At 65.7% G+C, this 114,868-nt stretch carries 99 protein-coding genes, 5 tRNA genes and 1 pseudogene (2 of these 105 running past the window's edge); 74 read left to right on the top strand and 31 right to left on the bottom strand.

Features of this window, described 5'->3' with window-relative positions:
• On the bottom strand, positions 1–1,225 hold the 5' portion of the coding sequence (locus ACIPXZ_RS05305; RefSeq protein ID WP_400591074.1) for an AI-2E family transporter. 101 nt of this gene lie to the left of the window's left edge; the window shows 1,225 of its 1,326 coding nt (coding positions 1–1,225); the start codon lies at positions 1,223–1,225; its stop codon lies off the left edge, out of view.
• A 175-nt stretch (positions 1,226–1,400) separates the two neighbouring features.
• Between ACIPXZ_RS05305 and ACIPXZ_RS05300 the strand changes: the two genes are divergently transcribed.
• The 7 genes from ACIPXZ_RS05300 (at position 1,401) to ACIPXZ_RS05270 (ending at position 10,008) form a co-directional block, all read left to right on the top strand.
• Positions 1,401–3,245 carry a hypothetical protein gene (locus tag ACIPXZ_RS05300; protein ID WP_400591073.1) on the top strand — a complete coding sequence of 615 codons (1,845 nt, stop codon included), beginning with the start codon at positions 1,401–1,403 and terminating at the stop codon, positions 3,243–3,245.
• A 73-nt stretch (positions 3,246–3,318) separates the two neighbouring features.
• Positions 3,319–4,296 carry a tetratricopeptide repeat protein gene (locus tag ACIPXZ_RS05295; protein ID WP_400591072.1) on the top strand — a complete coding sequence of 326 codons (978 nt, stop codon included), beginning with the start codon at positions 3,319–3,321 and terminating at the stop codon, positions 4,294–4,296.
• 172 nt (positions 4,297–4,468) lie between these two features.
• Entirely contained in the window at positions 4,469–5,281 is an 813-nt protein-coding gene (locus ACIPXZ_RS05290) for an ABC transporter ATP-binding protein (protein WP_400591071.1), read from the top strand.
• The gene (locus tag ACIPXZ_RS05285; RefSeq protein ID WP_400591070.1) at positions 5,263–6,834 is read left to right on the top strand and encodes a transporter; all 1,572 of its coding nucleotides are present in this window, start codon (positions 5,263–5,265) and stop codon (positions 6,832–6,834) included. Before ACIPXZ_RS05290 ends, ACIPXZ_RS05285 begins: the two co-directional genes overlap by 19 nt.
• Positions 6,835–6,924: 90 nt before the next feature.
• On the top strand, positions 6,925–7,707 hold the full coding sequence (nagB, locus tag ACIPXZ_RS05280) for a glucosamine-6-phosphate deaminase (RefSeq protein WP_400591069.1): 783 nt from the start codon (positions 6,925–6,927) through the stop codon (positions 7,705–7,707).
• Positions 7,708–7,791: 84 nt separating this feature from the next.
• The gene (locus tag ACIPXZ_RS05275) at positions 7,792–8,121 is read left to right on the top strand and encodes a DUF3039 domain-containing protein (protein WP_400591068.1); all 330 of its coding nucleotides are present in this window, start codon (positions 7,792–7,794) and stop codon (positions 8,119–8,121) included.
• Between the two features lie 111 nt (positions 8,122–8,232).
• Positions 8,233–10,008: a DEAD/DEAH box helicase gene (locus ACIPXZ_RS05270; protein WP_400591067.1), complete on the top strand. Its 1,776-nt coding sequence runs from the start codon at positions 8,233–8,235 to the stop codon at positions 10,006–10,008.
• Between the two features lie 80 nt (positions 10,009–10,088).
• Here ACIPXZ_RS05270 and ACIPXZ_RS05265 read toward each other — a convergent pair whose 3' ends face one another.
• Both ACIPXZ_RS05265 and ACIPXZ_RS05260 read right to left on the bottom strand, forming a co-directional pair.
• Positions 10,089–10,703 carry an isochorismatase family protein gene (locus tag ACIPXZ_RS05265; protein WP_400591066.1) on the bottom strand — a complete coding sequence of 205 codons (615 nt, stop codon included), beginning with the start codon at positions 10,701–10,703 and terminating at the stop codon, positions 10,089–10,091.
• Complete coding sequence (locus tag ACIPXZ_RS05260; protein ID WP_400591065.1) at positions 10,700–12,025, bottom strand: nicotinate phosphoribosyltransferase; 1,326 nt, start codon at positions 12,023–12,025, stop codon at positions 10,700–10,702. The genes ACIPXZ_RS05265 and ACIPXZ_RS05260 overlap by 4 nt, the downstream gene beginning before the upstream one ends.
• Before the next feature lie 108 nt (positions 12,026–12,133).
• Here ACIPXZ_RS05260 and clpS point away from each other — a divergent pair, with 108 nt between their 5' ends.
• From clpS to rdgB, 6 genes are read left to right on the top strand one after another with little or no spacing between them, the layout of a single operon-like run.
• Positions 12,134–12,445, top strand: coding sequence for an ATP-dependent Clp protease adapter ClpS (gene clpS, locus ACIPXZ_RS05255; RefSeq protein ID WP_400591107.1), 312 nt, complete (start codon positions 12,134–12,136; stop codon positions 12,443–12,445).
• The gene (locus tag ACIPXZ_RS05250; protein ID WP_400591064.1) at positions 12,438–13,034 is read left to right on the top strand and encodes a DUF2017 domain-containing protein; all 597 of its coding nucleotides are present in this window, start codon (positions 12,438–12,440) and stop codon (positions 13,032–13,034) included. Before clpS ends, ACIPXZ_RS05250 begins: the two co-directional genes overlap by 8 nt.
• Complete coding sequence (gene murI / locus ACIPXZ_RS05245) at positions 13,031–14,032, top strand: glutamate racemase (protein ID WP_400591063.1); 1,002 nt, start codon at positions 13,031–13,033, stop codon at positions 14,030–14,032. The genes ACIPXZ_RS05250 and murI overlap by 4 nt, the downstream gene beginning before the upstream one ends.
• A complete protein-coding gene (locus ACIPXZ_RS05240) occupies positions 14,029–14,826 on the top strand; it encodes an MBL fold metallo-hydrolase (protein WP_400591062.1) in 798 nt (265 codons plus the stop codon). The genes murI and ACIPXZ_RS05240 overlap by 4 nt, the downstream gene beginning before the upstream one ends.
• 49 nt (positions 14,827–14,875) lie before the next feature.
• Positions 14,876–15,646 carry a ribonuclease PH gene (rph, locus tag ACIPXZ_RS05235; RefSeq protein WP_400591061.1) on the top strand — a complete coding sequence of 257 codons (771 nt, stop codon included), beginning with the start codon at positions 14,876–14,878 and terminating at the stop codon, positions 15,644–15,646.
• Positions 15,643–16,314 carry an RdgB/HAM1 family non-canonical purine NTP pyrophosphatase gene (gene rdgB, locus ACIPXZ_RS05230; protein WP_400591060.1) on the top strand — a complete coding sequence of 224 codons (672 nt, stop codon included), beginning with the start codon at positions 15,643–15,645 and terminating at the stop codon, positions 16,312–16,314. The genes rph and rdgB overlap by 4 nt, the downstream gene beginning before the upstream one ends.
• 77 nt (positions 16,315–16,391) lie before the next feature.
• Here the strand turns inward: rdgB and ACIPXZ_RS05225 are convergent, their stop codons facing one another.
• Complete coding sequence (locus tag ACIPXZ_RS05225) at positions 16,392–17,063, bottom strand: DedA family protein (RefSeq protein ID WP_400591059.1); 672 nt, start codon at positions 17,061–17,063, stop codon at positions 16,392–16,394.
• Between the two features lie 163 nt (positions 17,064–17,226).
• Here ACIPXZ_RS05225 and ACIPXZ_RS05220 point away from each other — a divergent pair, with 163 nt between their 5' ends.
• The 4 genes and pseudogenes from ACIPXZ_RS05220 to ACIPXZ_RS05205 all read left to right on the top strand — a co-directional run.
• Positions 17,227–17,634 carry a GntR family transcriptional regulator gene (locus ACIPXZ_RS05220; RefSeq protein ID WP_400591058.1) on the top strand — a complete coding sequence of 136 codons (408 nt, stop codon included), beginning with the start codon at positions 17,227–17,229 and terminating at the stop codon, positions 17,632–17,634.
• Positions 17,631–18,575 carry an ABC transporter ATP-binding protein gene (locus ACIPXZ_RS05215; RefSeq protein WP_400591057.1) on the top strand — a complete coding sequence of 315 codons (945 nt, stop codon included), beginning with the start codon at positions 17,631–17,633 and terminating at the stop codon, positions 18,573–18,575. The genes ACIPXZ_RS05220 and ACIPXZ_RS05215 overlap by 4 nt, the downstream gene beginning before the upstream one ends.
• Entirely contained in the window at positions 18,572–19,255 is a 684-nt protein-coding gene (locus tag ACIPXZ_RS05210; RefSeq protein WP_400591056.1) for a hypothetical protein, read from the top strand. The genes ACIPXZ_RS05215 and ACIPXZ_RS05210 overlap by 4 nt, the downstream gene beginning before the upstream one ends.
• Positions 19,256–19,292: 37 nt before the next feature.
• Positions 19,293–19,850, top strand: a pseudogene (locus tag ACIPXZ_RS05205) (3'-5' exonuclease); the annotation flags it as partial.
• Between the two features lie 59 nt (positions 19,851–19,909).
• Here the strand turns inward: ACIPXZ_RS05205 and ACIPXZ_RS05200 are convergent.
• Positions 19,910–20,953: an ADP-ribosylglycohydrolase family protein gene (locus tag ACIPXZ_RS05200; RefSeq protein ID WP_400591055.1), complete on the bottom strand. Its 1,044-nt coding sequence runs from the start codon at positions 20,951–20,953 to the stop codon at positions 19,910–19,912.
• Between the two features lie 74 nt (positions 20,954–21,027).
• On the opposite strand from ACIPXZ_RS05200, the gene ACIPXZ_RS05195 reads away from it, so the two are divergent.
• From ACIPXZ_RS05195 to ACIPXZ_RS05185, 3 genes are all read left to right on the top strand, one after another.
• Complete coding sequence (locus ACIPXZ_RS05195; protein WP_400591054.1) at positions 21,028–21,384, top strand: YidH family protein; 357 nt, start codon at positions 21,028–21,030, stop codon at positions 21,382–21,384.
• Between the two features lie 2 nt (positions 21,385–21,386).
• Positions 21,387–21,713: a DUF202 domain-containing protein gene (locus ACIPXZ_RS05190; protein ID WP_400591053.1), complete on the top strand. Its 327-nt coding sequence runs from the start codon at positions 21,387–21,389 to the stop codon at positions 21,711–21,713.
• A gap of 131 nt (positions 21,714–21,844) precedes the next feature.
• The gene (locus tag ACIPXZ_RS05185) at positions 21,845–22,816 is read left to right on the top strand and encodes an MIP/aquaporin family protein (RefSeq protein ID WP_400591052.1); all 972 of its coding nucleotides are present in this window, start codon (positions 21,845–21,847) and stop codon (positions 22,814–22,816) included.
• A 90-nt stretch (positions 22,817–22,906) separates the two neighbouring features.
• Here the strand turns inward: ACIPXZ_RS05185 and ACIPXZ_RS05180 are convergent, their stop codons facing one another.
• The gene (locus ACIPXZ_RS05180) at positions 22,907–24,331 is read right to left on the bottom strand and encodes a DUF2130 domain-containing protein (RefSeq protein ID WP_400591051.1); all 1,425 of its coding nucleotides are present in this window, start codon (positions 24,329–24,331) and stop codon (positions 22,907–22,909) included.
• Between the two features lie 204 nt (positions 24,332–24,535).
• On the opposite strand from ACIPXZ_RS05180, the gene ACIPXZ_RS05175 reads away from it, so the two are divergent.
• On the top strand, positions 24,536–25,840 hold the full coding sequence (locus ACIPXZ_RS05175) for an MFS transporter (protein WP_400591050.1): 1,305 nt from the start codon (positions 24,536–24,538) through the stop codon (positions 25,838–25,840).
• Between the two features lie 25 nt (positions 25,841–25,865).
• On the opposite strand, the gene ACIPXZ_RS05170 is transcribed toward ACIPXZ_RS05175, so the two are convergent.
• The gene (locus tag ACIPXZ_RS05170) at positions 25,866–26,690 is read right to left on the bottom strand and encodes an alpha/beta fold hydrolase (protein WP_400591049.1); all 825 of its coding nucleotides are present in this window, start codon (positions 26,688–26,690) and stop codon (positions 25,866–25,868) included.
• Between the two features lie 168 nt (positions 26,691–26,858).
• Between ACIPXZ_RS05170 and ACIPXZ_RS05165 the strand changes: the two genes are divergently transcribed.
• The 5 genes from ACIPXZ_RS05165 to ACIPXZ_RS05145 are packed head-to-tail and all read left to right on the top strand — an operon-like array spanning position 26,859 to position 32,668.
• Entirely contained in the window at positions 26,859–27,635 is a 777-nt protein-coding gene (locus tag ACIPXZ_RS05165) for an NUDIX hydrolase (protein WP_400591048.1), read from the top strand.
• The gene (nadA, locus tag ACIPXZ_RS05160; protein WP_400591047.1) at positions 27,632–28,933 is read left to right on the top strand and encodes a quinolinate synthase NadA; all 1,302 of its coding nucleotides are present in this window, start codon (positions 27,632–27,634) and stop codon (positions 28,931–28,933) included. Before ACIPXZ_RS05165 ends, nadA begins: the two co-directional genes overlap by 4 nt.
• Positions 28,930–30,615: an L-aspartate oxidase gene (gene nadB, locus ACIPXZ_RS05155; protein ID WP_400591046.1), complete on the top strand. Its 1,686-nt coding sequence runs from the start codon at positions 28,930–28,932 to the stop codon at positions 30,613–30,615. The genes nadA and nadB overlap by 4 nt, the downstream gene beginning before the upstream one ends.
• Positions 30,612–31,523, top strand: coding sequence for a carboxylating nicotinate-nucleotide diphosphorylase (gene nadC / locus ACIPXZ_RS05150; RefSeq protein ID WP_400591045.1), 912 nt, complete (start codon positions 30,612–30,614; stop codon positions 31,521–31,523). Before nadB ends, nadC begins: the two co-directional genes overlap by 4 nt.
• Positions 31,520–32,668, top strand: coding sequence for a cysteine desulfurase family protein (locus ACIPXZ_RS05145; RefSeq protein ID WP_400591044.1), 1,149 nt, complete (start codon positions 31,520–31,522; stop codon positions 32,666–32,668). The genes nadC and ACIPXZ_RS05145 overlap by 4 nt, the downstream gene beginning before the upstream one ends.
• A 16-nt stretch (positions 32,669–32,684) precedes the next feature.
• Here ACIPXZ_RS05145 and ACIPXZ_RS05140 read toward each other — a convergent pair whose 3' ends face one another.
• Positions 32,685–33,203: a GtrA family protein gene (locus tag ACIPXZ_RS05140; protein ID WP_400591043.1), complete on the bottom strand. Its 519-nt coding sequence runs from the start codon at positions 33,201–33,203 to the stop codon at positions 32,685–32,687.
• A 228-nt stretch (positions 33,204–33,431) separates the two neighbouring features.
• Between ACIPXZ_RS05140 and ACIPXZ_RS05135 the strand changes: the two genes are divergently transcribed.
• The gene (locus tag ACIPXZ_RS05135; protein WP_400591042.1) at positions 33,432–33,989 is read left to right on the top strand and encodes a papain-like cysteine protease family protein; all 558 of its coding nucleotides are present in this window, start codon (positions 33,432–33,434) and stop codon (positions 33,987–33,989) included.
• A 2-nt stretch (positions 33,990–33,991) separates the two neighbouring features.
• Positions 33,992–34,873: a hypothetical protein gene (locus tag ACIPXZ_RS05130; RefSeq protein WP_400591041.1), complete on the top strand. Its 882-nt coding sequence runs from the start codon at positions 33,992–33,994 to the stop codon at positions 34,871–34,873.
• Positions 34,874–34,988: 115 nt separating this feature from the next.
• Here ACIPXZ_RS05130 and ACIPXZ_RS05125 read toward each other — a convergent pair whose 3' ends face one another.
• The gene (locus ACIPXZ_RS05125) at positions 34,989–35,459 is read right to left on the bottom strand and encodes a MarR family winged helix-turn-helix transcriptional regulator (protein WP_400591040.1); all 471 of its coding nucleotides are present in this window, start codon (positions 35,457–35,459) and stop codon (positions 34,989–34,991) included.
• On the bottom strand, positions 35,456–36,583 hold the full coding sequence (locus tag ACIPXZ_RS05120; RefSeq protein WP_400591039.1) for an LLM class flavin-dependent oxidoreductase: 1,128 nt from the start codon (positions 36,581–36,583) through the stop codon (positions 35,456–35,458). The genes ACIPXZ_RS05125 and ACIPXZ_RS05120 overlap by 4 nt, the downstream gene beginning before the upstream one ends.
• Before the next feature lie 179 nt (positions 36,584–36,762).
• Here ACIPXZ_RS05120 and ACIPXZ_RS05115 point away from each other — a divergent pair, with 179 nt between their 5' ends.
• Positions 36,763–38,250 (top strand): MFS transporter, encoded by a 1,488-nt coding sequence (locus tag ACIPXZ_RS05115; protein WP_400591038.1) that lies wholly within the window; start codon positions 36,763–36,765, stop codon positions 38,248–38,250.
• A 16-nt stretch (positions 38,251–38,266) separates the two neighbouring features.
• Here the strand turns inward: ACIPXZ_RS05115 and ACIPXZ_RS05110 are convergent, their stop codons facing one another.
• The 5 genes from ACIPXZ_RS05110 to bcp all read right to left on the bottom strand — a co-directional run bounded on the left by ACIPXZ_RS05110 (position 38,267) and on the right by bcp (position 45,512).
• Positions 38,267–41,374 (bottom strand): efflux RND transporter permease subunit, encoded by a 3,108-nt coding sequence (locus ACIPXZ_RS05110; RefSeq protein WP_400591037.1) that lies wholly within the window; start codon positions 41,372–41,374, stop codon positions 38,267–38,269.
• 148 nt (positions 41,375–41,522) lie between these two features.
• Positions 41,523–43,019: a malate:quinone oxidoreductase gene (locus tag ACIPXZ_RS05105; protein ID WP_400591036.1), complete on the bottom strand. Its 1,497-nt coding sequence runs from the start codon at positions 43,017–43,019 to the stop codon at positions 41,523–41,525.
• A 78-nt stretch (positions 43,020–43,097) separates the two neighbouring features.
• Positions 43,098–44,762 carry an ABC transporter substrate-binding protein gene (locus tag ACIPXZ_RS05100; RefSeq protein ID WP_400591035.1) on the bottom strand — a complete coding sequence of 555 codons (1,665 nt, stop codon included), beginning with the start codon at positions 44,760–44,762 and terminating at the stop codon, positions 43,098–43,100.
• 89 nt (positions 44,763–44,851) lie between these two features.
• A tRNA-Leu gene (locus tag ACIPXZ_RS05095) sits at positions 44,852–44,933 on the bottom strand.
• A gap of 93 nt (positions 44,934–45,026) precedes the next feature.
• Complete coding sequence (gene bcp / locus ACIPXZ_RS05090; protein ID WP_400591034.1) at positions 45,027–45,512, bottom strand: thioredoxin-dependent thiol peroxidase; 486 nt, start codon at positions 45,510–45,512, stop codon at positions 45,027–45,029.
• A 214-nt stretch (positions 45,513–45,726) separates the two neighbouring features.
• On the opposite strand from bcp, the gene ACIPXZ_RS05085 reads away from it, so the two are divergent.
• Positions 45,727–45,909 (top strand): hypothetical protein, encoded by a 183-nt coding sequence (locus ACIPXZ_RS05085; RefSeq protein ID WP_400591033.1) that lies wholly within the window; start codon positions 45,727–45,729, stop codon positions 45,907–45,909.
• Between the two features lie 112 nt (positions 45,910–46,021).
• On the opposite strand, the gene ACIPXZ_RS05080 is transcribed toward ACIPXZ_RS05085, so the two are convergent.
• Positions 46,022–46,094, bottom strand: a tRNA-Lys gene (locus ACIPXZ_RS05080).
• Positions 46,095–46,394: 300 nt separating this feature from the next.
• On the opposite strand from ACIPXZ_RS05080, the gene ilvD reads away from it, so the two are divergent.
• The 8 genes from ilvD to metG all read left to right on the top strand — a co-directional run bounded on the left by ilvD (position 46,395) and on the right by metG (position 59,154).
• Positions 46,395–48,098 (top strand): dihydroxy-acid dehydratase, encoded by a 1,704-nt coding sequence (gene ilvD, locus ACIPXZ_RS05075; protein ID WP_400591032.1) that lies wholly within the window; start codon positions 46,395–46,397, stop codon positions 48,096–48,098.
• 394 nt (positions 48,099–48,492) lie between these two features.
• The gene (locus ACIPXZ_RS05070) at positions 48,493–50,382 is read left to right on the top strand and encodes an acetolactate synthase large subunit (RefSeq protein WP_400591031.1); all 1,890 of its coding nucleotides are present in this window, start codon (positions 48,493–48,495) and stop codon (positions 50,380–50,382) included.
• Positions 50,383–50,384: 2 nt separating this feature from the next.
• Positions 50,385–50,897 (top strand): acetolactate synthase small subunit, encoded by a 513-nt coding sequence (ilvN, locus tag ACIPXZ_RS05065; protein ID WP_305997725.1) that lies wholly within the window; start codon positions 50,385–50,387, stop codon positions 50,895–50,897.
• Between the two features lie 50 nt (positions 50,898–50,947).
• On the top strand, positions 50,948–51,973 hold the full coding sequence (gene ilvC, locus ACIPXZ_RS05060; protein ID WP_400591030.1) for a ketol-acid reductoisomerase: 1,026 nt from the start codon (positions 50,948–50,950) through the stop codon (positions 51,971–51,973).
• Positions 51,974–52,170: 197 nt separating this feature from the next.
• Positions 52,171–53,766: a phosphoglycerate dehydrogenase gene (gene serA, locus ACIPXZ_RS05055; protein WP_400591029.1), complete on the top strand. Its 1,596-nt coding sequence runs from the start codon at positions 52,171–52,173 to the stop codon at positions 53,764–53,766.
• Between the two features lie 185 nt (positions 53,767–53,951).
• A complete protein-coding gene (locus tag ACIPXZ_RS05050; protein ID WP_400591028.1) occupies positions 53,952–56,747 on the top strand; it encodes an FtsX-like permease family protein in 2,796 nt (931 codons plus the stop codon).
• A 77-nt stretch (positions 56,748–56,824) separates the two neighbouring features.
• Positions 56,825–57,559: an ABC transporter ATP-binding protein gene (locus tag ACIPXZ_RS05045; RefSeq protein ID WP_400591105.1), complete on the top strand. Its 735-nt coding sequence runs from the start codon at positions 56,825–56,827 to the stop codon at positions 57,557–57,559.
• 38 nt (positions 57,560–57,597) lie between these two features.
• A complete protein-coding gene (gene metG / locus ACIPXZ_RS05040; RefSeq protein ID WP_400591027.1) occupies positions 57,598–59,154 on the top strand; it encodes a methionine--tRNA ligase in 1,557 nt (518 codons plus the stop codon).
• An 88-nt stretch (positions 59,155–59,242) separates the two neighbouring features.
• On the opposite strand, the gene ACIPXZ_RS05035 is transcribed toward metG, so the two are convergent.
• From ACIPXZ_RS05035 to ACIPXZ_RS05020, 4 genes are all read right to left on the bottom strand, one after another.
• Positions 59,243–61,771, bottom strand: a complete 2,529-nt coding sequence (locus tag ACIPXZ_RS05035; protein ID WP_400591026.1) for an ABC transporter permease — start codon at positions 61,769–61,771, stop codon at positions 59,243–59,245.
• Positions 61,771–62,547, bottom strand: coding sequence for an ABC transporter ATP-binding protein (locus ACIPXZ_RS05030; protein ID WP_400591025.1), 777 nt, complete (start codon positions 62,545–62,547; stop codon positions 61,771–61,773). The genes ACIPXZ_RS05035 and ACIPXZ_RS05030 overlap by 1 nt, the downstream gene beginning before the upstream one ends.
• 149 nt (positions 62,548–62,696) lie before the next feature.
• The gene (locus tag ACIPXZ_RS05025; protein ID WP_400591024.1) at positions 62,697–63,410 is read right to left on the bottom strand and encodes a response regulator; all 714 of its coding nucleotides are present in this window, start codon (positions 63,408–63,410) and stop codon (positions 62,697–62,699) included.
• A 6-nt stretch (positions 63,411–63,416) separates the two neighbouring features.
• Entirely contained in the window at positions 63,417–64,643 is a 1,227-nt protein-coding gene (locus tag ACIPXZ_RS05020) for a sensor histidine kinase (RefSeq protein ID WP_400591023.1), read from the bottom strand.
• 136 nt (positions 64,644–64,779) lie between these two features.
• Here ACIPXZ_RS05020 and ACIPXZ_RS05015 point away from each other — a divergent pair, with 136 nt between their 5' ends.
• The 3 genes from ACIPXZ_RS05015 (at position 64,780) to ACIPXZ_RS05005 (ending at position 67,960) form a co-directional block, all read left to right on the top strand.
• The gene (locus ACIPXZ_RS05015; protein ID WP_400591022.1) at positions 64,780–65,841 is read left to right on the top strand and encodes a 3-isopropylmalate dehydrogenase; all 1,062 of its coding nucleotides are present in this window, start codon (positions 64,780–64,782) and stop codon (positions 65,839–65,841) included.
• Between the two features lie 87 nt (positions 65,842–65,928).
• The gene (locus tag ACIPXZ_RS05010) at positions 65,929–67,041 is read left to right on the top strand and encodes a branched-chain amino acid aminotransferase (RefSeq protein WP_400591021.1); all 1,113 of its coding nucleotides are present in this window, start codon (positions 65,929–65,931) and stop codon (positions 67,039–67,041) included.
• Between the two features lie 94 nt (positions 67,042–67,135).
• The gene (locus ACIPXZ_RS05005; RefSeq protein ID WP_400591020.1) at positions 67,136–67,960 is read left to right on the top strand and encodes an MBL fold metallo-hydrolase; all 825 of its coding nucleotides are present in this window, start codon (positions 67,136–67,138) and stop codon (positions 67,958–67,960) included.
• A gap of 64 nt (positions 67,961–68,024) precedes the next feature.
• Here the strand turns inward: ACIPXZ_RS05005 and ACIPXZ_RS05000 are convergent, their stop codons facing one another.
• Entirely contained in the window at positions 68,025–68,963 is a 939-nt protein-coding gene (locus tag ACIPXZ_RS05000) for a DMT family transporter (RefSeq protein WP_400591019.1), read from the bottom strand.
• 204 nt (positions 68,964–69,167) lie between these two features.
• On the bottom strand, positions 69,168–70,412 hold the full coding sequence (locus tag ACIPXZ_RS04995; RefSeq protein ID WP_400591018.1) for a beta-ketoacyl-[acyl-carrier-protein] synthase family protein: 1,245 nt from the start codon (positions 70,410–70,412) through the stop codon (positions 69,168–69,170).
• A gap of 63 nt (positions 70,413–70,475) precedes the next feature.
• Here ACIPXZ_RS04995 and ACIPXZ_RS04990 point away from each other — a divergent pair, with 63 nt between their 5' ends.
• The 7 genes from ACIPXZ_RS04990 (at position 70,476) to ACIPXZ_RS04960 (ending at position 75,012) form a co-directional block, all read left to right on the top strand.
• Positions 70,476–71,090, top strand: a complete 615-nt coding sequence (locus ACIPXZ_RS04990; RefSeq protein ID WP_400591017.1) for a TetR/AcrR family transcriptional regulator C-terminal domain-containing protein — start codon at positions 70,476–70,478, stop codon at positions 71,088–71,090.
• A 139-nt stretch (positions 71,091–71,229) separates the two neighbouring features.
• Positions 71,230–72,006 (top strand): fumarylacetoacetate hydrolase family protein, encoded by a 777-nt coding sequence (locus ACIPXZ_RS04985; RefSeq protein ID WP_400591016.1) that lies wholly within the window; start codon positions 71,230–71,232, stop codon positions 72,004–72,006.
• Positions 72,007–72,159: 153 nt separating this feature from the next.
• The gene (gene gltX, locus ACIPXZ_RS04980; protein WP_400591015.1) at positions 72,160–73,692 is read left to right on the top strand and encodes a glutamate--tRNA ligase; all 1,533 of its coding nucleotides are present in this window, start codon (positions 72,160–72,162) and stop codon (positions 73,690–73,692) included.
• A gap of 8 nt (positions 73,693–73,700) precedes the next feature.
• The gene (locus ACIPXZ_RS04975) at positions 73,701–74,525 is read left to right on the top strand and encodes an HAD family hydrolase (RefSeq protein ID WP_400591014.1); all 825 of its coding nucleotides are present in this window, start codon (positions 73,701–73,703) and stop codon (positions 74,523–74,525) included.
• Between the two features lie 124 nt (positions 74,526–74,649).
• A tRNA-Gln gene (locus tag ACIPXZ_RS04970) sits at positions 74,650–74,721 on the top strand.
• A 40-nt stretch (positions 74,722–74,761) separates the two neighbouring features.
• Positions 74,762–74,834, top strand: a tRNA-Glu gene (locus tag ACIPXZ_RS04965).
• 102 nt (positions 74,835–74,936) lie between these two features.
• A tRNA-Glu gene (locus tag ACIPXZ_RS04960) sits at positions 74,937–75,012 on the top strand.
• 128 nt (positions 75,013–75,140) lie between these two features.
• On the opposite strand, the gene ACIPXZ_RS04955 is transcribed toward ACIPXZ_RS04960, so the two are convergent.
• Both ACIPXZ_RS04955 and ACIPXZ_RS04950 read right to left on the bottom strand, forming a co-directional pair.
• Positions 75,141–75,680, bottom strand: a complete 540-nt coding sequence (locus tag ACIPXZ_RS04955) for a DUF1697 domain-containing protein (protein ID WP_400591013.1) — start codon at positions 75,678–75,680, stop codon at positions 75,141–75,143.
• Positions 75,681–75,695: 15 nt separating this feature from the next.
• Positions 75,696–76,415 carry an IclR family transcriptional regulator gene (locus ACIPXZ_RS04950; protein WP_400591012.1) on the bottom strand — a complete coding sequence of 240 codons (720 nt, stop codon included), beginning with the start codon at positions 76,413–76,415 and terminating at the stop codon, positions 75,696–75,698.
• A gap of 138 nt (positions 76,416–76,553) precedes the next feature.
• Here ACIPXZ_RS04950 and leuC point away from each other — a divergent pair, with 138 nt between their 5' ends.
• The 8 genes from leuC (at position 76,554) to ACIPXZ_RS04910 (ending at position 85,227) form a co-directional block, all read left to right on the top strand.
• The gene (gene leuC, locus ACIPXZ_RS04945) at positions 76,554–77,993 is read left to right on the top strand and encodes a 3-isopropylmalate dehydratase large subunit (RefSeq protein WP_400591011.1); all 1,440 of its coding nucleotides are present in this window, start codon (positions 76,554–76,556) and stop codon (positions 77,991–77,993) included.
• A 32-nt stretch (positions 77,994–78,025) separates the two neighbouring features.
• Complete coding sequence (gene leuD, locus ACIPXZ_RS04940; protein WP_400591103.1) at positions 78,026–78,625, top strand: 3-isopropylmalate dehydratase small subunit; 600 nt, start codon at positions 78,026–78,028, stop codon at positions 78,623–78,625.
• Between the two features lie 260 nt (positions 78,626–78,885).
• On the top strand, positions 78,886–80,208 hold the full coding sequence (gene murA, locus ACIPXZ_RS04935) for a UDP-N-acetylglucosamine 1-carboxyvinyltransferase (protein ID WP_400591010.1): 1,323 nt from the start codon (positions 78,886–78,888) through the stop codon (positions 80,206–80,208).
• Between the two features lie 20 nt (positions 80,209–80,228).
• Positions 80,229–81,029 (top strand): lysophospholipid acyltransferase family protein, encoded by an 801-nt coding sequence (locus ACIPXZ_RS04930; protein WP_400591101.1) that lies wholly within the window; start codon positions 80,229–80,231, stop codon positions 81,027–81,029.
• A complete protein-coding gene (locus ACIPXZ_RS04925; RefSeq protein WP_400591009.1) occupies positions 81,026–82,084 on the top strand; it encodes an NAD(P)H-dependent glycerol-3-phosphate dehydrogenase in 1,059 nt (352 codons plus the stop codon). Before ACIPXZ_RS04930 ends, ACIPXZ_RS04925 begins: the two co-directional genes overlap by 4 nt.
• A gap of 24 nt (positions 82,085–82,108) precedes the next feature.
• The gene (locus tag ACIPXZ_RS04920) at positions 82,109–83,242 is read left to right on the top strand and encodes a D-alanine--D-alanine ligase family protein (RefSeq protein ID WP_400591008.1); all 1,134 of its coding nucleotides are present in this window, start codon (positions 82,109–82,111) and stop codon (positions 83,240–83,242) included.
• A gap of 132 nt (positions 83,243–83,374) precedes the next feature.
• On the top strand, positions 83,375–84,028 hold the full coding sequence (locus ACIPXZ_RS04915) for a GntR family transcriptional regulator (RefSeq protein ID WP_400591007.1): 654 nt from the start codon (positions 83,375–83,377) through the stop codon (positions 84,026–84,028).
• The gene (locus ACIPXZ_RS04910) at positions 84,025–85,227 is read left to right on the top strand and encodes an MFS transporter (protein WP_400591006.1); all 1,203 of its coding nucleotides are present in this window, start codon (positions 84,025–84,027) and stop codon (positions 85,225–85,227) included. Before ACIPXZ_RS04915 ends, ACIPXZ_RS04910 begins: the two co-directional genes overlap by 4 nt.
• A gap of 30 nt (positions 85,228–85,257) precedes the next feature.
• Here ACIPXZ_RS04910 and ACIPXZ_RS04905 read toward each other — a convergent pair whose 3' ends face one another.
• Positions 85,258–85,779: a DUF3515 domain-containing protein gene (locus tag ACIPXZ_RS04905; protein ID WP_400591005.1), complete on the bottom strand. Its 522-nt coding sequence runs from the start codon at positions 85,777–85,779 to the stop codon at positions 85,258–85,260.
• A gap of 337 nt (positions 85,780–86,116) precedes the next feature.
• Here ACIPXZ_RS04905 and ACIPXZ_RS04900 point away from each other — a divergent pair, with 337 nt between their 5' ends.
• The 9 genes from ACIPXZ_RS04900 to ACIPXZ_RS04860 are packed head-to-tail and all read left to right on the top strand — an operon-like array spanning position 86,117 to position 101,717.
• Entirely contained in the window at positions 86,117–86,677 is a 561-nt protein-coding gene (locus tag ACIPXZ_RS04900) for a hypothetical protein (RefSeq protein ID WP_400591004.1), read from the top strand.
• Between the two features lie 4 nt (positions 86,678–86,681).
• A complete protein-coding gene (locus ACIPXZ_RS04895) occupies positions 86,682–87,953 on the top strand; it encodes a glycosyltransferase family 4 protein (protein ID WP_400591003.1) in 1,272 nt (423 codons plus the stop codon).
• Entirely contained in the window at positions 87,950–89,728 is a 1,779-nt protein-coding gene (locus ACIPXZ_RS04890) for a glycosyltransferase family 4 protein (protein ID WP_400591002.1), read from the top strand. The genes ACIPXZ_RS04895 and ACIPXZ_RS04890 overlap by 4 nt, the downstream gene beginning before the upstream one ends.
• The gene (locus ACIPXZ_RS04885; RefSeq protein ID WP_400591001.1) at positions 89,725–90,609 is read left to right on the top strand and encodes an ABC transporter permease; all 885 of its coding nucleotides are present in this window, start codon (positions 89,725–89,727) and stop codon (positions 90,607–90,609) included. Before ACIPXZ_RS04890 ends, ACIPXZ_RS04885 begins: the two co-directional genes overlap by 4 nt.
• Complete coding sequence (locus ACIPXZ_RS04880) at positions 90,602–91,498, top strand: ABC transporter ATP-binding protein (RefSeq protein ID WP_400591000.1); 897 nt, start codon at positions 90,602–90,604, stop codon at positions 91,496–91,498. The genes ACIPXZ_RS04885 and ACIPXZ_RS04880 overlap by 8 nt, the downstream gene beginning before the upstream one ends.
• A complete protein-coding gene (locus tag ACIPXZ_RS04875) occupies positions 91,495–93,399 on the top strand; it encodes a glycosyltransferase (RefSeq protein ID WP_400590999.1) in 1,905 nt (634 codons plus the stop codon). Before ACIPXZ_RS04880 ends, ACIPXZ_RS04875 begins: the two co-directional genes overlap by 4 nt.
• Positions 93,386–94,693 (top strand): UDP-N-acetyl-D-mannosamine dehydrogenase, encoded by a 1,308-nt coding sequence (gene wecC / locus ACIPXZ_RS04870; RefSeq protein ID WP_400590998.1) that lies wholly within the window; start codon positions 93,386–93,388, stop codon positions 94,691–94,693. Before ACIPXZ_RS04875 ends, wecC begins: the two co-directional genes overlap by 14 nt.
• Positions 94,690–97,869, top strand: coding sequence for a CDP-glycerol glycerophosphotransferase family protein (locus ACIPXZ_RS04865; protein ID WP_400590997.1), 3,180 nt, complete (start codon positions 94,690–94,692; stop codon positions 97,867–97,869). Before wecC ends, ACIPXZ_RS04865 begins: the two co-directional genes overlap by 4 nt.
• Positions 97,866–101,717 (top strand): CDP-glycerol glycerophosphotransferase family protein, encoded by a 3,852-nt coding sequence (locus ACIPXZ_RS04860; RefSeq protein ID WP_400590996.1) that lies wholly within the window; start codon positions 97,866–97,868, stop codon positions 101,715–101,717. Before ACIPXZ_RS04865 ends, ACIPXZ_RS04860 begins: the two co-directional genes overlap by 4 nt.
• 144 nt (positions 101,718–101,861) lie before the next feature.
• Here ACIPXZ_RS04860 and wecB read toward each other — a convergent pair whose 3' ends face one another.
• The 4 genes from wecB to ACIPXZ_RS04840 form a co-directional block, all read right to left on the bottom strand.
• Positions 101,862–103,016: a non-hydrolyzing UDP-N-acetylglucosamine 2-epimerase gene (gene wecB / locus ACIPXZ_RS04855; protein WP_400590995.1), complete on the bottom strand. Its 1,155-nt coding sequence runs from the start codon at positions 103,014–103,016 to the stop codon at positions 101,862–101,864.
• A gap of 46 nt (positions 103,017–103,062) precedes the next feature.
• The gene (locus ACIPXZ_RS04850; RefSeq protein ID WP_400590994.1) at positions 103,063–103,791 is read right to left on the bottom strand and encodes an NTP transferase domain-containing protein; all 729 of its coding nucleotides are present in this window, start codon (positions 103,789–103,791) and stop codon (positions 103,063–103,065) included.
• A 234-nt stretch (positions 103,792–104,025) separates the two neighbouring features.
• Entirely contained in the window at positions 104,026–104,316 is a 291-nt protein-coding gene (locus ACIPXZ_RS04845) for a hypothetical protein (protein WP_400590993.1), read from the bottom strand.
• Positions 104,313–104,948: a YdcF family protein gene (locus ACIPXZ_RS04840; protein WP_400590992.1), complete on the bottom strand. Its 636-nt coding sequence runs from the start codon at positions 104,946–104,948 to the stop codon at positions 104,313–104,315. Before ACIPXZ_RS04840 ends, ACIPXZ_RS04845 begins: the two co-directional genes overlap by 4 nt.
• A 114-nt stretch (positions 104,949–105,062) precedes the next feature.
• On the opposite strand from ACIPXZ_RS04840, the gene thiL reads away from it, so the two are divergent.
• From thiL to rsmD, 4 genes are read left to right on the top strand one after another with little or no spacing between them, the layout of a single operon-like run.
• A complete protein-coding gene (thiL, locus tag ACIPXZ_RS04835) occupies positions 105,063–106,106 on the top strand; it encodes a thiamine-phosphate kinase (RefSeq protein ID WP_400590991.1) in 1,044 nt (347 codons plus the stop codon).
• A 22-nt stretch (positions 106,107–106,128) separates the two neighbouring features.
• On the top strand, positions 106,129–107,100 hold the full coding sequence (locus tag ACIPXZ_RS04830) for a DAK2 domain-containing protein (protein ID WP_400590990.1): 972 nt from the start codon (positions 106,129–106,131) through the stop codon (positions 107,098–107,100).
• Positions 107,101–107,119: 19 nt separating this feature from the next.
• The gene (locus ACIPXZ_RS04825) at positions 107,120–109,345 is read left to right on the top strand and encodes an ATP-dependent DNA helicase RecG (protein ID WP_400591100.1); all 2,226 of its coding nucleotides are present in this window, start codon (positions 107,120–107,122) and stop codon (positions 109,343–109,345) included.
• Between the two features lie 21 nt (positions 109,346–109,366).
• Entirely contained in the window at positions 109,367–109,927 is a 561-nt protein-coding gene (gene rsmD / locus ACIPXZ_RS04820) for a 16S rRNA (guanine(966)-N(2))-methyltransferase RsmD (protein WP_400590989.1), read from the top strand.
• Between the two features lie 23 nt (positions 109,928–109,950).
• Here the strand turns inward: rsmD and ACIPXZ_RS04815 are convergent, their stop codons facing one another.
• The gene (locus tag ACIPXZ_RS04815) at positions 109,951–110,733 is read right to left on the bottom strand and encodes a spermidine synthase (protein WP_400590988.1); all 783 of its coding nucleotides are present in this window, start codon (positions 110,731–110,733) and stop codon (positions 109,951–109,953) included.
• The gene (locus ACIPXZ_RS04810; RefSeq protein ID WP_400590987.1) at positions 110,730–112,007 is read right to left on the bottom strand and encodes an aminotransferase class I/II-fold pyridoxal phosphate-dependent enzyme; all 1,278 of its coding nucleotides are present in this window, start codon (positions 112,005–112,007) and stop codon (positions 110,730–110,732) included. Before ACIPXZ_RS04810 ends, ACIPXZ_RS04815 begins: the two co-directional genes overlap by 4 nt.
• Positions 112,008–112,129: 122 nt before the next feature.
• Here ACIPXZ_RS04810 and coaD point away from each other — a divergent pair, with 122 nt between their 5' ends.
• From coaD to mutM, 5 genes are all read left to right on the top strand, one after another.
• A complete protein-coding gene (gene coaD / locus ACIPXZ_RS04805) occupies positions 112,130–112,612 on the top strand; it encodes a pantetheine-phosphate adenylyltransferase (protein WP_400590986.1) in 483 nt (160 codons plus the stop codon).
• 144 nt (positions 112,613–112,756) lie between these two features.
• Complete coding sequence (locus ACIPXZ_RS04800) at positions 112,757–113,284, top strand: YceD family protein (protein WP_400591098.1); 528 nt, start codon at positions 112,757–112,759, stop codon at positions 113,282–113,284.
• A 52-nt stretch (positions 113,285–113,336) separates the two neighbouring features.
• Positions 113,337–113,540 carry a 50S ribosomal protein L32 gene (gene rpmF, locus ACIPXZ_RS04795; protein ID WP_066210751.1) on the top strand — a complete coding sequence of 68 codons (204 nt, stop codon included), beginning with the start codon at positions 113,337–113,339 and terminating at the stop codon, positions 113,538–113,540.
• Positions 113,541–113,560: 20 nt separating this feature from the next.
• Positions 113,561–114,250 carry a ribonuclease III gene (rnc, locus tag ACIPXZ_RS04790; RefSeq protein WP_400590985.1) on the top strand — a complete coding sequence of 230 codons (690 nt, stop codon included), beginning with the start codon at positions 113,561–113,563 and terminating at the stop codon, positions 114,248–114,250.
• A 3-nt stretch (positions 114,251–114,253) separates the two neighbouring features.
• Positions 114,254–114,868: the 5' portion of a bifunctional DNA-formamidopyrimidine glycosylase/DNA-(apurinic or apyrimidinic site) lyase gene (mutM, locus tag ACIPXZ_RS04785; RefSeq protein ID WP_400590984.1), read on the top strand. 342 nt of this gene lie beyond the right edge of the window; 615 of the gene's 957 nt are visible here — the first part of the coding sequence; the start codon lies at positions 114,254–114,256; the stop codon falls past the right edge of the window.

The raw sequence follows: 114,868 nt of genomic DNA, 5'->3' as shown, positions 1-114,868 counted from the left end.
TACCGCCTGCGATCACGGAGATCACCGCCACCGAACCGGGCACCGAGACCGCCTTCTGCATGATCCGGGGCGAGACGAAATAGGCCTCGAACTGGAGGTAGGCGAAGTAGCAGATGGCGTAGATCAGAGCCGTCTGCCAACCCATGGTGAGCGCGACCAGCGTGACGAGGATGCCGGCGATCATTCCGCCCACGAGCGGGATGAAGGCGAGCAGTGCGACCACGAACGCGAGCAGCACCGAGAAAGGGACCTTCAGGATCGACATGATGATGAAGGCGAACGTGGCGTTCAACAGAGCCACACAGACCTGGCCGATCACGTAGTTGCCGACCGACCGGGTGATTTCCTCGGAGAGCTCCTCGACCCGGACCCGGCGGGAACGCGGTGCCAGACGGTACGCGAAGGCCTTCATGGAGGGCAGCGCCGCCAGGAAGTACAGCGTCAGGACCAGTACGATCAGTGCGCCGAAGAGCCCGTTCGCCACCGAGGTGCCGAACCCGACCAGACCGCCGAAGAGCCCTCCCACCGCGCTGGAGTCCTTGACGAGCTTCTGGACCTCCTCGGTGATGCGGTCCTTGAGGCCGAACTGCTCATTGAGGTTGTTGTAGAAGTCGGAGTGCAGGAAGTCACTGATCCAGACGGGACCCTGGGTGATGATCTGATTCACCTGGTCGACGACCGTGGGGATCAGGGTCGCGAAGAAGGCGCCGATGACGGCCAGAAGCGCGAGCAGCACGATCACGATGCCGGCCGGTCGGGGGATCTTGCGGCTTTCCAGGGTGCGGACCACGGGGTCCAGGCCAAGCGCGATGAACAGCGCGGCAAGAATCCAGAGGAGCAGCTGGGTGGTCTGGCTGGCGACATAGAACAGCAGGAGCGCGATACCGACGCCGGCCGTGAGAGTGAATCCGAGCAGGACCGGATGCTGCAGGGAGAGCACCTGGACGGGGCGGGAGGCCGGCTCCGCGGATTCGTCGTAGGGGACTTCTTCCGGGAGCGCGAAGTGCGGCCGGGGAAGGGCTCCGGGTACGGGGCGTCGCGCCTTGCTGAAGGCGCTCTTCAGCCGTCCGAGCAGACCGGGATCCTCGTCCTGCCGGGACGTGGAGTCCTTGGCGGGGTCGCCCTCTCCGATGGTCACCGTGGTGGCCTCTGAGGGGGCTGCGGGCTCCGTGCCCGACGGCGTCTCCTCCCCGGGAGAGCCGTGTTCCTGCTGCGGTTCGGTCATGGGTACTTCCTCGATGGCTTCTGGCGAATGATGCGGGCTCTGGAATCCTCCTCACAGTATCAGCGGGGGTCTTTTCACCGTGCTTTGCCAGGCCGTGTAAGGCCTCCCGCCTCGCTCTCACGGACCCCGAGCAGATACCATGAAGTAGACCGTGACCCCGATGTTAGGTGCATTTGTGCGAGTGAAGTCAGCGATCGCAGTCTTCGTCCTGGGGCTGGTGGCCCTTCTGGTCGGTATCGGCCAGAAGACCATCTGGGCCCCGCCGGACAGGCTGAGCGTTGCCCTTCCCGACTCGGTGAAGGCCGCGCCCGTGACCGTCCTGGACCCCTCTTTCGAGCGCCTCGGCGGTGGCCAGGTACAGCTCAAGGTGAAGGGCGAAGGCAGCTTTGTCGTCGCCACGGGACGTCCTGACGACGTCACCGCGTGGACCGGTAAGGCCGCCAGCAACACCGTCAGTGGTTTGAGCGAGGACGGCAAGAGCCTTGCGGTCAAGCACAACGACGGCGACGCGACAGTGCCGAACCCGGCGGATGCCGACATCTGGGCCTCCACCCAGAGCGGCAGCGGCGAGCTGAGCTTCTCCTGGGAGCCGCCGGCCTCCGGTGACTGGTCGATGGTCATCGCTTCTGACGGAACCAAGGCCGCCCCGGCACAGCTCGAGGTCAGTTACGCGAACAACGCCACCACCCCCTGGGCCGTTCCGCTCATGGTCATCGGCGGTGTCCTGATGCTGGGTGCCCTCCTCTTCGCGTTCCTCTTCGGTAAGCCCGGCAACCCCAAGAAGCCGGTGTCGAAGGACACAGGCGACGAGTCCGCGGAGAAGGACGAGCCCGAGAAGGGTGACGGCACGGCCGAGGACACCAAGACTGAGGAGACCAAGGCTGACGGCGAGCACGCCGAAGCGGGGGACTCCACTGCGGACACCGCGGGGGACCAGAAGACTTCGACGGATGCAGCCGACGAATCCGTCCCTGCCGAGTCCTCGGAGCCGAAGGATGAGGAGAAGCCGTCCTTGTTCCGCAGAATTCCGGCGCTCGCCGGTGCTCTGGCCTTGGCCGTGACCGGCGTCGGGCTCGCCCCCGCTCAGGCGGACAGCAGCCCCAGCCCCTCGGCGTCCGCCGATGCGCAGAGCCGCCCCTACCCGGTGATGACCGATCAGCAGTTGCAGCGCATTCTCGGCAAGACGGCCGATGTCGTCTCCAGTGCTGATGCGGCCAAGAACGCCAAGGATCTGGGAGCCCGGGCCGCTGGCGAGGCTCTCACGATCCGGACCCAGAACTACAAGATCCGCGCGGCCGTCGGAAGCTATGCTCCCGTCGCGCCGGTGTCCACGGACAAGCTCCTCACCAGCGTCGTGCCGCTGGAATCAGCCTGGCCGCGGACCATCATGGCGGTGACGCAGAGCAGCAAGAACCCCACCCCGCTCGTTCTGACCCTGCAGCAGGCCAGCGCACGGGAGAACTACAAGCTGATCAGCTCGTCCTACCTCCTGCCGGGCAATTCCTTCCCGGCGACGGACGCGGACGGACTCCAGGCCCTTGATCCCAAGACCTCCGACGGTCTGCTCAGCAGCCCGTCGGACGGGCTCACCGCCCTGATGGCCCGGTTGAAGGATCCCAAGAGCGCCGCGGCCGCGAAGTTCGGTGACAACACCTACTTCCAGCAGATGGACGCTTTCAAGAAGTCGGTGGTCGACCCGAAGAACAACGGTGCCAAAATCACGCCGAAGTTCGACTTCAAACTGGTCGGCAAGCCGGATGCAGCGTTCCGTTCCAGCGATGGCGGAGCCGTCGTGGTGGCCGATCTGGAACTCACCGTTTCGCTCGTCTCGCCTGAGAAGGGTGGCATCGTGGATCTTGACGCCCAGTCGGCAGCGCTTGCCGGCACCAAGAAGACCGACAAGAGCGTCACTCAGCACTTCATCGAATCGGTGGCTCTGAGGATCCCGCCCGCGGGTTCCAAGGACGGCTACACCCTGCTGTCGGCAGACAGCCACCTGACCGCCGTCACTCTGGGCTGAGGCCCGGAAGGACCGCACCACATCCATTCGTGAGCGCCGGGGGACCGGCGCTCATGTCTCCTAGGAGGAACCGTTGCCGCAGGCAGCACAGAACCCACTCGACTCCTTGGCCGGCCTCCGTGGCGCGGTGGACCTTTCGGCCTTGCGTGCCCGGGCTCAGGCCCCGGCCCGTCCGCAGCAGCCCGCGGGGGAGGACGGCCAGGACGGTGCCCAGCAGGCATCCGGGGCTTACCGGGCGGAGGTGACGGAAGCGAATTTCCAGGAAGTCGTCGAACTCTCGGTCCAGGTTCCTGTGATCCTGACCATGTGGGCTCAGTATTCACCGGAGTCGCAGCGCGTTCTGGGCCTGGTCGAGGAGCAGGTCAACCGCCAGGACGGCGCCATGGTTCTGGGCGCCGTGGACGTGGAGGCCTTCCCGCAGATCATGCAGGGGATGCAGATCTCCGCGGTTCCCGCAGCGGTCGCCGTGATCAAGGGTCAGCCGGTGCCGCTGTTCCAGGGGCCGGTGGAGGAGAGTCATCTCGACGCGCTCTTCGCGGAGTTGCTGCAGCTCGCTCAGGCGAACGGCGTGACGGGGCGTCTCGGCGGTGGTGTCGGAGAGCCTCAGGAAGCGGCCGGGGAGCCGCCCTTGCCACCTCTCCATCAGGAAGCACTGGATGCGATCGAATCCGGTGACTACGCCACGGCGGAACGGGCTTATCGCAAGGCCCTCGACGAGCAGCCTGCGGATGCCGAGGCCAAGGCCGGGCTCGCTCAGGTGCAGCTCCTGCAGCGCCTGGAGGGTCTCACGGCCGTCGACGCAACGCAGCTGCGTCAGGACGCCGCCGGTGCGCCGGACGACGTCGAACTTCAATTGCGTCTTGCAGACCTGGACGTTTCGGGCGGCCACGTTGAAGACGCTTTCGCCCGGGTGGTCGCGTTCATCGGCTCGCACTTCGGTCCCGAACGGGAGACCGCCCGCGTCCGCCTGCTGGAACTCTTCGAGGTGGTGGGCTCCAAGGATCCCCGGGTGGCCTCGGCCCGTCAGGCACTGGCCCGGGTCCTTTTCTGATCCAGCGGGGTCTGAGTCTGATCCAGCGAGGTCCGAACGGTCCAGCCCGCGCTGAACAGTCTCCACCAAGATCTGAACAGGGGCTGGACGCGGGGGACCGTCTGAAGGCGTAGGCGAAGATCGTCCTGAAGTAGCATCCCGGCTGGTGGGGACGCTTGTTAGCGTAAGCAGCATGACTCACTCGCAGCCGGAGACTCAACCGTACCCTCCGTCGTCCGCGCAAGCGGGGCCGACGCCGGCCATCGCACTGCGCGGTCTGGCCAAGCGCTTCGGCGAGAAGATCGCGGTGGACGGCATCAATCTCGATGTCCCCGTCGGTTCCTTCTTTGGCCTGGTGGGACCCAACGGAGCCGGCAAGACGACCACGCTGTCCATGGCGACGGGCCTGCTCCGTCCCGATTTCGGGACGGCGCACATCCTGGGCGTGGACATGTGGCAGGATCCGATCCAGGCCAAGAAGCTCCTCGGAACCTTGCCGGACGGGGTGCGGCTCTTCGACCGGCTCAGCGGTGAACAGCTGATCACTTATGCGGGTCTGCTGCGCGGCATGGACCGCCCGACGGTGAACGAGCGTGCCGCTGAGCTGCTGGCCGCCTTGGACCTGACCGCCGATGCGGGAAACCTCGTGGTGGACTACTCGGCCGGTATGACCAAGAAGATCGCGCTGGCTTCGGCGCTCATCCACGCCCCCCGTGTGCTGGTGCTCGACGAGCCGTTCGAAGCGGTGGACCCGGTGTCGTCAGCCAACATCATGGACATTCTCAAGGGTTTCGTTTCCTCCGGTGGCACGGTGGTCATCTCCAGTCACGTGATGGATCTGGTGCAGCGTCTTTGCGACCACGTCGCGGTGGTCGCCGGTGGACGGCTCCTCGCGGCAGGCACCGTGGACGAAGTGCGCGCCGGGGTGAGCCTGGAGGAACGCTTCGTGGACCTGGTGGGCGGCCGTCACGAGGGGGAGGGGCTCTCGTGGTTGCGACACTCCTGAGACTCAAGCTTCAGATCCTCGCGAACGGCTTCCGCCGCAGCCCGTGGCAGATCGTCGGGCTGGTGATCGGATCACTGTACGGGCTGGGTGTTCTCGGCTTCATGCTCGTGGGCCTCGTGCTGCTGCATGGGGTCGATACCGAGCTCGTGCGGACGATCCTCATCCTTGCGGGCTTCGCCGCGGTTCTCGGCTGGACCTTGATTCCGGTAGTGGCGTCCGGGGTGGACATGACCCTGGATCCTCAGCGTTTCGTCGCGTTCGGGATTCCGCAGCGGACGCTCATGACCGGCATGGCCTTGGCCGGACTGGTCGGAGTTCCCGGCCTGCTGACCGTCATCCTGAGCCTCGGTACCGTGATCAGCTGGTGGCGTTCGCCCCAGGAAGTGGTCGCCGCACTGCTCGGCGCGCTGCTGGGCATCGCGAGTTGCATGCTCTTCTCCCGCTGTGCCGCCGCCTGGGGGACGAACCTCGCGCAGTCCCGGCGCTTCCGGGAGATCGGCATGGTGCTGCTGATCGTGCCGCTCATGTTCCTCGGACCTTTGATTTCCGGCGCCGTGCGCGGCCTGAAGGACACGGCCGGCATGCTGCCGGACCTGGCTTCGGCCTTGGCATGGACGCCGTTCGGTGCCCCCTGGGCGCTGCCTGCCGACGTAGCCGTGGGGGACTACGTGGCGGCGGCGCTCAGGGTTCTCATCACTCTGGCCGGCCTCGCACTGGTCATGTGGCTGTGGAACGTCGCCATGGTGCGCTCCATGGTGAATCCTCCCCAGGTGAGCGGCGGCAAGCGCTCGGCGGGCAAGCTCGGTTTCTTCAACGTCTTCCCGGCCACCCCGACCGGGGCCGTCGCGGCCAGGACCGCGAGCTATTGGTTCAGGGACCCGCGGTACGCCGGTTCCCTGCTGGTGGTGCCGTTGCTCCCTGTGGTCCTCTACCTGAACGGCGTGCGGCAGGGGAACTATGAAGCGCTTCTGCTGTCCGGTCCTCTGGTGGCCTTCCTGATGGCCTGGAGCATCAGCTCGGACGTCTCCTACGATGACACCGCGTTCGCCCTGCACGTCTCCACCGGAACGCCGGGCCGTGCTGATCGCTGGGGCCGCGTGCTCGGCTGCTGCATCCTGGGAATCCCCGCCGTCCTCGTGTTGCTCCTGGCGTCGATCGCGTTGAGCGGCCGCTGGGATCTTCTGCCCGGCATGGTCGGAACGAGTGCCGGTGTCTTCATGACGGGAATGGGGTTGGCCTCCGTGCTGTCCGCCCGCTATGTCACGGCGGTACCGAAGCCGGGGGAGAGCCCGTTCAAGACGCCTCCGGGCGGCAAGGGGCTCACGCTCGCCGTCCAGGGGTTGGGAATGCTCGTCCTGCTGGCGCTTTGCCTGCCGCAGGCGGTGCTGATGCTCGTCGAACTGTTCACCGGGAACCACATGCTGGGATGGATCAACCTGGTGTTCGGCACTGCGCTCGGGGCTGTGCTGCTGTGGCTTGGAGTCCGGATCGGCGGTCGGGATATTGATCGTCGAGGACCTGAACTTTTAGCGCAATTGATCAAAAATAGCTAACTTCACTCATCTTCTATCGTTTTTTGCGGTCCGACTGTATAAGATCGAAGCAGTCGCAGCTCACTGAGTCAGAAATGAGGCCGCAAGAGCATGGAAGTTGTCATCCTCCCCGATGCCGCTCGCATCGGAGCCATGGCGGCGGACGCCATCGAGGCATTGCTGAAGCGCAAGCCGGAGGCGGTTCTCGGCCTGGCCACGGGTTCCTCGCCCCTGCCGATCTATGACGAGCTTGCCCGGCGGCATGCGGAGAACGGCCTCGACTTCTCGCGCGCTCACGGCTTCGCCCTCGATGAGTACGTCGGGCTCCCGCTGGGACACCCCGAGTCGTACCGCGAGGTGATCCGCCGTGAGTTCAGCGATCGGGTCAACATCAACCCGGAGAACGTCCACAGCCCCAATGGAGCAGCCGCGGACATCCAGGCGGCCAGCCAGGAGTACGAGGACGCCATCAAGGCCGCGGGCGGGGTGGATCTCCAGATCCTCGGCGTGGGCACGGACGGTCACATCGGTTTCAACGAGCCGGGCTCCTCCCTCGCCAGCCGGACCCGCATCAAGACGCTCATCGAGCAGACCCGCAAGGACAATGCGCGCTTCTTCTCGAGCATCGACGAGGTGCCCCACCACGTGGTGACGCAGGGGCTGGGCACCATCATGGATGCCCGGCACGTGGTCCTGGTGGCCACCGGGGCGCAGAAGGCCCAGGCGGTTCACGACTTCGTCGAAGGTCCCGTCTCAGCGATCTGTGCGGCATCGGTGCTGCAATTGCATCCGCACGCCACGATCCTGATCGATGAGGCGGCTGCGTCCTCCTTGCGGCTCGCGGACTACTACCGGCACACCTTCGAAAGCAAGCCGGCCTGGCAGGGCCTCTAGGGCCTGAGGAATGCCGGGGCGACACGCCCGGAGCCCCGCTGAAGCGCGCCGCGGGGACCGCGAGCATGAACGTCACACGCTAGAATGAGTGGCATGACTCTGCCTCCGGATCCCTTCGAGAACGACCCGTCGCGCGAGCTCTCCGGACCCGGCGGCTCCACGGCCACCATCGAGCGCACTGAGCAGCGCGAAACGGTGGAGCCGGGCGACCATGAGCGCTTCTCGCACTATGTGCGCAAGGAGAAGATCATGGAGTCCGCCCTGACCGGCGAACCCGTGATCGCGCTGTGCGGCAAGGTCTGGACGCCCGGACGCGACCCGCAGAAGTTCCCGGTCTGCCCCACGTGCAAAGAGATCTATGAAGGTCTCCGTCCGGGCAAGGACGGCGGCAACGACGACGGCGGGGCCAAGTAGTCTGAACCGTCCGACGGCGGTGGAGACCGCCGTCGTCGTCCGATCTTCGCGCGTATTGCGCGTGCCCTGAGCCAAGCCCTGACTTCCGTGACCCTGGAGGCACCTTTTCCCATGACGGACACGCTCTTCGGCGGACCGACCCTCCCACCGGCCTACCCGGAGCGCGCGGCCTGGGGAACCGCTCCCAAACTGCGTGCCTGGCAGCAGGAGGCGCTGGACAAGTACCTCAGCACCAAACCGCAGGACTTCCTCGCGGTGGCGACGCCGGGCGCCGGTAAGACGACCTTCGCCCTGCGGGTGGCCACCACTCTGGTGGACTCCGGCGTCGTGAACCGCATCTGCATCGTCGCGCCCACGGATCACCTGAAACGGCAGTGGGCCGATGCGGCGGCCAAGGTGGGCCTGGCCATCGACCCTAATTTCAAGAACTCGGACGGACGCCACGGACAGGGCTTCATCGGCGTCGCCGTGACCTACGCGCAGGTGGCCATGAAGCCCATGCTGCACCGGGCTCGCACCGAAGCGGCCAAGACGCTCGTGATCCTGGACGAGATCCACCACGGCGGCGAAGCTCTCTCCTGGGGCGACGGACTGCGGGAGGCCTTCGATCCCGCAGTGCGCCGCCTCAGCCTGACCGGTACCCCCTTCCGTTCCGACACCTCGCCGATCCCGTTCGTCGAGTACAGCGAGGACAAGGAGGGCATCCGCCGCTCCAAGGCGGACTACAGCTACGGCTACGGCAGTGCCCTGCGTGACCACGTGGTCCGTCCGGTGATCTTCATGGCCTACTCCGGTCAGATGCGCTGGCGGACGAGCGCGGGGGAGGAGATGGCCGCATCCCTGGGTGAGGCCGCCGTCACCAAGGACGTGACCTCGCAGGCCTGGCGGACCGCGCTGAACCCGCAAGGCGAGTGGATCCCGGCGGTGCTCTCGGCCGCCGACCGTCGGCTCTCCGAGGTACGGCATACCGTGCCCGATGCGGGCGGACTGGTGATCGCCACCGACCACGAGGACGCCCGTGCCTATGCCGGCCAGCTGAAGAGGATCACAGGCCAGTCGCCGACCGTGATCCTCTCCGACGACGCCAAGGCCTCCAGCAAGATCGAGGAGTTCTCCGACGGGGACTCCCGATGGATGGTGGCCGTCCGCATGGTGTCGGAAGGCGTCGACGTGCCCCGCCTCGCGGTGGGCGTCTACGCGACCTCGACCTCGACGCCGTTGTTCTTCGCGCAGGCGGTGGGTCGTTTCGTGCGCGCCCGTAAACGAGGTGAGACGGCCTCTGTCTTCCTGCCCTCCGTGCCACCCCTGATGGGTCTGGCCAACTCCATGGAGGCCGAACGCGACCACGCCCTCGACCGGCCTCGCAACGAGGACGAGGACGGGCTGTTCAACCCCGAGGATTCTCTCCTGGACGAGGCGAACCGCGAGGAGAAGGCGTCCGACTCGCTGACCAAGGGCAAGTTCGAGGCGCTCGATTCTCAGGCGGCCTTCGATCGCGTCCTGTTCGACGGCGGCGAGTTCGGCACCGGCGGAGACATCGGCAGCGAGGATGAGCAGGACTTCCTCGGCATTCCCGGTCTGCTGGACGCCGACCAGGTGGGGGTCCTCCTACGGCAACGCCAGGCAGAGCAGCAATCACGCCGCAAGAAGGGCCCGGCCGGACCGACGTCGGCACCCGGAGTCCCCGACCACCGTCGGCTCATGGATCTGCGCAATGAGCTGGCCAAGAGCGTTTCCGCATGGTCCGCGCGTACCGGGACGCCGCATGGCATGGTGCACAACAAACTGCGTGAAGTGTGCGGCGGGCCGGCCGTGGCCCAGGCCAGCGAAGACCAGCTCAAGGCGCGACTGGCGAAGATTCAGGGCTGGTTCGTCGGACGGAAGTGAGTTTCCAGCCGTTGTGTGCTCAGAGTTGTGGCGGGTGTTCCGCTGAATCACCCGCCACAACTGAGCGCACAGGCCAGGAATCAGGCGACGTCGACGCCGGCGTCCTCCAGCTCGTCGAAGGTCGGCTCAGGGTCCTCCGCCACGGAGGCGGTCAGCTCACGCAGAACCGTGACCGAGTAGCCCGCCTGTACCCCGTCCAGGGCGGTGGCGCGGACGCAGTGGTCGGTGGCGATGCCCACGATCACCAGCTCGTCGACGTCGTTGTTCTGAAGCCATTCGTCCAGGCTCTCGCCGTCTTCGTCCTCCGCAGGCAGCGTGCCGGGCTGACGATCGCCGCTGGACACCGCGTCTTCGGGGGCCAGGAGTCCCTCGAAACCTGAGTACGCCGCGGAGAAGCGGCCTTTGCGGAAGAACGCCTCGACGAACTCCTGGTCCAGATCCGGGTGAAGCTCCGCGCCGTGGCTTCCCGCCCGGCAGTGCGGCGGCCAGGAGTCCTGGAAATCGGGGGTGTCGGAGAAGTGTGCCCCGGGGTCCACATGCCAATCCTGAGTGGCGACGACGTGGTCATAGAGATGACCGTGGTCGTCCAGATGTTCGCTGATGCCGGCGGCGACGGCGGCTCCTCCGTCGACCGCCAGGGCACCGCCTTCGCAGAAGTCGTTCTGGACGTCGACGATGATCAGGGCCTTGCTCATGGTGTCTCCTCGTACACGGTGGTAATGACGGGTTCGCCGCGTTGCAGCCGGTTCACGGATGCGGGCATCTCGGACATCGACGCCGCGTGGCGTTCCTGGGCGCGCTGAACGGCTTCCGGACCGGTCCAGCCGGGCAGGATCTCGCCGTCCTGCACGAGCTGGACCATGAGTTCACGGTCGTTCCCATCATCCGCGGGGCGGTGGCCGATGCCGATCACTTCCGCGGTCGCGGTGCCGGAGCCGTTGAGACGGCGCAGAGCGTACTTGCGCCCGCCCACGCTCGCCTTGTTCTTGGCGGCCTTCGCCACCGAGACGAAATTGCCGTCGTCGTCGGCACGACTGACCAGCTTGTAGACCATCCCGGCGGTCGGGGCGCCGCTCCCGGTCACCAAGGACGTCCCGACGCCGTAGGAGTCGACCGGGGCGGACTGCAGGGCGGCGATGGCGTACTCGTCCAGATCGCTGGTGACGACGATCCGTGTGTTGACGGCGCCGAGCTCGTCGAGAAGCTGGCGGACCCATTGGGCCTGGGCGACCAGATCGCCGGAGTCCAGGCGGACGGCGCCGAGTTTGTCGCCCGCCAGCTCGACGGCGGTGCGGACCGCTTTCTCGACGTCGTAGGTGTCCACGAGCAGGCTGGTATCCGGTCCGAGGGAGTTCAGCTGGGCCTCGAAGGCGTCGCGCTCGGTGTCGTGCAGCAAGGTGAAGGAGTGCGCGGCGGAGCCGAACGTCCGCAGCCCGTACCGCAGCCCGGCTTCAAGGTTCGAGGTGCTGGAGAAGCCGGCGATCATGGCTGCCCTTGCGGCGGCGACGGCCGATTCCTCGTGGGTGCGGCGTGAACCCATCTCGATGCAGGGGCGTCCGCGGGCAGCCAAGGCCATGCGGGAGGCGGCCGAGGCGATGGCACTGTCGTGGTTCAGGACCGAAAGGACGTAGGTCTCCAGGATGCAGGCCTCGGCGAATGTCGATTCGATCACCAGCAGCGGCGAGTTGGGGAAGTACAGCTCGCCTTCGGCGTAACCCCAGATGTTGCCGGTGAAACGGTACGAGGCGAGGAAGGCCAGCGTCTTCTCGTTCACGACCCCGGTGCTGCGCAGGAAGTCCAGTTCGTCCGGCCCGAAGCGGAAGTTCCGGATCCCTTCGAGCAGGCGGCCCGTTCCGGCCACCACGCCGTAGCGTCGGCCGTCCGGCAGGCGCCGGGCGAAGACTTCGAAGACGGAGCTTCGATGGGCGGCGCCGGATTCCAGGGCGGCCTGCACCATCGTGAGCTCGTAATGATCGGTGTACAGCGAGGTACGGGGATGCTCCCAAGTGCTACTCACCACACACACTGTAATAGCTCACCCCGGGCCCGGACACCGGGGCGCCTGCGGACTGCCTAGAATGGAGCAATGAATTCCACAGCCACGGCAGAGATCAGGCTTGCCGCCATGACGGATCCCGAGGTCCGTCATGAGGAGCAGGTGGAGCAGCACACCGTGAGCGACACCCCCTGGAACCTGGTGGTCTGGAACGACCCCGTGAACCTCATGAGCTACGTCTCCTACGTGTTCCGCAGTTACTTCGGGTACTCGGAGCGCAAGGCGGACAAGCTCATGATGGAGGTTCACCGCAAGGGGCGTTCGATCGTGGCGCACGGCGGGCGTGAGCGCATGGAACAGCACGTGGTCGCCATGCACGGCTACGGCCTCTGGGCGACGGTGGAGAAGGCCGGCGACGGTGGGAAGGGACAGCGTGGCTAGATCATTCGTACCGGGCCGCCGTGGAATCTCCGGGCAGTTGGAGGACGAGGAACGCGAACTGCTCCGCAAGCTCTTCGCGGACGTCATCCAGATGCTCGAACCCGAGGTGTCTCCGCTGGAGGATCCTCTGGTCGAACTCATCGGCTTCGACCCTGATGTGGCCCCGCCCCAGGACCCGGCGCTGAGGCGCCTCCTTCCGGACGGCGTCAAGGACGACGATGAAGCGGCACTGGAGTTCCGTCGGCTCAGCGAACGCTCGCTGCGGCATGGAAAGGTCGGCTCTCTGCGGGCGGCTTCGTTGTTGCTGGAGAATGCCGAGCTGCAGCTGGATCAGGAACAGGCACGTCAGCTGGCGGTGGCTCTCAACGATGTCCGTCTCGTGGTCAGCGAAAGGCTCAGCATCCGGACCGAGGCCGATGCTGAAGCCGTGCACGCGGCCCAGGACTGGTCGAAGGCGGACGACCTGGAGAGCTATCTTTCGGTGGTCTACAACTTTGTGACGTGGCTCCAGGAGTCGCTCGTCCAGGCCATGAGCTACGGCCTCGACAACGCCACGGACGCCCCGGCCGGTGACGAGGAGACATCATGAGTCTGCCGGGCGCGGAGCTTTTCCCAGCCGCAGAGGATGGGAACGGTGGGCAACTGCCTCGTTCGGAGCGTCCCATCGGCATTTTCGACTCCGGTGTCGGAGGACTGACGGTCGCCCGTTCCGTCATCGACCAGCTGCCGCACGAAGCCGTGCTCTACGTCGGTGACACCGCCAACGGCCCGTACGGCCCCTTGCCGATCGCCGAGGTGCGGGCCAACGCCCTGGGCATCATGGACGAATTGGTCGACTCCGGGGTCAAGCTGCTCACCATCGCCTGCAACACGGCTTCCGCCGCCGTCCTGAGAGATGCCCGTGAGCGGTACGAAGCGAGATACGGCATTCCGGTGATCGAGGTCATCCAGCCGGCTGTCCGCCGTGCGGTCGCGGCCACCCGGAACGGTCGCATCGGCGTCATCGGAACCTCCGCCACTGTCGGCTCCCGCGCCTATGAGGACACCTTCGCGGCGGCTCCCGACCTCGAGGTGCGTTCCGTGGCCTGCCCGGAGTTCGTGCCTTTCGTGGAGGCGGGCGTCACGACCGGCCCTGAGCTTCTGGAGCTCGCAGAGGGCTATCTGGAGCCGCTCAAGAGCGCCGGTGTGGACACCCTGGTTCTGGGGTGCACGCACTATCCACTGCTTACCGGTGTCATCTCCTATGTGATGGGGGAGGACGTCACGCTCGTCTCCAGTGCCGAGGAGACGGCGAAGGACGTCTATCGTTCCCTCCTGCGTCACGGACTGGAACGCCAGGACGGTTCGGCGCCGCGGCATCATTTCGTGGCCACCGGCGACGCCGAGGGCTTCGGACGGCTGGCCAGGCGCTTCCTCGGTCCCGAGGTGGGGAGCGTGGAACACGTCGAGCACGTCTCCGCCAGCTACCCGACCGGGAGTCTGGCCAAGATCACCCCGGAGATGCTGGAAGCCGCCCGTGCCGCTGCCGGGCAGCCGAGGATCTCGCACTTCGTGGCCAAGGATTTCAGAGACGGGGTTCGGGGATGAAACTGACCATCGTGGGCTGTACCGGAAGTTTCCCCGGGCCCGGTTCGCCGGCGTCGTGCTATCTGCTCACCGCGGACAGCGGCGGCAAACGCTGGAAGATCGTCCTGGACCTCGGCAGCGGCGCGCTGGGCGCGTTGCAGCGGTACACCGATCTGGAGGACATCGACGGTGTCTTCCTCAGCCACCTGCACCCGGACCACTGCATGGACCTCTGTGGTCTGCACGTCGCCGTGCACTGGAAGCCAGGCGGCTGGGATCGCGGACGCATCCCCGTCTGGGGCCCGGCGGCGACGGCGGACCGGCTGGCCACCGCCTATGGCCTGCCTCTGGACCCGGGCATGCATGAGGACTTCGACTTCGCGTCCTGGACCGCGAGGGAGCCCGTGAAGCTCGGCCCGTTCACCATCACCCCGTTCGCGGTCAACCATCCCATCGAAGAGGCCTACGCGCTGCGGGTCGAGTGCCGCCAGGAACTCGAGGACGGCACGGTCAAGGAGAGCGTCCTGAGCTACTCGGGCGACACCGATTCCTGTCCGGAACTCGTCGAGGCGGCGCGGGACACCGACTTCTTCCTGTGCGAGGCGGCCTTCGAAGAAGGCCGTGACGACGACATCAAGGACGTTCATCTCACGGGCAAGCGGGCCGGTGAGGCCGCAGTGGAGGCCGGCGCCCGGAGACTACTGCTCACTCACATCCCCGTCTGGACGGACACCACGAAGGTGCTTCACGAGGCGCGGGACGTGTTCGGCGAGGGTGTCGCGGTCGCCGTCGCGGGGGTTCACTACCAGCTCTGAGTGCACCGGACGGAAGGTGATGGGGAGCATCCGGGGATACGCTAGAGGCATGACCCCCACGCTTCCACACGACGCATCCGTGCGCGCCGACGGCCGCACCCCCGAGCAGCTTCGCCCCATCAGCATCACCAGGGGCTGGTCCAACCAGGCCGAGGGATCCGCGCTCATCGAGTTCGGCAACACCCGGGTCCTGTGCACCGCCTCCCTCACCGAGGGCGTGCCCCGCTGGCTGAAGGGCGAAGGCCGCGGCTGGGTCACGGCGGAGTACGCCATGCTGCCGCGTGCGACCAACACCCGTTCGGACCGCGAATCGGTCAAGGGCAAGATCGGCGGGCGTACCCACGAGATCTCACGGCTGATCGGCCGTTCGCTGCGCTCCATCATCGACACCCAGGCCCTCGGTGAGAACACCATCGTCCTGGACTGTGACGTCCTCCAGGCCGATGGCGGCACCCGGACCGCGGCCATCACGGGCGCCTTCGTGGCGCTCGCGGAATCGCTGCGCTTCGCCAAGGAGAACAAGCTCATCGCCCCGAAGGCGAGGCCGCTTGTGGACACCATCGCGGCCGTTTCCGTCGGCATCATCGACGGCGTTCCGATGCTGGACCTGCCCTATGTGGAGGATGTGCGCGCCGAGACCGATATGAACGTGGTGGTCACGGGGGCCGGGAAGTTCGTGGAGGTGCAGGGAACCGCCGAGGGGGCGCCGTTCGACCGGGACGAACTGAACCGGCTCCTGGACCTGGCGCTCATCGGCACCAGCCAGCTGGCCGCCATCCAGCGGGAGACGCTCGGGGAGACCCTGGAGGGGATTCTGTGAGTGAGCGTCCGGAGGCGCAGGTCCCGGCCGGGGCCCGGCTGGTACTGGCCACTCGCAATGCGGGCAAGCTGAAGGAACTGCGGGAACTGTTGCGCGGCCAGGTGCCCGGCCTGGACGTGGACACCCAGGTGATCGACGCGGAGACGGCAGGGGTGCCGGACGTCGTCGAGGACGGCACCAGCTTCGCCGAGAACTCGCTGAAGAAGTCGCGTGCGGTCGCCGAGGCCACGGGGCTGCCCTCCATCGCGGACGATTCGGGGCTCAGCGTGGACATCCTGGGAGGTGCTCCCGGCATCTTCTCGGCCCGCTGGGCCGGCAGTCACGGTGACGACCAGGCCAACCTCGACCTGTTGCTCGCGCAGCTCTCCGACATCGCTGAACCGCATCGCAAGGCGTCGTTCGTCTGTGCTGCGGCCCTCACCGTCCCGCCCTCGGCAGGTGCCGAAGGCGGCGAGGAGGCGTACGACGTCGTCGAATACGGCACGCTGGACGGAACCTTGCTCCGTGAACCCCGCGGTGCCGGTGGCTTCGGCTACGACCCGGTGCTGCAGCCGGACGGCGAGAGCCGCAGCTGCGCCGAGCTCAGCAGCGAGGAGAAGAACGCGATCAGCCACCGGGGGAAGGCCTTCCGAGCCCTTCTGCCGGCGATCGTGAAGGCTCTTTCCTGAGGCCTCGATCCCCCTGATATGCGTGTGTCCCCACCGGATCCGGTGGGGACACGCGCATATCAGGGGACTCTCGCGTATCAGGCCTTGTCGGCCCGCTTCTTCTCCAGGTAGCCCTTGATGCCCTCGATGACGATGGGCAGTACCGAGACCAGCACGATCACGATGAAGATCAGGTCCAGGTTCTTGGAGACCCACGGGACACGGTCGCCCAGGATGTAGCCGAGCAGCGTGACGCCGCCTCCCCAGAGCACGCCACCGATGACGTTGAAGAGGAAGAACTTCTTCGCCTCGTACTCCGCGACGCCCACGATGACCGGGACGAAGGTGCGGATGATGGGGACGAAGCGGGCCAGGATCAGGGCCTTGCCGCCGTGCTTCTCGAAGAAGAGGTGGGCCTTCTCCACGTTCTCATGCTTGAACAGCCGCGAATCGGGCCGGTTGAAGAGTGCGGGGCCGGCTTTCCGGCCGATCAGATAGCCGCACTGGTTGCCGACGATGGCCGAGATGATGACCAGAAGGATCAGGGCGACGATGTTGAACTTGATGGTCCCGGTGGCCACGAGCAGGCCTGCCGTGAACAGCAGCGAATCGCCGGGGAGGAAGAATCCCACGAGCAATCCGGTCTCCGCGAAGATGATGCCGCAGACCAGCAGCACCACCCAGGGTGCCAAGGCCGGGTCGGCCAGGAACACCTGAGGGTTCAGCCAGTCCGGCAGGAAGGACGCGGTCGGTACGGGTACACGCGCCATGGCGTGCAGGGTATCGGCGGCAATGGAGGCAGCAATCACCCCTCAAGACTACGGGTTCGCACTGGTGATTGGCTGGACGCCGGCTCCATGGCCTTGCGCTCCAGCCTCGTTGCTTCTATGGTTAGTTACATGAGTAATGAACCGATGTGGTTAGGGGGCGTTGATGATTGACGACTCCGGGCCGATCTTCCTGCAGATCGCCGCCCTGATCGAGAACGACATCGTCTCTGGAGCCCTGCCCGAAGAATCGCAGGTTCCGTCCACCAACGAGTTCGCGCAGTACTACCGCATCAATCCGGCAACGGCGGCCAAAGGAGTCAACACCCTGGTCGACGAGGGGATCCTCTACAAGAAACGGGGAATCGGCATGTTCGTCGCGGCAGGATCACGAGACCGGCTCCTCGGCCGGCGGAAGGAAGGCTTCCGCGCCCAGTTCGTGGAGCCGCTCTGCAGGGAGGCGGGCAAGCTCGGGATCGCCCGGGCCGAACTGCTCACCATGCTGACGCAGGCCCTGGACGGGACGGCGTCACCAGAGAATCACGAGAGCACCAAGGGGAAGGCAGCATCATGAATCAGGACGTGGTCCGCGTGACGGATCTGACGCGTCGCTACAAGGACGTCAAAGCGCTCGACTCGGTCAGCCTGACCTTCGGCAAGGACCGGATCTACGGTCTGCTGGGCCGCAACGGGGCCGGCAAGACCACACTGATGTCTATCCTCACCGCGCAGGCCTTCCCCAGCGGCGGGACGGTCGAAGTGTTCGGCGAGAACCCGTATGAGAACGAGACGGTGCTCCGCCGTCTGTGTTTCATCCGGGAATCCCAGAAGTACCCCGAGAGTTTCACCCCGGCTCATGCCTTCAAGGCCGCAGCGCTCTTCTTCGAGTCCTGGGACAGGGAATTCGCGGCCCGCCTGGCTGAGGACTTCCAGCTGCCGCTCAAGCGGCAGATCAAGAAGCTCTCCCGCGGCCAGCTCTCGGCCGTGGGGATCATCATCGGCCTGGCGAGCCGGGCCGAACTGACCTTCTTCGACGAGCCGTACCTGGGCCTGGACGCGGTGGCCCGTCATCTGTTCTACGACCACCTCGTGAAGGACTACGCCGAGCACCCGCGCACCATCGTGCTCTCGTCCCACCTGATCGACGAGGTGGCCAATCTGCTGGAGCATGTGGTGGTCATCGACCGTGGGCGGATCATCATGGATGACGAAGCCGAGGCCATTCGCGGCTCCGCCGTCACGGTCTCGGGGCCGGCTGACGCAGTGGCCGGCTTCGTGAAGGGGCACGAGGTTCTCTTCGAAGAGCGCCTGCTGAACACGGCGTCCGTCTCCATCTCGGCGCGTCTGGATGCAGCCCAGCGGAGGGAGGCCGCCGAACTCGGCCTGACCCTGGAACAGGTCTCCCTGCAGCAACTGGTGGTGCACGCGTCGCTGGCACGGACCGGAGGCGGCTCCGCCCCCAGCCGGGCCGTTCTGAACGATCTTGAAAGCGAATTCACGGAGGTGTCCAAATGAGCCGGATCCTGGCGGTCAGCCGCATGCAGTTGGTCAACAAGTGGACCTTCCTGGGCATGCCGGGGGTGATCCTGGGCGGGGCGTTCGTGCTCTCCCTGGCGATCTTCGCCCTGGTTCCCGGTGAGAAGTACAGCGGTGGCGCCTCCTTCGCGCCACTCTGGTACTTCTTCGCCCTGGGTCTGCAAAGCCTGACCATGACCTTCCCCTTCGCGCTCGGCATGAGTGTCTCGCGCCGCAGCTACTTCCTGGGCACCTACGCCACGTTCGCGGCAGTGGCCCTGGGCATGGCCCTGCTGTACACGGTGGGAACCCAGCTGGAGGCGGCCACGAGCGGCTGGGGCATGAACGGTTACTTCTTCCGCACTCCGTTCCTCTTCGACGGTCCCTGGTGGCAGAGCCTCGCTCTCTCCTTCGTGATCACCATGTTCTTCTTCTCCACCGGGTTCTGGTCCGCAACGGTCTACAAGCGCTGGGGAGTCACCGGAGCACTGATCATGGGCATCGGGGTGGCCCTGATCGTCCTGGCGGCGGTCTTCCTCCTGACGTGGACCGGGAACTGGGCTGCGGTCGGCGAGTTCTTCGCGCATGTTCAAGGGATCGGGCTGGCCGGCGTCGTCCTGGTGCTGGTCGCGGCCATGAGTCTCGGAGGCTACCTGACCATCCGGCGGGCGACGGCCTGAGGCACCGCTCCGCCCGGCGGAGGCGTAGGCTTGTGGGGTGGCCCTGGATTTCACCGCGATCGACTTCGAGACCGCGAACGGATTCTGGGGCTCCCCGTGCGCCATCGGCATGATCCGCGTCCGCGGGGGAGCGGTGGTGGCGGAGGACACCTTCCTGATCCGCCCGCCCGCCGGACACGATCACTTCGACCCGCGCAATATCGCCATCCACGGAATCCATCCTCATGAGGTCGCCGAAGAACCCCGTTTCCTGGAGGTCTTCCCCCGCATCCAGGAGTTCATCGGAGACGACGTCGTCGCGGCGCACAATGCGGCCTTCGACCTCGGCGTCATCGATTCGGCCCTGAGGATCTCCGGACAGCGGGCGCCCCGGTACCGCTTCGCCTGCACGGTGGTTCTTTCCCGCCGTTGTTATCGGCTTCCGTCCAATTCGCTCCCCTTCGCGGCGCAGTATGCGGGGGTCCCTTTGGAACATCACCACGATCCGGTGGAGGATGCGAGGGCGTGCGCCGGAATCCTCGTGGACATCGCCCGGAGGCAGGGCGCGGACTCCGTCGATGACTTGTACCGACGGCTCGGGATGCAGCTGCCCCAGACCTCGGGCCCGACGGCCGGCCGGGCTACTCGCTGAGCTGCGTTATTCGCTGAGCTGCGTTACTCGCCGACCAGGGCCGCCAGCTCGGAGGCGATGCGGTCCACGACCTCGATGCCGTTCACGGACGCCAACCAGGACGGCGGCAGTGCACCGTCTCCATGCAAGGCGCCGACGATGTTCCCGGCGATTGACGCCGTTGAATCCGAATCGCCGTCGTGCGTCGCAGCCAGCGCGAGCGCCTCGCGAAGGTGCTGCTCGGGATCAGCGGCGCCCGCGGTCGCAAGCACCGCATAGAGTGCGACGGCGAACGCCTCCTCAGCGACCCAACCTTCGCCGAGTTCCGCGGTGAGCGCCTCGGGGCTGAGCCGCTCGGCGGCCCGGGCCAGGTCGATGGCCTTCAAAACCCGTTCCCGGAGTTCCGGGGGAGTTCCGGGGTCGTCCTGGAGCCGTCCGGCGAGGGCGGAGACCGCCTCGTCGAGCGGCGCACCGAGGAGCAGGCCGTGGATCAGCAGGGAGAACTGGGCCGAGGAGTGCAGTGCCGAAGGGTGGCCATGCGTGAGGGCTGCCGCGTCCGTGCTGAGCCTTGCCACCGCCTCGGGCGCAAGCTGCGGGATGAGCCCGAAGGGGGCCGCGCGCATGATGGTGCCGCATCCCTTGCTGTCCGGGTTGACGGGGCGGGCCACCGAGCCCATCGCACCGCCGGCCAGGCCCGAGAGGCAGGCCTTGCCCGGGTGGCGCTGATGCTGCATGACCGGCTGTGCATCGAGCCAGCGCGGCACCGGCTGCGGGGCCGATTCGGGCACCGTCACGCCCTGGGTCTTCAGCCAGCGCAGATAGGCGAGCCAGACGCAGGCCAGTTCGTCGGCGCGGACTCCCTCCCGGGCCCAGGCCAGGGCCTCGTTGAGACCGTCGGCGCTGTAGAGCGTCATCTGGGTGTCATCCGAGAAGTCCACCGGACCGCCCAGCTGAGAGAAATCCTGCAGCCCCGCGGAGCCGAAGCGCTCGCGGATCGCCGGGAGCCGGTCGAACTCAACCGCGTATCCGAGCGCGTCCCCCAAAGCCCCGCCCAGGAGTGAACCACGGATCTTCGATGCAATCGCCATGGACCTAAGCGTAGTGGCGAGGAACCCCGGTGCGTGCAGCCGGACCATCCGGTCAGCACGGCTAGGGTTAAGCCATGCGACAACCCCGGTGGCGCCAGGAAGGCACGGCCCCTGACTACCGCTTCTCCCTGGCCAATGAGCGGACGTTCCTGGCCTGGCTGCGGACCTCGCTGGCCTTGCTGGCCGGCGCGGTGGCCGTCGATCAGCTTGCACCGGGCATCGCGCCGGTGGTCCTGCGAGTGGTGCTCTGCGTACTGCTCGCCCTCATCGGCGCCGCGCTGGCGGCGATGGCCTACCGCAGGTGGGCTCAGGCCGAGGACGCGATGCGTCACGGCAGGGAATTGCCCTTCTCCTGGGTGCTGTTGGTGATGAGCGTGGTCGTGGTCATCGCCGCACTCGTGCTCGCGGTGCTCATCCTCGTACGGCACTGATCATGGCCGTCCGGGACCCGGGGCTTCAGCCACAGCGCACCGCCCTCGCCTGGCGGAGGACGCTGCTGTCGCTGCTGGTGGTGGACTTCTTCATCCTTCGATCCTGGCTCGTGCCGCGTGCGGACGGAAGCGGGACGGTGACGATCCTCAACGGTGTCGCCGTTGTCGCCGCCGCGCTCGCCACGGTCGTGCTGTGCTTCTTCGGGGTCCAGCGAGTCCGTCACCTGCGCGACGGCGAAGGGGCGCCCCGTGCGCTGGCCATCGCCGGAACCTCGGCGGCGGTCGGGCTCCTGGCCTGCAGCGTGGTCGCCGTCGTCCTCATCCGCTGAGGATGATCGGACCGCACAGACTGACTAAACTGGGTTTCAGGCGGTTCCCAGCCGGCCGTGGCAGGGTGTTGGGAGCCCGCGCCGTCTCCGCGGCGCACCCTTTCGAGAAGACTCCGACGAACAGGAACCTCATGACACGCGTCGACGCTGAGCGCGCCGAAACGGCTTCGGCCACGATCTCTGAAGCGGCACTGAGGCCGCGCCATCATCTCGGCCTGCGAGCCGGTGCGGAACTGCTGGGAACGCTCCTGGTGGTGCTTGCGGGCGCCGGCGTCGTCATGTTCACCAACACCAATCTCGCACCGTTCCCGGGCCCCATCGCCACGGGCCTGGCAACGATCGCCGTCATGTACGCCTTCGGCCGGATCAGTGGCGGGCACTTCAACCCCGTCCTGACCCTTGCCTCCGCAGTGGCAGGCCGTACCGGCTGGCGGGACGCCCTCGTGTACCTGGTGGCCCAGCTGGCCGGTGCCTTCGGTGCCGTCCTGGTGCTCGCCGCGGTCCTCCGCAATGTCGCGGGAACCAAGGTGGACCAGGTCTTCCGCGTCGTGGCGGCCGGCTATGCCGATCACTCGCCGTTCCAGGTTCAGCTGCCCGGCGTGCTCCTGGTGGAGATCATCTGCTCCGCGATTCTGGCAGCCGTCTATCTCGCCGCCAGCAAGGACGGCAAGAACCGCAACGTCGCTGCCGCGGCCGTCTCGGTGGGCCTGAGCCTCGCCGTCCTGGCCCAGTTCGCCCAGAGCCTGTCCAACAGCCTGTTCAACCCTGCACGCTCGCTGGCCACCGCCGTGTTCGCCGAACCCTGGGCCCTTCAGCAGCAGTGGGTGTTCTGGGTCGCGCCCCTGGCCGGCGCGTTGCTGACCGGCATGGTGGCCCGTCTGATCAACATCACCGGAGCCGATCTGGCCGCGGCTCGCGCGGAGCGCGGCGCGGAATTCGATGCGGAAGTCACGGGGATCGTCGGTGCTCCGTCGGTCGCTGCTCCTGCCGAGGCTCCCCAGCCCGCAGCAGAGGTCCCCGCGGAACCGAGCCCTGAGGACATCTCGGCCGCACGTGCCGACGCAGAACACGAGGAGACACGGGACTTCTTCGACAAGAAGTGACCCCTCCCGAGGTACGAAGCAAAGGCCGCTGACTCGTCGTCAGCGGCCTTTGCCGTACCCGCATCGTCCGGGCCGGCCGGCGGCGCCGGTTCAGGAATCCTTGGGCAGGCCTTCGTCGCCCGTCCCCGTCTCGGTCAGTTCGGCGAACTTCGCGGCCATGGTGGGGTTGCCGCGGGTGAGCTTCTTGATGGTCACGTCCTGCGCCTTGTCGTTGGCCAGCCTGAGGTTGCGCTCCGAGCCGAGCAGTGATTCCTTGACCTTCTGCAATTGGGCGATCGACTTGTCGATCTGCTCGATGGCTTCATGGAAACGACGTGAGGCGAGTTCGTAGTTCTTGCCGAAGCGGGACTTGAAGTCCTCGAGCTGATCCTCGAAGTTCGTGATGTCGATGTTCTGAGCCCTCACCTGCTCCAGCTCCGTCTTGTACTGAAGGGAGTTCAGCGCCGCGTTCCGCAGAAGGGTGATCATGGGGATGAAGAACTGCGGACGGATCACGTACATCTTGGGGTAACGATGTGAGACGTCGACGATCCCGCCGTTGTAGAGCTCGCTGTCGGATTCCAGGAGCGATACCAGGACCGCGTATTCGCAGCCTTTCTCGCTCCGGTCCTTGTCGAGCTCCTTGAGGAAGTCTTCGTTCTTGTGTTTCGTGGCGGTGCCGTCGTTCTCGTTCTTCATCTCGAACATGATCGACACGATCTCCGTGCCGGAGTCGTCGGAGTCCCGGAAGATGTAGTCGCCCTTGCTGCCGCTGCGGGCGTCATTGTCCTTCTCGAAGTAGGAGCGGGGGAAGGCTGTGGCCCGGATGCGATTGAATTCGGTCTCGCAGTGCTGTTCCAGCGTCTCTCCGACCATCTTCGTGGAGAGGCGGGCCTTCATATCGCGCAGGCGCTCGATGGCGTCGTCACGGTCCCGGAGTTGAGTCTCGTACTTGTCCTTCAACGCCTGGGCCGCGAGTTGCTTCTCGAGTTCGGCACGTTCCAGCCCGTTCTGCAGTTGATCGCGTTCCTTGGCGACCGAACCGACCGCTTCGGCGATCGCGAGCTGACGAGCGGTTTCCCCGGCGGCAAGCCGGGACTTGAGATCCTGGATCTGGGCTTCCTTGTCTGCGGCGGCGGCCTGCATCTCGCCCCGGAGCCTGGCCTCGAGGAGTTCCGTGGCGGCGAGCTTCTCATCGCGGGCCTGCCGGAGACTGTTTTCGAGGCTGTCACGTTCCTTCTCCACCGTGCGCAAAGCCTCGGCCACGGCGAGTCGCTGGGCAGCCTCACCGGCGTCGAGCTTGGCCGTCAGATCCTGGATGCGAGCGTCCTTCGCGGCGGCGTCCTGCTGAAGATCCCGGGACAGACGGGCTTCGGCGAGTTCCACGGCCCGGGCCTTGTCCTGTTCGGCCAGCTCCAGCCGTTCGTGCAATTGCCGCTCGAATTCACTATCACGGACCTGCCGGACGATCTCGGCATAGCCCGCCTCGTCGATCGTGAACGCTTTCCCGCAGTGGGGGCAGACAACCTCGTGCATGTTCCTCTGGCTCCTTCCGCCGTGACCGTTTCCCAGCCTAGTGGCCCGGGCGGCGAAGTGCGCGAGGTCCTTCCGGCCCTGGGGATATGAGGGGGAAGCGGTGCTCCGCGCCCTATACTGGACGGAGTACAAAGGGTCCGGCGCATCGGGTGGTAGGGACGGTGCGCACTGCTTTCAGCATCGTTTCCTCCAGGAGTGCAGCCCATGACGGCGCCCCCGAAGACCTCTGCCGGATCCTCAGCCTCACCTTCCACCGTCTCCGCCTGGGAGCGGATCGCCGGGATGTTCCGGCAGTACGCTCAACTCCCGCGCCTGAGCGGCGGTTGGTACGTGCCCCTCACCCTTCTGGCGCGCCTGCCCCTGGCCATGCTGACCATCGGCACCATGAGCCTGGTCACGGCGGTCACTCATTCCTACGCGGTCGCGGGTCTCGCCGCGGGCGCGGTCGGGATCGGCTCGGCTCTCGGCGCTCCCGTGGTCGGCCTCCTGGCTGACCGCCTGGGCCAGCGGCGGGTGCTGTTCGCCTACGCGGCGGCCAATGTCGTCGCCCTGATCTTGTTGCTCGTCTCCTGCCTCGCCTCCACGGAACCGGCGATACCCGCCATCGTGGCGGCCTCCTTCGCCAGCGGATTCACATCCCCGCAGGTGGGCCCGCTGTCACGTGTCCGCTGGATCGCATTGATCAAGAGGAAGCCGGGCTCGCCGGCGGGCCTGAACGACGTCGCGATGTCCTTCGAAGGGACGAGCGACGAACTGACCTTCGTTCTGGGGCCGGCCCTGGTGGGGGTCCTGGCGGCCTTCCTCGCACCCTGGCTCCCGTTGGTCCTGGCGGCCACCCTGACGCTCGTTCTGGTGCCGCTCTTCGCCGCGCACCCGAGCGCGCAGGCACCGCAGTCATCCGGGGCGAACGCCGGCCCCGCCTCCAGGGAGGAAACGGACGATGATCGCGGAGCGCGCCGTATCCTGGTGGTGCTCTCGGTGCTGGCCATGGTCTGCATGGGCACCTTCTTCGGCGGCACTCAGGCCGCGCTCAGCGCGTTCGCCGGTGAGTTCGCCGATCCGGAACTGGCGGGCCTGCTCTACTCCGCGATGGGCCTGAGCTCAGCCGTGGTCGCGCTGTCCATCGCAGCCTGGCCAGAGCGGTTCACGCACGGAGCCCGCTGGGTCTCCTGTGCCGTGCTCCTGGCCGCGGGCTGTGCGCTGTTCCTGCTGCCGCTCAATCTGGGCACCGTGATCCCGGTCCTGCTCATCCTCGGGACCGCCGTGGGGCCGATGATGGTCACGGTGTTCGCCATCGGCGCGCAGATCGCGCCGGCCGCACGGCTCTCCACCGTCATGACAGCGCTGTCCAGCGGGATCGTCGCCGGTACGGCGCTCGGTTATGCGGTGGCCGGCGTCGCCGCTCAATGGGGCGGCTCGCATCCCGCGTTCCTGGTGCCTGGAGGGGCGGCACTGCTGCTGGTCGTATTCGGTCTGCTGGCCGCGCGCCTGCTGCGCACCATGCGCTGAGCCCTGGCCGTCGCGGCGCCGGGACTCAGCGGGCGAGGAATTCGAGCGCGGCTTCCTTGAAGGCCCTGCTGGTGACGGTGTTGGTGTGGTTGCGTCCCGGGATCAGAAGGGTCTCCGAGCGTCCTCCGGCCTGCTTCACCAACCCGGCCAGCGTCGGGAGGGAGGCTGCGCGAGGATCGTCGGCCCCGGCGACCAGCAGGATGTCCTGGTGGGGGACGGCATCCGTCGGATCGAAGGGCTCCACCTTGGCGGCTTCGATGAGAGTCAGGAACGCGAAGATGTTGTTGCTGGGCACCAGCTGCGCCATCTTCAACAGAGCCGCGGTCGACTGGTCGGCGATCGGCGTGCCGTCCGCGAGGTGCTGCTGAGCGGCGACGACGTCGAACTCGGCGAGCGGGTCATTGTGGCTGGGCCCGCCCAGCACGGCTCTGCGCACCAGTCCGCGCTGCGTTCCGGCGATCTCCCAGCCGATCCGTCCGCCCAGGGAATAGCCGACGACGTCGAGTCCGCTGGCCGTGTCTCCTTCCTGAAGCGGGCGCGCCCCGGCGTCGGTGACGGCCTGGAGCAGATCCGCCCGGATCTTGCCGGGGGAGTAGGAGTCCATGTCGGCGGGTGCGTCGCTGCGGCCATGACCTGGAAGGTCGACGGCGATCGCCCAGCGGCCGGCCTTCAGGAGGTCCCGGGTCCATCCGCTCTGAACCCAGTTGAGATCGATGCTGGAAGAGAACCCGTGGATCAGCAGCACGGGAGGCAGGCCGGCGTCGTACTCGCCGCGGAAGACCTCCACGTTGAGCTGCGGATCGCTTCCCTCCACCGTGTGCGTAGGGCTCTGGCCACTGTGCCGGGGCATGTCCTTCTCCCTCCTGGAAAGCTGTCGCACCGGGTCGTGGTTGGCCGGCCGATCACGTGGCTTTCACTCTACCGGGTGAGGAGCACGTCACATTGTGCTGAGGCCGGGCCTCGCAGTACTCTTAGTTAGGGTCATATTGACTCTAACTAAGAGTGGAGGAGGCAGGACATGAGCGAATGGCACCGTCAGCTCGGCCATCCGCAGGCCAATGCCTCCGGTAACGTCGCCGAGCGCCGCATTGCGCCACCCGCGCTGGCCATCTCCACGGTCATCTTCGCCCTGAAGCCCAGCGAGAACTCCGGCCGGCCCACGCTCTGGCTGCCCCTTGTCCGGCGGATCAGGGAACCTTTCAAAGGGCTCTGGGCGCTGCCCGGCGGTCCGCTGTCCCACGACGAATCGCTCCAGGAAGCGGCCTCCCGCAACCTCCTGGACACCACGGGTCTGGCTCCGCGGTACCTGGAGCAGCTGTACGCCTTCGGAGGTCTGCACCGGTCACCCTCGCAGCGAGTGGTCAGCATCGTCTACTGGGCCCTCGTCCAGTCGGGGGAGGCGGAGCTCCCGGGCGAGGAGGAGAACGTCCGCTGGTTCCGTGCCGACCGGGTGCGGGATCTGGCATTCGATCACCAGGAGATCGTCGAGTACGCCCTGTGGCGGCTCCGCACCAAGATGGAGTACGCCTCGATCGCCTATCACCTGCTCGGCGAGTACTTCACCCTGGCCCAATTGCGCGAGGTCTACGAGGCGGTCCTGGACAAGCCCCTGGATCCGGCCAATTTCCGTCGCCACGTGAAGAACACTCCGGACATCGAACCCAGCGAACGCTATCTGCAGGGCGGCAAGCACAGACCGCCCCGCCTCTACCGCTACACCGGTGCTCCGCCGGCGCGGAACGGCGACCCTGACCTTGCAAGCAACCCCACCCTGAACCCAAGGAACCCCTCATGAGCAGTGTCAACGCCACCATCCAGCTCATCACCCGTGCAGAGGCGGAGTCCTCCAGCGCGGCTCAGGGCACGTGCAGCACCGATCTGGCGGCCGGCCCCTGGGAATATGACGCGGCCGAGGCCGCAGCAGGCACCCCCGCCTACGGTCCGGGAGCCTCGAGCGCCGACGTGGCACCCGCTGCGACCCCTCGGCAGGCTCAGATCCCGGCCGAGTACAAGCAGGCCCCGGAAGCAGAGCTTCATGAGCGGATCCTGGCGGCCAAGCAGACTCTGGGGGACCGTGCCGTCATCCTGGGGCACTTCTACCAGCGCGACGAGGTGGTGCGGCACGCCGACTTCATCGGTGACTCCTTCCAGCTCGCCAACGCTGCGCTGACCCGTCCGGATGCCGAGGCGATCATCTTCTGTGGCGTCCACTTCATGGCGGAGACCGCGGACATCCTCTCCACCGATGCCCAGGCGGTCATCCTGCCGAACCTCGCGGCCGGCTGTTCCATGGCCGATATGGCCGACATCGACTCGGTGCAGGAGTGCTGGGAACAATTGGAGGAGATCTACGGCTCCGAGGCGGACTCCGAGGGCAAGGTCCCGGTCATTCCGGTGACCTACATGAACTCCTCCGCAGCGCTCAAGGCGTTCTGCGGCGAGCACGGCGGTATCGTCTGCACATCCTCGAACGCCGCCACCGTCCTGGAATGGGCTTTCGAACGCGGCCGGCGCGTTCTCTTCTTCCCGGACCAGCACCTCGGCCGCAACACCGCGAAAGCGATGGGCGTTCCGCTGGAACAGATGCCGCTGTGGAACCCGCGCAAGGAACTGGGTGGGAACAGCGAAGAGGCGCTTGAGGACGCCCGTGTCATCCTGTGGCAGGGCTTCTGCTCGGTCCACAAGCGTTTCACGGTGGCCCAGATCGAGAAGGCCCGTGAGGACTATCCGGGCGTCACGGTGATCGTGCACCCCGAGTGCCCCATGGATGTGGTGGACGCGGCCGACTCCGCCGGCTCCACGGACCATATCCGCAAGGCCGTGGCCGCTGCCACCGAGCCGACGACTTTCGCCATCGGCACCGAGATCAACATGGTGAACCGCCTCGCCGCCGAGTACCCCCAGCACACCATCTTCTGCCTCGATCCGGTGATCTGCCCCTGCTCCACCATGTACCGCATCCATCCGGCCTACCTTGCCTGGGTGCTGGAGGAACTGGTCGCGGGGCGCGTGGTGAACCGGATCGAGGTCGAGCCGGACGTTCAGCAGGGCGCCCGTGTGGCGCTTGAACGCATGCTGGCGGCCAGGCCATGACACGCCCCGCCGGCGCCGTCGACGACGGCGTGCAGCTCGCCGTCGTCGGCTCCGGTATCGCGGGACTCTACGCCACGCTGCTCGCCGCGGAGTCGGGCCTGAACGTGGCGCTGCTGACCAGGGGTGAGCTGGAGGACAGCAATAGCGCAGCCGCTCAGGGAGGCATCTGTGCCGTGCTGCCCGAGAGGCAACGCGCTCCCGGGGACTCCGTGGCCGCACACATTCAGGACACTCTCGCGGCAGGGGCCGGCCTTGGTGATCCGGAGGCGGTACGGATCCTGTGCTCTTCGGCGGCGGAGGACATCACGAGCCTGGAACGCTTCGGGGTCCGCTTCGACCGCGATCCTTCCGGCGGCTACGCGCTCGGCTTGGAGGCGGCCCATTCGCATGCCCGTATTCTGCACGTCGGTGGGGATGCGACCGGCGCGGGTCTGGTGAAAGCCCTGATCGCAGCAGTGCTGGACCTCGCTCTGGAAGGACGCGTCGTCCTTCTGGAGAACGCGACAGTCACGGCGCTCATGCGGAATTCAGGCGACGAGGACCGCGTGCAAGGGGTGGTGTTCGAGCGCTCTGGGCGGCGGCAATCGCTCCCGGCGGTCCACGTATTGCTCACCACCGGCGGCGCCGGGCGGCTGTACGCCCGGACCACCAACCCGGCCGGAGCCCTCGGCGAGGGAATCGGGCTCGCCTTGGAGGCCGGCGCGGTGGTGACGGATGCGGAATTCCTCCAGTTCCACCCGACGGCGCTGCGCTTGCCGGGGCAGGAACAGGACGGCTGGCTGATTTCGGAGGCGGTCCGAGGCGAAGGCGCCGTGCTGCTGGATGCGGACGGAACGCGCTTCATGCCGGCCTACCACCCCCTGGCCGAGCTCGCGCCGCGGGACGTGGTCTCGCGCGCCGTCGCCCGGCATCTGAACGAACTCGGAACTCCGGAAGGCGCGGTGTTCCTGGACGCGAGGCCCCTGGCGGAGCGTCACGGCCCCGGTTTCCTGGCCCGGCGGTTCCCGAGCATCAGCGCGGCCCTCGCGCTGGCCGGCATCGACTGGGAGCATGAGACCGTGCCGGTTTCCCCGGCCGCGCACTACTGGATGGGCGGAGTGGCGACGGACCTGTGGGGCCGGAGCTCAGTGCCGGGCCTGTGGGCCGCGGGCGAGGTGGCCTGCACCGGCGTCCACGGCGCGAATCGTCTCGCGTCGAACTCACTTCTGGAGGGGCTGGTGTTCGCACGGCGGGCCGTCGAAGCGATCGCCGAGGAGAGGACGGAGGCCTGCGACGCGCGCGGGGAACTGACCGTCGGTTCCCTTCCCGTCCCCAGTGCTTGGATCGGTGATGCTGCGGACGTCCCTGCCCCGGATCTCGCCGTCCTGCAATCGCTCATGACGGCCGATGCCGGGATGTCCCGCACGGGCGAGGCGCTCAGCCGTCTTGCCGTGATCCTGGACAGCTGGCTGGCCGAGCGCACTCTCGAACCGTCTTTCAGGCACAGTGTGCTCGCGGCGCGGGCCCTGGTCGCAGGGGCCTTGGCACGCTCCGCGAGCGTCGGGGCCCATTTCCGCTCTGACGCGCCACCCGAAGCCGAGCCGGAAGTCCAGCATTACGGCTGGCGCACTCGCGGTGCCGCCGTCGTTCCCCCAGTCCCCGGCCAGCCGGGGCAGAACAGCAGGAAGGTGTCCGTCCCGTGACCCAGACCGCAGAACAGAGCACCGTTTCCTACCTGGCCCCGCCGGAGCCTCGGGCAGTGGACAAGATCATCCTGAATGCGCTGGAGGAGGACTCCTCGCACGGCGATCTGACAGGGGAGGCTTATCTTCCGGTGGAGTCGACGGCGGACGCGGTGCTGCGCGCCAGGGTCCCAGGGGTCCTCAGTGGAGGATCCGTGCTGCTTCGCGTCTTTGCGCTGGTGGATCCGTCCGTCCGGGTGACGTTGCTGGTCTCCGAGGGAGCGTCCTTCGACGCCGGAACCGTGCTGGCGAGAATCCAGGGTCCGGCGCGGGCCGTGCTGCTCGGCGAACGTATCGCACTGAACCTGGTGCAGCGCATGAGTGCCATCGCCACGGCGACCGCCGCGCTCGTCCAGGCTGTCGCCGGAACGGCGGCACGGGTGGCCGATACGCGGAAGACGACGCCGGGGCTTCGCGCCCTGGAGCGCTATGCCGTGCGCTGCGGCGGTGGCCATAACCACCGGTACAGCCTCTCCGACGCCGTCATGGTCAAGGACAATCACCTGGCGGTGCTGACCGGCGGCGATCCGTCGAAGATCACGGAGGCCCTGCTGGACGGCAAGTCGCGGCTGGGCCATACGGTCCACGTGGAGGTCGAGGTGGACCGCCTGGACATGATCGAACCGGTCCTGGCCGCGGGGGTGGACACCATCATGCTGGACAACTTCTCCTTGGAGGACCTGGCGGAGGGGGTTCGTCAGGTGGACGGCCGGGCGATCGTGGAGGCGAGCGGGAACGTACGGCTGGAGACGATCGCGGACATCGCTGCCACCGGCGTCGACGTGATCTCCTCCGGGGCGCTCACCCACAGCGTCGCGGCGCTGGATCTGGGGCTCGACATCGACATCAGCGTCCGCAGCACGCCGTGATCTATCTCGACAATGCCGCCACCACGCCCGTACGGCCCGAGGTCCTCCACGCCATCTGGCCGGTGCTCTCCGGTACTTTCGGGAACGCCTCAAGCCATCATGAGGTGGGGGACGCGGCCCGCAACGTCCTGGAGGATGCCCGGAAACGGACCGCCGCGCTTCTGGGATGCCGGCCGGCCGAGCTGATGTTCACCTCGGGCGGGACCGAGGCGGACAACGCGGCATTGAAAGGCATCGCGCTGGGCCGGCGGCGGCGTGAACCGGTCAGGGACCGGATCCTGATCAGCGCCATCGAGCATCCCGCCGTCGTAGAATCGGCTGACTTCCTGGCCCGGATGCACGGATTCGCCATCGACGTGGTGCCGGTCGACCGGCACGGCACGGTCGACGCGGAGGCGTTCGCAGGGCTGCTGGGGGAACGGACCGCTGTGGCGAGTGTCATGTACGCCAACAACGAGGTCGGCACGGTGCAGGACGTGGCGGCGCTGGCCGCCGTCGCACACGAGGCAGAGGTTCCGTTCCACAGTGATGCCGTGCAGGCCGCCGGCTCCCTGCCGTTGAACGTGAAGGACCTGGGGGTGGATGCCCTGAGTCTGGCCGGTCACAAGCTGGGTGCGCCCAAGGGCAACGGGGTGCTGTATCTGAAGGCGCGCACGCCTTTCGAACCTCTCGTCCACGGCGGCGGGCAACAGCGAGGGCGCCGCTCCGGAACGGAGGACGTCGCCGGGGCGCTCGCCTTCGCGACGGCGCTGGAACTCGCGGATGCGGAACGCCGCGAACAGGCGGGACTTCTGGCGCAACGGCGGGATCGGTTCGTGGCCGCCGTGCTCACAGCCGTGCCGGGCGCCGAACTGACGGGGCATCCCTCCAGCCGACTGCCTTCTTCGGCGTCGTTCTGCTTCCCCCGGGTTGCGGGGGAGACCACCTTGCTGGAGCTTGAGCGGCGCGGAATCGTCTGCTCCAGCGGTTCGGCATGCGCCGCCGGCTCCACCGAACCTTCCGCCGTGCTCAGTGCCATGGGCTATCCGGCTGATGTGGCGTTGACGGCGGTGCGTTTCAGTCTTGGCGCGGGCACGACGGAACTGGAGCTGGAGACGACGGCGCGTGCCGTCGGGGAGGTCATGCGGACGTTCATGCCGTCCTAGCCGGCAGTCGGGCCGCTCAGGCGTCCTTGGCCCGGCGGAAAATCCACTGACGGAACAGTGCGAAGCGGACCACTGTGGCCAGGAACCCGGCCAGTGTGGTGGTCCATAGTTCCTCGGTGACGCTGGCATGCGGCAGGAACCAGTGCAGGATCACCAGGCTGGATGCCGTGATCACCCACGCGATACCCATGACGATCAGCCCTCGGGCCTGGTCTCGCGCAGCCCCACGCCTGTCCTTGATGCGGAAGGTCGCGGCGCGGTTCAGGGCAGTGTTGAGGACCGAGGTCGAGATCAGCGCGAGGGCATTGGCCCATTGCGGGCCGAGGGAGGGCCGGAGGAAGGCGAAGAGCCCCATCGAGGCAAGAGTGCACACGACGCCGACGGCGGTGAAACGCAGCACTTGCCCGGTCAGACGCGCACGAGCGGACGACGCCGTGGTGGCCTCTGCTCCGTCTGCGGCGGGCCTCTGGTCGAACCCCGGGCGGTGCTCGCCGCTCGCGGCCTGCCGGCCCGGGAGGTCCGTCGTGCTGTTCATGGCTTCAGTCTTTCACGCGTGCCTGTGGGTTCTGAGGAATCCGCTGTGAGATCGCTGAGACGTGAAGCCTTCAAAAAATGTTGGACATTTACGTAATTTTCTCTTGTCTTGACAGCTTTTGTCAGCGACCCTTAACCCGTCATGTTCCCTGAGTTCAGCGCCTGATCGGCGCCGGAAGGAGTTTGCGTGAAATCGTTATTCCGCGGGATTCGAAAAAGCCTGACCATCATGGCGGCCATGCTGACCGCCTGTCTCACCCTGTCCATGGGTCTGCTTGCCGCGCCTGCGGCGCAGGCCGCCCCAGCCTCGTGGTATCTCAACTACACGGGACAGGCGCAAGAGAAGAGCAATTGGTGCTGGGCCGCCACCGGCAACAGCGTCGCCAACTACTTCGGCTACAAGCAGTACTCGCAGAACCAGTTCTGCAACATGGCGTTCGGCAACGCGGTCAACGCGAGCTGCGCGAACAATCAGGCCACTCTTGCCAATGATCAGCAGGCGTTCAGAACGATCGGTCTGTCGGCCGGCAGCTACATCAGCAACACGATCTCCTACAGCACGCTGCAGAACCAGATCTCGGCCAACCGTCCGGTCATGACCCGCATCCTGTGGTCTTCCGGAGGAGGTCACATGATGACGCTGATCGGCTATGACGCATCCAACAGCACCGTTCAGTACCACGATCCGTGGGCAAGTAACCCAAGGATCAACACCTCCACGTACTCCTGGTACGTGTCCAACAACACCTTCAGCTGGACGCACACGCTCTACGGAATCGGGGCCTGATCATGAGGAAGAACAACTTCAGCCACCGTTCAGGGCTTCGCATTCTGGGTGTCTCCGCACTTGTCGCGGGCACCTTCCTGGGCGCTTCGGCGGCGCAGGCGTCACCTCTCGGTCAGGGGGACCAGGCCAAGGCCCGTGCTGCAGCCACCTCCCAGGATGCCGCAACACTGATTCAGCAGGCCGTGAAGGCGCAGGCCTCGCAGCCGGCCGTAGGACTGGCCAAGCAGGGAGTGTCCGCAGCGGCTGATGCCCTGGCGAAGGGGCCGTCGGCTCTGAAGATCGAGCCGACCGCGATCCCCGTGTACGCGCTCAGCCCAGGTTTCGTGCAAGGAAGCTCGAAGGAGCCGGGAACGCTGTACTACGTGGCGTTCTCCACAAACCAGGGTGCCAGCAAGCAGACGCTTTTCACGGCACCGGATGCCTCCGGCTCCTGGAAGGCAGTCAATGTGGCCAGCGGCGACACTGAGCGACAGATGGCCACTTTGGCCAAGGGCGGCGAGCTTTTGCTCGAACCTCAGATCGGTGCCTGGTACTCGGTGTCGGGCCAGCAGGTCCGGGCGCTCAATGATTCCGCCGTCGAATCCATCGGCAAGGCCCCGATCAGCATCGCCGGCTATCAGCACAAGGTGGCTACGGCCTACGGAGACAAGCAGCCGGGAAGCAGCTACGACAAGAGCGGCTCCGCCGGAGGCTTCGATGCCAAGGGCCGTGTCGACGTGCAACAGTCCGAGGTCCAGCCCGCGGCTCAGGCGGCCGAGACGTCCGCTGCGCCAGAGGCGTCCAGCGTGATGCAGCGGGTCCTCATGGCGGCCGCTGGAGCGGGCGCCCTCGGGGTGCTGGCTCTCGTCTGGCTGGTCGCCCGTCGCAGGTCCTCCCACTCCTGAGTGGTGAGGGATTTCCGCCGCTTCTCTGAGTGACTGAGAACCGGCGCGGTAGGCAGTAGAGGCTCCGGTGCCATGGGCATGAGCACCGGAGCCTCTGCTGTGCGTCGAGGATTTTTCAGGACGGGGGGAGCCCGGCCCTCAGCTTCTCCGTCAGGCGCATTAGCTCGGTCATCTCGTCCTCGCTGAGCACGGGCCCGACCAGCGCCGCGATGTCTCGGACGTGAGCCCGTCCGATCTCCTTCTGTACCGAGCGTCCTTCGTCGGTGAGTCTGATCAGAATGCCCCGCCCGTCCTCGGGGGCCGCTTGCCGTTCGATGAGACCGCGATTCTCCAGGCGCTCCACCAAGCGGCTGAGACTGGACTGACTGAGCAGGACCCGGTCATTGATCTCATGCAGTCGCAGCCATCCGCTGGGGCACCGGCTGAGCGTGAAGAGGACGTCGTACTCCTTGACGCTCAGCTTGTGGCTCACGCCGACCTGGCGAAATGCCGGGGCCTGATTGAGGCGCCGCATGACCGCCACCTGTGTGCGGAACAGTGACTCCCAGCACGCCGCGGCCAGTCTGACGGACGGGTTCTTGCTCATCGAACGCCGTCCTCAAGGGCGGTTGCGCTCTGCTCCGACGCCGTGCTTTCTTTCGCGAGCTTCGCAGCGAGCAGGGACTCGTGAGTCGGCGCCTCGGGTACCGTGGCCGGCCGTCCCTCGGCGAAGCCCTTGCGGAGCTCCGGAAGGATCTCGCCCAGCAGGTCGAGCTGTTCCAGAACCGTCTTCAGCGGCAGGCCGGCGTGATCGAGCAGGAACAACTGGCGCTGGTAGTCGCCGAAGGTCTCGCGGAACGAGAGGGTCTTCTCGATGACCTCCTGCGGGCTGCCGACCGTGAGCGGAGTCTGCGAGGTGAAGTCCTCCAAGGACGGGCCGTGTCCGTAGACGGGGGCGTTGTCGAAGTAGGGGCGGAACTCACGGACCGCATCCTGGGAGTTGCGGCGCATGAAGAACTGACCGCCGAGGCCCACGATGGCCTGCTCCGCGGTGCCATGGCCATAGTGCTCATAGCGTTCGCGATACAGGCCGATGAGCTTCTGGTAGTGCTCCTTGGGCCAGAAGATGTTGTTGGCGAAGAAACCGTCACCGTAGTAGGCGGCCAGCTCGGCGATCTGCGGCGTCCGGATGGATCCGTGCCAGACGAAGGGTGCGACGTCGTCGAGCGGGCGAGGCGTGGAGGTGAAATTCTGCAGCGGCGTGCGGAAGCGGCCCTGCCAGTTCACCACGTCCTCGTCCCAGAGCTTGCGGAGCAGGCTGTAGTTCTCGATCGCCAGGTTGACGCCGTCCTGGATGTTCTTGCCGAACCAGGGGTAGACCGGGGCGGTGTTGCCGCGTCCCATCATGACGTCCACCCGGCCGTCCGCCAGATGCTGGAGCATCGCGAAGTCCTCGGCGATCTTCACCGGGTCATTGGTCGTGATCAGCGTGGTGGACGTCGAAAGGGTGATGCGCTTGGTCTGGGCCGCAATGTAGGCCAGGGTGGTGGTGGGGGAGCTGGAGAAGAAGGGGCGGTTGTGGTGCTCGCCGATGGCGAAGACGTCCAGGCCCACTTCATCGGCCTTCTTGGCGATCTCCACGATCGCTTTGATCCGTTCGTGCTCGGTGGGCGTGGTTCCCGTGGTGGGATCCGTGGTGATGTCACTCACGGAGAAGATTCCGAATTGCATCTGTGCCTCCTGGCTGATCGAGCGGGCCGGTTTCAACTGTAGCAAGTATATGCATTTGCATCTACTTGTACTCCGGTGAGCGTTCGTCGCGTGCAGGCTATTCCCCGTTCCCCGTGTGGCGTCGAACACATGGTGCGAAACCCTGGTGCGGAGGCGGCGCGGCTGCGACAATTCCGGACATGCGCCGCATCGTTGCCGTGTTGGTCCTGGTGGAACTCAGCAGTGGGATCATTCAAGGCTATTACACGCCCCTGTTCACCGATATCGCACGGCACCTGGGTATCCGGGACGCCGATGTGAACTGGCTTGAGGCCACGCAGCTGATGGTCAGCGCCGTCGCTGTCCCGCTCCTGGCGAAGCTGGGGGACCTGTGGGGGCACCGCAGAATCCTGCTGTTCTCCGCGGTGGCGACGGCGATCGCCGCCTGGGGTCTGGTCCTGGCGCCATCCTTCCCGGTCTTCCTGATCGCCTGGGCTCTCATGGGCTTTTACACCGCCTGGCTCCCTTTGGAGATCGCCATCATCCACGGCGCCTCGAAGCGAGCCGCCCTGAGCAGTTCAGTCGCCCTGAGCAGTTCAGTCGCCCAGCGCAGCCCAGCCGCCCAGCGCAGTTCAGCCGCGGACGGCGGTGCTCCCTCGGACAGCGCAGCGTCCACTCGGAAGGCCGCCGGCATCCTCGTGGGGGCGTTGGAGTTCGGAGTGATTGCCGGCGCACTGGCCGGCGGGGCCCTCGGTGAGCTCTGGGCGGCACACCTGGCGTGGGTTCTCGCGGTTCCGGCCGTCGCGGTGAGCCTCTGCTGCGTCGCCGTCGCGCTCGGCGTCCCGGCCGACCAGCCGGACGCCTCCGTGAGCAGAATTCTGGATGCCCCGGGATTCCTCTGGCTCGCTGCGGCTCTTCTCGCCGTGATGGGTGGACTCAGCCTCATGCGGTTGAACGGGCCGGGGGACTGGAGCGGCTGGGTGGCACTGCTCTTCGGACTGCTCCTGGTGTTCCCCCTGATCCGCCGTGAACTCAGGGCGAAGGAGCCTCTGCTGGACGTGCGGATGATGCGTGACCGCAGCCTCTGGCCGGTTTTTCTCACCTCCGGCCTGTTCGGAGTGTCCGTCCTGGGGGCGCAGGCGCCCCTCTCGACATTCGCTCGCACCGATCCCTCGGCTCATGGCTATGGACTGGGCCTGAGCTCCGGCCAGGTATCCATGATCATCGGGGTCTACGTCCTGGCATTGTTGGCCGGTGCCCTGCTCTTCCCGGTCGCCTGCCATTGGGCGTCGCCGCGAAGGGTGCTCCAGTTCGCAAGTCTCCTGGTCGGTATCGGCTATCTCATGTTCTTGCCATGGCACGCGAGCCTGGCGGAGGTCCTGCTCAACATGGGTGTCGCCGGTTTGGGATCCGGGGCGCTTGTCGCCGCGCTACCGGCCGCGGCCGCGAGCGCGGCGCCCGACGGCCGGACCGGCATGGCCACTGGGCTGACCAACGCCACGAAGACCCTGGGCGGTGCGGTCGCCTCCGCGGTCTTCGGCATTGCTCTGATCCACGGAGCTGCCGAGGTGAGTTCCACCGCGGCCCCGCTCACCGGCTACCTCGTGGTGTGGGGGCTCAGCGGCGGAGCCGCCCTGGTGTCAGCTCTGCTGCTGAGCCGTGTGCCCCGGGACGCCTTCACCCGATGACGTCCCGGAACGGTTCCTAGGCTTCTTCGGCTGCGGCGTGCCGGTGCTGAAGCTTACGATCCTGACGGCGTTCCCGCGAGCCCTCCACGAGCCGGTAGAGGACCGGGACGAGGACGAGCGTCAGCAGCGTGGAGGAGACCAGGCCTCCGATGACCACGATCGCGAGCGGCTGGGAGATGAATCCTCCGCCGCCCGTCAGACCGAGAGCCATGGGCGTGAGCGCGAAGACCGTGGCCGCCGCCGTCATGAGAATGGGCCGCAGACGACGCCGGGCGCCGTGTTCGATGGCGTCCGCCACTCGCAGAGGCTCACGCCCGGGTGCCGGTTTACGGTACTGGTTGATGAGATCGATCAGGACGATCGCATTGGTCACCACGATGCCGACCAGCATGAGCATGCCGATCAGGGAAGGCAGCCCGAGCGGAACCCTCGAGAGCAGGAGCAGCGCGATGGCGCCTGTCGCTGCGAAGGGCACCGAGACCAGCAGAATCAGCGGCTGAACCAGGGACTTGAAGGTGGCCACCATGATCACGTACACGATGGCGACCGCGGCGAGCAGCGCCAGACCCAATTGACGGAAGGAGTCCGCCTGCTGGGTCGTGGCGCCGCCGATGGCCGCCGTCGTACCGGCCGGGAGAGTGAGGCTGTCCAGACGCTTGGTGACCTCCGTGCTGACGGCACCCAGCTTGTCGCCGTCGGGAGTGACCGAGACGACGGCGGTCCGCTGGCCGTTGCTGCTGGTGATGCTGCTGGGCACCTGCGTCTGCTTGACGGTGGCGACCGACGACAGTGGCAGGGGAGTGCCGGGGATCTTGCTGTCCTTCAGCTCCTGAATGCTGCCGAACGGGGTTGCCTCACCGATCCGGACGGAGTAATCCGTGACGCCCAGGCGCAGGGTGACGTCCAGGGGCGGATTGCTCGCGCTGACGAGGAGCCCGCCGATCTGCTGTTCGGAGAGTCCGAGTGCTGCGGCCTTGGCCCGGTCGACCTCGACCTGCACCACGGGTGAGGAGGATGCGAGGTTGGTCGTGACCCCGGTGCTCCCGGGAATTCCTGCGAAACTCTTCAGCAGCTGATCCGAGGCCTGGCTGAGCGCCTGGGGGTCACCCGAGGTGATGGTCACGTCCACGGTGCTGGAGGAGCCGAAACCGCCCTGCTGGGAACCGACGGTGATCTTACCGGCGTTGTTGAGCCCGTCAAGTGCCTGCCGTACGGAATCCTGAAGCTTGACCTGATCCTTCTTCTCGTCGGTGATGACCGTGAAGTTTGCGTCGGAGGAGCCGCTGGACTGCATGGCGCCGTACCCCGAGCTCGCATTGCCCAGGATCACCTGGACGTCCTGCACGCCGTCGACCCCCTTGAGGGCCGTCTCCACCTTCGATGCCGCCTTGTCGGCATCGGCGAGCGTCGTTCCGGCGGGCAGGGACTGGCGAACGCTGAGACTGTTCTGGCCCGAATCACCCAGAAGGTTGGTGGGCAGCAGTGGTGTCATGGCGAAGGTCCCGACCAGGACCAGCACGGCGGCTGTGAGGGTGATGACCGGATGACGCTGCGTGGCGTGCAGCACGGGCAGATAGCCACGCGACAGCCAGGAACGTTCCTCGCGGGCATGTGCCTCGCGCTCGATCTCCTCCTGTTCCTTTCCACGAGTGTCACCGGAGGAGAGGAACCAGTAGGCCAGCACCGGAACGATCGTCAGGGAGACGAAAAGCGAGGCGATCAGGGCGATGGTGACGGTCAAGGCGAAGGGACGGAAGAGTTCGCCCGCGATATCACCGACGAAGGCGATCGGCAGGAACACCGCCACCGTGGTCAAGGTCGATGCGGTGACGGCGCCGGCCACCTCGCGGATGGCATTGAGGATCGCGGTCTTCTTGTCCTCGCCGTAGCTGAGGTGGCGCTTGATGTTCTCGATCACGACGATCGAGTCATCCACCACGCGGCCGATCGCGATCGTGAGGGCACCGAGCGTGAGGATGTTCAAGGAGTACTTCGCTGCGCCGAGGGCGATGAAGGTGATCAGGAGCGAGAGCGGGATCGAGATCGCCGTGACCAGGGTGGAGCGGACCGAGAGGAGGAACAGGAGGATGACGACCACCGCGAAGCCCAGACCCAGCAGTCCTTCGGTGGTGAGGTCCTTGATCGATTTCTCGATGAAAGGGGCCTGATCGAACACGGTCGTGAACTTGGCTCCGTGACCCAGTTCCGCCTGCAGCGCGGGCAGGGCGTCCTGCACGGCGTGCGAGAGCGCGACGGTGTCGGCCTCCGGCTTCTTGGTGATCGAGAGAGCGAGGGTCTGGACGCCGTTGGTCCGGGTGATCGAGGTGGCGGGATCGTCCTTGAGCGTCACCTGAGCGACATCGCCGATGGTGACAGCAGGCTTGGCGCCGCTCAAAGGCAGCGACTTCACGGCATCGAGGGAACCGACCGGAGTGCCGACCTGGAGTGAGAGTTCCTTGCCCTGATCGGCGATGGTCCCCGCCGGGAGCACTGTTCCGTTGTCCTTCAGTGCCTGCCGGATGGCCTGGGCGGTGATCCCATGCTGCTCCAGTGCGCCGGGAGTGGGCACGATGGACACGTACTGACCGCTGGCGCCGCTGACGTCGGCGCCTCGGACGCCGTCGAGCTTGAGAAGACGGGGGACGCTCAGACGGTTGAGCTGCTCGCTGAGCACACTCAGCGGCTGATCAGAGGACACTGCAAGGTACACCACGGGGAAGTCGTTGATGTTGCCGGCGAAGGACTGCGGGTCCACGGACGACGGCAGGGTGCGCCGCGCCGTGGAGATCGCCCGGTCCACTTGGTTGCGGGCGCGGTCCAGGTCGGTGCCGTAGGCGAAGCTGAGGCTGACCGTGGAGACGCCGCTGCGCGAGGTGGACGTGATCGATTCAACTGATTCGACACCCCCGAGAGCCTGTTCCAGGGGTTCGCCCACCTGCTTGTCCACCACTTCGGCGGATGCGCCGGGCATGGTGCTCAGCACGGAGATCCGCGGGAACTCGATCGAGGGGATGAGTTCTTGTTTCAGCGATCCCATGGTGATCACGCCGAAGACGGCGGCGAAGATGGTCACCAGCGCGATCAGCGCTCTATTGGCGAGCGAGAGCTCTGAGAGTCGGAACACGGGCACTCCTTGCGCGAATGACGAAAAAGGGGTGGGAGCACAAAACCCCCGCTCCAGGGCGGGGGTTCCGTGTCAGGTCCGTGGCGACGGGGTGAAGGAGTCGCCCGGAATCAGTCCAGGATGGCCGGCACTGTTGCTGCAGGCAATCTTACTGCCCGGCCTCGGCCAGTTGGAGAACGGTCGCGGTATGCCGCGCCAACTCCTGGGCCAGCTCGGGGTTGTCGTTCAGGCGGACCCCGTAGCCGGGCAGCATCTCCTTGATCTTGCCTTCCCAGCCCTTGAAGCGGGCCGGGAAGGCCCGCTTGAGCAGTTCGAGCATGATCGGCACAGCCGTGGAGGCTCCCGGGGAGGCACCGAGAAGAGCTCCGATGCTGCCGTCACGGCTGGAGATGACCTCGGTTCCGAACTGCAGTGCCCCACCGCGCTTGGGGTCTTTCTTGATGATCTGCACGCGCTGACCTGCGGTGATGAGCTCCCACTTATCGCCCTGCGCCTCGGGGTAGTACTCGCGGAGCGCCTCGACCTTGGCGTTCTGGGTCTTGGTGACCTCCTTGACCAGGTAGGCCACCAGGTCCAGGTTGTCCTTGGCCACGCCGAGCATCGGAACGATGTTGTTCGGACGAACACTGCCCGGCAGGTCCCAGTACGAGCCGTTCTTCAGGAAGTTGGTGGAGAAGCCGCCATACGGGCCGAAGAGCAAGGAGCGCTTGCCGTCGACGTAGCGGGTGTCCAGGTGCGGCACGGACATGGGCGGTGCGCCGACGGATGCCTGGCCGTAGACCTTCGCGTTGTGCTGTGCCGCGATGTCCTCGTCCGTGCAGCGGAAGAACTTGCCGGAAACCGGGAATCCGCCATAGCCCTTGGACTCCGGGATGCCGGAGGCCTGCAGCAGGTGCAGGGCGCCGCCGCCGGCGCCGACGAATACGAACTTGGCTTTGATGCTGCCACGCTCGTTGGACCCCAGATGACGGGTGGAGACCTGCCAGCCGCTGCCGAAGGACAGGCGGTCGAGATCGGTGACGTCGTGGAAGTAGTTGACTTCGACGCCGGAGCGTTCGAGGTGGCTGGTGAGTTCGCGGCTCAGTGCCCCGAAGTCGACGTCGGTTCCTTCCGCCACGCGGGTGGCGGCGAAGCGGCCCTCGGCGCGGCCCTTCATCACGAGCGGAGCCCAGCCGCCGATCGTGGAGGCGTCCTCGCTGTGCTCCATGGTGGAGAAGAGCGGGTTGGGCTTGAGAGCCTCGTAGCGCTTCTTCAGGTAGTCGGAGTGATCGTCACCGAGCACGAAACTCATGTGCGGAACCGTGTTGATGAAGCCCTTCGGGGAACCGATGAGCTGCTCGGAGACGAGGTGGGACCAGAACTGACGGGAGAGCTGGAACCCTTCGGCGATGCCCAGCGCCTTGGCGGGGTCGACCGATCCGTCCTTGGCCTGCGGCATGTAGTTGAGCTCGCAGAAGGCGGAGTGGCCGGTACCCGCGTTGTTCCAGGGATCGGAGCTTTCCAGACCGGCCGCGTCGAGCCGTTCGAACAGGACGATGGACCAGTCCGGTTGGAGTTGCTTGAGGAAGGCGCCCAGGGTGGCGCTCATGATGCCTCCGCCGATCAGTACGACATCGGCGGAGGAAGTCTTGGAAATGAAGGTCACAGTGAACTCCGATTGCAGCAACATTGGGCAACAGCAGAATATCGCCTGGGAGGCTCTATCAAAAATTGCCCTCAGGGGTTATTCTTTGAGTTTTACCTTCGAGAAGACCTCGTTCAGCACGGGTGAGGCCGGATAGCTGATGACCCGGTCGGACATGGCCAGGGCGGAGATCGGGTAGGCGATGGGCAGGGCCGGGAGGTCCTTGGCGATCCGCTCGTTGATCGAGGTGTAGAGCTGACTGCGCTGGTCGCCGTCAGGCAGGGTCCGGGCCTGGGCGATCTGCTTGAAGAGCTCGGGGTCGCTGAAGCCGAATTCGCTGCGCTGGCTTCCGAAAAGCGGCGAGAGGAAGTTGTCCGCATCGGCGTAGGAGCCGTTCCAGCCGAACAGGTGTAGACCGTGGTTCCCAGGTGAGGTGATCTTCTGGGCGTAGCCGTCCGTCCAGGGGACCGGCACGGGCTTGATCACGAAGCCGACGGCGGTCAGTTGCCGGGCGATCTCCGCGTAGATCTTCTCGGGGGCCGGCAGATAGGCGCGCGTCACGTCTACCGGGTAGTAGAACGGGATCGCCTTGCCGTTGTATCCGGCCTGCTTGAGCAGATCCTTCGCCTTGTTGGGGTCGTAGCCGAGGGACGGGGCCTTGTTGTTGAATCCGGCGAGCCGGGGAGGCACGAACTGGCTGGCGGTGCCGGTGCCGTCGAGGTAGAAGCGTTTGACGATCGCGTTCTTGTCGATCGCGTACTCGATCGCCTGGCGGATCTTCGGATTGTTCAGCGGGGCGACCGACTGATTGATGCCCAGGTACATGACGGAGAACGGGTCCCGCTGGACCACCTGTTCGCCCTTCTTGACCAGGGCTTCCATGGTGTCCACCGTGATGTTGTCGTAGGCGTCGATCTCGCCCTTTTCGAGAGCTTCGCGGCGGACTTCGGGATGGCTGAGAACCACGAAGTTCACGGTCTTGATCTGACCGCGGTCACCCCAGTAGTGCGGATTCGAGGTGAGCGTGACCCGGTTGTCCGCCCAGGAGGTGAAGGAGAAAGGTCCGGTACCGACAGGATGCAGGGCATAGGCGGATACCGAGACCCCATCCTTGCTAGTGCTGAGATCATTCGCCTTTTGTGCGGCGAGAGCCTTGGGGGAGGAGATCGCCAGCGAGGGCATGGTCAGGGCCTGCAGGAAGCCGCTGAAAGGCTCGGAGAGGTCGATGCGGACGTGCTGTGCGTCGTCGGCGGTGCAACCCCGATAGATCGAGCTGGCAGGCTGGTCCGAGTACGCCCGGAAGATCGCTCCGAAGGTGGCCCCATTGCCTTTGCGGAGCGCCACGGGGAGGGTATACCAGCGCTTGAAGTTGGCACAGACGGCCTCCGCGTTGAACGGCGTCCCGTCCTGGAAGGTGACTCCTTGGCGCAGGGTGAAATCGTAGCTGAGTCCGTCTCCGGCGGTCTTCCAGTCCGTGGCCAGGGACGGCGCGGGCTTGCCGGTGGTCGCGTCGACCGTGAGGAGACCTTCCATGATCTGACGCGTGACGCGGTAGGTCTCCAGGTCCGAGCTGAGAGCGGGGTCCAAACCCATGGGCGGGGCCGGTGTGCCGAAGGTGAAGGTGGCCTGGGGGCCGGTGGTTCCGTCCGGCGAGGGTCCCGGGTCGGGGCTGGGAGTGCAGCCACTGAGCAGGATCGCAGCGGCCCCGGCGGCAGCGATGAGCCGCCGCGAGCGGTGCGCGAGGGCGGAACGGGGTCGGTCCACTGGCTTGTTCACCTCACGTAGGGAAGGGCCGCCGGTACTCGGCGGCCCAAGGGGCTACTTGGAGTTCGTCACGTACGGTGTCGTCAGAGTGCGCAAGGTGGGACTTGAACCCACACGCCCGAAGGCACAGGAACCTAAATCCTGCGTGTCTGCCAATTTCACCACTCGCGCTGGTGTGAAGCGTCCCTCTGGAACGCTCCGCACAAGTTTAGACACATTCGCTGGGCATTCGCCGGGATCGGCGCGGTGCCCGTGGCTGGATGCTCAGGCTGGGAGTTTGAGGTCGCGACGGAGCTTGGCCACGTGGCCCTTGGCGCGGACGTTGTACTGAGCGACGGCGATGACGCCCTCTTCGTCGATGACGAAGGTGCTGCGGATCAGACCCTGGTACGGCTTGCCGTAGTTGATCTTCTCGCCCCATACCGCGTATTCGTCGGCCACGCGGTGTCCTTCGTCGGAGAGCAGCGTGTATCCGAAGTGTTCGCGTCCGTTCCATTCGGCGAGCTTCTGCACAGGATCGGGGGAGATGCCCAGTACCGCGTAGCCCTCGTGGGAGAACCGGGCGAGGTTGTCCTGGAAATCACAGGCCTGCTGAGCGCAGGCGGGGGTGTCGGCCTGCGGGTAGAAGTAGAGGATCACCTTCTGACCACGGAGTCCTTCGAGGCTGACCTCCTGGCCCTGGGAGTCCTGGAGGGTGAATGCCGGCGCCGGTGTTCCGGGAGTCAGGCGGGGGTTGTTCGATGTGGGCACGCGGCTCCTCCTGGTATTCGGCTCTGGGCGTCGGATCGGCTCAGCGGCCATCCCGGGAGGGCGACGCAGCATCGATATTCCGAGGGGTCTGGACGCGCCCGAGCGATCCGCTGGAGAAGCACCCAGTCTATGGGAGTGAGGCCTATCGGATGAACCACTGCCTGGGTAGTGTTCGATTCGAGGGAGGATGCGGACGGCGGAGGAGACGATCCGAATGAGCCACGACAGACAGGCCGCAATGTGGCAGGGCTCACTGTTCGTCGTGCTCGGGGTCATCACCGCGCTGTCGAATGTGGCGGTGCCATGGAAAGTGTCGCTTGTTGCACTCAGCCTTGTGGTCGCCATTCTGGTCGTCACGTACTGGGTGCGGCGTGACAGGCGGGACTCGTCGAGGTGAGCTGACGAGTGTCTGATGAGGCGGTAACGTTCAGAAGATGATCGTGCCCGTCCAGACAATGAAAAAATCCCGCCTGACCAGCACTTCGGCTGATCAGACGGGACTTTCGCTGTGCACCCCCCGGGACTTGAACCCGGAACCCATTGATTAAGAGTCAATTGCTCTGCCAATTGAGCTAGAGGTGCATTGCTGTGGAGCTTTCATTCGGGCTTTTCTTCCCGTCTGCGTTCCCCGCAACGAGTAAAAACTCTACTGGAGATCCGCCGAAAAGTGAAATCGGCTGATGAGGAGGCTCTGAGTCCGCGCGGAAACGCCGGAATCCTGCGGATCTCCGGCTCCAGCAGGCTCGATGGAGAGACCGGCGCACTCCTCCTGGGGGCGGCCCTGCGCTTTTCTGTGAGGCAGGTCATAGACTGTGCGCAGTGGGCCGGTCTCCATCGCCTCGTCCAGGACGGTGGGATGGGCCATCGGGCGAGGAGGACGGCATGACGCAAGAGGCAACCCCTGACATCAAGCCCCGCTCGCGGGTGGTGACGGACGGGATTCATGCGGCGCCTGCGCGCGGGATGTTCCGGGCGGTCGGGATGGGGGACGACGACTTCGCCAAGCCGCAGATCGGCGTCGCGAGTTCCTGGAACGAGATCACGCCCTGCAACCTCTCGCTCAACCGTCTGGCTTCGGCTGTCAAAGAAGGGGTGCATGCGGGAGGCGGCTTCCCGATGCAGTTCGGAACCATCTCCGTCTCGGATGGCATCTCGATGGGTCACGACGGCATGCACTTCTCCCTGGTCTCCCGGGAGGTCATCGCCGATTCGGTCGAGACTGTCATGCAGGCCGAGCGGATCGACGGTTCGGTGCTGCTCGCCGGTTGTGACAAGTCCCTGCCCGGGATGCTCATGGCGGCCGCACGCCTGGATCTGGCCAGCGTCTTCCTTTACGCCGGTTCCATCATGCCGGGCTGGGTTCGGCTGGAGGACGGTTCAGAGAAGGAAGTGACGCTCATCGACGCCTTCGAGGCGGTGGGGGCTTGCGCAGCCGGCCGGATGAGCCGTGAGGACCTGGACCGCATCGAACGGGCCATCTGTCCCGGCGAGGGCGCCTGCGGCGGCATGTATACGGCGAACACGATGGCCTGCATCGGCGAGGCCCTCGGGATGTCCCTTCCGGGCTCCGCCGCACCGCCGAGCGCGGACCGCAGGCGGGACGATTTCGCGCGGCGTTCCGGCGAAGCGGTCGTCAACCTCCTCCGGCTGGGCATCACGGCCCGGGACATCATGACCAAGCCCGCCTTCGAGAACGCGATCGCCGTGACCATGGCATTCGGCGGCTCCACCAACGCCGTCCTTCATCTGCTAGCCATCGCCCGCGAAGCCGGAGTGGAGCTCACGCTGGACGACTTCAACCGGGTGGGGGACAGGGTTCCCCACCTCGGAGACCTCAAGCCCTTCGGCCGTTATGTGATGACCGATGTGGACCGGATCGGCGGGGTGCCGGTGATCATGAAGGCATTGCTCGACGCCGGTCTGCTGCACGGCGATTGCCTCACCGTCACCGGCCGGACCGTCGCCGAGAACCTCGCCACCATTGATCCTCCGGACGTGGACGGGAAGATCCTCCGGGCGATGGACAACCCTATTCACCGCACTGGAGGGATCACGATTCTGCACGGGAGCCTCGCTCCGGAGGGCGCCGTGGTGAAGAGTGCTGGCTTTGATGCAGACGTCTTCGAGGGAGCGGCGCGGGTGTTCGAGCGGGAACAGGGGGCCCTGGAGGCTCTTGACCGGGGCGAGATCCAGAAGGGTGATGTGGTGGTGATCCGCTACGAGGGTCCCAAAGGCGGTCCGGGGATGCGCGAGATGCTGGCCATCACCGGGGCGATCAAGGGCGCGGGGCTCGGCAAGGATGTCCTGCTGTTGACCGATGGCAGGTTCTCCGGAGGGACCACCGGGTTGTGCATCGGCCACGTGGCGCCGGAAGCCGTCGACGGCGGTCCGATCGCCTTCGTGCGCGACGGTGACCGCATCCGGGTGGACATCGCCGCGCGCACTTTCGATCTGCTCGTTGAGGAAGAGGAACTCGCGGGCAGGAGGGAAGGCTGGAAGCCGCTTCCGGCCCGCTTCACGACGGGCGTCCTGGCCAAGTACGCCAAGCTGGTCAACTCGGCGTCGACGGGTGCTTACTGCGGCTGAGACTCTCCAAGGGTGTTCGGGAGCGGGGCGCCCGAACACCTTTGCCTCTGCTCTGGCCTTGTTGAGCCTGGCTGACGGAGCAGGTGCGTCATGTTCTCGGCGGTATCGGCACGCCACCGTTCCTGTCTGCCCGGATCGCGGACGCAACTGTCCGAATAGTGAGATGGGGTGTCCGGCAGTTGACACAAAATGAGGCGGAGGGAAAACTGTAGCCATGACTGAAACCGTGATCGTCGTCCTTATTACCAAGCGCGTGGCATAGGCCAAGCTGGTAACGGACAGTCACGCGCAACCCCTCGCAGAGCCTCACGGCTGAGGGGTTTTTTTGTTTGACGATCCGGAAAGTCACCCACCCGAAATCGCCTCGCAAGGGGCACCAACGAGGAAGAGTCCGATGAGCAAAGGATCGCCCATCAGCCCCACGCTGTTGGCTGCAAAGTCCGCAAAGAATGCGGAGAAGTCCGAACGCGCCGTCGCCGTCGCCGATGAGGCAACGGCTCTCTCTCCTGTCCTCGGGCCGAACAACGTTGTACCCCCAACGGAGATGACCGGCTCGCAAGCACTCGTCCGCTCGCTCGAAGAACTCGGCGTGAAGGACGTATTCGGTTTGCCCGGTGGCGCGATCCTGCCCACCTACGACCCTCTGATGGCCTCCAGTTTGAACCACATCCTGGTCCGTCACGAGCAGGGAGCCGGCCACGCCGCACAGGGTTACGCCATGGTGACCGGAGAGGTCGGCGTCTGCATCGCCACCTCCGGCCCAGGCGCGACCAATCTTGTCACCGCCATCATGGATGCCCATATGGACTCCGTGCCCATGGTGGCCATCACCGGGCAGGTCTCCAGTGCCGTGATCGGCACGGACGCCTTCCAGGAGGCGGACATCGTCGGCATCACGATGCCGATCACCAAGCATTCCTTCCTGGTCACCGATCCGGACGAAATCCCGCGGGTCATGGCCGAGGCGTTCCACCTCGCCTCCACGGGCCGTCCCGGTCCTGTCCTGGTGGACTTCGCCAAGGACGCCCAGGTGTCCAAGACGCTCTTCTCCTGGCCGCCGAAGGTCGATCTTCCCGGCTACCGCCCGGTGCTGCGCGGCCACAGCAAGCAGCTGCGCGAAGCCGCGAAGCTCATCGGCGCCGCCAAGAAGCCTGTCTTCTACGTGGGCGGCGGCGTGCTGAAGGGCCACGCCTGTGAAGAGCTGATGGAACTGGTGGAGCTCAGCGGTGCCCCCGTGGTCACCACGCTGATGGCCAAGGGCGCATTCCCCGACTCACACCCGCAGCACGTCGGCATGCCGGGCATGCATGGCACGGTGTCCGCCGTGACGGCGCTGCAGCAGGCCGATCTGCTGATCACTCTCGGTGCCCGCTTCGATGACCGCGTGACGGGCGTGCTCAGCACCTTCGCACCGCACGCCAAGGTGATCCACGCGGACATCGACCCGGCGGAGATCTCCAAGAACCGCACGGCGGATGTGCCGATCGTGGGCAGCGTCAAGGAGATCATCCCCGAGCTGACCGAGGTCCTGAGCGCCTACTTCGAGGCCAATGGAAAGCCGGAGCTGGGTGCTTGGTGGGCATTCCTGAACAACCTCAAGGAGACCTACCCGCTCGGCTGGACCGAGCCGGACGACGGTCTGATCGCACCGCAGCGGATCATCAAGCGCATCGGTGAGCTCACCGGCCCTGATGGCGTTTACGTGGCGGGCGTCGGCCAGCACCAGATGTGGGCCGCGCAGTTCATCAAGTACGAGCGGCCTCACGCCTGGCTCAACTCCGGTGGAGCAGGAACCATGGGGTACTCCGTTCCCGCCGCCATGGGCGCCAAGGTGGGCAATCCGGACCGCGTGGTCTGGGCCATCGACGGCGACGGCTGCTTCCAGATGACCAATCAGGAACTCGCGACCTGCGCCATCAACAACATCCCCATCAAGGTGGCCATCATCAACAACTCCTCGCTGGGCATGGTCCGCCAGTGGCAGACCCTGTTCTACGAGGGCCGGTACTCCAATACGGACCTGAACACCGGTCACAACACCGTGCGGATCCCGGACTTCGTGAAGCTGGCGGATGCCTATGGTTGCGCCGCCCTGCGTTGCGAGCGCGAAGAGGACATCGACGCCACCATCCAGAAGGCGCTTGAGATCAACGACCGTCCCGTGGTGATCGACTTCGTCGTCAGCCCGAACTCCATGGTCTGGCCCATGGTGCCCTCGGGCGTGAGCAACGACCAGATCCAGGTCGCCCGGAACATGACCCCCGAGTGGGAAGAAGAGGACTGAGCATGAGCCGTCACACACTCTCCGTGCTGGTCGAGGACAAACCCGGCGTGCTCACACGCGTGTCCGGTCTCTTCGCCCGCCGGGCCTTCAACATCAACTCCCTGGCCGTCGGCCCCACCGAGGTGCCCGGCACCTCGCGCATCACCGTGGTGGTCGAAGCCGAAGGTGACCTGATCGAACAGGTCACCAAACAGCTCAACAAATTGATCAATGTGATCAAGATCGTGGAGCTCACGAGCGACGCTTCCGTGCAGCGTGACCATATCCTGGTCAAAGTACGGGCCGATGCCGCAACGCGTCTGCAGGTCACCCAAGCCGCAGATCTGTTCCGTGCTTCCGTTGTCGATGTGTCCACCGACTCATTGGTCATCGAAGCCACCGGTCACCCAGAGAAGATCACAGCCCTGCTGTCCGTCCTGGAGCCCTTCGGCATCCGCGAGATTGTGCAGTCCGGCACCTTGGCCGTTGGACGGGGACCCCGCTCCATGAGTGATCGCGCCCTGCGATCCGCCTGAAGCCCTCACGAACACCGTTCAATACCCCACTCCAAGGAGAGAGAAATCCCATGACCGAACTGATCTACGACGACGCCGCCGACCTCTCGATCATCCAGGGCAAGAAGGTCGCAATCGTCGGCTACGGCTCCCAGGGCCACGCCCACGCTCAGAACCTCCGTGACTCCGGTGTGCAGGTCGTCATCGCCCTCAAAGAGGGCTCCAAGTCGATCGCCAAGGCCGAAGAAGAGGGCTTCGAGGTCAAGAGCGTGGCCGACGCCGCCGACTGGGCCGATCTGATCATGATCCTGGCTCCGGACCAGCACCAGCGTTCGATCTACAACGACTCCATCAAGGACAAGCTGACCGCCGGCAAGACCCTGGCCTTCGCCCACGGATTCAACATCCGCTTCGGCTACATCCAGGTTCCTGAAGGCGTGGACGTCATCCTCGTCGCCCCGAAGGCCCCCGGCCACACCGTCCGCCGCGAATACGTCGCAGGCCGTGGCATCCCGGACATCATCGCCGTCGAGCAGGACGCCAGCGGCAACGCCTGGGAGACCGCGAAGTCCTACGCCAAGGCCATCGGCGGCACCCGTGCAGGCGTCATCAAGACGACCTTCACCGAGGAGACCGAGACCGATCTCTTCGGCGAGCAGGCAGTGCTCTGCGGCGGCGTCTCCCAGCTCGTCCAGTACGGCTTCGAGACCCTGACCGAGGCCGGCTACCAGCCGCAGATCGCCTACTTCGAGGTGCTGCACGAGCTCAAGCTCATCGTGGACCTCATGTGGGAGGGCGGCATCGCCAAGCAGCGCTGGAGCGTCTCCGACACCGCCGAGTACGGCGACTACGTCTCCGGCCCGCGCGTCATCGACCCGCGCGTCAAGGAGAACATGGCAGGCGTGCTGGCCGACATCCAGTCCGGTGCGTTCGCCAAGCGCTTCATCGACGACCAGGACAACGGAGCCGTCGAGTTCAAGGAGCTGCGTGCCAAGGCCGAGCAGCACCCGATCGAGGCAGTGGGCCGTGAACTGCGCTCCCTGTTCTCCTGGAAGCAGCAGGACGCCGACTACGTCGACGGTTCGGCCGCCCGCTGAGACCTCTTAACCGCAAGGATCTGATCCTTCACAATCGGGAAACCGATTCCCGGCACGCCGTACTGAGCCAGTAATCTCAGAAGCAGGCGTGTGAAGCAACGGGTTGCCGGGCTCGCAGTGCGCGAGCCCGGCAATTCCGCGCTCAGGACACCTGAGAAAAGCCACAGCAGTATCGATCGCCACAAAGAGGTCCCCCGGTGACAGACACCAAGCCCGTAGTACTCATTGCCGAAGAACTCTCGCCTGCCACCGTTGCGGCGCTGGGACCGGATTTCGACATCCGGCACACCGACGGCGCCGACCGTTCCCAGCTGCTGCCCGCTCTGGCCGACGTCCACGCCATCCTGGTCCGCTCCGCCACCCAGGTCGACGCCGAGGCGATCGCCGCGGCACCGAATCTGAAGGTCATCGCCCGTGCCGGTGTCGGTCTCGACAACGTCGACATCAAGGCCGCGACCCAGGCCGGTGTCATGGTCGTCAACGCCCCGACGTCGAACATCATCTCCGCCGCGGAACTCACCGTCGGCCACATCCTCAGCCTGGCACGCCACATTCCGCAGGCCTGTGGCGCCTTGAAGGCGGGGGAGTGGAAGCGCTCCAAGTACTCCGGCACCGAACTCTTCGAAAAGAAGATCGGCATCATCGGTTTCGGACGCATCGGTGCGCTCGTCGCCGCCCGCCTGCAGGCCTTCGGGACCGAGATCCTGGCCTACGACCCCTATGTCACCTCGGCCCGTGCCGCTCAGCTCGGTGTCAAGCTCGTGAGCCTGGACGACCTGCTGGCGCAGTCCGACTTCATCACCATCCACATGCCCAAGACCCCGGAGACGGTGGGCATGCTCGGCGCCGAGGCGTTCGAGAAGATGAAGGACACCGCCTACGTCGTCAACGTGGCCCGCGGCGGCCTGGTCGACGAAGCGGCCCTGCACGAGGCGCTGGTTGCCGGCAAGATCGCCGGCGCAGGCATCGACGTCTTCGCCAAGGAGCCCTCCACGGATCTGCCGTTCTTCGGTCTCGACAATGTGGTGGTCACCCCGCACCTGGGCGCCTCCACCGCGGAAGCCCAGGAGAAGGCCGGGATCTCCGTGGCCAAGTCCGTGCGCCTGGCCCTGGCAGGCGAGCTCGTGCCCGATGCCGTGAACGTCGCCGGTGGCGTGATCCACTCCGACATCCGTCCTGGCATCCCGCTCGTCGAGAAGCTGGGCCGGATCTTCACCGCTCTCACGCACGACTCGGTGACCCAGATCGACGTCGAGGTGGCCGGTGAGATCGCCAGCCTGGACGTCAAGGTGCTGGAACTCTCCGCTCTCAAGGGGATCTTCGCCGACGTCGTCTCGGAACAGGTGTCCTACGTCAACGCGCCGGTCATCGCGGAGCAGCGCGGCATCAACGTCCGGCTCATCACCTCCGAGGCCGCCGAGGACTACCGCAACGTCCTGACGCTGCGCGGCGCCCTCAGCGACGGCACCCAGATCACCGTCTCGGGAACCCTGACGGGCCCCAAGCAGGTCGAGAAGCTCGTCGGCGTCAACGGCTTCGACGTCGAGATCCCCATCACCGATCACCTGATCGTCGTCAGCTACCAGGATCGTCCCGGTGTCGTAGGCACGATCGGTCACATCCTGGGCATGAACAACATCAACATCGGTGGCATGCAGGTGGCCCGCAGCAGCGAAGGCGGCGACGTCATGGCTCTGCTCACCGTGGACTCCTCGGTCCCGCAGCAGGTCCTGGACGCCATCAAGGCCGGTGTCGGTGCGATCGCCGTCCGTGAGGTCGATCTCGAGTCCTGAGACCACGGCCGCACAGGGACGTCACGTCCCGTGAATCAGGGCCGGTCTGCCTACAATAGCTATGGCGCTTCCCGCGTCACAGTGGTCGGCAGGCCGGCCCTGATTCGTTAAACACCCCCGTCGGAGCGAGGGCGTAGCCATGCCTGCAGCGCAGCCTTCTTTCGTTCCCTCAGCCCAGGAGTGCAATGAACGCCGTTGAACGGTTCATCAGGAGCCGCGTGCTGCTGCTGACCGCGACTGTCCTGATCGTCACCATGGCCCTGTCCGTGCTCGTCCAGAGCGGCTCCCAGGCCGCGTTGGTCAAGACCGTGGATCAGAACTCGCGTGGCCTCTACGACATCCTGGTGCAGCCGGCAGGCAAGAGCGACGGCTCGCTCATGCAGCCGGACATCGTGACGGGGCAGGGCGGCATCAGTTTCGACCAGCTCGAGAAGATCCGGCAGATGAGCGGGACCTCCGTTGCGGCCCCCATCTCCCTGGTCTCACGCGTCACCCAGAACCTCGAGGCACCGCAGCTGCGGGCCATGGACTTCCTGGGCTACAACCAAGGCCTGGTGGGGCTGCAGCAGGCCAGCACCCCAGGATCAACCGAAGAGTCCAAATGGCCGGCCGCCGAGTCGGTGCTGAACGACCAGGCGACCAAGTACCGGATCACCGCGACGGCGACGAGCTCTGACGGCAAGACCGAGCGGCAGCTGTTCAGCACCACCGGTGAAGGCACGCTGGGCAAAGCGAAGATCACACAGACCACGGTTGCCGGCGGCAAGTCGGTGCAGATCGACGCGCCGTCGGGGGAGACGGGCATCAAGTTCCCGTCGCCGGCGGGAACCTCGGCCCACACGCTCTTCAACGTCAACATCCCATTGCCTCTGGCCCCCGAGATCAGCGAGTCCGTGGTGGCCGTCGACCCGGTGTCCGAGCATGCTCTGCTCGGCGACGCCGGAAGCTTCCTGGACAACCTCGAGAAGGCGCCCCCGGCTGACGCCCGCAACGCCGGCGCCGTCGGACGCTTCTTCCAGAGCAAGCTCTCCTCCGGCATGAGCCAGGACGACATCCAGAACGGTCCGGACTTCAACGGCGTGCGTCTGAAGTACTGGGCGCCGATGCTCATGCAGTACGAAGCCAGCGTGCGCAGCAAACAGATCACGGACGACTCGCAGGCCATTCCCCTGATCGTGCGGCAGGGCACCAGCCTCGACGTGAAGTACAGCGTCAAGATCGAGCAGCTCGACGACTCCGGAAACGTCACCAAGGACATCGGAACGGTCAGCAAGAACCTGGGCGACGGGTACCTTCCCTTCGTTTCCAACTCACCGTTCGTCCTTCAGTGGCCCGGTGGCACCGACCACTCCGATCTGCTCGGCCCGACGTCCAGCTTCTCCACCGGTCTCTACGATCCGGCCACCTGGAGCACCCAGTTCGCCGCGTCGCCGCAGTACTCGGCATCCGGCACCGGAGCCAATGGCTCCGAACAGAAGACGGCCGAACCCGGTGACTGGGTCACCGTCAACGGCCTCCCGGAGCGCTCCCTGGACGGGACGCCGGTCGATCAGAGCCAGCGGACCCCCGTGCAGGACCGGTCCTACCGCAAGGACGTCGCCCGAGGCGACTCCAAGGCGACGCCGCTGCCGATGGTCTACGGCACCTTCGACCCGTCCCAGGTCCAGAAGGCCGCCGGTGACATCAACCGGCTGCCCCTCGGCGGCTATGACCCCGTGCCCTTCACCCTCACCAAGGACGCCCAGGGCAATGGCGTCGACTCCACCCAGCTCAAGGCCAGCCTGAGCGCCAGCGGTCTGGTCAGCCAGTCCGCCGGTGCCATCACCGACTACTACGGTCTGGCTGCCGCCCGCGGCTACACCAAGGATGCCGACGTCGTGGACGCGGTGCGCGTGCGGGCCAAGGCGGAAGGCGGCTGGCGCCAGGCCGGTGGCGACATCGCCAAGCTCGCCGATCAGATCCGGGCCCTGGGGCTGAAAGCCACCATCGTCTCCGGCTCCGCCCGTGAGGACGCCAACATCTTCGTCCCCGGATACAGCAAGGATTCCTCGGGCGCCGAGCAGGCCCTCGGGACCGTGCAGCAGTCCTGGGTCCGTCAGGACGCCGCGGCGGCAGTGAGCAGCTCGCTGTCCGGGACCAACATCATGCTTCTGTTCCTGACCCTGCTGGGAGCCACTCTCCTGACCGCGGCCTCCACCGTCAGCTACGTCCGCAAGCGCCGCGGCGATGCGGCGATCCTGCGGGCCATGGGCTGGAACCAGGGTCAGATCCGCAAATGGGTTCTGCAGGAGTTCGCCGTCGGTGCGGGTGCGCTGGCTCTGGTGGGACTCATCCTGAGTCTGGTGAGCTGGAACCTGGCCACCGTGGTCGTGTCGGTGCTGGTGCTTGCCATTTACGCCGTCGCCGCCTGGCTGGCGGTGCGGCAGCTCCGCCACAAGCACATCGTGGATCAGGAGGTCGTGGATGACTCCCGCCTGATCACGATCGACTCGCCCCTGACCTTCGCCAGCCGGCAGTTGAAGACTCACCGCTTCAACACTCTGGCACTGGCCCTCGCCGTGGGCGTCTTCGGCGCGGCTGTGGGAGCTCTGTTGGCCGTGCTGGTGGACATCCCCCGTGCGGCCGGAGCCTCGGCACTCGGCGGCGTGGCTGCTGCGAGCATCGTGCTGCCCGCCATCGTGCTGGCCATCGCCGGGGCACTCGTCGGCATGTTCCTGACCATCGTCACGGGCCGCTTCGAACTGGGCGCCAAGCGCGAGCAGATCGGCGTCCTGAAGGCCATGGGCTGGAACCCCGACATGCTTCGCCAGGTCCGTTTCTTCGAGCACGCGCTCGTGGGCCTGTACGCCCTGCCCGTCGGCGTGCTGGGTGCAGCACTGCTGGGCATCTTCCTAGCCCCCTACGCGGCCATCTGGGCAGGCCTTGCCGGTCTGGTCGCCGTCGTGGTGTGGGTCCCCATCGCAACAAGGATCATTCGATGACCACCGAACCGGAATCCCGCAGGAACCGCCGCGCCGATGAGCGCCCCGCCCAGCCCCAGGACGAGCAGGAGAACACGATGACCGTGGAGCAGCCCGCCGGAGACGGCCCGGAACTCCAGACCCGTGCCAATACCATCATCAAGGTGGCGGATCACGAGACTCCGCTGCGCCTGGAGGATCTGACGATCCGCTACGGCGGAGAGCGGAACGGTGCGGAGCGAGTCAGCGTCGTCGAAGGTTTCAATCTCGATCTCGGAGCCGGTGAGATGCACTGCGTCGCCGGCCGAAGCGGTTCGGGCAAGACCTCCATCCTCACCGTCAGTGCCGGCCTCACCTTGCCGACCAGCGGCCGCGTCTTCTGGGAGGACGCCCCGCTCGACGCGATGGACGACGACGAGGTGGCCGACCGCCGTCGAGCGCTCATCGGATACGTCGATCAGGGCGGCGCCCTGATCGAAGGCATGAGCGCCTTGGAGAACGTCCTGCTGCCCGCCGTCCCGGACGGCGAGGTGGAGCAGCGCACCGAGATGGCGAAGAACCTGCTGGAGCTGGTGGGTCTGGGTAAGCGCATCAAGCACCGCCCGGGCCAGCTCTCCGGCGGTGAGCGTCAGCGCGTGGCCATCGCCCGCGCCCTGATCCTCGGAACCAGGGTCCTGGTGGTCGATGAGCCGACCGCCAGCCTGGACCGTGCCTCGGCCAACAAGATCATCGGAATCCTCAAGGACACCACCAAGGACGGCATCTCCGTGCTGGTGGCCTCCCACGACCACGAACTCATCCGGGTCTCCGACTCGATGACCGAGCTCAACTGAGTCCCCGTCCAGCGCATCATCGCAAGAGAGAACACATCGTGACGCAGCAGAAGCCGCCCTACTACCTGACCACGGCCATCACGTACCCCAACGGTGTCCCTCACATCGGGCACGCCTACGAGTACATCGCCACGGACGCGATGGCCCGGTTCAAGCGCCTGGACGGCTACGATGTCATGTTCCTGACGGGCACTGACGAGCACGGCATGAAGATCGCGCAGGCAGCCGAGAAGGAGGGCGTCAGCCCGAAGGAACTCGTGGACCGCAACGCGGAGATCTACCAGGCCGTGCACGCCGAACTCGGCATCAGCTACGACCGCTTCATCCGCACCACGGACGCCGATCACTATGCTGCGAGCCAGGAGATCTGGCGGCGCATGGAGGCCAACGGTGACATCTACCTCGGCAAGTACGAGGGCTGGTACTCGGTCCGCGACGAGGCCTTCTACGGCGAGGACGAGACCGAGCTGCGTGAGGACGGCAAGCGGTACTCCAAGACCACGGACACCGAGCTGACCTGGACCGAGGAGGAGAGCTACTTCTTCCGGCTCTCCAACTACCAGGAGAAACTGCTGGCCCTCTACGCGGAGCAGCCGGAGTTCGGCTACCCCCGCAGCCGTTTCAACGAGGTCATCAGCTTCGTCAAGGGCGGATTGGAAGACCTCTCCATCAGCCGCACGACGTTCGACTGGGGTGTGCCCGTCCCCGGCGACGACAAGCACGTCATGTACGTCTGGGTGGACGCCCTGACGAACTACCTGACGGGTGTCGGGTTCCCCGACGACTCCGGTGAGAAGTTCCAGCGTTTCTGGCCCGCGGACGTCCACGTCATCGGCAAGGACATCTCCCGCTTCCACGCGATCTTCTGGCCGGCCTTCCTGATGAGTGCCGGGCTTCCGCTGCCCAAGCGGGTGATGATCCACGGCTTCCTGCACAACAACGGCGTGAAGATGTCCAAGTCGCTGGGCAACGTCGTGGCCCCCGGGGATTTCGTGGAGCAGTACGGCCTGGACCAGGTGAGGTACTTCTTCCTCCGCGAGGTGCCCTTCGGCGCCGACGGCAGCTACAGCCACGAGGCGATCGTGGGCCGGATGAACGCGGACCTCGCCAACAACTTCGGCAATCTGGCCCAGCGTTCCCTGTCCATGGTCGCGAAGAACTGCGACGGCGCCGTTCCGGTCCCGGGTGAGTTCAGCGCCGCGGACCAGGCGATCCTCGCCAAGGCGGACGGGCTGCTGTCCGCCGTGCGTGCAGAGTTCGAGGAACAGCAGTTCTCCCGTGCGCTGGAGGCCATGTGGCACGTGCTGGGGGAGTGCAACGCCTACTTCGCCGAGCAGCAGCCGTGGGTTCTCCGCAAGACCGACCCTGCTCGTATGAACACCGTGCTGTACGTGACTCTGGAGATCCTCCGTCAGGTGGCCATCCTGAGCCAGCCGGTCATGCCGGGTTCAGCCGGAAAGGTTCTGGATCTGCTCGGCCAGGATTCCGAGGAGAGCCGTCAGTTCTCGGCGCTTCCGACGCGCCTGGTGCCGGGAACCGCCCTGCCGGCTCCGGCACCGGTCTTCCCGAAGTACGAAGAGCCTGCCGAGGCCTGATCCTTCCCGCACTCTCTCGCGAGGTAACAGTTGACGCCCCTAAGACTCGGTCTTAGGGGCGTCAACTGTTACCTCGCGTTGGCCGGGATCAGCTCACGGCGAGACCCTCTACGGGTGAGAGCCGTGCCGCGCGCCGGGCCGGGACGATCGAGGCGATCAGTGCGGCCACGATCGCGACCAGCAGCGTGCCGACGAGGGCCAGCCAGGGGGCGTCGAACGGCACCGGTCCGAGCGCGCCGATGGCGGATTTGGCCCCGAGCCAGCCGAACGCCGAGCCCAGCAGAACCCCGAGGAGCGCGGAGACCCCGGCGATGAGCATCGCCTCCAAGGCCAGCATGACCCGTAGCTGGCGCCGGGTCAGGCCCAGGGCCCGCAGCAGGGAGTTCTCCCTGGTGCGTTCCAGCACGGACAGGCTCAGCGTGTTGGCCACGCCGATCAGGGCGATGAACACGGCCACGGCCAGCAGTGCAGTGACCACCAGCAGAAGGACGTTGATGACCTCCTCGAAGGCCGCGCGTTCCATGGCCGCACCCGAGATGTACGCCTGTGGGACGTTCAGCGCGGTGCCGAGCGAGTTGACCACATTGCGGATGTCTGTCGGCTGCACCGAGTCCGCGAGCTTGACCCAGAGCTGACTTCCGTCCGGTCCGAGAGTGCCGCCGTTGATGCCGCGGGCATCCTCGGTGCTCATGAGCGGAACCATGCTCCAGGACTTGCTGACCACCGGCTTCAGGACGACCGTCCCGTGCTTTCCTGTGACGGTCACCGGCGCAGTCGGATAGCCCTTGGGCACGATGACGGTGCCCGCTTGCAGTTTCAGCTGCGGGTCGCTGAGCACGGCCTGTGCCGTCGCCGGGTCCATCGCGTAGATTCGTTCGGTGCCTCCGTCAGAACCGCCGGACGACGACGCGGTGGGCACCGTACCGGCCGGGATCAGGAGCGCGGTGGCGGCGACGCCGTCGACCTTGGCCGCAGTGGTGGCTGCTTGAGGACTGAAGCCGGTGGCATCGGCCGCGCCGGCTTCCTGTCCGGCGGATTGCGGAGCCAGCACCGTGACGTCCACGGGGTAGTGTTCGGCGAGGCCGCCACTCAGCGCGGCTTTCGCGGAACCGGCACCGACCATCATCATGCTGACCAGGGTCACGCCGATGAGCAGAGCGGATGCGGTGGCGGAGGTACGCGCTGGATTGCGTACGGCGTTCAGTGCCGCGAGACGACCCGGGACACCGGATGCCTTTGCGAGACGACCGACGCCGCGCACCGCACCGGGGATGAACAGGCCGGCGCAGAACAGCACTCCGAGGAAGCTGAAGAGCCCACCCGGCAGGGCCACCGGCAACTGGTTGAACCAAGCGCCGCCCAACAGCATGGGCAGACCGAGCACCAGGAGGATGCCGCCGATCACGAGCCGAACGCGACCACGACGATTGCCCAGCGAGGCGTCGTCTTCCGGACGCAGTGCGGCCAGAGGGGCGACCTTGGTGGCGGCACGGGCAGGGAACAGGGCCGCCACGAGGGTCATGAGCACGCCCACGACGACGCCGGCCACGAGCGCTGCCGGGTCGACGGCCAGGGTTGCGAAGGAACGCGTGGGGTCGGTCTTGGCCAGTGCGATCAGGCCGGCCATGACGCCGACTCCGACGACGGCACCCACGATCGAGGAGACCAGGCCGACGATGGCCGCCTCGGCCAGGACCGATCCGCGGATCTGTGATCTGGTTGCGCCGACGCAGCGCAACAGGGCGAGCTCACGGGTCCGCTGCGCGATGATGACCGAGAAGGTGTTCGCCACCACCAGCGCCGAGACGAACAGTGCGATGATCGCGAAAGCCACCAGCACGATGGTCAGCTGGTCCTGTCCACCGGTGAACTGCTTGACCTGCTCCATGGCGGCTTCCTGCGGCGTGCGGACCGATGAGGCGACCGGCTGGGTGGCCAGTGCCTTCTCGACCGCTTGCCGAACTGTGGTGGCATCCGCTCCGGGGGAGAGCTTGAGCTGCAGTCGGGCCACCTTCTCCTGTCCTGCGGCCAGCTCGGTCAGCACCGGGGTGGAGGAGACCAGCTGGGCGAAGCTGCCGCGCAGCGGGTCCGAGCTGGGCTGCAGGATTCCGGAGACTTTGAGCGAGAGTTCCTGCGGCTTCGTGCCGTTCGGGACTTCGCTCTTCAGCCGCAGAACACTGCCCACTGCGAGGTGGAAGTCGCGGGCGGTGTTCGAATCCACCGCCACCTCACCCACGCGGCCCGGAAGGTTGCCGCTGGTGGTCTTGGACGGTTCCAGCTCCGCGGGCGCGGTGTTCTGCAGGATCGCGGTGAAGGAGGCATCGCCGCTTTCGGCGACCGTCATGATGCTGCTCTGGCCGTACACCGAGGCGACGCCAGGGACCGCGGAGACCGTGCGGATCTCCTGGGGGGTGAAGTCGTCAGTGGACTTCGTCGGCATCGCGATCAGGTCCGCGCGGTGATAACTCTCACCGAGGCTCGCGGCGAGCGAGGCTTTGGTGCTGGAGGAGACCAGGAGGGTGCTGACCAGGAAGGCCACGGCGAGCATGATCGCCAGGCCCACCGCGATGAAGCGGCGCGAATGGGTTTTCAGCTGAGACAGTGCGACGCGCAGCATCAGGCACCCAGCTCACTCATGGCAGCCAGGATGCTCTCCGCGGTCGGCTCTTCGATCTGGCCGACGATCTGTCCGTCACTCATGAGGACGACGCGGTCCGCGTAGCTCGCGGCCACCGGGTCGTGGGTGACCATGATGATGGTCTGCCCGAGTTCCTTGGTGCTCCGCCGCATGAGGGAGAGGACCTCGGCTCCGGACCGCGAGTCCAGGTTGCCGGTGGGCTCATCCCCGAAGAGCACCTGAGGGCGGGTGAGGAGGGCGCGTGCGACGGCGACGCGCTGCTGCTGACCGCCGCTGAGCTCGTGCGGCCGGTGCTTGAGACGGTCCTGCAGGCCGAGGACACCGACGATGAAGTCGAACCACTCGAGGTCGGGCTTGCCGCCCGCCAGCTCGATGGGCAGAAGGATGTTCTGTTCAGCGGTCAGGGTCGGCACCAGGTTGAAGGCCTGGAAGACGAAGCCGACGGTGTCGCGGCGCAAGGTCGTCAGCTGGGTGTCGTTGAGACCGGTGATCTCCGTGGCCCCGAGATGGATGGTGCCGGAGTCCGCGGTGTCGAGGCCGGCGAGGAGATGCATCAGCGTCGACTTGCCGGAGCCGGAGGGGCCCATGATCGCAGTGAAGCGGCCCTGCTCGACGTCGATGCTGACGTCACGCAGGGCGGCGACCGCGGTCTCGTCCTTGCCGTAGTTCTTGACGAGGTGACGGGCGCTCACCGCGGCGGTGGCATTCGCCGGGGGAGCCGCAGGAACGGGTGAAAGTGGGAGTGAACTGGTCATGGTTCCACGCTATGGCCGGCCCGGGGTCCAGGGGATCGGACTCCGGGAGGCTCTTGCGAGCGGATCCCTCATACCGTGGAATGAGCCGGGATCAACCCAGGCAGGGAGAAGCCAGGATGGGGACGGAACCCGGCCATGCGGAGGGAGGCTCAGGAGCCGCCCGGGACGACCACACCCGTCTCGTAGGCCATGACCACGAGTTGCACCCGGTCACGGGCCTGCATCTTGGCCAGTACGTGGCCCACGTGGGTCTTCACCGTGGCTTCGGAGACGAAGAGCTTCTGGGCGATCTCAGGATTCGAGTCGCCCTGGGCGATCATCTCGAATACCTCGCGCTCGCGGGGCGTGAGGGAATCGAGTTCCTGTTGATGCGCGCCATCGGACTGCTGGCTGTGCCGCAGCATGGGGGCGACATGGTCCAGGAGGCGACGGGTGGTGGAGGGCGCGATCACGGCGTCTCCCCGGTGCACCGTCCTGATGGCCTCCAGGAGTTCCTCGGGGGGAGCATCTTTCAGGAGGAAGCCGCTCGCCCCCGCCTGGATCGCTTCCAGGGCGTACTCGTCGAGGTCGAAGGTGGTCAGGACGACCACCTTGAGCTGGCAGCGTTGAGAGCCGTCCGGCTGCCGGGCAGAGTCCTCCAGAAGACGCCGGGTGGCTTCGATACCGTCCATCCCGGGCATCCGGACGTCCATGAGGACGACGTCGGCCGCCGTCGCGGCAAGCGCCTGCAGGGCTTCGATTCCATTCGAGGCCTGTGCCACCACGGTCAGATCGGGCTGGGAGTTGATCAGCATGCTGAACCCGGATCTGACGAGTTGCTGATCGTCGACCAGGGCGACGCGGATGGGGCTGTTCTCCTGCACTGTTGCTCAGGCCTCCGAATAGGGGATGAGGGCTTCCACGGTGAAGCCGCCGCCGCTCTGGGGCCGGGCCGTCACCGTTCCATCGTAGAGGGCCACGCGTTCGCTCATACCGCGCAGACCATTGCCTCCGCCGGGGCCGGGAGGGGCGGCCGCTGCGCCTCGTCCGTCGTCGCGGACGGAGACCGCCAGGCCTTTGGCGGTCCAGCTCAGCCGTGCGTCGACCGAGGCCGCCGGCCCGGCGTGTTTGAGGCAGTTCGTCAATGCTTCCTGCATGAGCCGGTAGGCCGTGAGTTCGGCCCCGGCAGGGAGTTCCTTGCGTGGAGCCCCTTCCTGCGTGAGCAGCACGGACAGGCCGCTGGCGCGGAGGTCGTTGACGAGATCGGGAATGTCCTCCAGGCCGGGCTGGGGCCGGTAGTCGGCTTCCTGTTCCTGGCGCAGGACCCCGAGCAGCCGTCGCATCTCCGCGAGGGAGGACCTGCCGGTCTGCGCGATCGTCTCCAGAGCCTGTCGCCCCATTTCCGGATCGGCGACGGCGGCGTAGCGTCCTCCGTCGGCCTGCGTGATGATGACGGAGAGGGAATGCGCCACGATGTCGTGCATCTCGCGGGCGATATGCGCCCGCTCGTCGGCGGCGGCGAGGGCCCGCTCGTGCTGGTTCTCGACTTCGAGCCGGCGCGCCCGGTCTTCGATGGCCTGGATCCGGAGGCGCCGGGCCCGCGTGAGCGCGCCGAGCGTCCAGCAGAACAGCACGACCATCCACAAAGTCACGGAGACGAGCCCGACGCCGAGCAGCTCACCGCGGGAGTAGTCGCTGACATTCTGGAGCAGGATCTTCCCGGGCAGCAGGATGCCTCCGAGGAGCCCGAGCATGAGGGAGAAACGGCCGTCCCAGCGCTTGCCGTAGGCCGCGGCGGCGTAGATGACGAAGGGGACTGCGATGATGCCGCCGGCGAGGTCGTATTCGATGAACAGGCTCGCCACGCAGAGCGCCGCAAGGACCCACATCGCAGCGCGCGGACGGGTCCGGCGCCAAGCCAGGGTGGCCAGCATCGGGACGCTGAGGAATGCTCCCCAGATCCGGCTGGAGTACATGGGATCCTCGCTGCCGGGATACGGCAGGAAGGAGAGCAGGTAGACCGCCTCCACGCCGAGGGTGACGAGGAGTGCCACGAGCGCGTCCACCATGAAGGGGCGTTCGTGAGTCCAGGTGTTGATGCGCTGCCAGAATTCCATCGTTCACGACCTTAGGCCATGGGCGCCTCTCCCGCCTCAGACCGCGGTGGGAAATCACAGGAGTGGGCGCAGAGAACGGTTGTCCAGAATATGAGATGCGTTGCTCATATTCTGGATGCGCTGGCACAGTGGAATCATGAGCGCGAGCAGCATCGATCTGGCAGTCATCCCCGGCGACGGCATCGGCCCTGAAGTCACGGCCGAGGCTCTCAAGGTGCTCACCGCCGCCGTCGCACGCGACGGTGTCGAGGTGACGCCCACCCACTACACCCTGGGCGCCCAGCACTGGCTTGAGACCGGCGAGACCCTGCCGGAGAACGTGCTGGAAGATCTGAAGACCCGCGAGGCCATCCTGTTCGGCGCCATCGGTGCTGCACCGGGTGACACCCGGATCCCGTCCGGTCTGATCGAACGCGAACTGCTGCTGAAGCTGCGCTTCTCCCTGGACCACTACGTGAACCTGCGCCCCTCACGCCTGTACGGCACAGTGGGAAGCCCTCTGGCGAACCCCGGGGAGATCGATTTCGTGGTGGTCCGCGAAGGAACCGAAGGCCCTTATGTAGGCAACGGCGGCACCCTTCGTGCGGGCACCCCGCACGAAGTGGCCACCGAGGTCTCCCTCAACACGGCGCACGGCGTGGAGCGCGTGGTCCGCGACGCCTTCCGCCGCGCCAGCCAGCGCCCGCGCAAGAAGCTCACCCTCGTGCACAAACACAACGTCCTGGTGTTCGCAGGGCACTTGTGGAAGCGCACCGTCGAGGCTGTCGCCCAGGAATTCCCTGAGGTCAGCCACGACTACCTGCACGTCGATGCGGCCACGATCTTCCTGGTCACGGACCCGGCCCGCTTCGACGTGATCGTCACGGACAACCTCTTCGGTGACATCCTCACCGATCTCGCCGCTGCCGTCACGGGTGGCATCGGCCTGGCGGCGTCCGGGAACATCAACATGGACCGCACCGCACCCTCCATGTTCGAACCCGTGCACGGTTCGGCGCCCGACATCGCCGGCCAGCAGAAAGCGGACCCCACGGCGGCCATCCTCTCCGCCGCGCTCCTGCTCGATCACCTGGGCCATCACGAGGCGGCCCGACGCATCGAGACGGCCGTGGTCGCCGACGTCGAATCCCGCACGGGTGCTGCTCGCACCACGCGTGAGATCGGCGAGGCCATCACCGCAGCCGTCCGCGAAGCGTAAGCTTGACAAGGACAACTCACCAGCCGCCGCAGGCGTCCCCTCAGCGATGAGCAAGGCGCCGCACCGGCGGTACCTTTTGGAGGAATCATGACTGCGACGGCACAGGACGTCACCTTCACCATCCAGCGCTCGGAGACCCCGAAGACCGCTGAGGAACGCGCTGCGATTCTGGAGAACCCGGGATTCGGCAATTACTTCACCGACCACACCGCCGTCGTCGACTACACCGTCGGCGAGGATGGCAAGGGCGGCTGGCATGACGCCCGTGTGGAGCCTTACGGGCCGATCAGCCTGGACCCGGCCGCCAGCGTCCTGCACTATGGCCAGGAGATCTTCGAAGGCCTCAAGGCCTACCGGCACGCGGACGGTTCCGTCTGGACCTTCCGTCCGGATGCGAACGCCCGCCGACTGAACAAGTCCGCGGAGCGTCTCGCCCTGCCGCAGCTCCCGGAGGAGATCTTCGTCGAGGCCATCAAGCGCCTGGTCGCCGAGGACTCTGCTTGGGTTCCCTCCGGTGACGGTGAGGCGCTCTACCTGCGTCCGTTCATGATCGCGACCGAGGCGTTCCTGGGCGTCCGTCCCGCGCACGAGGTCTCCTTCCGTGTGATCGCCTCGCCCGCCGGGAACTACTTCGGCGGCGAGCTCAAGCCCGTGTCCATCTGGATCTCCCGTCAGTACGCCCGCGCCGGCCGCGGCGGCACCGGTGCGGCCAAGTGCGGCGGCAACTATGCGGCGTCGCTCATCGCCCAGATGGAGGCCGAGGCCAACGGCTGCAAGCAGGTCCTCTTCCTGGACCCGTTCAATGACAACGCCGTGGAAGAGCTGGGCGGCATGAATGTCTTCTTCGTGCTGAAGGACGGATCCCTCGTCACTCCGGCACTTTCGGGCACCATCTTGGAAGGCGTCACCCGCTCTTCGATCATCACCGTGGCGCAGGAGATGGGCCGCGAGGTGACCGAACGGAAGATCACCCTGGACGAGTGGCGCGACGGCGTGGCCTCCGGGGAGATCGCCGAAGTGTTCGCCTGCGGCACCGCTGCCGTCATCACGCCCATCGGTTTGCTGAAGGACGAGACCGAGCACATCGGCAGCGAGGATGCCAAGGCCGGCGAAGTCACCATGGCCATCCGCGAACGTCTGCTGGGTATCCAGACCGGTGCCGTCGAGGACACCCACGGCTGGCTGACCCGCCTCGCCTGATTTCTTTTCCGCGCCGCCATGTGCACGCGAATGGCCGGTACCGGACTCCGGTACCGGCCATTCGCGTGCACCTGGCGGCGGTTAAGCTGGGCACATGCCGCTTGAAAGCCGTCCATTGCCCTGGGCCGGTACGGACCTGACCCCTGGCCGCCTCGTGGCCGTCGCCCCTGGAGTTCGGGTGCTTCTGGCTCCGAACCCTGGACCGATGAGCCTGAACGGAACTCAGTCTTATGTGCTGGGAGCCGATGGTGAGTGCCTCGTGGTCGATCCCGGGCCCGAGGACGAACGACATCTCGCGCTGCTGGCCGGAGTCAGTCCGGCTACGGTCCTTGTGACACATCGGCACGCGGACCATACCGCCGGAGTCGACCGCCTACATGAACTGAGCGGTGCACCCGTGCGCGCGGCCGCCGCCGGGTTCTGCCGCTCGGGCGCGCCCCTGCGCGACGGCGAGACGCTCGGGCCGGCGGGTGAGTTGCGGGTTGTGTCGACGCCCGGGCACACCTCTGATTCACTCAGTTTCCACTGGACGGGGGAGCGGGGGAGCTACCTGCTGAGCGGGGATACGATCCTGGGCGCCGGAACCACCATGCTGGATCACCCCGATGGGTCGCTGAGGAACTACCTCGGGAGCCTTGAGAGGCTGGCCGGGCTCGCGGCGTCGAACCCGGGCACCCGGGTGCTGCCGGCGCACGGCGGACTGGGTGCCGGACTGGCCGCCGTCGTGAATGAATACCGGGCGCACCGCCTTGCCCGTCTCGCGGAGGTGCGGACCGCCGTCGCGCAGCTGGGTGACGACGTCGACGCCGTGACGGCGCGTGTGTATCCGGACGTGCCGAACGGGGTGCTGCCTGCGGCGCGGCTGAGCATCGCGGCGCAGCTGCGGTATCTGCGTGAGCACGCCGGCACGCGGGAGTGAGCGCAGCGCCGATCGCCGAGAGGATACGAGTCCGCGCTCACCCTGTCCGGGGTTCGCGTGTCGTTCACAGCTTGGATCGACCTGGCCCCGTTCGGGCCGCCGGAAGAGCCGCCGAGGCCGTATCGGTCGTAGAGCGGTGTCCGAAGGAGATGCGTCCCTGGCTGAGGGCGATGCCGGCCACGACGACCACGGCCCCCAGCGGCTCATTCCAGGAGACGGATTCACCGAGCACCGCGATTCCCAAGGCCACGCCCACCACCGGGGTGAGGTATGTGACGGTTGACGCATTGGTGGCGCCCCAGGCGGCCACGACGTTCGTGTTCCACAGATAGGCCAGCCCGGTTCCTGCGATGCCAAGAGCTGCAACGCTGAGCACCACGGGCCACGACAGGTGAACCGGATCCGTGGCGGTCAGCGGGGCGAGCACCAGCATGATGACGGCCCCGAGCCCGACCTGCACGGTCGCCACCGGCAGCGCGGGTAAACCGCGCGGCGAGACGAACCGCCGCAGGTAGACGAAGGCCAGCCCATAGGACAGGGTGGCGAGCAGGCAGGCTGCCTGAGCCAGGCCCTCACCTCTGGAAAGTCCGCGCCAAGGCCCGAGGACAACCACGACGCCGATGAATCCAAGCAGCAGGCCTGCGAGCTTGCTGCGGTTCGGGCGCTCCTCGGGCAGTGCAACGGATGCGACCAGCAGCGTCATCAGCGGCGTCGTCGCGTTGTAGATGCTGGCAAGCCCGGACGGAACATGCAGCTCGGCCCAGCTGAACAGGGAGAACGGCACGACGCAGAGCAGGACCGAGACGACCGCCAGATGCCCCCATATCGCCGGATCGCGCGGCAGCCGCTGCCTGGTCACCGCCGTCACGGCCAGTAGAGCCATGGCACCCGCCAGCAGCCGTCCCAAGACCACCTGGGACGGCGAGAGTCCCTCCAGGGCGATCTTGATGAACAGAAAGCTGGAACCCCAGGCCAGCGCCAGCATGAGGAATTGACTGAGCACTGCGGCAGAGGGTGCCGCTCTGAATCGGGCCATCATGTTTCGCGGTCTCCGTGCTCCAGGAGCCGGGAGCTCACGGCGTGGACGATGTGTCCGGCATGGTGGGGCCCGTTGGCCTGCCACCATGCCACAGACTCCAGTGTCCTCCGTGTCACGGCCATGCACTGGCGATATTCGGACATCGCGGTCCGGGGGCGCCGAGGAGGACTACTCCTGCGCGCCGCGGGGAGCGGTCGTGATGACGAGGGAGACGTTCTGCCCTCCGAATCCGAATGAATTGCTGAGTACCGCGGGCTGAGGAAGATCGCGGCGTTCGACGGCGATGTCCAGTTCGATCGCCGGATCGGCGTCGTGCTCAGTGAGATTCCGCGTCGGCGGGACGACGCCGTGTTCCACGCTGAGGACGGCGAGCAGTGCCTCGAGGGCTCCGGCCGCCCCGAAGAGGTGTCCGAACGCCGCCTTGGGCGCCGTGACCGTGGTTCGGCCGAACACATCATGGATCGCTCGCGCCTCGCCGCTGTCACCGACCGGTGTGCCCGTGGCGTGCGCGTTGATGTGACTGATCTGCTCAGGGACGAGCCCCGCCTGGGCCAAGGCCTTGCGCATCGCTGCGATCTGGCCCGAACCGTCGGGAGCCGGCGCCGTGATGTGGTGCGCATCGGAGGTGATGCCGGCCCCTGCGAGCATGGCATGGATGTGTGCGCCCCGCGCCCGTGCGTGATCGGCCCGTTCCAGGATGACGACGGCGGCGCCCTCGGCGAGGACGAAGCCCCCGCGATCTGAGGCGAACGGCCGTGAGGCTGAGGCCGGGTCCGTCCCCGGACCTGCCAGAGCCCGGGTCTGGGCGAATCCGGCCACCGTGATCGGAGTGATGGCGGCTTCGGTGCCGCCCGCGATGACGACGTCCGCTTCTCCGGCGCGGATGAGCCGGGCACCGAGTGCGATCGCTTCGGCCCCGGAAGAGCAGGCGGATACGGGGGTGTACGAACCGCCCATGGCACCGTACTGGATGCTGACGGTCGCCGCCGCGGCATTGGGCATGAGCATGGGGATGGTGCGTGGAGAGACGCGGCGCGCTCCTTGGCCCTCCAGTACGTCGTCCTGTCCGAGCAGCGTTTCGACACCTCCGATACCGGTGCCGATGGCGACCGCCAGGCGGCCGGCGTCGAGGTCCGGTGCGCCGGCGTCGGTCCAGGCCTCCGCTGTGGCGACCAGTGCGGCCTGCTGCGAACGGTCGAGGCGCTTGGCCTGTACCGGATCCAGCAGGGTCCCAGGGTCCACGACCATCCTTCCGGCGACCTGAGGTGGGAGACCGGATTCCGCCAAGCCGGGCAGCTTCAAAGTCTGCAGTCCGGACTCGCCGGCCAGGAAGGCCGTCCAGCTTGAGGTGACGTCGGGGCCGAGGGGAGTGATGGCGCCCAGGCCGGTGATGGCGACTTCGGGGAAGTCCATGATGCCCACCTTTCTTGTATGACATACAACTATGGGTCAATTTGTATCACATACAATTTGAGGATGCGGAGAGAACAAGGCGCGAAAAGGCCTCCTGCGGGGGCGGCCCGGGGTGGTGTCACCCGGTATCGCCTCATTGAGACGGCAGCCCGGCTCTGTGCTGAAGGGCGTGGGGCCGAGCCGAGTGTCTCGGAGATCGCCGCCGCGGCTGGGGCGTTTCCGAATCAGGTCACCTATCACTTCGGCTCCAAGGATTCGCTGCTCCTGCATGCCGCGTTCTTCAACCTTTTGCATGAGACGAGGCGGGTCGAACGCATCGGACGCCGGGCGCCCGACGCCGAAACCTTCAGGCGCAACATCGCGCGCGCAGTGCTCGCGTTGCCCTCCCTGCCGTTCGTGGCGCGAGCCCTGGCCACCGGCGTCGCCAAGCCTGAACTGGCTCCCGTGGTCGAGCAGCACGTGCACTTGCTTTTCCGCCAGTCCGAACGGTTCGTCCGGCAGCTTGTGGACGCCCGCGGATGGACCGTTGAACGTCCTCTCGATGTGGAGGCGAGGACCTTCTGGAGTGCGGCTCTCGGTGCCGCGCTCCTTTCCCGTGCCGGGGTGGACGGCACCGCGGCTGACCTGGATCTGGCCGGGGTGCTGACTGTTCGTGAAGGTGCACGGGGTCCGGAGTGAGTCGCTGCGGCGCGCGTATTTCGCGCCCTGATGTGGTTTCGGCGCCCCAATTGGGGCGCGCGCGTCGAATCAGAGCGCGAAATCCGGGCGGTTCGGATACTCAAGCGTTCCGGGTCCCTCGCACCCTAGACTTAGCACCATGCGTATCGCCCGTTTCGTTGTTGACTCTGAACCCCTGTATGGCATCGTGGACGGCCCGGAAGGTGCCGAGACCATCACCGTGATCCACGGAGACCCCTTCTTCAATGGGGTGGAACGTACGGGAACCACGCACCAGCTGGAGGACGTCCGCCTCGTGGCGCCGATCATTCCGCGCAGCAAGGTGGTGGGTGTCGGCCGCAACTACGCCGAGCATGCAGCGGAACTCGGCAACGAGGTTCCGGAGGAGCCACTGCTCTTCCTCAAGCCGAACACCTCCGTGATCGGCCCTGGAGAACCGGTCTTCCTGCCCGAGTTCAGCGAAGAGGTGTCCTTCGAAGGTGAACTGGCCGTGGTGATCGGCCGGATCTGCAAGGACGTCCCCGCTGAGCGGGCCGACGACGTCATCTTCGGCTACACCTGCGCGAACGACCTGACCGCCCGCGACGTTCAGCGTCGTGAGAAGCAGTGGGCCCGCGCCAAGGGCTTCGACGGCTCGGCCCCGCTCGGTCCCTGGATCCAGACGGAACTGGACACTGAGAACCTGTCGCTCCGGACCTCCGTGAATGGCGAACTGAAGCAGGACGGCGACACGGCGGACATGATCTGGGGCGTCAAAGAGCTTGTCGCCGAGGTGTCCCGGGCCTTCACCCTGCTGCCCGGCGACGTCATCCTCACCGGAACCCCTGCCGGCGTCGGCCTCCTGAATGAAGGGGACCGGGTATCGGTGGAGATCGAGGGCATCGGCACTCTGAGCAACCCGGTGGTCCGCCGCTGATTCATCCAGATCCCCTGTCTGGTGTATCCGGAATCCGGTGTACGCGAATGGCCGGTGCAGAGCCTCTGCACCGGCCATTCGCGTACATCGGGCGCAGGGTTGCCGGCGTCGGGCGGAAAATTCCGTGCGGGGAGTCGTTAAGATGGAATCACTATGACTAGCGCTGAACTCTCTGGTTCCGAAATCAACAGGCCCGAAATCCCCAGTGTCGATGAGAACACCCCCGTCCGGGTGCGCTTCTGCCCTTCTCCCACGGGCACTCCTCACGTCGGCCTGATCCGCACCGCCCTGTTCAACTGGGCCTACGCCCGTCACACCGGCGGCACGATGATCTTCCGCATCGAGGACACGGATCAGCAGCGGGATTCCGAGGAGAGTTACCAGCAGCTCCTGGAGGCTCTGGCCTGGCTCGGCATCACCTGGGACGAGGGCGTGGTCACCGGTGGTCCGCACGAGCCCTACCGCCAGTCCCAGCGCGGGGACATCTACCAGGGAGTCATCGCCAAGCTCGTGGCCGGTGGGCACGTGTACGAGTCCTACTCCACGCCGGAGGAGATCGAGGCACGGCACCGTGCCGCGGGCCGCGATCCCAAGCTCGGCTATGACGGCTTCGATCGCGAACTCAGCGAGGACCAGGTTGCGGCGTTCAAGGCCGAGGGCCGTGAACCCGTGCTGCGCCTGCGCATGCCGGACGAGGATCTCACCTTCAACGACCTGGTCCGTGGTGAGATCACCTTCAAGGCCGGTTCCGTGCCGGATTTCGTGGTGGTCCGGGCCAATGGCCAGCCGCTCTACACCTTGGTCAACCCGGTGGACGATGCGCTGATGGGAGTCACCCATGTGCTCCGTGGCGAGGATCTGCTGTCCTCGACGCCTCGCCAGATCGCGCTGTACCGCGCCTTGCACGCCATCGGCGTCGCGCAGTACATGCCGCTCTTCGGCCACCTGCCGTACGTCATGGGCGAGGGCAACAAGAAGCTCTCCAAGCGTGACCCGCAGTCCAACCTCTTCCTGCAGCGGGACAAGGGCTTCATCCCGGAGGGCCTGCTGAACTACCTGGCACTGCTCGGCTGGTCGCTCTCCGCGGACGAGGACATCTTCACGGTGGACCAGCTGGTGGCGAACTTCGACATCCACGATGTCCTGGCCAACCCGGCCCGCTTCGATCAGAAGAAGGCCGACGCCATCAACGGCACCCACATCCGTCTGCTCGACGGAGCGGACTTCCGCAATCGGCTCGTGCCGTATCTGCGCGCCGCCGGTTTGGTGGGGGAGACCCTCACCAAACGGGAGGAGGAGATCCTCACGGAGGCCGCTCCGCTGGTTCAGGAGCGCATCACCCTGCTGGGCGAGGCTCCGGAGATGCTCGCGTTCCTCTTCAAAGCGGACGACTCGATCGACATCGCTCCGGACGCCCTGAAGGGCCTGCCGGAGAACGCCGGCGAGGCACTCGACGCGGCCGTGAGCGCTCTGGAAGCCCTTGCGGACTGGAACGCGGAGACCATCCAGGATGCTCTGCGCGGCGCGCTGGTGGATGGCCTCGGGCTCAAGCCGCGCCTCGCCTTCGGCCCGGTCCGCACGGGGATCTCCGGACGCCGCATCTCACCGCCGCTCTTCGAGTCGATGGTGATCCTGGGCAAGGAGTCCTCCCTGGCCCGTCTGCGCGCCTTCCGCGCCACCCGCTGAGACGCGCCGTGACTACGACGGGCGTCCTGTTCGACATCGATGACACCCTGGTGGATCTGGCGTCGGCCATGACCACCGCCCTGGGCGGCAGCCTCGTGGAGACGCTGTCGCCCCGGGACGCCCGGCGGCTCGGTCTGGGCGCAGGGGTGCCTGCAGGCGACGACGCCGAGGAGTACCGTCTGTGGCGGACCTTCAGTGAGCACTTCGTCCAGGACCTCTCCGGTTCCTATGACGATTACCTCGCCGGCCGCCTGAGCTTCGTCGAGATGCGTGTTGTCCGGCTTCACCGGGCTTCGGCCTTGTTGGACCTGGCAGTGGAGGACGACCTGGCGCAACGCTGGGTGAGGCGTTTCGCGGAGCTCGCCGAGACCGGGGTGACGTCGTTCCCTGATGTTCCGCCGATGCTGGACCTGCTCGATGAGAGCGGTATCCCGTACGGCGCCGTGAGCAACAACGTCGAGGCCTTCCAGCGCGCCAAGCTCGGCTATGCGGGACTCGAACGGATCGACGTCGTGGTCGGGACGGACACGCTCGGCGTGACCAAGCCGGACCCGGCCATCTTCCACGAAGGAGCGCGCCTGATCGGTGTGGAGCCGGCGGATTGCTGGTACGTGGGTGACAACCCCGTCGTCGATCATGACGGTTCCGTGGCGGCAGGTCTGCGGGGTGTCTATCTGAACCGGGGGGTGTCCGGCAGCGGAAGCTCGGGGAACTCCCCGGTTCCTGGTGGGATGCGGCTGACGGGGGAGCGGACCATGATCCGTTCGCTCACCGAGTTGCCAGCGTTGTTGGGGCTGGATGTGCTGCGCGGCGAGGCCGAACCGGTTCGATGACGGGGTGTGATGAATCCGGCTGTTCGCCGATTTGTCACCTGCCAGTGGAACGGGTAAAGTTATTACTCGTGCTGAGGGGCACGGCGAACCGTAAGGGGAGCCGAAGATTGTCCTGAAATGCCGATGGGATATGGTGTAATTGGCAACACTACGGTTTCTGGTACCGTCATTCTAGGTTCGAGTCCTGGTATCCCAGCGCAATGTTTCCTCAGGGAATCAAAGCAGGAAAGTACTCCGGCCCCATCGTATAGCGGCCTAGTACGCCGCCCTCTCACGGCGGTAACGCGGGTTCGAATCCCGCTGGGGTCACGAAGTCATTCATGCGGTTGAACCGCAGGGATGGCTTTTCGTCTGATCGGTTGATCCGATCGGCATCGGGCGCGAGCCGGGATTCCGGTGAGCGTGTACTTCGGCCCCATCGTATAGCGGCCTAGTACGCCGCCCTCTCACGGCGGTAACGCGGGTTCGAATCCCGCTGGGGTCACCATTCAATCCCCGGTCCTCATGGGCCGGGGATTTTCGTTTCCCACCGAATGCGGGGTGGCTTTCCGGAACGCGAGGTCACTTATGGCCCAATAAATGGGGTTTGGAGGGCTCTAAGTGACCCCGCGTTCCTCAGGCGAGGGCGGCCTGGACTTTCAGCAGGGTGCGGAGGTTGCGGGTTGTGGTGAAGGGCTTGTAGGCGGCCTTCATCATGAGCTTGGACACCGGGGCATCCGTGCTGGACCCCACAGCGACCTGTGTGGCGATGGCGTTCGGGGTCAGCCGGACGATGCTATTTGCTCCTAGCGACGCGGCCTCTTTCACCAGCGCATCGAGGACTGCGGGATCACTCGCCAGGGTCACGTAGGAGTGCATGGCAGGATCGTCGGCCGGATAAGGAGTGGCCGCGATGACCTGGTCGATGTCCTCCGGAGTGGTCACGATGACCCAGGCTTCGTAGCCGAAACGCTCGCGGAGGGCATTCTCGCAGGAGGTCTTGACCTCGGCTGCCGGGGCCTCTGATTCCAGGACCACGTTGCCGGTGGCCAGGAGGGTCTTCACGGCCGAGAACGGGGGCCTGTCCAGACAGGTACGCAACTCGGCCATCTTGATGGTGATGCCGTTGACGTTGATGCCCCGGAGGAACACGGCGTAGCGGGCTGCAGAAGTCATGGCCTCAGGATTTCCTCAGTCGCCGGTCTTGCGCAAGGCCTCCGTGAGGAGACGGCCCGCATTGCAGACCACTTCGGCGTGCATCCGGCCCGGCTGACGGGTCAGTCGCTCGATGGGTCCGGAGATCGACACCGCAGCGATCACTCTGCCGGACGGCCCACGGACGGGGGCCGAGACGGACGCGACGCCGGGTTCGCGTTCGCCCAGGCTCTGTGCCCAGCCCCGCCGTCGTACTCCGGCCAGAACGGTGGGGGTGAAGCGAGCGCTCTGCAGTCCTTCCAGCAGCCTGTCGTGGTCTTCCCAGGCCAGGAGGACCTGAGCGGCGGAGCCGGCCTTCATGGAGAGCTGGGTGCCCACCGGGATGGTGTCGCGCAGCCCGACCGGGCGTTCGGCGGAGGCGACGCAGACGCGCCACTCGCCTTGCCTGCGGAAGATCTGGGCGGATTCGCCGGTGGCGTCGCGCAATTGGAGCAGCACTGGCCCGGCCGAGGCGATCAGCCGGTCTTCACCCGCGGCGGCCGCCAGCTCGACCAGACGGCTGCCCAGCACGAAACGGCCCTGAATGTCGCGGCTCACCAGGCGGTGGTGGACCAGGGCGAGAGCCAGCCGGTGGACTGTCGGACGGGCGAGCCCGGTGGCGGCGACGAGCTGGGCGAGGGTGGTGGGACCGGCCTCGAGGGCATCCAGTACCTGTGCTGCTTTGTCGATGACTCCGACGCCACTTGATGTGTCCATACATTGATATTGCCGTCTCAATATCTGAGATGCAAATCAGTTTCGCTGGCACTGACGCCGCCGGTGCTGGAACAGTTGAAGGACAGCAACGAAACAACGCGGGCACAACCGTCTGCGGATCGAAGGGAGAAAGAGGCCATGGGCAGGACGCTGGCCGAGAAAGTCTGGGACGCACACGTGGTGCGCAAGGGCGAAGGCGAAGGAGTCAACGCCCAGCCGGACCTTCTCTTCATCGATCTCCATCTGGTCCATGAGGTGACCTCTCCGCAGGCCTTCGAGGGTCTCCGTCTGGCGGGCCGTCCGCTACGCCGCCCCGATCTGACGATCGCGACGGAAGACCACAACACCCCGACGATCGACATCGACAAGCCGATCCCGGACCCCACCAGCCGTACCCAGATCGAGACTTTGCGGGCCAACTGCAAGGAATTCGGTGTCCGCCTGCACTCGCTGGGTGACAAGGAACAGGGCATCGTCCACGTGGTGGGACCCCAGCTCGGTCTGACCCAGCCCGGCATGACCGTGGTCTGCGGGGACTCGCACACGTCGACACACGGTGCCTTCGGTGCTCTGGCCATGGGCATCGGCACCTCCGAGGTGGAGCACGTGATGGCCACCCAGACGCTGTCCCTGAAGCCGTTCAAGACGATGGCGATCAACGTCGAGGGGACCTTGAAGCCGGGCGTCTCCTCCAAGGACATCATCCTGGCGGTCATTGCCAAGATTGGCACCGGCGGTGGCCAGGGCTACGTCCTGGAGTACCGTGGTTCGGCCATCCGCGCGCTCTCCATGGAAGCACGCATGACCATCTGCAACATGTCCATCGAGGCGGGCGCCCGTGCCGGCATGGTGGCGCCGGACCAGACCACCTTCGATTTCGTCCAGGGCCGTCCGCACGCGCCGGAAGGCGCCGACTGGGACGCCGCCGTGGAGTACTGGAAGACGCTGACCACCGATGAGGACGCGGTCTTCGACGAAGAGGTCTTCCTCGACGCCGACACCCTGGAGCCGTTCGTCACCTGGGGCACCAACCCGGGCCAGGGCGTGTCCCTCTCCCAGGCCGTTCCCGACCCCGACTCCTTCGGTGACGAGAATGAGAAGGCCGCGGCTCGCCGGGCCCTCGAGTACATGGACCTGGAAGCCGGGACCCCCATGAAGGAGATCCGGGTGGACACCGTGTTCCTGGGTTCCTGCACCAATTCCCGACTCGAGGACCTGCGAGCGGCAGCGGACATCATCCGGGGCCGGTCGAAGGACCCGAACGTCCGCATGATGGTCGTCCCGGGCTCGGCCCGCGTCCGCCTGGAGGCTGAAGCCGAGGGGCTCGACAAGGTGTTCAAGGAGTTCGGTGCGGAGTGGCGCTTCGCAGGATGCTCGATGTGCCTGGGCATGAACCCGGATCAGCTGGCGCCGGGGGAGCGTTGCGCCTCCACCTCGAACCGCAACTTCGAAGGCCGGCAGGGCAAGGGCGGACGCACTCACCTCGTCTCGCCCGTCGTGGCCGCCGCCACCGCCATCCGGGGCACGCTGAGCTCTCCCTCGGATCTGGAACCGCTGGCTCAGGACGTTGCCGCCTGAGCGGCGCACCGACGATTTCGCAGGAGCACATGATGGAAAAATTCACCACTCACACCGGCGTCGGCGTCCCGCTGCGTCAGAGCAACGTCGACACGGACCAGATCATCCCCGCCGTATACCTCAAGCGGATCACCAGGACGGGGTTCGAGGACGCCCTCTTCGCCGGCTGGCGCAAGGATGAGAACTTCATTCTCAACCGTGAACCGTTCAACCACGGTTCCGTCCTGGTGGCGGGCCCTGACTTCGGCACCGGTTCGTCCCGCGAGCACGCCGTCTGGGCGCTCAAGGACTACGGCTTCCGGGTGGTGCTCTCCGCGCGCTTCGCCGACATCTTCCGGGGCAACTCCGGGAAGCAGGGGCTTCTGGCCGCCGTCGTTGCGCAGGACGACATCGAGCTGATCTGGAAGGTTCTGGAGAACGCGCCAGGCACCGAGATCCGAGTGGACCTGGAGTCCAAGACGGTGGAGTGCGGCAATGTCGTGGCACCGTTCCAGATCGACGACTACACGCGGTGGCGTCTGCTGGAGGGCCTGGATGACATCGGCCTGACCCTGCAGCACGAAGAGGACATCACCGCCTACGAAGCCACACGGCCGTCCTTCAAGCCGAAGACGCTGCCCGCCAAGAGCTGAACGGCTCAGGGCTGAACGGCTCAGAGCTGAACGGCTCTGGGCTGAATCGGAGAAACATGACGACGCCGGTCTCCCGTACAGGGAGGCCGGCGTCGTCATGTTTCTGGAGCGGTTGATCGGAACCGGGCTACGGCGCAGCCGTGCCGACGCAGGACGAAGTGCGCCCACCGTGCCGCTGGCCCCTAAGCTGGGAGGAGCTTCTATGCTTGATGAGGAGCGGCGCCAGGGCCCGCTCCGCCGGAACGCGAGGACAGGTGTCGATGAGTAGTGTGCTGACCATCCGTGGCGGGGTTCCGCTGAGTGGGCGGGTCACCGTCCGAGGGGCGAAGAACCTCGTGCCCAAGGCCATGGTGGCAGCTCTGCTGGGCAACGCACCGTCGGTCCTCCGCAACGTCCCTGAAATCAAGGACGTTGAGGTCGTCACCAGCCTGCTCCAGCTCCACGGTGTATCCGTGGAGAAGGACCCGGTGACCGGGGACCTCACTTTGGACCCCTCCAATGCGACGAAGGCCTCCCATACGGAGATCGACGCCCATGCGGGGGACTCTCGCATTCCGATCCTGCTGTGCGGGCCTCTCATCCACGCGATCGGTGCGGCCTTCATCCCGGATCTCGGAGGCTGCCGGATCGGTGACCGGCCCATCGACTTCCACCTCCGCGTACTGCGCGAGTTCGGCGCCGTCGTCGAGAAGACGGTCAACGGCATCCACATCTCGGCCCCTGACGGCCTGAAGGGTACCCGGATCACCCTCGACTACCCGAGTGTCGGCGCCACGGAACAGGTCCTGCTCTCCGCCACGCGTGCCGAGGGCATCACCGAACTGCGCGGTGCTGCGATGGAACCCGAAGTGATCGATCTGATCGCCGTGCTCCAGAAGATGGGGGCGATCATCGGGGTCCAGGCGGACCGCACCATCCGGATCGAGGGTGTTCCCGAACTGAGCGGGTACGACCACCGTGCGCTGCCGGACCGCAACGAGTCGGCTTCCTGGGCGTCCGCAGCGCTGGTGACCCAGGGCGACATCTTCGTCGCCGGGGCCGCGCAGCACGACATGATGACCTTCCTGAACACCTACCGGAAGGTGGGAGGCGGGATGGACATCACCGACGAGGGCATCCGCTTCTACCACCCCGGTGGCAAGCTCAACCCGCTGGTGCTCGAGACCGATGTGCACCCCGGATTCATGACGGACTGGCAGCAGCCGCTCGTGGTCGCGCTGACGCAGGCCGAAGGTGTTTCGATCGTCCACGAGACCGTCTACGAGAATCGTTTCGGGTTCACGGAGGCGCTGTCCCGGATGGGGGCGAACATCCAGCTTCATCGTGAGTGCCTCGGCAGCGTTCCCTGCCGTTTCGGACAACGGAACTTCCTCCACTCCGCAGTGATCTCAGGCCCCACGCCCTTGCAGGGCACTGACATCGACGTGCCCGATCTGCGGGGTGGATTCAGCCATCTGATCGCGGCGCTCGCGGCCACTGGTGTCTCCCGGGTCACCGGGACGGAAGTCATCCAACGGGGCTACGAGCACTTCACCGACAAGCTCGCCGGACTCGGCGCCGATTTCGATCTCACGGAGGCCTGAACCGAATGGCGACCACGGGTATGAAGGAGAGCCGTGTCAGCGGGGCGACGTTCGTCTTCCTCGCCTCAGTGCTCCGCCCGCTCATGAACCTGACGTTGAGCAAGGAATGGAAGGGGCTGGAGAACATCCCCGACGGTGGCTTCATCGCCGCGCCGAACCATGTCACCGAGATCGATCCGATCGTGGTCGGTCACATGCTCTACAACGCCAAGCGACCGCCGCACTTCCTGGCCAAAGCCAGTCTTTTCAAGATCCCGTTCGTCGGCTGGCTGCTGCACAACACGCGCCAGGTGCCGGTGGAACGATCCTCGGCCGGAGCCAACAATTCGCTCAGGGTGGCTCAGGAGGTGGTGGACGCCGGAGGCTCGATCATCATCTACCCCGAGGGGACGCTCACCCGTGACCCGGATCTGTGGCCGATGAAGGGGCATACGGGCGCCGCCCGTCTGGCCCTTCAGACCGGGGCGCCCGTGGTCCCTGTGGGGCACTGGGGCGCGCAAGAACTCTTCCCGCGTTACGCCAAGCGCCTGTATCCCTTCCCACGCAAGAAGGTCCGCGTGCTGGTGGGCCCGCCGGTGGACCTGGACGATCTCCGCGGCAAACCGATGACCAAGACCGTCCTGACCGAGGCGACGGCGCGCATCATGGATGCGATCACGGTCCTGGTGGCCGAGCTCCGTGGCGAGGAAGCGCCCCGTGAACGGTGGGATGCGGCCGCGCACGGGCAGAAGGCGACCGGCCGGTTGACGGATGATGCCGAGGGCTCGGCCCCTGCCGCCGGGTCCTCGTCCGAGGAGACTCCGGGGGAGGGCGCGGCATGAGCCCGGTTGATTCATTGCCACGGTCGCAGACATCCCTGAAGATCGCCGTGATGGGCTCAGGCTCCTGGGGAACCACCTTCGCCAAGGTCCTCGGGGATGCCGCCGGGACGTCCGAGGAACAACGGGACGTGGTTCTCTGGGCCCGCCGTTCAGAAGTGGCCGAGGAGATCAACCGGGAGCACCGCAACCACCGGTACCTCCAGGACACCGTGCTGCCCGGGGCGGTACGTGCAACGGACCGGGTCGAGGACGCGTTGTCCGACGCCGACGTCGTCGTGCTGGCCGTTCCTGCGCAATCCTTGCGCGAACAGCTGCGCGTCTGGAAGGACTTCGTCTCGCCGACGGCCCTGGTGGTCTCTCTCATGAAGGGCCTCGAGCGCGGTACCGATGAGCGCATGAGCCAGGTGATCGCGCAGGAGTGGGAGGCGGACGAGGACAGGATCCTGGTGCTCTCCGGCCCCAATCTCGCCCTTGAGATCGCTCGCGAGGAACCGACTGCCTCCGTGGTGGCGTGTTCCGATGAACAGGCGGCGCACTACGTGGCCGAACTGTGCACCGCCCCCTATTTCCGGCCGTACACGAGCTCCGACGTGGTGGGCGTGGAGATCGGCGGAATCGTGAAGAACGTGATCGCCTTGGCCGTCGGCATCTGCGAGGGACGCGCCATGGGCGACAACACCAAGGCATCCGTGATCACGCGCGGCCTCGCAGAGACCACCCGTCTCGCCATCGCCCTGGGAGGAGAGGCCCACACGCTCGCGGGCCTGGCCGGCCTCGGAGACCTTGTGGCGACCTGCGCATCCTCGCTGTCCAGGAACCACACCGCCGGGAAACTCCTGGGCCAGGGCCTCACCCTCCCCGAGGTGGTGGAACGCATGACGCAGACGGCCGAAGGGGTGAAATCGGCCGAAGCGGTGCAGGAACTCGCGGCGCGCAACGGCGTCGAAATGCCCATCACGGCCGCCGTGGTGGCGGTCCTGGACGGTAGGCTGGCAGTCGACGAGCTGGGTCCGCTGCTGCTGAACCGCTCCCTGAAATCCGAAGACGGCTACTGAGCCGCCCGGAAGAAGACCTTTCGAATGAACGGAAACAACGTGACCGACGCCGCCCGCAAACCACGCATCGCTGTCCTTTTCGGCGGCCGCTCCAGCGAGCACGCCGTCAGCTGTGTCACCGCCGCCGGTGTCCTGGGCGCCATCGATCGTGACAAGTATGATGTGATCCCGATCGGCATCGCCAAGACCGGCCAGTGGGTCCTGCCCCAGGGCGACGTGAGTCAGTGGTCCCTCAGCGGGGGAGCGCTGCCGGAGGTGCAGCCGGGCGACGCGACCGTGGCGCTCGCGGAGATCGGTGGCGAGCACCAGCTCATCGTGGCGGCTCCGGATCAGGTGCCCACCGAACTCGGGCAGGTGGACGTGGTGTTCCCGCTGCTGCACGGCCCGTTCGGCGAGGACGGCACGGTGCAGGGACTGCTGGAGCTCAGTGACACCCGCTACGTGGGCGCCGGCGTCCTGGCCTCCGCCCTCGGCATGGACAAGCACTTCATGAAGGTGGTGTTCGAGTCCGCGGGTCTCGCCGTCGGCCCCTATGTGGCCGTGACGGACCGCCAATGGCAGAGCGAGCCCGAGGGCGTGCGCTCCCGGGTGGAGGCTCTGGGTTTCCCGGTTTTCGTCAAGCCGGCACGGGCCGGTTCGAGCATGGGCATCTCGAAGGTGGACCGTGTGGAGGACCTGGACGCGGCCATCGAGGAAGCCCGCAGGCACGACCCCAAGCTCGTCATCGAAGCGGGCATCGTCGGCCGGGAAATCGAATGCGCCGTCCTGGAGGGCCGCGGCATGGATGCGCCGCGAACCTCGTTGCCCGCGGAGATCGCCGTGGCGGTCGGTGACCACAGCTTCTACGATTTCGAGGCCAAGTACGTCGACAATGCGGCGTCGCTGAGCTGCCCTGCCGAGCTTCCAGAGGGGGCTATCGAGGAGGTACGCCGCCTGGCCGCGCTCGCTTTCGAGGCGATCGGAGCCGAAGGCCTGAGCCGGGTCGACTTCTTCTACACCCCGGAGGGTGAATGGGTGATCAATGAGATCAACACTCTTCCGGGCTTCACGCCGAAGAGCATGTATCCCCAGATGTGGGCTGCCACGGGCCTGAACTATCGAGAGCTGATCGACGAGCTCATCCACTTGGCGTTGAACCGGAGGACCGGATTGCGCTGACAGACCGGTCTCCCGCACCGCCTGCACCGCCCACGACGGCGGCGATCCACCTTCCGGTGGATCGCCGCCGTCGTCGTTTCGCACCGCCTCCCTGTTGCATCTATCAATAGATGCAACAGTTAGACTAGAGGCATGTCAGCAGAACGCACGGTGTCCGCAGCCTCGGAGAAGGCCTATCTCGAACTCTCCCGACGGATCATCGTCGGAGACCTTGCGCCGGGCTCACTTCTGACCGAAGGCGAGTGTTCCGTCGAACTCGGCATGAGCCGCACCCCGGTGCGGGAGGCGTTCCTCCGGCTCTCCGCAGAAGGGCTGCTGAGGCTCTACCCGAAGAAGGGGGCGGTCGTGACCAGCGACGACGGTGCGGCGATGCCCCAGCTTCTGGAAGCGAGGCTGCTTCTGGAGGTCGCCGGCGTTCAGGCCGTGGCGAATGATCCGGAGGCTCGGCAGCGGCACCTTGATGAACTCGCGCGGCATCTTCACGCTCAGCTGGCGTCCGCCACGAACGGTGACGCCCTCGCCTTCGCGCGCGCCGACCACGCCTTCCACGTGGCGGTCGCCACGGCCACGGGGAACACGATCCTGGCATCTTTCTACGAACAGCTCCGGGTTCGCCTGGAGCGATTGACTGTCTCAGCGGTACGGAGCGGACGTGTGGGCCTGGAGGAATTCCTGGATCAGCACCGTCGTCTCGAGGAGCTCTTCCGTGCCGGGGATGCGTCTGGCTACGAGCACCTGCTCCGGGCGCACATGGGCGTTTATGGTGCGGAAGGCTTCATGGCATGACCAAGCCGTGGTTCCGTGCGGCGTGCGCCCTGTTCGTCATCGCCTGGGGTGGGAATCACTTCACCCCGCTCCTGCATCTCTATGAAGTCCGCTTCGGCTATTCGGAAGTCATGGTGGACGTCTTCCTCGGCACCTATGTTGCGGGCCTGATCCCAGGTCTGCTGCTCGGCGGAGCCCTCTCGGACCGCCATGGCCGCCGCCCGGTGGTCCTGGCCGGTGTGCTGCTGTCCGTCCTGGCCAGCGCGATCCTGGGACCAGGCTCCTCTTCCGCCGTCGCCATGTGCCTGGGGCGTTGCCTGGCCGGAGCCTCGGTAGGCATCGCAATGTCCGTCGGCAGCAGCTGGGTCAAGGAGCTCACAGTGCTGGAACGAGTGCCTGGACGTCCGGCGTGGAAGCAGGCCTCCGCCGGTGCGAGGCGGCCGGCTCTAGCCCTCACTCTCGGGTTCGGGCTCGGCGCGGGAGTCTCCGGTTCGATCGCTCAATGGGGTCCGTTGCCGTCCCTGCTGCCCTACGCGGTTCACGTGGTGCTGGGCCTTCTGGCTCTGGTGTCGGCTCTGCGGGTCCCGGAGACCGTGCGGTCGGACCGTGCGGTTCCGCGCACCCGACTGCTGGACGATCTGAGGGTTCCGCTGGCCGGCCACCGGCGATTCCTGCGGGTCGTGCTTCCGGCGGCGCCCTGGGTCTTCGCCACTGCAGGTATCGGCTACGCGGTGATCCCCTTGCTGCAGGCTCCTCACCTGGGACAATGGACTCTTGCCTACGCCACGGGGCTGACTGTGCTCACGCTCGGGGTCGGCGCCGTCGTGCAGCCGTTCGTTCCGAAGATCGACGTCGCGACGGGCGGACGTGCGTCAGTGGTCGGGCTCCTGGCGATGTCGTTCGGGATGCTGCTTGCTGCGGGCAGCGCGGTGCTCGGGTCGCCCTGGCTCGGTGCGCTCGCCGCTGCGGTCCTGGGAGCGGCCTATGGCACGACGCTGGTGTCAGGCCTCATGGAAGTGCAGGTGATCGCCGGTCCCGCGGATCTGGCGGGGCTGACCGGCGTGTACTACAGCCTCAGTTACGTGGGATTCCTGCTGCCGATCGTGCTGGCGTCACTGGCTCCGGCTTTCTCATATCCGGTCATGCTGCTCGGCGTCACCGTCCTGTGCCTGGGCTGTCTCGGTGTCCTCAGCTGGGGGTTGCGCAGCGCGTCACGCTGAGGGACGGCGGGGATGCCCGGCCGCGGGCGGTCACTTGCCGCCGCTGGGCAGGTTCTGCAGATCCTCCTGGCCGACACACTTGCCGCTCGCCTTGATCTTGCTGACCGGGTTCGCCAGTTCGGCCAGCACCGTGGCGGAGGAGATCTTATTGGGATCCATGAGGATCTCCACCGCAGGCTTACGGCCGAACGTGGTCAGGGTCCAGGCGGGATTGCCTTCTTTGATGACCCAATCCACTCCGTTGACCGTCACGCAACGGTCCGTGGTGGGACCCGGGGGGTTGACGCCGCACCGCAGGATCACCAGGGAAGGGTCGCCCCAGGCCGCGGTGGCCTGCGCGTTCGTCTTGCGGAGTGTTGAATCGGCGATCACGTCCGGCAGGGCCACCATCATGGGCGCACAGCCCGGATTCGCGGCGTCTTCGGCGGGAGTGACGTCGACGGTGGCGGAGCAGCCGCTCAGGGCCAGAGCCGACACCGAGAGTGCCACGATCAGGGCCCCCTTGCCTGGGAATCTGAGATCTTGCAGCAGGGAACGACGAACGGCACGCATGGGACAAGCCTACCGAGGGTTGCTGGAACTTCCCCAGTCGAGAGCCCGAGGGTGAAGCCGATGCATCCATAAGGCCAGATGTCCGACATTTGCGGTAGTATCGAGCGATATACCGCAGATCCGGGGGAATGGGCGTGCGGTGTCTGGGATCGCACGAACGCTGGGGATGTCTTTGACGCTTGGAAAATCTGGCGCGCTCCGCTGGGGCGCCGCAGCGCTTTATGGCTTACTCGCGCTTTGCGGCTTATTCGCGCTCTGCGGACTGCTTCTATTGTCTCCGGCGACGACGACCGCCGCCCGGGCGGACGACGTCGTTCCTCCGGTACCCGAGGTGACCGTGCCCGCGGACCCCGGCAGCCCTCCAGCGGAGCAGCCGGGCGAGCAACCCTCGACGCCGGTCCCGCCACTCGTGGTGGCCACCGTGCGTCCTCCGGTGGTCGCGACGGTGCCACCCCGGACACCGGAGCGCCCGGTGCAGCCGCAACCGCAGCTGCAGCCGATCCAGCAGGGCGACCCCGGACCGGAAACGCAGGTGGTTCCTCAGCCGCGTCCTGAGGAACCGCAACCGCAGGAGGAAGCACTCCCCGAAGTCACCCCGCAGGAGGCGGGCACTTCGACCGGTCCAACACCGACTGCGACGCCCACCAAGACGGCAGCCTCCACCACGACGTCACCCAGCCCGAGTGTCTCCACTTCGCCTTCCGCCATCGCCAGCGCCACGGCCATTCCCGTCGGCTCGCAGAGCACTGGCCATCGAGAACCCGAAGCAGCGGGGAGCCCGCTTCCCGTCCAGCTGCTGACGATGGCGGCCCTCGCCATCGGATGTCTCGTGTACTTTCGCACGCTGAAGTCACGGGCTGCGGCCCGTCCGTCAGCCGGCCGCGCCACTGGGCTGTGATCCAGTGGCGACGAAAAACACCCGGCATCTCCACGCGCCCGCCGACACCGCTGGAGACGGACGTCCGCGCGTCCTCCTGCTGACCCACTCTTATTGGCCGGAGCATTCGCCCCCGCAGCGACGCTGGGGGGCATTCGCGCGGGAATTCTCCTCGCAGGGCTGGTCGCTGCACGTCGTAGCGCCGTTGCCGCATGAAGCCGGACGGCGGGAGTCCCCGTCGGAGCGGGCCGTGTTCCGCACTGAGAAGGGACCCCATGGAGAGCGGGTCATGCGGGTGCCCTACTTGCGGCACCGCAACTCCACGCTGAGCAAGTTCCTCGACCAGAGCTTCAGCGCCTTGCTGAGTGTTCCCGCCACATTCCGGCTGCCTCAGGTGGACATCGTGGTGGCCACTGCGCCGTCCCTCCCGACCCTCGCCACGGGATTCCTGGTCGCACGGCTCAGGCGCATCCCACTGGTGGTGGAAATGCGTGATGCGTGGCCGGATCTCGCCCGTGACGCCCGCTTGGTGAAGGGCCGGGTGAAGAGCCTTGTGGAGTGGGCGGTGGAATTCGTTCAGCAACGCGCGACGGTCGTGGTGACCGTCACGGAAGGATTCGCCCAGACGCTTCGTGATCGTGGTCTTCGCTCGGTCGTGTGCATCAGCAACGGTGTCAGAGTGGACTCCTTGCCGGTCCTGGAAGACCGGGGCGGTGGTGACTCGCCGTTCACGGCGGTGTACCTGGGCAACCTCGGGAAAAGCCAGCGTCTGGACGTGGCGATTCGCGCTGCCGCGCTGGTGGGCCCGGCGATGCGTCTGCACATCGTCGGGCACGGTGTGGAACAGGAGGCCTTGCGCAGACTGGCCGAGGAGCTCGGTGCCCCGGTGACCTTCCACGGAACATTGCATGGGCCCGAACTGATGGACCGCTACGCGGGTGCGGACACGTGTCTTGTCTCATTGCGCGACGACTGGAAGTCGTTCGAGACCACCGTGCCATCGAAGCTCTATGAGGTCCTGGCACTGGGCCGCCACGTCACAGCGGTAGTCCGTGGCGAGGCAGCGCGGATCGTGGAGGAGGCACAGGCCGGCCACATCGTCGCCTGTCATCCTGAGCCGCTGGCTGAGCTCTGGACCCACCTGGCGGCGAACCGGGACAGCCTGGGACGCCCCGGCGGAGGGCGGGCGTGGGTTCGCGAACATGCCGATCATCCGATGCTGGCGCGCCAGTACATGGAACTGATCACGCGAACCCTCGCCGAGCAGGGCGGCCGGGGACGGGAGACGGCGCTGTGAGTCACCTTGCCGTCAACGCCGGGCTCGCAGCGAGGACGATCCGAGAACACTGGCAGGACGACGCGACCCTCCTCGCACTGCACACCTTTCGCAGGCTTCCCGCGGGCACCCGTACCCGGCTCGCGCGGCTGGGTCAGGGCATGCCCACCGGCTCCGTCCATCCCGCAGGAATCCTCGCAGCGCTCCTGGGAGGCCGAGAGAATGAAGTGGACGCGCGCCTTGAGGCGGCGCTCCCGCTTGCACAGTCCGGGAAGGCGTCCGTGCCACGCCTCTGTTCCTGGGCGGATCTGGCCATGGCGGCACACCGCCCGGAACTCGCCCAGTTGTTTCTTGAGTGCGTCCCGCGGGCCGAGACCCCGAGTTCGGATCGCTTGGCGGCGGGCGTCTCCCGTCTCGCCTGGTACCGCGGGGAACTCGGAGAGGCCGTGCGTGGCCTCGAACCGCAGGAGACCCCTGGCACGGCCGGGCAGCTGAGCCGCTACCGGGCGGAGCGCGAAGTCTTTCACGGTTGGGTCCCATCACTGGAACCGGTGCGTGGATACCGTGCCCAGCCGGACAGGGTGCTGCATCTGCTCACCAACTCGCTTCCTCACACCGGCAGCGGCTACGCGCAGCGCAGCCATTCGATCCTTGCGTCCCAGCGAGCGCAAGGGTGGGAAGTCATGGCGGCGACGCGGATCGGATATCCGGTTCAGGTGGGTGCTCTGCTGGCCAGGCATCGAGACCTGGTGGACGGAGTGGACTATCGCAGAATCCTGCCCCGCAGGCTGGCCCGCACACTCGATGGCCGCCTGCAGCAGGAGGCCGAGGCTCTGCTGGCGCTTGCCCGGGACTTCCGGCCGGCAGTGCTCCACACCACGACTCACTTCGTCAATGGTCTGGTGGTCGGTGCGGTCGCGCGGGCGCTCGGAGTTCCGTGGGTCTACGAGGTCCGGGGCAGGCTCGCGGACACCTGGGCCTCGGTCCGGGAACCGGAAGCACGGGAGAGCGAGCGTTATGTGCGGTTTCAGGCCCGTGAAGCCGAAGTGATGAACGGCGCGGACCTCGTGATCACGCTCGGGACGGAACTGCGCGCGCAGGTGCTGCAAGCAGGCGTCCCTGCCGCCCGGGTCATGATCGCCCCGAACGCCGTGGGGGAGCACTTCCTGGACGAGCCGATTCCCGCCGCGACGGCCCGGCGAATGCTCCGGCTGGAGGAGGGCTTGTATCTCGGCACCGTGAGCAGTCTGGTGCCCTACGAAGGACTGGACACCTTGGTGAGAAGTTTCGCCCGGCTGGCCTCAGGGCATCCGAGACTGCGCCTGTTGATCGTGGGAGACGGTTCGGACCGGGCACGACTCCTGGATCTCGCGGAGCAGCTGGGTGTCTCCTCCCGGGTCCACTTCCCGGGACGGGTGCCCCGGGACCGGGCCCGGCTCTTCCATGCGGCGCTCGATGTGTTCGTGGTGCCGCGGCGGGACCTTCCGGTGACGCGCGCGGTGACCCCGCTGAAGCCGGTGGAGGCGATGGCCTGTGCCCGCCCGGTCGTCGCGAGTGACCTGCCCGCGCTGCGGGAGATCATCCAGGACGGTGTCACCGGCCTGCTCGTGCCACCGGGCGACGTCGGCGCTCTGGCCGAGCGGCTGCGCATCCTGATCGACGATGCGGGTCTGAGAGCATCCCTGGGCTGGGCCGGGCGTGCCGAGGTGCTTGCCAAGCGGACCTGGACCGCGAACAGCAGACGAATGATCCAGGCCTACCGGGCACTGGAGGATGGAAGGGGAGACACGGCATGACACGGGCTGAAGACAAGAGCGCCGTGGCAGGGGTCCAGGCACTGTCCGTGAACATGCGCAATCTCAGCCGGGTGGGAGCCAGGCCTCCATTCCTGGAGTACCTGGTGCAACTGTGGGACTTCAGAGCCTTCATCTTCTACGATGCCCGCGCCAGGGTCATGTCCGGAACACGGAGGGACCGCCTGGGCAGCGCCTGGCTTCTCCTGAACCCGGTGTTCAACGGTCTGACGTACTACCTGATCTTCGGCGTCCTGTTGCGTACCAGTGCGGGCATCCCCAACTTCGTCGGTTATCTCGTGGTCGGCCTGTTCATCTTCCAGTACTGTTCCGGGGCGATCACGGAGGGGGCCCGATCGATCGCGAAGAACCGGGGCATCGTCCAGGCTTTCAATTTCCCAAGGGCCGCCCTGCCCATCGGAGCGAATCTGCGGGAAGCGCTCACCGCCGTGCCGCTGTTCATCGCCATGCTTCTGCTCGTGGTGTTGCTGCCACCCAGCGAGATCATCGGGATGCGCTGGCTCCTCCTGGTCCCGGCTCTGCTGCTCATCAGCCTTTTCAACCTGGGGGTGAGTCTGATCCTCGCACGGATCATCTCCACCGCCGGTGACGTGGCTCATCTGCTGCCGTTCGCCATCAGGGCCTGGATGTACGGATCGGCAGTGTTCTATTCCTACGAGCGGTTCGTCAGTCACCCGCAGCTGCTCCACTGGCTGAAGATGAATCCCTTGTTCAACGTCATCGACATCGCCCGTTCCGTGCTCCTCTATGACAGGCTGCCCGGCTGGCAGTCCTGGGCGAATCTTGGAGCCTTCGCCTTCGGCGCGCTCGTGATCGGCATCGTGTACTTCTGGCAGGGCGAGGAGGGTTACGTCCGTGGCTGATGAGACGGTCTTCGTGGAAGGAAGTCCCTGCGTCGTCCTGGACGGGGTCAGCAAGTCCTTCGTGGTGCAATCCTCGCGCGAGAGCACCTGGCTTTCGAGCAAGCCACTCAGGCGGCTGGCCCGGAAAGTCGCCGGGAGAGCGGCTGCGACCGTGACGGTCAGGGCATTGAACACCACCTCCCTGGTGGTGGAGCGTGGTGAGTCCATCGGGATCATCGGTCGCAACGGCTCGGGGAAAAGCACCATGATGAAGCTGATCTGCGGTCAGCAGAGACCCTCCGCCGGGGCCGTCTACGCCTCCAGCACGCCGATCATGCTGGGTGTCAATGCGGCGCTCGTCCCGGAGCTGCCGGGGGATCAGAACGTCGTGCTCGGCTGCCTGGCGATGGGCTTGGACCGCGAAACCATTGACGCCAGATTCGACGAGATCGTGGAGCTGTCCGGCCTCGCGGCATCCATCCGGCTGCCCATGAAGGGCTATTCCTCCGGTATGAGTTCGCGTCTGCGCTTCGCCATCGCGGCGGCCGTGGAGCCCGAGATCCTCCTCGTCGATGAGGCGTTGAACACGGGGGACGCCCAGTTCCTGGACCGGAGCCGGCGCAAGATGGACGAGCTCCGGGGCAACGCCGGCTGCGTTTTCATCGTCAGCCACAGCCTCGAGACCATCGTGGACATGAGCAGCCGGGTCCTCTGGCTGGATCACGGCGACCTGGTGATGGACGGCGAGCCGCGTGAGGTGACGGAGACGTACCGTCGTTTCACCGCGCAGCTCGCCAAAGGCAACAACATCTCAGCCGCCGGGATCAAGGAGGACGCGCGCCTGAACCTGATGCAGACGCAAGTGAAGCCCCGTATTTCGGGACGACGCAAGAGCGATGCGTCGTCGTGAGCATCCGGGAACTCAGAACCGCGCTGTGGCATCTCCGCCACGGTGGGCCGCGGCAGCTGCACCGTTGGTGGGCCCGACGCCGGGCCGGTCACGGCCCTCTCCCTCCAGCCCAGGTCGTCGGCGCTGAGGCGGCCTGGCTCGGCCGGGGCCAGCGTCGCCGGCTGTCGTTCGCGCCCACCTCGCCGCCCGTCCGGCGGCCGGTACGGGAGGACGTCTCGGTGGCCGTCATCCTCGACGACTTCTCGGCGCTCGCATTCGGTTACGAATGGACCACACACGCCGTCGACCCTCGCAGCTGGCAGGAGGACTTCGCACAGCGCCCCGTCGACCTGCTGTTCGTAGAGTCCGCCTGGGCGGGAAATGGCGGACTGTGGCGCGGAAAAATCGCTGGTGCGGACGGCCCGTCGGACGCGCTCAGAGAGCTACTGGCGTGGTGTCGCGAACGCGGTGTTCCCACGGTGTTCTGGAACAAGGAAGACCCGCCTCACTACGAGGATTTCCTCCCCGCTGCGCGACTCTTCGATCATGTCTTCACCTCGGACGCGAACCGGGTTCCGCACTATGTGGCGGACTTGGGGCACCGGAATGTCGGGGTGCTGCCGTTCGCCGCGCAGCCCGCCGTGCACAATCCGATCCGTCCTCCGGCCGGCTTCCACGCCCGGGATGTGGCGTTCGCCGGGATGTACTTCGCCCACAAGTACCCGGAGCGGCAAGCGCAGATGGAGAGCCTGCTGGGCGGCGCGATGGATGTCTCCGCCCGTCTGAGGCACGGCCTGGAGATCTTTTCCCGCCAATGGGGAGGCAAGGCGGAGTACCAGTTCCCGGAGCCATTCGCAGCGCATGTGGTGGGCGGCCTCAGCTATGCCCAGATGCTGACGGCGTACAAGGCCTACAAGGTGTTCCTGAATGTGAATTCCGTCGTCGACTCGCCGAGCATGTGTGCCCGGAGGATCTTCGAGATCACCGCCTCAGGGACCCCTGTGATCACTGGCCCGAGTGCGGCCGTGCCGCGTTTCTTCACCGAAGAGGAGGTTCCGACGGTGCAGGACCGGGAGTCCGCGGGTCAATGGGTGCGTGCGTTGACCCGGAATCCCGAGCTCAACGCGCGGATGGCTCATCGTGCGCAGCGGAGCGTGTGGCGTGAACACAGCTACACCCACCGGGCGGAACAGGTTCTCGCGGCGGCTGTCCCCGAGGCACACCGTCCCCTCGTGAGCCCTTCGGTCTCGGTTCTCGTCTCCACGATCCGCCCGGCCCAGGTGGAGCACGTCTTCGAGACCGTGGCCGGCCAGCACGGCATCGAGCCCCAAGTGGTGCTGCTGACGCACGGCTTCACTCTGGACCGGACCGAGCTGGCGCGCTTGCAGAAACGCCACCCGCTCGCCGACGTCGTCGTTCTGCAAGGTTCGCCGGAGGACAGCCTGGGTGAGTGCCTGAACGCCTGCGTGGCGGCGGCTGACGGCGAGATCCTCACGAAGATGGACGACGACGATCACTACGGTGCCCACTATCTTTCGGACCAGCTGAACGCACGCCGCTTCTCCGCGGCCGATGTGGTCGGCAAACAGGCCCATTACGTCCACCTGGAGAACTCCGGTGCCAACCTCCTGCGTTTCGGCGAGCGCGAGCACCGCTACACCGACTTCGTCATGGGTCCCACTCTCATGGCCTCGCGGGACGTGTTCCGGACCATCCCGTTCGAGCCCCTCGGGATCGGCGAGGACACCACGTTCCTGCGGCAGTGCGTGGAGCAGGGCCTCCTCATCTACTCCTCCGACCGATTCAACTACGCCCAGATCCGCCGGAGCCAAGGACACACCTGGGCCGTCAAGGACCAGGATTTCCTGGCCTCCGCGGACCTCATCTTCTACGGGAGCATCACCGACCATGTCGACCTTTGATCCGAAGGGGCAGACGCCCCCTGCCTCCACTGTCGCCGTACTCGGTCTCGGCTACATCGGCCTGCCGACGGCCGCGATTCTGGCGACCGCCGGACTGAGAGTGATCGGCATGGACATCGACCCCCGGGTGGTGGAGGCGGTCAACGCCGGGGAGGTGCCGTTCACCGAACCGGAGCTGGGCGTGACAGTGGCAGGAGCGGTGAGCCTCGGCCTGCTGTCCGCCCAGGGGACGGTGCCCGAGGCCGACACGTACATCGTGGCGGTTCCCACGCCTTTCGCAGAGGACAAGAGCGCGGACCTGAGCTACATCAGGGCTGCGGCAGGGCAGATCGCCGAGCGGCTGAAAGGCGGTGAATTGGTGATCCTGGAGTCGACCTCGCCTCCCGGGACGACCCGGCTGATGGCGGACGAGATCCTCGGGATCCGGCCTGACCTCAGCCTGGACGGCACCGGGGGCCGCCCCGTGGTCAGATTCGCGCACTGTCCTGAACGGGTTCTGCCCGGGAGGATCATGGCCGAGCTGGTCTCCAACGACCGGATCGTGGGCGGACTCACTCCCGAGGCGACGCTGGCCGCAGCAGAGCTGTACGCCACCTTCTGCAAAGCGGAGATCCATCTGACCGATGCCACGACGGCGGAGATGGCGAAGCTGGCGGAGAATGCCTACCGCGATGTCAACATCGCCTTCGCCAACGAGCTTTCACTGATCAGCGACAGGTTGGGGCTGGACGTCTGGGAGCTGATCGGATTGGCCAACAAGCACCCGAGAGTGGACATCCTGCGCCCGGGGCCGGGGGTCGGAGGTCACTGCATCGCCGTGGACCCATGGTTCATCGTCGCGGCGGATCCGGAGAACTCGCGGCTGATCAGATCCGCCCGGACGGTCAACGACAGCAAACCCGGACATGTGGTCCGGCAAGTGCTGGATGCCGTAGGAGAGGCGGTGGACAGCACCGTCGCGGTGCTCGGACTGGCGTTCAAGGCCGATGTGGACGACTTCCGTGAATCCCCGGCGCTGGGGATCGCGGCTGAACTGAGCCGGACGTTGCCGAATGCCCGGCTGCTGGTCGCCGAACCCTATGCGGAGAGCCTTCCCGCGGAGCTCGCAGCCTCACCGAACACTTCGCTCGTCACGGCCACCGACGCCGTGTCCCGGGCCGACGTCGTGGTGCTGCTGGTGGACCACCAGCAGTTCCGGGCGATCGACCCGGAGCTGCTGAGCGGAAAGACCGTCCTCGACACCCGTGGTGTCTGGCACACCACGGATGGACACCTCTTGGAGCGTTCGGAATGAAACGTCGAGTCAAGAAGCAACTCCAGAGAGCCAAACGAGTGCTGGCGTCAGTTGGTCGCACGCCACTGTATCTAGCACTGGTCGCCATTGTCCGGAAGACGGTAGGGCAGCGGCGCCGCCTTGGACTGTTGTCGGTCGTTGTGCCGATGCATAATGTAGCGGAGTATCTGGGCGAGTTGCTGCAAAGCATCGTAAGTCAGAGCTATCCATATTTAGAGATCATCTTGGTCGATGATGGTTCTACTGATGAAACCGTGAAAATAGCCGAGCGGTTCGCCCGGTGGGATCGCCGAATCATTGTGATTCGAGCTCCTCATGGCGGTAACGGTCGGGCCCGAAACATTGGTGTGAATGCAGCATCAGGCATATTCCTGACCTTCGCAGATTCGGATGATCTGGTTGCGCCAGATGCGTATGTGACCATGATGGAATCACTGGATTCTTCCGGATCGGAATTCGCCGTAGGTTCATATGACCGAATTATCAATGGCAAGCCGAAGCCGGTCAAACTCTCGGATAAGCTCCACTCCAAGCGGAAACTCAATATTGATGTCTGTCTATTTCCAGAAATTATCGATGACGTATTCCTATGGAATAAGGTCTTCCTCCGAGATTTCTGGGACCGCGAATTAGCGCCGATACCCGAGAACATCCTCTACGAGGATCAAGAGACGAGCGCTAAAGCTTATGTCCGGGCGAAGGCCTTTGACGTTCTGGACCAGCGCGTGTACAGCTGGCGCTTGCGGGAGAATGCGTCATCGATAACTCAAGGAAAACGCTCCCAGGTCGATCTCGTGGACAGGATCGAAATCGCGCATCGGGTCAGTCAAATCTTTCTGGAATTCGGCGAACCATCTGTTTGCAGGGTGTGGGTCCGCCGGCTCCTGGGGTCGGACCTGATGTCGTACTACCGACAAGTTCCCAACACTGCACCTGAATACTGGGAGTTTCTGAGCGCAGGGGCACGATCGCTGGCAAGACTGTTCAGTGAGCCCGGGGTACTGGACGTTCCTATAGACAGCATGATCGGTCCTCACGCCAGGATTTTGCTTGCCGCGGCGGTCATGGGAGACCGGAACTCGGTGGAGTGCATCGTTGTCGACTGGCAGGAGCACGGCACAGGATTCGAGGTGGTCCCTGTGGGAGATGAGTTCCTTGCCCGTCCGGGGTACTGGGATGATCTGCCAGACGAACTCAGATCAGTCCCCATGAGTTGCGAGCCGCAGGATCTGGAGTTCGTAACCGATCTGAAAATGCACGAAGTCGTCGGTTCAGATGAGGTGAGACTTCGGGGTCATGCTTATGTCCGAGGACTGAGAAGTGATCAGCGAAATGGGTTCGTCACTGTGTCGCAACAGGATGGGACGGAGTTGTGTTTGACGCGACGCATTGACGATCGGCTGGACTGGCAGTCGGATGACCCCTTCGCGTCGCATTCCGCTGCGGGCTTCGATTGTCTCCTCCCGCTGTCGGCATTGGAGGACGGCAAAGGCAGTTCGTTTCAGTTGAGCATGAAACTCTCCGGACACGTTTTCAGTCGATGGCATCGCCTAGAAGGATTCCCGGAGACGTCCGGACGGTATTTATCTGGCATTCCTTGTGTCGTCGGAGTCGGACACGAATTCGACGACAATGCCTTTCGGATCGATGTGGATTGGGGCGTGGACAAGAAAGCTCATCCTCGTCTCGTCCTGGAAACGAGACAGTCCCGTATCGATCCTGTCCGCACCGAAGCGCTGGACGAGCGAACGAACCGGTACGTCTTCACCCTTCAGACACACCGATGGGGCGTTGCTGTGGAGGCGCCGATGTCGGGTGCCTACACGGTGAGATGGATGCCGGCAGATAAAGGAACGGAGAGCACCGACGCCCGACCGATTTCTCTGTCTCCGGACATGGAAGCTCGTCTTCCTCTGGAGGCCAAGTACAAGACGGCTTTAGTGACCTTGTGGCAGACGGCCGCTGGACATCTCGCAGTCACCTTCGGGCCCCCACTTAGTCCGGATGAGCGTGGGCGATTCCACCAACGAGAACTTGCCAGGATCTTCTCTCGGGATGACGTTCCGCTCCTGGAACCCTCGGCGGTTTTCGAGAGCTTCGGTGGAAAGTTTTGTACCGACAGCCCGCGGGCCATCTCAGACCGGCTGACGCTCGACGCCTCGAATTTGCGGATTTACTGGTCGGTGGCAGATTTGTCGGTTCCTGTCCCGTCCTATGCGGTTCCTCTCGTGAGGGGCACAAGAACCTGGTTCGAGGTCATGCATCGCGCCTCGGTACTGGTGAACAACAACAACTTCCCGCATTACTTCAGGAAGAACCCGCGACAATTTTACCTGCAGACCTGGCATGGCACACCTCTGAAGAGGATCGGGTCGGATGTACCGACAGGCACACTCTCGCCTTCCTACCGAGGATTAATGGCTCGCGAAGCTCACGCTTGGGACGTCCTGTTGGCCCAGAATTCCTTCGCGGCGGAGGTGCTGCCGAAAGCATTGGGGTTCACCGGCCGTGTACTGACTTGCGGATATCCAAGGAACGATGGGCTGACAGGGCCGGACGTAGAGTCTCGATGCCTGGAAATCCGGGAAAACCTGGGTATGCGGAAAGGGGATAGGGTCATTCTCTATGCCCCCACTTGGCGTGACGATGTCAAGGATTCCGCGGGAAACATCGACCGCACCATGTATTTAGACCTCGAAGTGATGAAGCGCAAACTGGGACCAGACATCATAGTTCTATTCCGAGGCCACCATACGACAAGTCGTGCTGCGGCAGTCAGATCGACAGGGATATTAGATGTGTCAGATTATCCGCAAGTGAATGACCTCATTCTGGCATCAGATCTTCTAGTGACAGACTACTCGTCGATCATGTACGACTACGCGGTGACGAGAAAACCTATATATATCTATGCCCCGGATCTGGACCAGTACGAGCGGAAGACCCGAGGGTTCTATCTGGAATTCCAAGAAGGGCTTCCAGGGCCGCCAGTCCGGACCACGGAGGCGCTTTGCCGGAACATCCTGAGTCCGGCAGATGTAAAGGCTGCAGAAAAATTCGCGACGCGGTTCGCATCCAACGACGACGGCTCAGCGACTGAACGAGTGGTTACTGCGTTGCGAGATGTACTTCTTTGGGACGCCACACAGAAGGATCTTCCGAGATTCGGGAAATGAAAGGATTTACTTTGAATCCACGACGTCTAGAAAGGCTGTTGGGCAGGGGTTTGCAGCGGCTGGATGCGGGTGCTTCGCTGACCAGTCTGGCCGGCAAGTACTTGCCGCGCTCCAAGGCGACAGCTCGTCTTATGGCGAAGTTGGGCCAGGAAGCCCTTCGGAGAGGTGATCTGCAGCAGGCTGTCCAGGGTTTTGGCAGCGCTGTTGGGGCCGATTCGCGGAATGCGTCCTGGCATTACCACCTTGGCTTAGCGCAGGAACGACAGGGCCATCTGGAGGAAGCGGAACAGAGCTACAGCGCGGCGGTAGCTCTGGAGGACCGAGCGAAGTACCGATATCACAGGGCGGTGGTCCTGTTGGCGATGGGACGTCTGCACGATGGTTTGTCGGATCTGGAGAGCGCCTGTTCGTCGGGCCAATCGGATGATCGTCCTTACAAGCGGTTGCTCAACGGAATCATGCATGGGGCGCTCACTCCGAATGAGCGTATGCGTCATCTGCGTCGCGGAGTCGAACGCGGAATTGCCAGGAGCGATTGGCTCATACAGTTGGCTCGTACGGCAGCATCGCAGCGGCTTGATGACGAGGCTCGGCACTGGTTCGCAGTCCTTGCCCAACGAGGCGAGCTTCAGGCCGCAGACGCCTACCGCTATGGTGTCATCCTCATGGAAGCTGGATTCGCAGAAAATGCTTCCCGACAATTCGAGCACTCTGCGGCTGCGTTGCCCCCGAGGGACTCTGTCTTCGGATTAGGCGCGCTCCATGCCTCAAAGGGGAACTGGGGACTTGCCAAAAATTCCTTCAATGAATTCGAGGGCTTTCATCCTGAGGATGGTGAATTCTACTTCCGGGCAGGGATGGCTCACGACCGGGTGTACGACTGGGCGGGAGCTGAACTCTACTACACGCTCGCAGTGTCTGAGGACCCGTCAAGAGCGTACTGGCACTGGCGGCTGGGTTTCGTTTTAGAACGCCAAGGGAAACTGGAAGAAGCCGCACGCCGATTTGCTCACTCAAGCACCTTGCCGAGTACTGAGGACCGTCGTGGGCTCTACCATGCAGGAAGGCTTCTTGCGACGGCCGGACGCGTTGAGGATGCCCTTGAATGCTTTCGGAGCCAGTACCGAATCGAATTCTCGATTCAGGCGGAAGACCTGGAAGCGACCCGTAGTGCTGAATTTGTCGCGACAGTGATGCCCGTCCTTGCTGGTGCCGTGACGCCGAGGAAGGCGAAGCTTGCGAGGACTGCGGGCTTGAAACTGGTCCGCGAACGATCCTTTGGAGCTGCTGTGGTGCTGCTAGAAATGGCTTCCCGAGGCTTGTCGCTTCACGACCCCCATGTTTTCTACTCGCTGGGGTACGCCTACCACATGCTGGACCGGTGTGAGGAGGCCATTCAGGCCTATCTGCGGACAGCGGCGGTCCAGGGCATCGATGGTGTCGGCAAGGCGGGCGGAGCTTCGCAAACAGAAGATTTACATGCGCGATACCTGGCTTATCAAGCTGAACTTCCGTTGGAGATGATGACGATTCTCTATGAAGTAGGTCACGGTAGCAGTATTTCCTGCAACCCGCTTGCCTTGTATCGTGAGGCACGGCGGCGGCCAGAATACCGAGACTTCAGGCACGTCTGGGTGGTTCAAAAGGACACCCTTGTCCCGGCGGACGTGCTAAGTGACGAGCAGGTGGTGATCGTCGAACGCGAAACAGAAAACTATTTCCGCAACCTCGCGACCGCCGGGTTCCTGGTCAACAATACATCGTTCGGTTCGTATTTCATTCGTCGCGCAGGTCAGAAATACCTGAATACGTGGCATGGAACCCCTCTGAAGACGCTTGGGAAGTCGATCCGAGGCGAGAAATGGACCTACGGAAACATCAGCAGAAACTTCTTGCATGCCACGCACTTGTCTCCTGGTGCTGAGTGGACGGCGCGGGTCTTGCTTCGTGACTACAACGTGGAGAGTTTGTTTTCAGGCCGGGTCTTGGCGGCAGGTTCCCCGCGCGTTGACGCGATGCTTCGTACCACGCCGGTCGCGAAGGATATGGTTCGTGAGCGGTTGGGATTGGAACCCGGTGCACCGTTCGTCGTCTATGCGCCGACCTGGAGGGGCCAACTCGACTCGACGAATGGAATCGAGTTCGATGCGGCGTCGGAGGCCGCTTTCCTCGCCGGGCTTACTGAGGCCGGTTTTCAAGTTCGTTACTCTGCGCATCGGTTTGTCCACGATCTTGCCAAGGGAGGAGAGCTGGACTCATGGCTGATTCCCAAAGACTTGGACTTGTATGAGGTCCTGGGTTTGGCAGACGCCTTGGTCACGGACTATTCTTCGGTCTATTTCGACTTTCTGGCGACGAATAAGACGATCATCTTCTACGCCCCTGACCTAGATGAATATCGGGCTTCCCGGGGGTTTTATGATGTCCCGATGACTGGGCAGGTCTGTGCCGATCTTGACGGTGTCATAGACCAGCTGAGATATGCCGAGGAACGCTCTTTTGAATTGGACTCCGTGTGGAAATCGGCCCGCCAGACGTTTGCCGGACGAGAGGACGGACGGGCATCGCGGCGGGTTCTCGATTGGTTCATGTCCGGGCGGCTGGATGATCGCGAATCCGGTGAGTTGTCCATCGCAAATTCCGGCCCGGCGCTGGTGTTCCGGCAGAGTCTCATACCCAATGGGATCGCTGCCTCGTTCCGCGCTCTGTCGTCTGAGCTGCTCCTAACAACGCAATCTTCGGTGCACCTACTGATCGACCGGGATAGCGTACTTTCCGATCCCGAGCGGGTGGCTCAAGCGGCTCTGCTCGGCGAGGAGGTCAGTGTCCTCCCTCGGGCGGGAGCCATGTTGTTCACCGCCGAAGAGCGATGGTTGGACAAAAAGGATCGTGAGTGGTTCACAGAGCTAAATCAGCAACAGGAGAAGGTCCTGGAAAGGGCCTTCTCTCGCGAGTTTCTTCGCATATTCGGTGGTGCCAAACCGGAGTTCATCTGTGAGTTCGACGGATATGCTCGGTTCTGGGTGCGGGTCTTCGGGAGCGGTCCCCAGGAGAGCAGAAGCGCAGTGTATTTGCACAACGATATGTTGCAGGAACTGCGTTCCAAACATCCTCAGCTGGCTTCGGTCTTTAAACTGTATCGTAGGTTCGATTCGCTTATTTCGGTCTCCGAATCTGTCTGCGAGGCGAACCGTGACGCAATAGCCTTCAGATATGGCGTCGAGGACTCGGAGTTCGTCTGGGCGAACAACATCGTTGACGCTCCCCGAATCCTCGCCGCTGCGAAGCTCCCATTGGCCGCCAACTTGGCGGAGTTCTTGGACTCTGCGGAGAAGCTCGTCGTGGCGGTGGGGAGACTTTCCGTGGAAAAGGGCCATGATCGCTTGATCAAACGATTCGCTGCGAATGCGCTACCGGGGATGCGGCTGGTCGTGGTAGGCGGAGGCCCCGAAGAGCAGCATCTTGTCTCCTTGATCGGGCGATTGGGTCTCCAGGACAGGGTTTTACTGACTGGGCAGTTGGAGAATCCATACTCGATTATGGCGAGAGCTGACGCAATTACCTTGCTTTCGCGTTGGGAGGGGCAAGGACTCTCATTACTGGAGGCTTTGGTCCTGGGCAAGCGGATCATCGCGACAGACATACCTGGTCCCCGCAGTATCGTGGCGAAGTATGGGGGCCTATTGGTTTCAAACAATGATGACGGTGTCGATGTTGCATTGACAACGGTCGACCGGGAGCTTGTTCCGGAAAGCTTGTTCGACGTGGCTCAGTACAACGAAGATGCGCTTCGCAGGTTCGTGCAGTGCGCAGGAGTCCTTTCGGAGACATCTGGGAACCAGCTCTAAATCGGATTCAGCTCCGTGGTTCTTGGCTTCTTGCCGTGACAAGGCCACGGAGCTGGACACGATGCGATGTAATGCGCAACGAAAGTGTTGATTTCGTGCTTGACGTTAAGCGCTGACCTGAGATGAGACTGACGCGGCTGGCGGTCACCCCTGCAGGGGGAGCCGTCGGCCGGTCTCGGCGACGGCGTCAGGGACCGGAGCGCCGTCGGCGATCAGTGTGGCGATGAGCGCGATGCGTGCGCTGGCCTGGCCATCCCCGTAGGGAGAGGGACGCTCAGCCAGCTCTGGCGCGAGATCTGTGGTCAGGACGGTGTTCACAGCGGCCGCGAGGTCCAGTTCCGGTGTGATCAACCGGGCGAAGCCGGCAGCGATGGACTCAGGACGCTCGGTACTGCGCCGGACCACCAGCAACGGCTTCTTCAAGACCGTGCATTCCTCCTGCAGTCCACCGGAATCGGAGACCAGAAGGGCTGCGGCATCCGCAAGAGCGAGGAACTCGTGATGTGCCACCGAATCGATGATCGTGAGACGCGAGGCGAGCTTTTCGAGGCCGAACGCCTTGATGGCGGCCCTGGTCCTCGGGTGCGCGACGAACAGCACGGGTGACTGGGCGTTCGCCAGGCCCTGCAGAATGCGGCCCAAGGCCTCCCTGTCATCGGTGTTCTCCGGCCGGTGGATCGTGGCCAGGATGAAGTCGCTGCGCTTCATCCACGGTGCGGCGTGGCGGCTCATACGGTCCGTCAGACTCAGGGCGAAAGCCCGCGAGGTCCTCACGGCCTCCACAATGGTGTTGCCCGTCAGTGCGATGGCTCGGGGAACGACGCCTTCACTCAGGAGGTTCCGGCGGTTGTTGTCGGTCGCGGCGCAGTGCACATCGGAGAGCGCGCCCGCCACCAGGCGGTTGATCTCTTCCGGCATGGCGCGGTCGTAGGACCGCAGCCCCGCCTCGACGTGGATGACCGGCACCCCCGAGTAGTTGGCGGCCTGGGCGCCGGCCGACACGCTGTTCGTATCGCCCTGAACGATCACGGCGGCCGGGCGGTTGCGCTCGAACTCCCGCGCCAATGCGATCATGGTCGTCGAGATCTGCGTGCTGCGATCCTTGCCTCCGACACCCTCCAAGGTGACATCGGGATCGGGCAGACCGAGGAACCCCTGAATCTGGCCGGAGAGTTCGTCATCGAAGTGCTGTCCGGTGTGAATCAGCCGCGCACGTTGACCCAGCTCGGCAACGATATGCGAAAGTTTGATCATCTCCGGCCGGGTTCCCATGACGACGGCGATGTCCGAATCGATCACGAGTCATTCTCCGGAGACGGCGCGGCAGCGACTGTCCGTGACATGACTAGGAAAGGTCTGTGCCGGCTCCGTGCTCCTGCACGGACGCGTTGGCACGTTCCAGGTCTTCCGGGAAGTCCACTTCCACGGCATAGAAGCTGCTGATGTCCACGGGAAGCCACTGAAGACCGTCCTTCCCGATCGTCAGCTCCACGCCGCGTTCGAAGTAGTCCTGCTCGGCCACCGCGTGGAGGCGCTTGATCAGCTTCTTCTTGTCCTTCCGGGACACGTAGTTGATCCCCACGGCTTCCCCCAAGGCCTCCGCCTGCGGGACCTGCTTGGACAGCGCGTTGATGAACCCGCCGTCGTCGACCGTGTACTTGACCTCCTCATCGGACACCGATGAGACGTCGACAGCGATGAAGGAGCGGTCCTCTTTGATGAGTGGGCGCAGCCGCTCCAGGATGGCCGGATCGAAGACGACGTCGCCGTTCATCCAGAGCACCCCACCCCGCCCGGAGTTTCGCAGCGCCTTCAGGAGGCTCTTGGAGGTGTTCGTCTGATCGAAGTTCTCGTTGTAGACGAAGGATGCGTCCGGGATGTGCTCCAAGATCTGTTCGAGCTTGAACCCCACCACCACGGTGAGCCGGAGCTTCCGGCCGAACGCGAGCCTGAGGTTGTTGAACTGCTGGTGCAGGATCGTCGTGCCATTGCTGAGCGTGGTCATCGACTTCGGGTGCGGCCTGGCCAACCGGGTTCCCATTCCTGCGGCGAGGATAACGGCCTGGACTGTCATTGCTGAGTGCCTCCAGCTGAGTGTGGTGATGTGATGCCCCCGGGGAGGGGTGTTTACCTGCGGTGCGGCACAGCCACTTCCATGGCTTGCCCCTGGTGCAGCACGGCGGATTTCAAGAGAACGTTCATGCAAATGTCGGACATCTCGAAGAAATAATAGCCCATATTGAAGACTTGCACGGGGTGTGTTCAGCTTCGCGGGACCGGGCCCGGGAGTCTTAGCCCTGGAACGGACTCAACCCCAGAGAACGAGAGAAGTGCCGAGCGCGACCGGCATCGCTGCCGAGAAGGCGAACGCTGCCAGAGCGACCTTGTGCTGACCCTTCCTGCTGATCGTTGCACCGCGCGCCGAAGCCATCTGCAGCGAGGCCGGCTGTGGCGGGACGCCGGCGGTGCCGGACTCTGCGGCGTGGTCCGTGGAACCGCGATCCATGGAACCGCGGTTCAGGGACGCGGGGCGAAGATGCCGGGCGGCGGCTTCACGTCCTGGGGTGACGGCATGTCGATTCGGTTCTGTTTCACTCATGTCCATCCTCCAGGGTTCGAGCCGGGCACGATTCTATCCCCGCCATGGACCGCTTCCGGAGTGGGATCCTTGCGATCGCACTCAGGGTTCAGGGTGACATCCAGCAGGCCTCCGGTCTCGATGCTGAAGCGGCGAAGCCACTGCCAGGCATCCAGTGCGGGTTCGCTCGCAACCATCCGCACCGGCACCGGTACGCACTGTTTCATGAGCTCGCCGGCCCGGGGCAGATGGTAGTCGGAGGTGAGCACCGCCACGGAGTCCCACCTCTGAGCAGCCACGAGATCGCGCACCGCCTGTGCCTCCCCGCGAGTGTTCAGAGGGGCCGGGTGGAAGCAGAGCAACGTCGCGTCCAGCCCCGCGGACTCCGGATCGCGGCACAGACTGTCGACCGAGGCGTTCCCGGGCGTGTCCGTCGTGGACAGCACCAGCACGGGATGGCCGGGCAGGGTCCTGAGGAGTTCCAGCGCGGCGGGGAGCCGCTCGGACGACGATCCTCCCAGGACGACGACGGCGTCCACCCGGGCCGGGGTCGCCCGCTGCACCGGAAAGCAGAAGAGATTGACGCAGACGAACAGCCACAGGAGCAGAACCGTGAGAGCCGCGGCGGCCACTCGCAGCGCCACTGTTTTCATCCTGAATCCCACAGTCACAACCATAGAGTGTCGGATCCGGGGGCGTTCCGGACGGTGAACCGATATCCGGGCCTCAAGATCACTCGCGAACCGGATACCGTTTTCCTTATGTCGATGCATGAACTCACCGTCGCGGCGGCAGGGGAATCCGGTCTCCTGGCACGGATCTTCCCGTTGCTGCCGCAAGGACGGTCCACGATCCTGGGCCCCGGGGACGATGCGGCGCTGGTCGCCGTTCCCGACGGACGTGCGGTGATCTCGATCGACACCCAGACCCAGGACCAGGACTTCCGGCTCGCCTGGAACAGCGGCTATGCGAGCACCGGTCGCGACGTCGGCTGGAAATGCGCGGCTCAGAACCTCAGCGACATCAATGCGATGGGTGCGGTGCCGCACACCTTGTTCATCAGCCTGACATTGCCACCGGACACTCTGGTGGCCTGGGTGGAGGATTTCGCGCGCGGAGTGCGCGACGCCGTCCACGCCTTCGGGGCCGACGTCGCTGTCGCAGGCGGAGACCTCGGCCGCGGGCGGGAGATCTCGGTGACCGCCACGGTGCTCGGTGATCTGGGCGGGAGGAATCCGGTGCTGCGTTCCGGTGCGCAGCCCGGCGATGTGGTGGCCGTGGCCGGTTCCCCGGGTCGGGCCGCGGCCGGATTCGCGCTCCTGGAAAGCGACGTGCCGCACGGTTCGCTGGGACCAGCCGAACTGGCCCTGGTGGGTTCTCAGTGCCGGCCCGTTCCGCCGCTCGCGGCCGGTCCAGCGGCCCTGGACGCGGGGGCGAACGCCATGATGGACCTCTCCGACGGCCTGCTGAAGGATGCGGCGAGGCTGGCCCGCGCAAGCGGCTGCACGCTGGAACTGGACCGGGACAGACTGGCCTCTTTCACCCGGCCGCTCCGGGCCGCCGCCGATCTGCTGAGGAAGGATGAGGGGGGCCGTGAACAGCTTGTCCTGGAATGGGCCGCGGCCGGGGGAGAGGACTTCGCTCTCCTCAGCACTTTCCCAGGAAGCACTGCCGTGCCGGACAGTTTCACTGTTATAGGCTCGGTGGTGCCCACCGCTCCCGGGCAGGATCACGATGCGGTTCTGCGGGGCGGGCCCGGGCCCACGGCATGGAACGCGACGCGAGGATGGGATCACTTTGGGGCAGCATAAGATTGCCGCGAATGCGCAGGCAATGAAGCGCTGGCTGTGCACCGCCGAGCGGGTCGTGGGTAACCACAGTGACCGCCTGAACGCGATCAACATCTTCCCGGTGGCAGACGGCGACACCGGCACCAACCTCTACCTCACGCTCCGGGCCGCCGCGCGTGCCGTGGACTCCGCTGAGTATGAGGCGGGAACCGATGTCGGAACGCTGCTGACGGACGCCGCCGGTGCCGCCATGGAGAACGCGAGGGGCAACTCCGGGACCCTGCTCTCCGTGTTCCTGGCAGCTCTCGCAGAATCGGTGCAGGGCCAGTCCCGGCTCAGTGCACCACTGCTCGCGAGCGGTCTGCGCCGCGCGAGGATGCGCTGCTGGTCCGCCCTGAGCGAGCCCGTCGAGGGCACGATGCTCTCCGCGCTGGCCGCAGCGGCGGATGCCGCCGAGGAGATCGACTCATCACTCAACGGTGACGACAGCAACCACGCCCTGGCGCAGTCTCTGACCCATATCGTCGAGACCGTGCGCGACGCCGTCGTCCGCACCGAGGAGCAGCTCGGCCCGCTGCGCCAGGCCCGCGTCGTGGACGCCGGTGCGGTCGGCTTCCTTCTGGTCCTCGACTGCCTGCGGGAGACCGTTCTGGGAACCACGGCCTCTGAGAACTCCTGGGATGATCTGCACGGCTACCAGAGCGAGTTCCCGCACATCCACGGAGACATGCCCGCCGACGACGGCTACGAGGTCATGTGCACCATCGAACTCTCACCCCTGGACGCCGCCACTTTGCGGCAGCGGCTGGACGAGATCGGTGAGTCCGTCATCATCTCTCCCGTCAAGGCCGTCACGGGGCCGCAGCACGGGGACGTCCAGGAAGGTGAACTCAACTACCGCTGGCGTGTGCACGTGCACATCGATGACCCGGCGCCCGCCCTCGAACTGCTGAACGCCCTGGGCGAGCCGGCCAACGTCACGCTCTCCGAGCTGGCGGCCCCTCGCGAGGCGTGAACCCGGAACCCATGGGGGCCTGAGCGTGGATCAGCACACCCGCCTGGAGGTGATCCTCGGAAAGCGGATCGCGGGAAGCCTGGAGAAGAACTCCGGCGTCGGGACCGTCGAGGAACTCCTGGATCATTTCCCCCGCCGTTACCTGGACAGGGGAGAACTCAGCAGCATCCAGGAGCTCCCTTTCGACGAGGATGTTACCTTGCTGGGGAGGGTGCTCTCCAGCAGTACCCGGAACATGCGGGCCCGTCGCGGCAGCATCACCGAGGTGGTCATCAGCGACTCCGAGGACGAGTTCGGCCCCGCGCTCTCCTCACTGAAACTCAGTTTCTTCAACGGATTCAAGGCCAAACAGCAGCTGCAGCCCGGAGTGCTCGCACTCTTCTCCGGGAAGGTGGGCTCCTATGCGGGAAGCCTGACACTCACCAATCCGGACTTCATCCTGCTCGATGAGGCGGTGACGACTCAGGCGGATGCCGAGGCTCTGGCCAGGATGCCCATCCCCGTCTACCCGGCGACTGCCAAGCTGAGTTCCTGGACGGTTCAGCGTGCCGTGGGCGTGGTCCTGGATCAGGCGGGTGCCGAGGGGTGGGACGATCCCATCCCGCAGGAGATCCTGCGCCGTGAACGTTTCCCCTCCCTGGCGGAGGCCTATCGCATGATTCACCAGCCGGCCGCCGTGGAGGACTACCGTCGGGCCCGACGCCGGTTCCGGTACCAGGAGGCACTGGTCCTGCAGTCCGCGCTGGCCCGGCGTCGTACCGAGACCGCCCAGGAGATCGCCACCGCCCGCCCCGGTGCCCTGGACGGCGCGTTGCAGGCCTTCGACGCCGCGTTGCCCTTCACGCTCACCTCAGGTCAGCGCAGGGTCGGGGAGGAACTGTCCCGCGACCTGGCGACCTCGCATCCCATGAATCGCCTTCTGCAGGGCGACGTCGGCTCGGGCAAGACCCTGGTGGCCCTGCGGGCGATGCTTCAGGTGGTGGACTCCGGTGGGCAGGCGGCGCTCCTGGCCCCGACGGAAGTCCTGGCCGCTCAGCATGCCGAATCGATCCGCCGGACGCTGGGTGCCTTGTCCCGTGACGGGCTTCTCGGCCCCGGGGCGGGACCTTCGGTGGGGGTCGCCCTGCTGACCGGATCCTTGCCGACGGCGGCGCGCCGCCGGGCTCTGCTCGATGCCGCATCGGGCGAGGCCGACATCGTCATCGGCACCCACGCGCTGCTCGCCGACAACGTGACCTTCTTCGACCTCGGGCTGGTGGTGGTGGACGAGCAGCACCGCTTCGGCGTCGAGCAGCGCGATGCCTTGCGTGCCAAGGCGGAGGCTCCGCCGCACCTGCTGGTCATGACGGCGACGCCCATTCCGCGGACCGTCGCCATGACGGTCTTCGGTGACCTGGAGACCTCCGTCCTGGATGAACTGCCGGCGGGCCGGGCACCGATTGTCACACATACGGTGGGCCTTCTGGAACACCCCAGCTGGGAGGCGCGTCTGTGGCAGCGCGCTCGTGAAGAGGTGGACTCCGGGCACCAGGTCTATGTCGTCTGCCCGAAGATCGGGGACGGGGACGGCGACGGCATCGCGGACGACGGCGGGGAGCCTCTCGACGGCGGAGGCGAACGGGGAGCGCAGCAACTGGCCGGCGTCGTCGGCATGCTGGAGAAACTGCGGACCGTTCCCTCGCTTGACGGGATCCGGGTCGAGGCTCTGCACGGCCGGATGAGTCCGGAGGAGAAGAGCCGGGCCATGGGGTCCTTCGCCTCCGGCGAGACCGGCGTGCTCGTCTCCACGACCGTGATCGAGGTCGGCGTCGACGTGCCCAACGCGACCCTGATGATCATTCTGGATGCGGACCGTTTCGGCATCTCCCAGCTGCATCAGCTCCGCGGCCGGGTGGGCCGTGGCGGGCTGCCGGGAACGTGTCTGCTGGTCACGCGGCTGGAGCCCGATCATCCGAGCCGCGAGCGGCTGGCTGCGGTGGCCGCCACGACGGATGGCTTCGCCCTGTCTCAGGAGGACCTCAAGCTCCGGCGTGAAGGCGATATCCTGGGCGCCAGGCAATCGGGTGGCCGGTCCACTCTGAAGCTTTTGAGAGTCATCCAGGACGAGAACGTGATCGCTCAGGCGCGGGACGACGCTCAGGATCTCGTGGCGGAGGATCCGGCCCTGGACAGCCATCCGGCGCTGCGCCTGGCGATCGAAAACTATCTGAATCCGGAGAAGGAGGCCTTCCTTGAGCGTGGCTGAGAGCCGTGGGGGAGACATCGCATGAGCAGGATCATCGCCGGCCTGGCCGGGGGACTGCCGTTGAACTCCGTTCCGGGTACGGGAACCCGGCCCACCACCGACCGGGTCAAGGAAGCGCTGTTCTCCCGTCTGGAGGCGTACGGCGTGCTGGAGGGCTCCGAAGTCCTGGACCTCTTCGCCGGTTCAGGGGCTTTGGGGCTGGAGGCCGGAAGCCGTGGCGCGGCCTCGGTGACCCTGGTGGATCTCGATGCCAAGGCGGTGGCGGCCTGCCAGAAGAATGGCGCCCTTCTGAACGAGGCTTCTCCTCGGCTCCGGATCTCGGTGCAGCGGTCCAAAGTCACTGCGTACCTGGAGCGGGCCGTGGGCGCCTGGGATCTGGTGTTCCTGGACCCGCCGTACCCGCTGGGCGAGGACGATCTGGCACACGTGCTGACTCTCCTGTCCGGGCACCTGGCGGAGGGCGCCGTCGTCGTGGTGGAGCGCAGCTCCCGGTCGCCCGAACCCGCCTGGCCTGACGCTCTGGAACGGTTCGCCGAGAAAAAGTACGGCGAGACCGTTCTCTGGTTCGCCGAGCCGGCCTGACCCCCTCAACGCGGGGTGAGGCGTCAGTTCAGCCAGTCCTCGAGTTCCATGCCGCCGAGGACGGTGGCGGGATGGGGTCCGGCCGCCAGGAGGGCCTGGGTCCAGTCCGTGGGCCATTCTTCCGCGCGGACCGCGAAGACCACATTCCCCGGGTACCGGCCCTCCAGCATGCCGCTTTCACAGAGCATCACCACTCCGCCGAAAACCTCCAGGAGGGCTTTGCCCTGGCTGCGGATGAGTGTCAGTGGCGGTTCGTCCCCGACGTTGACCAGGAACACCCCTCCAGGATTCAGCCGCCCGGCCACTTCGCGGTAGAAGTCGGCGGAGGCCAGATGGGCGGGCGCCTCCGGTCCGGAGAAGACATCCAGGACGACGACGTCGAAGCGTCGCGTCACGCCGTCTCCACCGGGTTCCAGCGCGGCGAACTCGGCTCTTGCGTCGCCCAGTGCGATCTCCAGCCGGGCGCCCTGGGGCAGCGGGAGTTCCGCCAGCACGAAGTCCGGCAGTTCCCGTTCCAGTTCCACGGCCCACTGCACCGATCCGGGACGGGTGTGCGCGATGTACCGGGGAAGGGTCAGCGCGCCGGCCCCGAGGTGGGCGGCCGTGATGGGCGTTCCCCGGGGAGCCAGTAGATCGGTGACCCGCGCCATCCGGGCGAGATACTCGTAGAAGACCTGGGACGGGTCGGCCAGATTGACATGAGACTGCTCGGCATCGGCCAGGAACAGGATGGCCGAACCGGGCACGAGAGTATCGGCTTCGATGGTGGCGTGGACACCACTGGCCCGAAGGTAGCGGGAACTCATGAGTGGCAGGGGCCCTGAGTTCCGGAGCTCAGAGTTCCGGAGTTCTGAGCACCGGAGTTCAGGGCTTCGCTCAGCTGTCCCAGGCGCGTCGCAGCCTCCTGAAGGACTGTCTCCTGCTTGCAGAAGGCGAAGCGGAGCAGGCTCGCCGTGCTCCGCGCCCCGGCTTCGTGGCAGAAGACCGAGAGCGGGATGGCGGCCACGCCGATGCGCTCGGGCAGTTCGCGGGCCAGGATCAGGGCGTCGTCGAAGCCCAGGGGCGCCGCGTCCACGGTGACGAAGTAGGTGCCCTGGGGCCGGTACACGGTGAAGCCCGCAGCATTCAGCCCCTCGGAGAGCAGATCGCGTTTGCGCTGGAGCTCGGCCGCGAATCCGTGGTACTGGCCGTCGTTGAGCCTCAAGGCTGCGGCGACGGCCCCCTGGAAGGGGGTCCCCGAGGAGTAGCTGAGGAACTGCTTCACTGTCCGGGCAGCCGTCACCAGCTCGGCCGGGCCGCTCAGCCAGCCGACCTTCCATCCCGTGAAGGAGAAGGTCTTGCCGGCCGAGGAGATCGTCAGCGTGCGTTCGAAGGCGCCTGGCCGCGTGGCGATCGGCACGTGGGGGACGTCGAAGGTGAGGTGCTCATAGACCTCGTCGCTGACGATGACGGCGTTGTGGCGGGCCGCCAGTTCGACGATGCGGTCCAGCACCTCCTCCCCGAAGACGCTGCCGCAGGGATTGTGAGGATTGTTCAGCAGCACCATGCGGGTCCTGGGCCCGAACGCCTCCTCCAGGCGGTCCAGGTCCGGCTGGAAATCAGGGGCCAGCAGAGGGACGGTGCGGTGGACGCCGCCGGCGAGGGCGATCATGGCGCCGTAGGAGTCGTAGAACGGCTCGAAGGTCACCACCTCGTCGCCTGGTTCGACGAAGGCGAGCACGGCCGCAGCGATCGCCTCCGTTGCCCCGGTGGTGACGACGACGCCGTCGGCCGGGTCGACTGCGAGTCCGTAGAAACGGCCCTGATGTTCGGCGATCGCCTCGCGGAGCGGCGTGATGCCCTTGCCGGGCGCGTACTGGTTCTCACCCCGGGAGATGGCCTCCCGGGCGAGTTCCCGGATGACGTCCGGCCCGTCCTGGTCGGGGAAGCCCTGGCCCAGATTGATGGCATCGTGACGGACCGCGAGGGAGGTCATCTCCTCGAAGATCGTGGTGCCCAGAGTCCCGTCAGCGGAGACCAGGTTGGCGCCTCGGGCGGCGGACAGCCAAGGAGCCGTCGGGAGCCAGGAGAGTGCTGTCACGTGAGTGCCTCGATTCCAGGTGATGAGACGGACCATGGCGTTCACGGGGCGCACCGGGAAGGACGCGCCGTCCGCCTCTGTCGGTCATGCTATCCCGAGCCGCTCTGCGGTAGCGTCATGGCATGCGTCGTGCTGTCTGCCCCGGGTCCTTCGACCCCATTCACAACGGTCACCTGGAGGTGATCGCGCGTGCCGCGAACATCTTCGATGAGGTGGTGGTGGCGATTTCCACCAATCCCGCCAAGCGTTACCGCTTCTCTCTCGATGAGCGACTGCAGATGGCACGGGAGACTCTCGGCTATCTCAGCGGGATCGTCGTCGAGCCCATGGGGGAGGGACTGCTGGCCGACTACTGTCACCGCAGAGCGGCCAGCGCGATCGTCAAGGGCCTTCGTTCGTCCAGCGATTTCGACTATGAACTGCCCATGGCGACCATGAACCGTCAGCTCTCCGGGGTGGAGACGGTCTTTCTCGCCGCGGAGGGCCGTTTCAGCCATATCTCCTCCTCGCTCATCAAGGAGGTCCACTCTCTGGGCGGCGAGATCTCCGACTTCGTCCCACGTGCTGTGCTGAAACGGCTGACGGGCGGCGTGCCGGGTGCCTGAGAAGGCCTTGACACGATAGGATCTACTGCGGTTGGGCCGCCGTTTCCGCCTGCAGTTTGAGTCCTGCATGGAAGTCACGCTAAGATGGTTCGTCGGTCCTTTGTTCTTACAGGAGTTCTCATCAAACGCGATCACCGCACACCTCTGACGCTGGACGTCAAGGATCTCGGGCGAAGCCCGGGCAGTATGCGGACCCTGGAAGAGCAAGTGCCAGCACCAAGCGAACTTGGTGTGCCGCTCATCGGTGTCAAGGAAGGTTCCCCCGTGGAACTGGATTTGAGGCTGGAGTCCGTACACGAAGGAATTCTGGTAACCGGTACCGCTGATGTCCTCATCGAGGGCGAATGCGGCCGTTGCCTGGATCCCCTTGCGTATGACCAGCGCGTCGATGTGCAAGAGCTTTTCTTCTACCCGGACCATGTGTCCGAGGCGGAAGGAGACGATGAAGAGCAACGTCGAGTCGAGCACGATGAGATCGATCTTGAGCCGGTGTTGCGGGATGCGGTGGTCACTGCGCTGCCCTTCCAGCCGGTGTGCCGGGAAGATTGCCAAGGCTTGTGTTCCGAATGCGGAATTCGCCTTGACGATGAGCCGGGGCACCACCACGAGGTATTGGACCCTCGCTGGGCTGCCCTCGCAGATTTGCAAGGCCAAACCGGCAAAACCGATTGATTCAGTGTTGGACCCAAGTTCAGAGATGGACTGAGAGAGAAAAGAGTTAGCCGTGGCTGTTCCCAAGCGGAAGATGTCTCGCTCGAATACCCGCGCCCGCCGCTCCCAGTGGAAGGCTGCTGCCCCGAACCTGGTGAAGACCGTCGAAAACGGCCGTGTCACCTACAGCCTGCCGCACCAGGCCAAGGTTGTCACCGATTCCGCCGGCACCGAACTCTTCCTGGAGTACAAGGGCCGCAAGGTCGCTGACGTCTAATCCCGGCCTAAGGCTGCGATTTGGCTTCATCTGAAGACCTGCTGAAGCGTCTCGGCGTCATTATTGACGCCGAGACGCTTCGTCTTGCACTCACGCACCGTTCCTATGCCTATGAGAACGGTGGTATCCCCACGAACGAGCGCCTGGAATTCCTGGGCGACTCCATCCTGGGGTACTCCGTCACGGAAGCCCTCTACCGTGACTACCCGGATCTTCCGGAAGGCGATCTTGCCAAGCGGCGCTCCGCCGTCGTCAGCACGCGTGCCCTCGCAGGAGTCGCACGTGAGCTGAACGTGGGCGAGCACATCTACCTGGGCCAAGGCGAGAAGCGCACCAACGGTAAAGACAAGGCATCGATCCTTGCCGACACCATGGAAGCGCTGATCGGTGCCTGTTACCTCTGCCACGGCATCGAGGTGGCCCGTGAGATGGTCATGCGTCTGGTCGGTCCTCTCCTGACGGATGCCGAGGCCTTGGGCGCGGCGACCGACTGGAAGACCTACATCCAGGAGCACGCCGCAGGCAAGCAGCTCGGCACCGTGGTCTATGACGTCACGGGTTCGGGTCCGGACCATGCACGCGTGTTCCAGGCGGTCCTGGTGATCGGCGGAACCGCATACGGCACCGGCCACGGCAATTCCAAGAAGGAAGCCGAGCAGGAGGCCGCGGGGGACGCCTGGCGCAAGCTCAATCCGGGTTCCCCGGCCTGAGCCATGCCGGAGCTGCCCGAAGTCGAGGTGGTGCGTTCCGGTCTGGAACGCTGGGCCGTAGGCCGCAGGATCGAGCATGCCGAAGTCCTGGACCCTCGCAGCATCCGCCGGCATGCCGGCGATGCATCGCACTTCTCCACCACGCTGCGCGGCGCCCGTATTCAGGCCGCCGTGCGGCGTGGGAAGTATCTCTGGATGCTCCTGGACGACGTCCCAGGTCAACTGCCAGGGGATGAGCCCGGCCCCTATCCTGGCACGGCGCTGCTGGCGCATCTCGGGATGAGTGGACAGCTCCTCATGGAGGAGTCTGCGGCACCGGACGAGAAGCACCTCAAGGTGCGTTTGCAGCTCAGTGCCAGCGACGGCATGCCCAGCGAGCTCCGCTTCGTGGACCAGCGCATCTTCGGCGGACTTTCCGCCACAGGCATGGTCCCCACGCTCGACGGCCGCCCCGGCGGTCTCGGCTCCACAGCACCCTTGCTTCCGCAGGAGGTCAGCGGCATCGCCCGTGACCTGCTGGACCCCCACTTCGACCCCGAAGCCGTTCATCAGGTGTTGCGTCGCCGTCGCAGCACCCTCAAACGTGCGCTCCTGGATCAGAATCTGCTCTCCGGCATC

Origin of the sequence: Arthrobacter sp. NPDC090010, from assembly GCF_044748305.1 — a bacterium.
Taxonomy (GTDB): Bacteria; Actinomycetota; Actinomycetes; order Actinomycetales; family Micrococcaceae; genus Arthrobacter_E.
The sequence above is the reverse complement of the archived record's forward strand: the minus strand, read 5'-3'. Positions and strand labels throughout refer to the sequence as shown.

Coding starts and splice junctions, on each gene's coding strand:
- ACIPXZ_RS05290 (WP_400591071.1), top strand. CDS start 4,469: ATGACTCACTCGCAGCCGGAGACTCAACCGTACCCTCCGTCGTCCGCG.
- nagB (WP_400591069.1), top strand. CDS start 6,925: ATGGAAGTTGTCATCCTCCCCGATGCCGCTCGCATCGGAGCCATGGCG.
- ACIPXZ_RS05275 (WP_400591068.1), top strand. CDS start 7,792: ATGAGTGGCATGACTCTGCCTCCGGATCCCTTCGAGAACGACCCGTCG.
- ACIPXZ_RS05270 (WP_400591067.1), top strand. CDS start 8,233: ATGACGGACACGCTCTTCGGCGGACCGACCCTCCCACCGGCCTACCCG.
- ACIPXZ_RS05265 (WP_400591066.1), bottom strand. CDS start 10,703: ATGAGCAAGGCCCTGATCATCGTCGACGTCCAGAACGACTTCTGCGAA.
- clpS (WP_400591107.1), top strand. CDS start 12,134: ATGACGGATCCCGAGGTCCGTCATGAGGAGCAGGTGGAGCAGCACACC.
- murI (WP_400591063.1), top strand. CDS start 13,031: ATGAGTCTGCCGGGCGCGGAGCTTTTCCCAGCCGCAGAGGATGGGAAC.
- ACIPXZ_RS05240 (WP_400591062.1), top strand. CDS start 14,029: ATGAAACTGACCATCGTGGGCTGTACCGGAAGTTTCCCCGGGCCCGGT.
- rph (WP_400591061.1), top strand. CDS start 14,876: ATGACCCCCACGCTTCCACACGACGCATCCGTGCGCGCCGACGGCCGC.
- ACIPXZ_RS05225 (WP_400591059.1), bottom strand. CDS start 17,063: ATGGCGCGTGTACCCGTACCGACCGCGTCCTTCCTGCCGGACTGGCTG.
- ACIPXZ_RS05220 (WP_400591058.1), top strand. CDS start 17,227: ATGATTGACGACTCCGGGCCGATCTTCCTGCAGATCGCCGCCCTGATC.
- ACIPXZ_RS05215 (WP_400591057.1), top strand. CDS start 17,631: ATGAATCAGGACGTGGTCCGCGTGACGGATCTGACGCGTCGCTACAAG.
- ACIPXZ_RS05210 (WP_400591056.1), top strand. CDS start 18,572: ATGAGCCGGATCCTGGCGGTCAGCCGCATGCAGTTGGTCAACAAGTGG.
- ACIPXZ_RS05200 (WP_400591055.1), bottom strand. CDS start 20,953: ATGGCGATTGCATCGAAGATCCGTGGTTCACTCCTGGGCGGGGCTTTG.
- ACIPXZ_RS05195 (WP_400591054.1), top strand. CDS start 21,028: ATGCGACAACCCCGGTGGCGCCAGGAAGGCACGGCCCCTGACTACCGC.
- ACIPXZ_RS05190 (WP_400591053.1), top strand. CDS start 21,387: ATGGCCGTCCGGGACCCGGGGCTTCAGCCACAGCGCACCGCCCTCGCC.
- ACIPXZ_RS05185 (WP_400591052.1), top strand. CDS start 21,845: ATGACACGCGTCGACGCTGAGCGCGCCGAAACGGCTTCGGCCACGATC.
- ACIPXZ_RS05180 (WP_400591051.1), bottom strand. CDS start 24,331: ATGCACGAGGTTGTCTGCCCCCACTGCGGGAAAGCGTTCACGATCGAC.
- ACIPXZ_RS05175 (WP_400591050.1), top strand. CDS start 24,536: ATGACGGCGCCCCCGAAGACCTCTGCCGGATCCTCAGCCTCACCTTCC.
- ACIPXZ_RS05170 (WP_400591049.1), bottom strand. CDS start 26,690: ATGCCCCGGCACAGTGGCCAGAGCCCTACGCACACGGTGGAGGGAAGC.
- ACIPXZ_RS05165 (WP_400591048.1), top strand. CDS start 26,859: ATGAGCGAATGGCACCGTCAGCTCGGCCATCCGCAGGCCAATGCCTCC.
- nadA (WP_400591047.1), top strand. CDS start 27,632: ATGAGCAGTGTCAACGCCACCATCCAGCTCATCACCCGTGCAGAGGCG.
- nadB (WP_400591046.1), top strand. CDS start 28,930: ATGACACGCCCCGCCGGCGCCGTCGACGACGGCGTGCAGCTCGCCGTC.
- ACIPXZ_RS05140 (WP_400591043.1), bottom strand. CDS start 33,203: ATGAACAGCACGACGGACCTCCCGGGCCGGCAGGCCGCGAGCGGCGAG.
- ACIPXZ_RS05135 (WP_400591042.1), top strand. CDS start 33,432: ATGGCGGCCATGCTGACCGCCTGTCTCACCCTGTCCATGGGTCTGCTT.
- ACIPXZ_RS05130 (WP_400591041.1), top strand. CDS start 33,992: ATGAGGAAGAACAACTTCAGCCACCGTTCAGGGCTTCGCATTCTGGGT.
- ACIPXZ_RS05125 (WP_400591040.1), bottom strand. CDS start 35,459: ATGAGCAAGAACCCGTCCGTCAGACTGGCCGCGGCGTGCTGGGAGTCA.
- ACIPXZ_RS05120 (WP_400591039.1), bottom strand. CDS start 36,583: ATGCAATTCGGAATCTTCTCCGTGAGTGACATCACCACGGATCCCACC.
- ACIPXZ_RS05115 (WP_400591038.1), top strand. CDS start 36,763: ATGCGCCGCATCGTTGCCGTGTTGGTCCTGGTGGAACTCAGCAGTGGG.
- ACIPXZ_RS05085 (WP_400591033.1), top strand. CDS start 45,727: ATGAGCCACGACAGACAGGCCGCAATGTGGCAGGGCTCACTGTTCGTC.
- ilvD (WP_400591032.1), top strand. CDS start 46,395: ATGACGCAAGAGGCAACCCCTGACATCAAGCCCCGCTCGCGGGTGGTG.
- ACIPXZ_RS05070 (WP_400591031.1), top strand. CDS start 48,493: ATGAGCAAAGGATCGCCCATCAGCCCCACGCTGTTGGCTGCAAAGTCC.
- ilvN (WP_305997725.1), top strand. CDS start 50,385: ATGAGCCGTCACACACTCTCCGTGCTGGTCGAGGACAAACCCGGCGTG.
- ilvC (WP_400591030.1), top strand. CDS start 50,948: ATGACCGAACTGATCTACGACGACGCCGCCGACCTCTCGATCATCCAG.
- ACIPXZ_RS05050 (WP_400591028.1), top strand. CDS start 53,952: ATGAACGCCGTTGAACGGTTCATCAGGAGCCGCGTGCTGCTGCTGACC.
- ACIPXZ_RS05045 (WP_400591105.1), top strand. CDS start 56,825: ATGACCGTGGAGCAGCCCGCCGGAGACGGCCCGGAACTCCAGACCCGT.
- ACIPXZ_RS05035 (WP_400591026.1), bottom strand. CDS start 61,771: ATGCTGCGCGTCGCACTGTCTCAGCTGAAAACCCATTCGCGCCGCTTC.
- ACIPXZ_RS05030 (WP_400591025.1), bottom strand. CDS start 62,547: ATGACCAGTTCACTCCCACTTTCACCCGTTCCTGCGGCTCCCCCGGCG.
- ACIPXZ_RS05020 (WP_400591023.1), bottom strand. CDS start 64,643: ATGGAATTCTGGCAGCGCATCAACACCTGGACTCACGAACGCCCCTTC.
- ACIPXZ_RS05015 (WP_400591022.1), top strand. CDS start 64,780: ATGAGCGCGAGCAGCATCGATCTGGCAGTCATCCCCGGCGACGGCATC.
- ACIPXZ_RS05010 (WP_400591021.1), top strand. CDS start 65,929: ATGACTGCGACGGCACAGGACGTCACCTTCACCATCCAGCGCTCGGAG.
- ACIPXZ_RS05005 (WP_400591020.1), top strand. CDS start 67,136: ATGCCGCTTGAAAGCCGTCCATTGCCCTGGGCCGGTACGGACCTGACC.
- ACIPXZ_RS04995 (WP_400591018.1), bottom strand. CDS start 70,412: ATGGACTTCCCCGAAGTCGCCATCACCGGCCTGGGCGCCATCACTCCC.
- ACIPXZ_RS04990 (WP_400591017.1), top strand. CDS start 70,476: ATGCGGAGAGAACAAGGCGCGAAAAGGCCTCCTGCGGGGGCGGCCCGG.
- ACIPXZ_RS04985 (WP_400591016.1), top strand. CDS start 71,230: ATGCGTATCGCCCGTTTCGTTGTTGACTCTGAACCCCTGTATGGCATC.
- gltX (WP_400591015.1), top strand. CDS start 72,160: ATGACTAGCGCTGAACTCTCTGGTTCCGAAATCAACAGGCCCGAAATC.
- ACIPXZ_RS04955 (WP_400591013.1), bottom strand. CDS start 75,680: ATGACTTCTGCAGCCCGCTACGCCGTGTTCCTCCGGGGCATCAACGTC.
- ACIPXZ_RS04950 (WP_400591012.1), bottom strand. CDS start 76,415: ATGGACACATCAAGTGGCGTCGGAGTCATCGACAAAGCAGCACAGGTA.
- leuC (WP_400591011.1), top strand. CDS start 76,554: ATGGGCAGGACGCTGGCCGAGAAAGTCTGGGACGCACACGTGGTGCGC.
- leuD (WP_400591103.1), top strand. CDS start 78,026: ATGGAAAAATTCACCACTCACACCGGCGTCGGCGTCCCGCTGCGTCAG.
- murA (WP_400591010.1), top strand. CDS start 78,886: ATGAGTAGTGTGCTGACCATCCGTGGCGGGGTTCCGCTGAGTGGGCGG.
- ACIPXZ_RS04930 (WP_400591101.1), top strand. CDS start 80,229: ATGAAGGAGAGCCGTGTCAGCGGGGCGACGTTCGTCTTCCTCGCCTCA.
- ACIPXZ_RS04925 (WP_400591009.1), top strand. CDS start 81,026: ATGAGCCCGGTTGATTCATTGCCACGGTCGCAGACATCCCTGAAGATC.
- ACIPXZ_RS04920 (WP_400591008.1), top strand. CDS start 82,109: ATGAACGGAAACAACGTGACCGACGCCGCCCGCAAACCACGCATCGCT.
- ACIPXZ_RS04915 (WP_400591007.1), top strand. CDS start 83,375: ATGTCAGCAGAACGCACGGTGTCCGCAGCCTCGGAGAAGGCCTATCTC.
- ACIPXZ_RS04910 (WP_400591006.1), top strand. CDS start 84,025: ATGACCAAGCCGTGGTTCCGTGCGGCGTGCGCCCTGTTCGTCATCGCC.
- ACIPXZ_RS04905 (WP_400591005.1), bottom strand. CDS start 85,779: ATGCGTGCCGTTCGTCGTTCCCTGCTGCAAGATCTCAGATTCCCAGGC.
- ACIPXZ_RS04885 (WP_400591001.1), top strand. CDS start 89,725: ATGACACGGGCTGAAGACAAGAGCGCCGTGGCAGGGGTCCAGGCACTG.
- wecC (WP_400590998.1), top strand. CDS start 93,386: ATGTCGACCTTTGATCCGAAGGGGCAGACGCCCCCTGCCTCCACTGTC.
- ACIPXZ_RS04865 (WP_400590997.1), top strand. CDS start 94,690: ATGAAACGTCGAGTCAAGAAGCAACTCCAGAGAGCCAAACGAGTGCTG.
- ACIPXZ_RS04860 (WP_400590996.1), top strand. CDS start 97,866: ATGAAAGGATTTACTTTGAATCCACGACGTCTAGAAAGGCTGTTGGGC.
- ACIPXZ_RS04850 (WP_400590994.1), bottom strand. CDS start 103,791: ATGACAGTCCAGGCCGTTATCCTCGCCGCAGGAATGGGAACCCGGTTG.
- ACIPXZ_RS04845 (WP_400590993.1), bottom strand. CDS start 104,316: ATGAGTGAAACAGAACCGAATCGACATGCCGTCACCCCAGGACGTGAA.
- ACIPXZ_RS04840 (WP_400590992.1), bottom strand. CDS start 104,948: ATGAAAACAGTGGCGCTGCGAGTGGCCGCCGCGGCTCTCACGGTTCTG.
- thiL (WP_400590991.1), top strand. CDS start 105,063: ATGCATGAACTCACCGTCGCGGCGGCAGGGGAATCCGGTCTCCTGGCA.
- ACIPXZ_RS04830 (WP_400590990.1), top strand. CDS start 106,129: ATGAAGCGCTGGCTGTGCACCGCCGAGCGGGTCGTGGGTAACCACAGT.
- rsmD (WP_400590989.1), top strand. CDS start 109,367: ATGAGCAGGATCATCGCCGGCCTGGCCGGGGGACTGCCGTTGAACTCC.
- ACIPXZ_RS04815 (WP_400590988.1), bottom strand. CDS start 110,733: ATGAGTTCCCGCTACCTTCGGGCCAGTGGTGTCCACGCCACCATCGAA.
- coaD (WP_400590986.1), top strand. CDS start 112,130: ATGCGTCGTGCTGTCTGCCCCGGGTCCTTCGACCCCATTCACAACGGT.